Here is a 115,343-nt window from a genome sequence, read left to right as displayed (position 1 = left end):
GTAAAGCACTTTGTTCTGGTTATATGCTCCGTTCAACCTGACGTCGATCCTGAAATCGGACCCTATGGTCTTCTGATATCCTCCCGACAATTCAAACCCTTTATTCTCTATTTGTCCGGCATTTACTTTCGGAATAATACCAGAATTATAAACCCCTCCTGTACCAAACATACCTGTTGGCACCAACCCGGTTGCAGCAATCAGGATATTGTTTCTCTTTTCATAAAAAACATCTACATCCAGCGTAAAATTCTTGAATAAACGTGTTTCCAAACCAACATTGGACTTATTGGCTTTTTCCCACGTGAGTTCTTTGTTTCCGATCTGAGATTCATAACTGCCATTCCACAAGGTTAAAAAAGCAAACCTTGCGCCGTTCATATTATCATTACCCACCTGGCCATAGGAAGCCCGCAGTTTAGCGAACGTAAGCCAGGGAGCTGCCTCCTGTAAAAAACTTTCATTGGAGGCTACCCAACCCACAGAAAAAGAGGGAAAGAAACCCATTTTATGGCCGGGTGCAAATTGCTCTGACCCGTTATATCCAAAATTGACCTCTGCCAGATACTTATCGTTATAACCATAGGTAACACGTCCAACATAGCCGACATAATTGAAAGGCAATTGGATATTAATCACCCGTTGATAGCGGTTAAACAACAGCATACCCGTTACATCATGAAGACCAAATGAACGTTTGTAGTTAACCGACGCATCAATATTCAGCAGATTCCATTGAGATTGATATTGCGCATCTGAAAGCGTACTATTGGTCATGGTGCCAGTAGGCTGATAAATTACAGAGTCCGGATTATTGGGAGCTGCTTTTGCTTCAAACAATTGATAGGACCGCTGCCTTACCTGCTGGTTGATGGCTGTAGCATCGTAAGAAGCCACCACTTTTGCAGACAATCCTTTTGTGATAAAATCAAGCGCCTGCTCTGCTCCTAAAGTAGTGGTTACCTGGTTGGTAAGGGTGTTACGAAACCCGGAACGGTTCAGCATTCCGTAGGGCACGTTGTTAATATTACCACCTTTTAGCGGTGTTGATAACACTTCACCATCAGGCGTTACATCATTGTGATAATTATTCGGTGTGGAAATCAGGGAACTAAGTACGACTGAATATCCATTCACATCGGAAAGATAGTCTCCGTTATTTGGTACTACAACCGGATCATTTTTTTTCTGCATGTAACCGCTTACATTCAGAAACATTTTTAATGATTTGTTGACGTCAATATCAAAATTCGACCGGAAGTTTACACGGTTCGCTTTTGAAGTAGGATCATAGTCGTAGTCTGAAAATTTCTCGGTTTTGAAAATACCTTCCTGGAAAAGATATCCAACCGTAGTAAAGTAACGCATACGGTCACTACCGCCACTTACGTTGACATTCACTCTGCGCATTGGAAACCCGTCTTTCATAAATTCGCTTACAAAATCGCGCACGGGATATAACTCTTTAAAATCTCCTTTCTGGTAGTGTCCCAGTGCAACATCATCATAAATAACCGGGCGTCCGTTCTGCGTTTCCACCTGGTTTCTTAACACGGCATAATCATATGCACTGGTCATCTTTGGCATTCTTGTGGGCGACTGCCAGGACTGTTCCATTGTAATATCAATGATTGGCTTGCCGGAATGTCCCCTCCGCGTGGTTACCATGATAACGCCGTTTGCACCGCGCACACCATACACCGCAGTAGCGGATGCATCTTTCAATATCGATATTGATTCAACTTCCCTTGGATCAAGGGCGGTAAAATCCCGTTCCACACCGTCTACCAGCATTAATGGTTGCTGCCCATTTACGGTGCTACGGCCTCTGATATAAAATTCCAATTGCTCTCCTCCCGGGACACCGGAACGCTGCAAAACACTCAACCCTGGCAGGCGTCCGGCTAAGGCGATCCCAATATTGGCAGCAGGCGTTTGTTTCAGCCCTGTAGCTTTCATAGTGGAAATAGCCGCAACTACGCTCTCCTTTTTTTGTTGTCCGTATCCAACAACAACTACGTCAGCCAGTTCTCCTAAAGCCGTTTTCAGTTTTATGACGGGATGCAAATTGGCACCCACCAGATGTAATGACGTTGTATACCCTATGTATGACACCGCCAGTGTCTTTCCCAAGGCTACATTAATTGTAAATTCACCTTTGTCATTTGATATAGAGGTGTTTGCGGCGCCACTGACTGCAATCGAGGCTCCAGGTATAGGTTCGTTGGTTGCAGCGTCAATTACCTTTCCGGTAAGAAGCCTGGGCTCCTGCGCAAAAAGAGCAGTGGTAATGAAAAGCAGCGCATGTATCATTAGTAATGATAAGACGGGGCGGTTGCGACCCTTGCAATCGTTAATCATATTGTGGAATAATTATTTTCGTGATTTCGTTGTGAATTTAAAAAGTTATTTTTCTTTGACTGACCTGCCTTGTACTGATACAGTAAAAAAATTTATTATCCCAGGTAAGTTTTGTATCACCTGCACCATATATGTCCGAAACCAGGTGTTTGCTTATAAAAAAATAATGGAGAAGATGCAATATATGTTCATCCTAAAATAAATCGTGGAGTACTTTAAAGCGTCTAAGCAGGAGATAAATGAGCATCTAATAAAAGTTGTGCGTGTAGAAATCATCAGTACAGGAACGTGTATTACCAGGTCAAAAAATTCAGTGGCAACATACAACAATTATCCGCAGCCATAGGCAATAAAATTATGGGTTGGATAAATTACTACCGTAGATTCCACTAGTGGAGCGTGGCAAGGGGCGCCGGTTTAACAAAAGGAGATTGAATAAACAATGTGTAATAAAGGGGTTGGCAATAAGGGAGGTTGGATACTGTTTACAAAATCCAACCTCCACTGTTTGCATTCAGGTTTTCTTTCGGATGAGGCAAATCCAAACCAGGTGATCGGTTCGTCTTTTAATTTTCCGCTTTCCGTTTTTAAACAAGATAGCAGGTTATATACTTTAGCTTTTTTACTTAAGATTCAGGTCTGTTACCCCTGTTATTTCTGTTGAAATTTCACCCAGCCATCCACCTTTTGCGCGCATACCGGTATGTACTTTAATAAAATCAACACCTTTCAGGTTGGCCTGTTTGCCGGTTTCGTCTACCGCCCAGCTGATTTTTATTTTTGCTTTGTCATCATTGTTACTCCAGTTGTCGGCATAACCAAAATCAAATGCAGGACTGGCGTAGTTGCTGCCATTCCCAGACAGGTCTACTACGTTTTCTTCCGTCAGTTTGGTACCGGTGAAAGTGATGCTATCGCCTTTCCACTGCGGATAGTAACTTTGACTATGGAATACATTTTTAGAAATGAAACCGGTTTTTCCCTGGTTGTCTTTCCAACGGATGTAAGTTGTATCTGATATATAAGCGTAGTTGTCATTGGGCGTAGGCACTTTGTTTTCATCCGGCTTATAATAGGTAATCTGGTAGTTTTTAACGGTCTTGGGGTTATCATATTCAGAACCGGCAATTTCATACCATTCATCATCCGGAATACCATTGCCATTGGCATCATATGATACCATGATGATACCCGGTTCTGACCAGTTATTAAAAGCATTGCCTTTTACCAGGAAGCTGTTTTCACCAGGTGTATTGATGATAGTATGATCAAAACCCATCACAATGTATCCACCAAATCCGCCGAGATGTATCATGGAATTATTCTTTAGCGCGGCTTCTGCTTTGGCCGCCATGGTACTGTCATTATCTCCTTCCTTCCATGCGGGCATGGTGTTGACAAACTGTCCGGGTGCAGACAGGAAATCAAATACACGGGCTACGCCATTGGTATAGGTTTTTGCAGCGATGTTTACCACTATTTCCTGGTGTCCTTCTCCCGCACTGTTTGTTGCGGTGAATTTAACGGTGTACTGTCCTTCCGTTGCGAATACATGCAGGAGGTCTTTCGTGGTACCCAGTGTATCGGCGCCTATTGTCCAAAGGAAGGTCGCCTTTTCATCATTTATAACGTCGGGGGCAATCCTCACCCATTTCATCTGATCGACCGTAAAGCCGCCAGGAGGTGTAACAATGGTTACTTCCGGCGCTTTCTCAACAGGCCCGCTGATGTCATTATTTTTGGAACAGCCGGCCAATAAAGCTGCTACTATGCAAACGGCGGGTAAAATTCTCTTTTTCATGTTATTACTTTTATGTGGATGATGTATTATTATTCTGCTGCGGTTACAAATGCTATATGTGCAGGAATATCTCCTGTAGTCACCGACCATTTCTTTTTCCCGTTCTTATCAAAACAGTAAAGGGTTCCAGGTGAAACAAAGTCTTTGGCATCTGTTACAAAAATTTCCTTCGTAACCGGGTTTACTGCTATACCGTAAGGCATCTTAATTATTTTTTCTGTGCCATCGGTGATATAGCTGCCTTGCAGTACTGTTTCATTTTTCACATCGATCCTGTCATAGGTGATGGCCCAATCATTGGTATCATAACTGAAAGATGATCCGTAGAGATAAGCAGTATCGCCGGAGATACACAGATCGCTCGTGGCTATGTCAAATCTTTTCTTTACCTGGTCTGTTTTTGTATCTATCACAAAAAGTGCGGAAGGTTCATCATAATAATCTCCGCGGGAGCTAACATATATATCACCATAGCTGTCGGCCTTTAACCGGTGCAGGTTTGGCGCTACATCAATTTTCTTTATTTCAGTAAAGGTCGCCAGATCTACCACAGAAACGGTGCGGTCATAATCAGGAAAACGGTAGCCACCGGAATTGGCTACATACAACTTCCCATCAACTACAGCCATTTCTTCCGGCTGGTACCCTACCGTCACTTTCCTGGTAATTTCCAGGGTGGCGGTATCTACTTCCGCTACAAAACCGATGGGCGCATCCTGATCAATTTCTACCGGCCCTGCATAAGAACTGATATATGCTTTACCGTTAGCAAATGTTATGTACCGGCAGTTGAGGATATCTATCTGTTTGATACGTTTGGCGGTGGTGGCATCCATCACTTCCACTTTATTGGATACATTGATTACGGCATACACTTTATTGCCATACACCTGGATATCGTTGCCTACATCGCCCAGTTCCTTCACAGCAGTGGGATTGGCGGTTGCATAGATATTCTTATGGTACTCCCCTTTCGTATAGTCGTAATAGTCAAGTGAGGCTTTATTACTGCCCATGTTGCCTTCATTCAGCAGATAAAATCCTTTGACTACGTTGTATACTGCGGGACTGTCAACAGGTGTTATCACCGGGGGAATGATCTTATCTTCCTTCCTGCAACTGCTCAAAAAGATACCTGCGGTTGTAACAAACAGGCCGATCATCCGGAGTTGTTTCATCATGATGTATAGTTTAAATATTGACGCTTAAAATGAATTTGTAATTTCTCCCCGGCATCGGATAGTTCAGCACTACATCATAGTACTGGTTAAACAGGTTATTGACCTGTGCTGTTAAATGGATACCGGTGGCTTTACAGCGCAGTTGCCTGCTTACGGATATATCGCTGGTATACCAGGGCTGTACGTAGTTTTCCGGGATGTTGGCTTTACCGTTGTATCGTTCGCCGGTGTAAAGGAGGCTGTAATTAACATCCCATTTTTTGTAGCCGCCGCCCACAATCAATGAGCCGCTGTGCCAGGGAATATAAAGGATCTGATCACCATAAAAGCTATCTGTAGGATCTGTAAAGTCCTGTGCTTTCTGATATGTATAGGTAAGGCGGGTAGAGATACTAACTACTTTTTTCACCTGCCACAACGCCTTTGCTTTTACGTCCAGCCCTCTTATTTGTACCAGTCCGAGGTTTATCATCATCCAACGGAACTGGCTGGAGGCGGGCGACGCTACTATTTTCTGTGTTACTTCATTGTAGTAGGCATCCGTTTCAACGCCTGCTTCCTGCAGGGAGATACCGGTATATGTTTTACTCCACGTTACCCCGGCATTGTATTGGGTAGCGAATTCCGGTTTAAGATTGGAATTGCCGATATCCGTATAATACAGATCGTTGAAAGTAGGCATGCGGAAGATCCTTTTGTAAAAGGCACGCAAGCGCAGATCCTCTTTGGGAAAGGGCTGCCACGAAGTGAAGATGGCCGGTGTAAATTCTCGTTTGGGCTTCGATGCTACATTTTTTTTCACTTCTTCATTCATGAAAGTACCGAGCAAACTGGCCTGCGCATTAAAGCGGTTAAAATGCAGCGAAGCGGCAGCTGCCACCAGTGTTGTATACCTTTGCGGATAAGAGAAGTTCACGAGATCCGCATCCAGTTTATTCCACTGGAAATCGCCGGAGAGGCCCAGGTCCCACCAGGTTGTCAGCGCATACTGATTGGCCATGGAAAAATAGGCTTCCTTTTGCCGGTAATGATTGTTGATATATAATAAAGCGGTATCCGGTGCGAGGTAATGCGTATAGTCGTAAGCGTACTTACCATTTAGTAACAGGCTGTATCTGCGTGTTACATCTTTCCGGAAAGAGGATTGTACAAAAAAATTCTTGTCCCATTGACGGTCTACATGTCCGAATACCCCATTGACAACGAATCCGGGCAGTCCGCGTTCCGAGTTGTAATAGTATAGTTTGGTACTCCACTCTCCTCCTCTCATGGTTCCGTTGATACCACCTTCCATCCGTACAGCATTGATGTCGCTGTTTTTCCTGGTGGCCGTGGTATCATAGCCATTCTTTTTGCGGTACCGGAATTTGTACTGCCCGTTGGCATGGGTCCATTCCGTACTGAGCGTAGTGGAAATAGCAGGACTGATCTTTTGCTGCCATAGCAGGGAAGGATTGAAAAGTCCGAAGGAGCCTGTTTTCACGGTGCCTTTGAGGTGTACCTGTTCTCCATCTGCAAACTTTGGTTTGAGAGAAGTGAGATAAATAGCACCAGCAGATCCGAAATCTTTTGCCGGTTGGAAGATGTTACTTTTTTGTCCGTTGTACAGGGCTATTTCTTCCATATTATCCAGCGAAAACTTCCCCAGGTCAATCTGCCCGTTCTGTGCATTACCCAACTGTATGCCGTCATAAAAGACACCTGTCTGATTGGTGCCCATACTCCGCACATCCACGGTTTTCAGTCCGCCGATGCCCCCATAATCCTTTACCTGCACACCCGAAAAAAAACGGATGGCATCCGCTACGGAGTGGCTGCCCAGTCGATCCAGTTCTTTTGCCTGCATCTTCTGCCCCGGCGTAACTTCGCGGGTAGCGCGCTGCGCTATCACAGACACCTCTCTGAGGTTCTGCGCCTTCACACTGTCTGTTTCCTGTGCAGCAACTGGTTGTACCAGGCCCACAGTTATCAGTATAAGGCAAACGAATCCCCTTATCAGTGAACAGACTTGTTCATTGAAACACATAATTTTTCACCGATTTGATTATTCAATCAACGGCCTTCGTTACCAGGAAAACAATAAAAGGGAAATAGTTCATTTGCAGGCACGCCCGCCATGTGATTATTTCCAAGCTCCATTCCACGAAAGCTTAAAAACGACTGCATGGCAGGTGTTCTGACTTATCTCTGCTTCGGGCGACCTTCCCATCGGATTAGCGACAGTGGTCTGTTTGGATGGCCCAAGCATTTACGAGACTTACAGCAGCGGGACTGTCCGGGATTTACACCCGAGTTCCCTTTTAATTATCCTTGTCCAGGGTGGACAAGGATAAACCAATGCGGAGCAAAGGTAGGGTAATAATTCATTTATTCAAAAACAGGTAATGGGTTAACCGGTAACAATGCTAAAATTCCTTTATGGCTTCTCCCAGGTCATACACTTCCACCTGTCCGCCCAAAGCGTTGCCGACAATACTGCTACCCGCCGCACTTCTGTAGCCGCCGGCACAATGAATCACTACCGGTTTATTCACCGGTATTTCGTTTATACGTTCCCGTAATTCCGGTAAAGGAATGTTGATAGCAGCAGGAAAAACAGGTGACTCATTCATCTCTGATTCATTGCGTACATCCACAATCGTAAAATCTGACAACTGCTGTTTGAATATAGCCGGATCTATCAACGCCGTTTTTTCACTGCCCTCCTGCAACACAAAAGCCGATTCAATAAAAGGTTCATAGCCTATTTTAGCAGTACGTTTCATTAATTGCTGTAACTGTTCTGCTGTTTCGGCTACGAGATAAAATTTTTCCTCCGGAGATATAATACTTCCCAACCACGTCTCAAACTTATTACCATCCTGTATATTGATCGAATTGGGTAAATGTCCCTGCTTGAAAACAGGTGCAGGACGTGTATCAATGACAATTATATTTTTATCAGACCGGTTGCTTTCCCCTACAACAGGAATACGAGACAGCGCCGGTGTAAGATCAGGCGCGCCCATCCTGTTCAGCGATACATCGTAAGGAAAATATTTAGGTACGAAAGGTTGTTCTTCCAGGATCATTTTTGTAAAGGCGTCCTCCGTAAGTTTTTGTAGCGACCAGTTCGTTTTTTTCTCTGCACCGATGGTACTTTGATTGGCTTCACTGAGCGCCTTACCACACAGCGTCCCGGCGCCATGTGCGGGATATACGATTACATCATCATGCAGTATCATGAGTTTTTCGCGCAGCGAATAATACATCTGCTTTGCGAGCACTTCTCTTTTTGCGCTTACCTTACCCGTGTTTTCTCTCAGATCAGGTCTTCCACAATCTCCTATAAATAAAGTATCACCGGTAAATACTGCTTTGTCCTGCCCGTCCTGTTCCAGTACGACACAAATACTATCGGGCGAATGCCCGGGTGTATTAACGGCTTTAAGCGTGCATTCACCAAGGGTAACGGTTCGCTCATCATCGAAATGAATATGTGGGTAGGCAGCACCGGTTAGCCCTGAACAATAAATAGTAGCGCCGGTAGCATGATACAACTCAAGATGTCCGCTGATAAAATCTGCATGCGGATGCGTTTCTATCACAGCGGTAATCACAGCATCCTGTTCCTTCGCATAATCGAGATAAGGGCTGATATCCCTGGAGGGGTCTATCAGTACTATTTTTGCATCCTTTTCACTTAATATGGCATAAGAATAATGTGCCAGTGGTTTATCTTCAAATTGTTTAATTTTCATCTCTTCCTATTTATAAGTAATAAAAAATAGCAGCTGGTATTAGTGTGGCAATTTTTCCCTGAATCGTCCATATATCCAGGTGCCTGCAATCGCACTCAACAAGGTGACCACTATAACAGTGGCCCCTGTTCCAATCTGCGCAAACAGCGGACCAGGGCAAGCCCCGGTGATAGCCCAACCAAAGCCAAAAATCAAGCCACCATAAATCTGTCCTTTGTTGAATTGCTTCGGATGAAAAATAATTTTCTCTCCGCTCAATGTTTTTATATCAAACTTCCGGATGATCCACACAGATATGATACCGGTAATAACTGCACTCCCGATAATACCATACATATGAAAAGATTGCAGCCGGAACATTTCCTGGATACGGAACCAACTGATTACTTCCGATTTCACGAATACAATACCAAATAATACACCCACCACTGCATACTTCAGGTGATGCCACCAGGGCGCCGCGGTTTCTATCGTATCGTTACTAACTTCTTGCTGTTTCATTTCTTTCATCTTGTTAATTATTTATAATGCCAGGATATGCGGGAGAATAAAATTCGCCATCGTAAAACCGCCTATCATAAAACAACAGGTAGCCACCAGCGAAGGCCACTGCAAAGTAGATAATCCCATGATAGCATGACCACTGGTACAGCCCCCGGCATAACGAGTGCCAAATCCTACCAGGAGGCCACCACCTACCATCATGATCAGCCCTCTTATACTAAACAACTGCTGCCAGTTAAAAAGTTCAACCGGTACCAAAGACTGGTAATCATGGATACCGTAAGCAGCCAACTGATCTACCAGGGCAGGACTTACAGTCATGGCAGCGGGATTCAACAGCCATACACCCGCTATTACGCCACCCACCAGGATACCCGCTACAAAAAACAGGTTCCATATCTCTTTTCTCCAGTTGTACTGAAAAAAAGGCACTTTCGATGGAATACAGGCAGCACACATATGCCGGAGCGACGAGCTTATACCAAAAGATCTGTTTCCGATGATCAGCAATACCGGTACGGTGAGTCCTACTAAAGGTCCTGCAATATACCAGGGCCAGGGTTGTTTCAAAAAATCTGTAAATACCATGCGTTTCTCTTTATGTTGCAAAGTTCCCACATTCACCTTTCAATGACGGTGACACAAGTCACATAACGATGCACTATCCTATAAATAATTCATGAATAATGATGTAAACAGCCATCACGCCTACAAACCAGCCGAATGCGACTTTCAGTTTTTCACCGGATATTTTACGGGATAACAATCCACCCACCAGGATACCGGCAATAGCCATCGCGGCTATTTTTAACAGGAAGATCCAGTCTATCTGAAAATGACCGATATCACCCATAAAACCGATCAGTGAGTTAAGCGCGATAATAAGCAGGGAAGTACCAATCGCTTTTTTCATAGGCAATCCTACCAGTATAACCAGCGCCGGTATTAAAAGGAAGCCGCCGCCGGCGCCTAACAAACCGGTAACGATGCCGATCAGTAGTCCGTATAGTAATAATTTCCAGAAATTAATTTTCTTAGGTGCTGTAATTATCTCCTCCCCTGATACCTGCTCCCGGTCACTGATCATAGAAACAGCCGCCGCCAGCATTAATACCGCAAACAACATCATGATCAACAATGATTTTGTCAGATAAAATGTATTGGTCAGAAAGATCTTTTCCGGTATGGCCGGTAACAGGAATTTCCTGGTCAGGAAAACAGTTAAGATAGAAGACAACCCGAAAAGGAAAGCGGTCTGCATACTTACGTCCTGCTTGCGGTGGCTGTTCCATGCCCCGATAAGACTCGTGATACCAACAATAAAAAGAGAATAAGACGTGGCCGGCGCGGGTGCAATACCAAATAAATAAACCAGTACCGGTAAGGTAAGAATAGAGCCACCGCCGCCAATCAGGCCCAGTGAAATACCTGTTAAGGCAGCAGCGAGGTAACCTATAATTTCCATTGAATAATATTTATACAATGCAAAGATCCGGTTAAACCCAGGCATATAAGGTGACTAATGTCACATAAGAAAAATCTTACGTTATAATAATTCAATATAGTTTCTGAACAACTTCACTTTATCCTGTTGTTCGAGTTTCTTTAACAATCTTGAAATAACTTCACGCGAAGAATTCAGGTCAGTCGCAATTTCGCTGTGTGTAATATACAGCTGTGTTGTTTTTAATTTTTCGCGTTGGTTTTCCAGGTAAGATACCAGCCGTTGATCCATGGCCCTGAATACAACCTGGTCAAGGAGATTCAGCAATTCTTCAAAGCGGCTGCGGTATGTTTCCACTACAAAGTTGTACCAGCTTTTATAGTCCTGCATCATGGTGCCCATTAATGCTACGGGAATCATCAGAACAAGGCTGTCCTCCAGTGCTTTTGCCATTACCTCACTGGTTTCCTGTTTTTGCGCACAGATCATTGATAAAGCGCATGCAGTGCCCGGTTCGAGGTAATACATAAAAACTTCACCTCCTTCTTCCCCTTCCCGGTAAAGTTTCAGTCGCCCTTCTACCACCAGCATGGTAGCACGCATCTGCTGCCCTGTCTGGATGAGCTTTTCACCCGCAGGCACTGATTTTAGTGTACAGTTATCGGCGATTATTTCTTTTAATGCCGGTTCAAATTGCGGAAAATACTGATCCAGGTACGCGCTTATGCTCACAAATGATTTATTTATGTAGTGATTTATTTTTTTGAGATGTTATGATTTTGTTAACTGTATACAAATATACGACTTCATGATGGGGGAGGAACATCGCCTATTCCGGCCTGTTTCAATAAATTTTCTTACATTTGCAGGATGTACCGTAGTAACATACACGCAGAAAAAAAGCATACCGCATTTATAGTGCTGGCTATGCTGCTGTTGGTATTTAGTTCCTGCCCGGTTAAAAATACGGTGAAGTCATATTTTGCCACACCAGGCAATGGCATGCAACACGGCGCAACGGCAAAAGCCGGCAAACAGTTGCTGGCGCCAACCCTGGCTTCCTGTATGCAGCTGGATCTGATGAATGATGCAGCGGTTTCCCTGCACGCCGTTATTAGTGACACGGCTTCATCGCCCTTATTTTTACTGGCAGTTATCTGTGGGTTTGCTGCTTTATTGCTTGGCTTTAAGCATGCATTGACCCGGTACCACAGCCATTCCTCTTCTTTTACCCCCATCCCGCTGTTCCTGCGTCACAGGCAGTTATTACTCTGAGTTTTTACTTTCTTATCCGGCATGTTAGTACATGCTGCTGCTTTAATGATGTCCATTAAAGCCTCTCCCGTTTTATTTCTTCCTGACAATCTGCTTTAAAGCCAGCAACACTGGCCTGGCGGCAACCTGTTTATATGACAAACTACAAAACCATTATAATGGTGCTGGCATGTATTACCATGTCATTCCATGCTGCCCATGCACAACAGCCACCGCTGTCGCTCAGCGATGCATGGACGCTGGCGGCAGCCAACTATCCGGGGATCAATCATAAAAAGGCTGGTATCAAAGCAGCCACCTACGAACAAAAGATAACACGCAGCAGCATGTTGCCGCAGGCGAAGATGCAGTTACAAAACACTTATGGCACCTTCAATGGTAGTAGCGGCGCGTTCTTTCCACAACCCGGCTTTTTCAATGTAAGCGGCAACACGGATGCATTAAGCGGGGCTCATGTAGCTGCCAACACTTTTGGTTCGGTGATGGCCGACTGGAACCTTTACAGCTTTGGCCGGCAGCGCAAAAACAATGAAGCCGCCGCCTTACAGGTAGCCCATGCCCACAGTGACATGGATGCCTACCTGCTGGAATTGAAAAGCAACGTAGCAGCACGCTATTTCAATATGTTGTACACCCATGCGAAACTATCCTGGGCTACAAAAAATTCAGTGCGGGTAAAAGAGATCCTTGACCTGTCCGTAAATCTCGCTGATGCAGGCTTAAAGCCTGGCGCCGATACATTGCTCGCCGCTTCTTCCTATGCACAGATACTATCGGATGAAGACCACTGGACCGGAAAAGAAACCGCCAGCCGTTATCAGCTCACGGAGTACATCGCTGACAGTATTGCGGGCAACACGCTGCATAACAGCGCCTACCTGACACCGGCCGGTGATATACCAGCAGCGGCTGATAGTATCCGGCAGCATCCTTACCTCGAAGTGATTGATACAGACATCCGGTATCACCAGGTGCACAGCGAGGCATTGGGGCGCGCTGCCTACCCTTCTCTCTCGCTTTTGGGAGGTGTGGCAGAAAGAGGTACCGGCATCGGTAAAAACGGCGTCGTATCCAATAACTGGCAGGATGGTTTTAAAAACGGCGCCGGGAATTATTTAGTAGGAGTTGGTATTACCTGGAACCTGACTGGCATCTACAGCACTAACCTGCAAAAGAAAGTAGCCCTGCAACAGGCCGATGCGGCAAAATCGCAATATGACCAACAGGCATTGCAGTTGAATACGGGACTCCACGCTACCATGGCCAGGATAACCGAGCAAATGCAACAGGTACGCAAAACACAGACAGGTGTACAAAAAGCAACCGAAGGATATGAGTTGTATCTCGCCCGCTATCAAAGTGGACTGATCAATCTATCTGAATTGTTACAGATCCAGTTGTTACTGCAACAGGCGGAGAACACGCATATAGAAGCCTGCCGGGAATTCTGGGAGCTGATGATCACCAACGCAACATTAACAGGTGATTTTTCTTATCTGTCCCGGAGATTTTAATTTTTAAAAGTACTACGCATGAATTTAATAAGATCAGCATTAAGAAAGCCCATCGTAGTGATGGTGGCAGTGATGGCCATCATCTACTTTTCTGTATCGGCTATCCGCAAGATCAACGTTGATATTTTCCCGAAAATAGAACTGCCGGCTATCTACATTGCTATGCCTTACGGCGGACTCACACCCGCTTACATGGATGGTTTCATGGCCGATGGTTTTCAGAAAGTACTCATTTTTGTCAGTGGGGTAAAAAGTATTGACTTCAAAAGTGTACAGGGTTTTACGTTGATGAAACTCACGTTTTATCCCGGCACCGATATGGCGCAAGCGGCGGCAGAAGTATCCACGCAGGTATCGCGGGCAATGGGCTTTTTACCTCCCGGCGCTGTACCACCACAAGTGGTACGCTTTGATGGCAGCTCATTGCCGGTAGGACAACTCGTTTTTGAAAGCCCGCAACGCTCCATCGGTGAATTGCAAAACCTGGTGCTTACCCGCATCCGGCCTATGTTTGTGAACATCCCCGGTATTACGGCGCCTGCTCCTTTTGGTGGCAACACCCGCACCATGGTGGTAAAGATCAATCCGCAGCTGATGCAGTCGTATGGTATGAGCCCCGAAGAGATCACTGCTGCCATTGCAAAAAACAATCTTCCCACACCGGCAGGGAATATCCGTATCGGCGATCAGAACCTGATGGCGCCGGTCAATTCCATTGCCAGCGGCCCGGAAGAGTTTTTAAATATTCCGGTGAGAAGTAAAGATGGCGCCACCGTTTTTGTAAAAGATGTAGCCACTGTAGAAGATGGTACAGACCAGACGGTAGGCTATGCACTGATCAATGGAAAGCGTTCCGTTTACCTGCCGGTCATCAAAAAAGCAGATGCCTCCACACTGAAAGCAGTGGCCAACCTGAAAGCCTCCATACCCATGTTGGAAAATGTGTTGCCGGAAGATGTAGCGGTAAAGTATGTGTTTGATCAGTCAGGCTACATCAAAAACTCGTTGAGTAACCTCGTGCATGAAGGCTTGCTCGGCGCCCTGCTCACAGGGTTGGTCGTATTCCTGTTTCTCGGTGATGCAAGAGGTTCGCTCATTGTAATGATGACGATCCCTATTGCCATCCTGTCGGCTGTACTGATGCTATACGCCTTCGGACAAACCATCAATATCATGACACTGAGCGGGCTGGCGCTGTCAATCGGCATCCTGGTGGACGAGGCCACGGTGACGATAGAAAACATACATCAGCACATGGACATGCGCAAGGAGAAACCACGCGCTATTGTAGACGCGCTGCTGGAAATATCTGTTCCCAAGTTGCTCATATTATTATGTATCCTGGCCGTATTGATCCCATCTTTCATGATGACGGGCATACCAAAAGATATGTTCATGCCGCTGTCGCTGGCAGTGGCTTTCGCCATGATAGCTTCCTTTATAGCATCGCAGACCTTTGTGCCTGTTGTGGCCAACTGGCTGATGAAAGCAAAGCATGCGCCGATACAAAAGATCCGGAAAAAGCGTTCCCGCTTTGAACGGTTCCGGGTGCGTTATGCCTTCTTAACCGGCAGACTAACGGGAAAGACTACACTGATCACGATCTTATATGCCATCATCAGCATTGGACTCATCACGGGTTCTTCGTTGCTGATCGGTACGGATATTATGCCAGCCTCCAACGGAGGTGATTTACAGTTACGCATCCAGGCGCCGGAAGGAACCCGTCTGGAAAAAACGGAAGGTTATCTTAAAAAGGTAACACAGCTGATCCACGGAATCCTGCCTGCTGATGCAGTGAAGATCACATCAGCTTATGTAGGTACCCAACCTTCCGCCACCGCGATCAACCCCATCTTCCTGTTTACCAGTACTTCAGGAGAGGCTGTATTACAGGTATCTATCGACAAAAAAATATTTAAAGGATCAGGAGAAGAATTAAAAGAAAAGATCAGGGATACCATCAGGCAACAATACCCTGAGCTGAAAATAAATTTCGAGCCGGTGGAACTGGTAGAAAAAATCATGAGCCAGGGAGCGATGACACCTGTAGAAATAAAGGTAGCAGGCAATCCGCTGAAAGTTGCTGCCAGTCATGCCCGCAAGATAGAAGCCGAACTGGCAAAAGTGTCTTTCCTGCGGGACGTGCGCATAGCCGAACCGCTTGAATACCCATCACTACAGATCAACCTGAACCGGGAACTGGCTGCACAATTCGGACTAACGATGGACGATATTACCCGCACGTTGGTCACTGCCACTTCTTCTACCCGATACACCAATAAAAATCTTTGGGTAGACCCGAAATCAGGGCTTGTATTCCAGGTACAGGTACAGATACCCGAAGCCGATATGCAGTCTGTTGACCAGCTACGTTCCCTGTCCCTGAAAAAAGGACAGATGCGTCCTGTGCTGGAAGATGTGGCTACTGTGGCTATCGTAAAACAACCCGCACAAATCAACCGGCAGGGGCCTAACCGCTATGTCACCATTATTGCCAACACGCACAAAAAGGACCTGGGTGCCGCCGCTAAAGCAGTAGACCAGGCGATTAAAAATGCAGGCGATGCTCCCCGTGGCGTCATCGTTACCAGGCAAGGTTCTTTAGAACTACTCAGCGAAACGCTGACCAGCCTGCAAAGTGGCTTACTGGTAGCCGTTGTGGTCATCTTCCTGATGCTGGCGGCTTATTATCAGTCGTTCAAAATATCAGGGCTGATCCTTTCGGTAATTCCTGCGGTAGTAGGTGGCAGCCTCTTATCGTTACTGCTATTTGGTAGTACGCTCAACCTGCAATCGTACATGGGTATGATCATGTCCATCGGGGTATCAGCATCCAATGCCGTATTGCTGGTCAATCAGGCGGAGCAATACCGCCGCAACAACCACCTGATGGCAAAGCAGGCGGCACAACTGGCAGCGGCTTCGCGGCTTCGTCCGATTATTATGACCACAGCGGCCATGATAGCAGGTATGATACCAATGGCCCTTGGCATGGGTGAAGGTGGTGAACAGGTAGCTCCATTAGGACAGGCAGTTATAGGCGGCCTACTGTTATCTACTATAACCGTATTGCTGGTGCTCCCCAACTTCTTCGCGGCTGTAAGGGCGAAAGCCAGCAGGGTAAGTCCGTCCCTCGATCCGGACGATCCACAAAGCAGGTACGCCATACCTGTTCATTCATTACATACAAACACGCTTTAATATTTTACTATGCACTTCAAATCATCCGTTATCATATTTGCAACGTTCCTGGTTACAGGTAGTGTATTGCTTACAGCCTGTTCATCCAGCGGGCAACAGGCGGACAAGTCCGCCGAGAAAAAAGAAGTACCTGCCGTGAAAGCAGCGACAGTACTGGAAGACCGCCCCGTTTATACGTTGACGTTACCCGGCGAACTAAAACCTTATGAACAGGTAAACCTGTATGCCAAAGTAAAAAGCTTTGTGCGGAAATTATATGTAGACAGAGGCAGTGTTGTAAAGAAAGGGCAACTGCTGGCCGTATTGGACGCCCTGGAAATAAACCAGCAATATCTCTCCAACAAATCCGGCGAAGAGAAATTGTATGCGGATTATATGTTCAGTAAACAGTCATACGAACGCCTCCTGCAAGCGGCGGCAAAAAACGGGGCCGTAGCAGCCATCGAACTGGAAAGGGCGAAGAGCAGGCTGCAAAGTGACAGTGCCGCCTACGTAGCAGCCATTGCCAATACCGGCGCAGCTGCGCAGTTAAATGACTACCTGCGTATTGTGGCACCCTTTGATGGCGTGATTACCAGCCGTCATATTTCACAAGGAGCCCTCGTAGGCGATGGTGGCGCACTCCCCTTATTTTCGCTCGCGCAGAACAAGCGGCTGCGCCTGACCGTATTGGTGCCCGAAAAACATGCGCGCTCATTGGGAACTGATACGAAAGTATCTTTTACCGTAAGCGATCGCCCCGGACAACTATACCATGCCAGCCTCTCCAGGAATGCAGGGCTGCTGGATGAAAACGACCGTTCCATCACCGTAGAATTTGATGTAGACAACAGTACCAATCAACTAAGCGGCGGTGCCTACGCACAGGTAAAACTCCTGCTGCAACGCCCGGACAGCACCTTGTGGGTACCGTTAAAAAGCGTCGTGCATGCACAGTCAGGTGTTTTTGTACTGAAGATCAACAACTATCAAACCCTTAGCCGTATTAACGTGATCGAGGGAACGAAAAAAGATTCCCTCCAGGAAATCTTTGGCGATATCCAACCCTCAGATAGGGTTGTGGCAGTAGCGAGCGAAGAGAATTTATAATTTACGGATTTATTGATTTACGAATGTAGGGATTTGAAATGCAGCGGAGATAATAGCATATGCTTAAATCTCTACTGCATTTCAAATCCCTACATTCGTAAATCAATAAATCCGTAAATTCCTGTTCTCCTTTAGTCCCTATACAATGTATATGTTTTTCCCGCGGTGGTAGGCAGGTCGTATAGGAAAGTTTCCTGTACGGGTATGGTGTTCAGGGTTGCTTTATCAGAGATTAGTGGTGTAGCTGTAGCTGCTGTGTGGAAGAAAACATTATCATTATCTCCTTTGGCTGGCTTTAATGCAGATGCCTGTAACTTATTGGCTACACGGATCCGGCAGTTGCCACCCAGGGTTGATTTAATGATGAGCTTTACTACTTTGCCGTTGCTCCATACGAGGTCGGTTATTTCAAAGCCGCCTTTCGCGCGTAAGCCGCTGATGCTGCCCTTTTTCCAGCTGTCTGGCAGTGCGGGTAACAACTGGATAGCGCCATCGTGGCTCTGCATCAGCATTTCAGTGATGCCCGATGTGCAGCCGAAGTTTCCGTCTATCTGGAAGGGTGCATGTGCATCAAACAGGTTATCGTAGGTACCGCCGCCACCACCATTGGTGCCTACAGGACTCAACTGGCTGGTGATCAGTTTTAAGGCGCGGTTACCATTCTGTAAACGTGCCCACCAGTTTACTTTCCAGCCCATGCTCCAGCCGGTGGAAACATCACCGCGCTGCAATAATGTTGTATTGGCTGCGCTGTATAGTGCAGGGGTGCGATAAGGAGAGATCTGTGAAGAAGGAAACAAACCATACAGGTGAGAGATGTGGCGGTGATGATCCTCCGGATCGTCCAGGTCCTGCATCCATTCCTGTAACTGGCCATATTGCCCTACCTGCATCGGGGGCAGGCGCTTGCGAACAGCTTTCAGTGTATCCGTAAACGTTATATCAGTTTTTAAAACTTCAGCGGCATCAATTGCTGCGCTCAGCATGTCAAACACGATCTGGTTATCCATAGTGCAACCGGCGTCAAAAGATACGCCTGGTCTTATTTTGGGCGCATTTTCCGGAGATGTACCGGGATTGATGACCAGCCATTTATGGGTGGGTTCTTCCACGAGATCATCAACGAAGAACATAGCGGCGCCTTTCAGTACCGGGTAGATCTCAGCCAGGTATTTTTTATCGCCATTGTAAAGATATTTTTCCCAGAGATGTTGACTTAGCCACGCTCCTCCCATGCTCCACACGCCCCAGAAGATATCATCAACCGGGCCTGTAATCCGCCACAGATCTGTATTATGATGCGTCATCCACCCTCTTGCGCCATACATGGTTGCCGCTGTTTCACGGCCGCTTTCTGACAGCTCTTTTACCATCTGTATTAATGGCTCATGCATTTCCGGCAGGTTATCTTTTTCTGCCGGCCAGTAATTCATTTCTGTGTTGATATTGATGGTGTACTTACTATCCCATGGAGGAGTCATCTCTTCATTCCAGATACCTTGCAGGTTGGCGGGCTGTCCGCCGGGTTGCGATGCGGAGATCAGCAGGTAGCGGCCAAACTGGAAATACAGTGCCACAAACTGCGGATCATTTGTTTTGGAGAACTGCGCCAGCCGTATGTCTGTAGGTTCAGCTGCTGCCGGTGATGTGCCCAGATCTATTTTTACCCGGTTAAAATACCGCTGATAAGCTGCAACATGTTGTTGCAATACCTTGGCATATGGTTCTTTGAGCGCCTTTGCCAGATAGGCTTCGGAACGTTTTACCGCATCTGCACTGATATCATGATAGTTGATATAATTGGTAGCAATGGAAATATAGATGGTAGCACTGCTGGCATTGCGTACCTGGATCGCATCACCTTCGGTAGTCATGGTTCCTCCGGCAATGCTGACGTTGGCAATACCATTATAATTGACTTTCCCTTCCACGCCTTCGTGACTATCTGTTGTTCCGTTGATCAGCAGGGCATGTTGTCTGGCGCTGATGTGGGCCTTCGTTTGCGGAGTGGATAAGGATGCCTTGAAGGTAAGGCTTCCCGGCTTGCTGCTGCTAAGTCTTACTACTATTACCTGTGCAGGCACTGAGGCAAATACTTCACGCGTGTACTTCACGCCGTTAACAGTATAAGTGGTGGTGGCAATGGCTTTTTCAATATCCAGCTCCCTGTAATAGTCTTTATAATTCTCGTGGCCGGGGAATGCAATATCGAGGTTACCAACAGGCTGGTACATTTGTCCGAAGGCCTTCTTCGACTGCATTTTTATAGCGGCCAATTCCTGTGCTTCTTTCTGTTTTCCTGCAAAAATAAGCCGCCTGATTTCGGGCAGTGCTGCCAGCGATTCGGGGTTATCATTGCGGTTGGGGCTACCTGTCCATACAGTGGTTTCATTCAGCTGGATGCGCTCCTGCGCAGGATTGCCAAACACCATGGCTCCCAGCCGCCCGTTGCCAAGCGGCAATGCGGCTGTCCAGGTTTTGCCTGCCGGCTGCCGGTACCACAATTTCAATGGTTGTTGCGCCGCAGCATTTGCTGTCAGAAAAACACTAAAAAGAAGGACTGTTATCTTTTGCATCAAGGGTTATTTTAACGGCTGTTTTTATCTTAACAAAAATAAAAAACAAGATAATATTTTTTATTGCAGGATGCAAACGCTGACGCATAAACGCGGCAGGCCGTTAAAAACAAGGATGCACAGGAAAGATCAAAAAAGGTTATCTCTCTTCAACCACCCGGTGATACTCATTCTTGGCTTATTGGTAAGTAACACTTCGTGTTCCAGTTCACTGCTTTTAAAAAATACACTTTTACCATTAACCGGAGCGATATGCTGAAAGCTGTTGTTTTGATGAATACATAATTCTCCACCGTCATTTTCCTGCCAGTCAACATTCAGGTAGATGATCATCGAATATTGTCTGCTGTCATTGTTACGGAACTGATCTATATGTTTTTTGTAGAAGCTACCCTTTTCATACATGGTATAGTGAAATTCGTAACCTGTAATACCAGTATAGCAGGTATCGTTTAGATGGCTTACAAAGCTATCCATCAGGTCAAAAAAATCATTTTCATGCGGGTTATTGTGTGCACGGTCCAGCCAGTAAATAATGTCGCTTCTGACCAGTTTATTCTGCACGGCCAATTTGTCGTTTCCTGTTCCGGCAGACAGGAGTAGTTTTTCGGTATAAAGGGTGGTCAAATTATCTTTCAGGTGTGAGGAGAGGGATTCACTTAAAAAATTTTCTGCTATGCCTACTTTATTATCAATAAAACTATTGATGAGTGTATTAAAGATCTTTTGCAATAAGGGTGATTGATGGCGGTATTTGGCAAATTGCCCGTATTCCGGTGAAGGTAGTTTTAAATGGTCATAACAGCGGATTTATCTAAGAGGCCAACAGCAGCTATAATGGCTTCTTCGCTACAATCGGTCCCGGAGCGAAGAACCCATTTGATTGCCGAAGAGATAGTATCAAAAGATACCTGAATACAGCCATTAATGAAGTAAATAACACCATTAACGCCGCCATAAATGCGCTACTTTCGGTAATAATTACTCTATTTGTTTTATAGAGTATGAGTAATGTTAATTTATCATCCCTAAAAAAAGATATCATGAGTTTACAATTAGGAGATCAGGCCCCCAACTTCAAAGCACAGACTACCATCGGAGAGATTGATTTTTACGAATTCCTGGGAGACCACTGGGGCCTGTTGCTGTCGCATCCGGGCGACTTTACACCAGTATGCACAACTGAGTTAGGAAGAACGGCACAACTGAACAACGAATTTGCAAAGCGCCATGTAAAAGCAATTGCGATAAGCGTAGATAGCGTGGAAGATCATCATGGATGGATCAAAGATATTAATGAGACCCAGCATACGGAAGTGGACTTCCCACTAATAGCTGATAAAGATAAAAAGGTAGCTGAACTTTATGGTATGATCCATCCGAATGCATCGGCCACGTCAACCGTACGGTCTGTGTTTGTGATTGATCCAAATAAAAAGGTAAGACTAACCCTCACCTACCCCGCTGCCATCGGCAGAAATTTCAACGAGATCGTAAGAGCGATTGATGCTTTGCAGCTATCAGATAATTATAGTATTGCCACACCAGTTGATTGGGTAGTTGGTGGAGATGTGATTATTTCCAATGCTATTAAAACAGCAGATGCTTTGAAGAAATTCCCAAAAGGCGTAAAGGAAGTGAATGCATATATCAGGTACACCCCTCAACCAGACTTAAACTAACCGGTTTAATGTAAAAGACCGTCTCATAGTTATGAGACGGTCTTTTACATTATTCCTTTACTTCGTTCTTTATAATTCTCTTACCCAGATATTCCGGAAGCTCAGTGGCTCACTCTTATCTCCGTGCGCCTGTAGTTTAATCGGGCTCGGACCATGTGCCTGGCGGTATGCCGCTTCACCAATATATTGAGTGGGGCCTTTCAGCTCTGTATCATTCTGTACTACTACACCATTGAAAATTACAGTTACATGGGCTGGTTTAACCAATGCACCGTCTGTTCCGAAAACGGGTGCGTTCCAGATCACATCATACGTTTGCCACTCACCTGGTTTAAATGCAGGATTAGCCAGTGGAACGGACTGTTTGTAGATACTACCCGCCATACCATTGGTGTAAGTCTTGTTGTTATAAGCATCCAGCACCTGCAGCTCGTAACCAGCATCGCCTTTACCCAGTGATGCCAGGAAAACGCCGCTATTACCGCGTCCCTGTCCGGTGCCGGTGATGTTTGCCGGTACACGCCATTCAATATGCAGCTGGTAATTATTGAAAGACTTTTTGGTCTCAATGTTTCCCACCTGTTTGTTGACAGTAAGTATACCTTTTCCAACGTTCCATTTTGCAGGAGTGTTCCTGTCATCCGTCATCACCCACTGATCCAGGTTGGTACCATTAAATAATACGATGGCATCCGATGGTGCTTCACCACATTTTTTGCCTGCTTTTACTTCAGGTGGTACCGGGCTGTATACTTCCGTATCTTCAGGTTTAGCCTTTTCCTGGGCATTTGCAGTATAAAAACCGCCTATTACAAGCGCGGTTAGTAAGAATTTACCTTTCATAATGTGTCTATAGTTAACTGAACTGATTGCTTAATATCATTCGCCGGAGAATCGGCTGCGGCCGCCTGCCGGCAACTGCTATCGCAATAATATACAAATTCCGATATTGTTGCAAGCATTATTTTAAGGAAGGTAAGGCACTACATGGCCAGTAATACGGCAACATAGTGACATACGGCGGCCACCAGCACCAATGCATGCCATACCGCATGGGTATAGCGGTATTTATCCCACACATAAAAGAAAACACCGATGGAATACAAGACGCCACCCGTAGCAATTAAGATCAGCACAGAAAGGGGCAGCACATCGAAGAACCGTCTCCCTCCTACGATCATGATCCATCCCATAACCAGGTAAATACTGGTAGATATGATCTCATACCGGCCGGTAAACCAGGTTTTGAACAAGATGCCTACCAGGGTAAGCCCCCACAGAATGGAGAGCAGTGTAATACCAAAGGCATTATTCATATACACCAGCAGGAAAGGCGTATATGTTCCGGCAATGAGAAAATAGATGCTGATATGGTCAAATATTTCGAAGGTGCGCTTTACAACAGATTCCTGCGAAAAATGATAGACGGTAGAACTTGTAAAAAGTAATAAAAAGCAAAATCCATAAATGCCTGCTCCAATAATGCCCGGCGTGTTACCGTGAGCGGTAGCCATGCCGGTTAGTACAGGTAATCCGGCTGCGCCGAATACCATCCCGATACCATGTACCAATCCATTGACGATCTCCTGTTTGCGGGTATAAACTCGTTCTTTCATCTTCAGAAATTAATATTTGCCGGTTGCTGTATCAAAAGCGAAATTATCAATTTCAGGCGACACCCTAAAATCTGACCGGTGGTTGCCTTCATTTTACAACACCAGTTGTGTATGTATCCTGATAAGCATTTCAGCGGCATTGCCGCATAAGCCGGTATGCACTTTTGATGTTTGCAGAATGGTGCTCCGTGTGGCGGTGAGCCAGCGAAAACGGGAAGCGATATCCAGCCGGGCAATAGGACCGCCGGCTTTATCGCCCAGGCATATTTGCTCAAAGGCATGGAGATATGCTTTCAGTTCCTCCATATCCAGGTAACCGGAAAAAACGCGGAGGCGTTCTTCATCTATCGTAATCATGGCCTGTAAAAACTTCAACTTTTTACAGTAGAGAATGACACCTACATTGAGAAACTCTTCACGCTCTACTCTTGGCACAATACGGATGGCCGCATACTCAAATAAGTGATTGTCTTGCATGTGTTGCTTCTTTTACAAAAATTTCCGAGTGAGCGATTCGTGACGTTAAAAATTGAACATATACCTCTCTTCTTTCTTTGGCCGGCATATCTGTTCCTGCTGCGGCCAGCCAGTTTTCAGGGATTAAATCAATAATTGCACGCACTTTGTCTGTTGTCAGGATAGCACTGAATGCAGTGTCTACAGCTGCGAGTTCACTGGCCTGTGGCAGCAGCACATGATCTTTTACCTGTATAAACGGACGTAGCGCCTGCTCCTCCCAGTTCTGCCAGGAATGATGAAAATACAGCGCGGCGCCATGATCTATCAGCCACAATTCCTGGTGCCACATCAGCATGTTGGTGTTGCGTGCGGTGCGGTCTACATTGGTGAGGAGACAATCCAGCCACACAATCTGTGAAGCGGACAACGGATCAATGGTTACTACCGCCGGATCATATGTGATGGCGCCCGACAGGTAATGAAGTCCCAGGTTAAGTCCTTCGCTGGCGCGTAGCAGGTCCTGTATTTCCTGGTCGCCTTCCATCCTGCCGAAAGATTCGTCCAGGTGGGAAAATACCAGTTCAGGTACCTTCAATCCCAATGCACGGGCTATCTCACCACCAATAAGTTCGGCAATGAGTGCTTTTACGCCTTGTCCTGCACCCCGAAACTTCAGCACATACATGAACCCGTCATCGGCTTCCACAATAGCAGGCAAGGAACCTCCTTCACGCAACGGCGTCACATACCGGATCACATTGACAGTCCTGAGTTGATGTTTAATATCATTCATATAAAGATGTGTTCATCATTGATACATCCAACCGGGAAAGCCGTCTGCAAAGGTTATCCGGAAAAGAATGCAGGAAATATAGATCAATTTATTAAATTCAGGATCAAATATAGCCCGTTTTGGTTCATTGGGCAGATATCCCCAATTTCAGGGATAAAATTTATTAATAATTATCTTTAACTTCCGGGTACCGAAAATTCCATATCACTCGGGCACACCTAGTTAGTCTTTCCCTTTAAAAGATGCAACCATATAGTTGATAATTAACCCGTCACCCTAACAACCGTAGGCAAATTTTAAATTTAACCATGACCAATGTAATTCTTGTCGATGACCCCCCCATTGTTGTAGAAGGTTTTAAAAGCCTCTTCTCAAATCACCCGGACCTCTCACTCACTGCCCATTTCAACTCGGGAGATGAACTACTGGACGCTCTGCCGGAAACAGCAACAGATATCATCCTGCTGAAGATCAATTTACCGGATAGCAGCGGCATACACCTCTGTAAAGAAATTAATCAGCGGTTCAAACATATCAGGATCATAGCACTGAGTATTTATAATGACCGGCCTGTAATTATGGCCATGTTACAAAACGGAGTCAGCGGTTATGTCGTCAAGCATGCATCCCCGGAAGAGATCATCGCTTCCATTTATTCTGTACTGGAAGGCAAACTGTATTTATGTAGCAGATCACAACATGCGTTGAGCACTATCGGCCAGCATGATCTGGATAAAATACCACAGATAACCCGGCGAGAAAAGGAAGTACTGGACCTGGCAGGGAAAGGATTCACCTCACAGGAAATAGCAGTACAACTGAGTATCAGCCCTTATACGGTGGAAAGTCATCGTAAAAATCTGATGGAAAAATTTTCTGTCAATAATATTACCGCTGTTATAAAACTTGCGAGCGAATACACTTTGCTCTGAAACAACAACACCTTGAACATCCCTGAAAACAGGGGTTCAAAAAATCACCAATATTGGCGATTGTCCTTTAATCATAATTGAAATAGCTTTATTCGCAGTTACTGATATTGATAAAAGAGCACCAGACCCAAATATGCAAATGGAGCCCCAAGCACCCTAAGCTATAGTAGCATTGTTAATCATAATCAGGCAATAAAAATTGTCATCCGGATGTATGTACACTACCTCCTGACAATGGTATGCACCCTAGTCGATTCTTTTCTAACCATAAAAAACCAAAATTAACATGCAAAAGAATGACACCCAGATTCTGGCGAAAATCGAACACCTGTCAGAAGAAGAAAAACTTTCCCTCTTTAAAGTAGAAGAGCTGGAAACCCGTTTGGAAATGGCTGCTGCGGCACCTATCGCTGAGATTGATGCTAATGGCGTTTGCTGGATTGGCTAAGCAAACGGCAAAGAATCCGGAAAATCCCGCCCAGCGGGATTTTCCTTTCATCATTTAGCTCCGTGAACTAAACCCGTAGGATTATTATGATCAATATAAGTAAAACCCAATTCCCGTCGCACCTGAAAAAGAAGGTGGAGGAATTAAAGCAAAGCTTTCTCGATCACCTCGACAATAACATATCCCTGCCGGGCAATCTCAAATTCCATCTTTTCCCCAACACCTTTTTCGATTCCGAATTTTATCTTTTATACCCTTCCCTTTTCAAAAAAGTATTTGGAGAACGGGATAACCATCTTGTACAACAGCTTTGTATTTCAGGCTTCTTCTATTTCAGGTACCTGCTCTGTTTAGATGCCATGAACGACAAAGATGAATTGCCCGGCAGCCCTCCGGAAAGCACCAGCATTACCTTACTGAAAGCACATGTATACCAGGATGAAGCACTGAAAATACTGGCCCGGATGTTTGGCGACTCACCGGGTTTCTGGCAGCTATGGAGTAAACGGAACAGTGAATTCCTGGGCAGTATCCTGCTGGATGCAGCCTACAACCCGCAGATGAGCTTCGATACCTATAAAAAGTTATGTATCACAAAATGCAGCATCTCCAAAGTAGCCATCGATGCCTACTTTTCAAAACATAGCCGGCAAAAGAAATTATACGACGCATTGCAACGGTCCATCGATAATTTCTCTATTGCCCGATGCATCCAGGACGACCTGGAAGATTTCAAAAAAGATCTGCTCTTCAAAAAAAACAATCTCGGTCACATCCTCCTGCATGAATGGTTCAAAGAACGTGGCAACAAGTTCCAGGACCACTCACCGGAAATGATCGAAAAATATTTCTTTATCTCTGAACTGGCAGAGAAACTAATGCAAATGTCCAGAGACTACTACCAGCAAGCAATTGATGACGTAAAACCTTACCAGTCACAGCTGGGTGATTACCTGAAGATCCTCGGTATCTGCCGTAACAATATGAATTACTATAAGGTAAATACGCATGCCTACCGGATCAATACTTACCTGGGAAAAATAAATTCACCCGAACCACCGGCAAGAACACCCGGTATTGCCAAAGCAATCGGATTGTCTGTTGACTACCTCCGCAACATGCAGAACAAAGACGGTTCCTGGTATGAGATCAGCAATATGCAGGGACTGAGCAATGTTTGGTCTACCGGCTTCATTGCCTCCTTCCTGGAACCAGGGGAAGAGAGCCTGGACAAGGCGGCTGATTTCCTTGTACAGCACCGGCAGGCCGGCTTGTGGGGCTATAATACCGACTGGACTCCCGACTATGATTCCACCACGGCGGCACTCCTCACCCTTAATAAAACCAGTACTAACGTACACGGATATATTAATAGTTGGCTGAAGGGACAATCTGCCAAAGGCGGATTCAGTACCTATTCCAGCAACAATCCTGCATTATCGGGCTTCATGGGGTTGAAGCCCTCCCAGCTGAAAGGCTGGATCGGCGATCATCAGTGCGTAAGCGCATTGGCATATTACCTGCTGAACCAGTTGCCGGACAAAGCACCTTATCAACGCAAAATAAAACTGCTCCGGAATTACCTGCTGGATCAACGAAATGAACACGGCATCTGGTCGCCTTACTGGTGGACGTCCTACCTCTACCCTACCTGTTTCACCTTGCAAAGCATGCTGCTGGAAGATCAGGGCGTATCGCCGGAAGCAGAAAAAGCCATGGACTATGTGATGCGCAGCATCCGCCCTAACGGCAGCTACGCCTGCGACATGATCACGGGCGAGAGTGTTTTTTATACGTCGCTGGTGCTGGATACCCTGTGTGCATCTCCACAATGGGTAGCACAATACCGGAAAGAAATGATGGGCATGAAAAAATGGATCCTCAGTCATCAATACAGGAATGGCGCTTTCCCTGGTACTGATTTCCTCGTGATCCCCAATCCCGGCACTATTAAATGGAACAATAAGCAACATACATTCCGGCTCAACAAATCCGGCGGCGGCAATACCATCACCGGAGAAATTGCCAGCCTCTTTTCTACTGCCGTAGCCACCCGTGCATTGAAACGCTTCCGGGAATGGGAACCGGCAGCACGCAGCTAATGATTAAAAGAACAGGCGATTGCTATACAAACATTATGACCATAGATAAAAACTATATCCCCGTATTACGCGACAGCTGCTCTTATACGCAGTTCAGCTCCAATATGTACACGCTGTGTATTGACGGGGAAGCCCCTACCAAACTGCAGATCAACAGTATCACCAAAAGCCTGCTCGATCTTGTAAACGGTACCAACAACCTCGAACAGATTGCTATCAACTTTAATAAATCTCAAAATAAAAATTTCTCTGTTGATGATATCGTACACGTTTTTAATAAACAGATCCTGGGATATGGCATTTTTGCTACAGATAATGTAGAAAAGATAAAAGTGAAAGATGAATATCTCCGGCTGCGTTTTACACTTGTTCCTGCTTTTATTGTAAGAAAGATCACTCCCCTGTTTATCCCGCTTTTCCAGCGGCAGGTATTCCTGGTATTATTAACAGCCAGCATACTGCTGCTGGCCGGCAGCTTCCTTACACATGTAAATGTGAGCCAGGTGTATCATCATGCAGGGAAAGAACTATTGCTGTACTTTCTCATCATCAATTATATCAGCCTGTTACTCCATGAATTTGGACACGCCGCCGCTTGTGACACCTATGGCGCCACCAGCGGGGATATTGGCTTCGGGTTCTACCTTGTGGCACCAGTGTTTTTCTCTGACGTAACAGACACCTGGCGGCTGCAAAAAAACCAACGGCTGGTGGTAGATTTCGGTGGTATCTATCTTCAGTTAATCGTATGCAGTGCATTGGCTATCTGCTTTTACATTACCGGCAACCGCCTGTGGCTGGACGTATCTTTCCTGATTGCTGTGACCCTGCTTGTCAACATCAACCCATTCTTACGATACGATGGCTACTGGATACTCAGCGATCTGCTCAGCATCTCCAATTTGAAAGAAAAATCAATGCATACAGTAGGGCGTTTCTTTGGCAGAATGAGCGGCATCAATAAAACCTGGAAGCCCGACAAACGCGCACTATTCCTGTTGACATACGGATTATTGTCCATCGGGATAACCATTGCATTTGTTATCTATATGCTGCTTTTCAATGGCAACTCCATCCTCTATTTCCCCGTGCGCCTGTATGCCTTTGTGAGACAACTTTTACTGGAAACCGGCACTATCACTTTCGATTGGCTGAAAGACAGCCTTTCAGCATTGTTCATTCCTGCGCTTTTCTATATCATCCTGATCAGACAGATCATTGTACAAACAAAAAAAAGATACCGGCGGTATAGTAATGAAAAAATAAAAAAAACAGAACCCTCCCGCTTATCTCTGGAAAACTGAATAATCAAAAAATGTATAAACTATCTCATTACGTTATTATTTCAGCTCCTGTTGACGAAGAGCAGCGAAGACTGGCCTACTCCACCCGGTCTGGCCACACCCTGCTGCTCCCGGAGATCTGCTATGAATTCCTGAAAAACGACCTGACAGATCATATCCCTGCTTCTGTGCAGGAGCAACTGGTGCGTGCGCAGATACTGGTGCAAAAAACGGAAAATGAGCTGGGAACGATTATGGCCGAAAATCACGCTGCTACTGCTACTCCTGGCAGACAACTGGTAGAGTCCATTCAACCCACTGCCTCCTGCCAGTTAGGTTGTTATTATTGCGGACAACAACATACCAAAAAAAATATGGCGGATGATGTAGTGGAAAAGCTGACAGACAGAATCCATCTTAAATTCATCTCCGGCGGTTATACTAATCTATATCTGGGCTGGTTTGGCGGGGAACCCCTCATGGGCTTCCCCCAGATGCGGATGATCTATAAGCGGCTGAAAGAAAAAATAAATAATGAAGAGGTGAAGATCGGCGGCAAAATAGTAACAAATGGTCTGTCGTTAAAAGAACCTGTATTTGAAGAACTGGTCACAAAATTTCATGTTGACCAGATAGAAATAACGCTGGATGGTACCGGTGATTATCATGACAGTCACCGCTATACGAAAAAAGGAACGGGGTCTTTTGATCTTATTTATAATAACCTGAAAACAATACTGCAAAGAGCAGATTATGAAAGCCTGGGATGCAGTATCATCATCCGTTGTAATGTAGATGAAAAGAATGTAGATGGTGTGGAGCCGCTCATCCGTCTCCTGGCAGCAGACGGTCTGCATACGAAGATAGCCCGGCTCTATTTTGTGGGCATCTATTCCTGGGGTGGTAATGATGCGCACAAGGCTTCACTTACAAAAGAAAAAATGGCCATGCTTACCATCAGGTGGCAGATCTTAAAAATAAAGCTGGGATACCCGTACAGCACCACCGGCTATAAAAGGAAACTGACTACCTGTATGGCCACCGGCGGTAATACAGAAATATATGATGCCTACGGTAATATTTATAATTGCTCGGAAATATCCTATGCGGATTTCTATAACGGCACACCCTATCAACTGGGCACCCTGCAAAAAAATACGCTGGATACCTTTGTCGATAAGCCTTTGAACGATTGGTACACCGTAGTAAGGGATACGGAAAAATATCCCTGTCACCATTGTAAGCTGCTACCCGTTTGTGGCGGTAGCTGTCCTAAATCATGGGTGGAAGGCATTCCAGCCTGTCCGCCTTTCAAATTCAATATCCTGAAAGAACTGGAACTCAAATACCTCCTTTGCCATACAGCAGCGCCACAACTGGAAGAACGGTTATCCGGCTTTGATGCAGCTTTGGCAGTGGAAGATTTTAAACGATATGAATAACCTGGTAACGAGAAAAAAAATATGCTGATCAATTTCCTGCTGACCGGAATCAGGAATCTCCGGAAGAATAAAATGACATCGCTTTTCAATATCATCGGCTTGTCGATGGGAATAGCCTGTACACTGGTGATCCTCATTTTTATTGAATTCCAGTACAAAGTAGATAGCATTCATAAAGATGGTGACCGCGTATTCCTGCTTACATATAAGATGAATAATAATGGCAGTCTCCTTACTTATGGACAAGCACCCGCCGCACTGGGTCCGGCTTTTAAAATGGATTTCCCGCAGGTAGAAAATATGGTGCGCCTGAAAAGCGAAACAGGCGCCGTTACAGTGAAGAATAAAGAAGCCCTGTATGAGCGCATCACTTTCAGTGATGGTGATTTTTTCGAGGTCTTTAACTTCCCGCTGAAATGGGGCAGCACACTGGCGCTGCAATCACCGGCCGCAGCTATTATCAGTGAAGATGTAGCCATTAAATATTTCGGCAGCAGCAACCCTGTGGGCGAAATACTAAATATAAAATTCGGGAACAACGAAGCAACGGCTTACACCATCGGAGGTGTGGCCGCCCGCTTTTCCAGGAAGGCCAGTTTCGATTTTGATATTCTACTGAACTATAGTGCGCTCAAATCACGTAATCCCGATTATGAAAGCTGGACAGCTACCACCAATGCCACTTTTATAAAAACCAGCACAAAGGGAGATATGGCGAAATTAATAACCCAGTCAGGAAAATATCTCGACAGTTATAATGCGGCCAATCCCGGTTTGAAGATCACCCAGTTTGGCTATGCGCCACTGGAAACGCTTTCTTTAAACAGCTACCGGATCCGTGGCTCCATCGTACGCGGCTGGGGGCCTCCCGCCGGAAGAATAGCTTTGCTGCTCATCGGGTTTCTGCTCATCACCATTTCCTGTCTTAATTATATTAATGCGGCTATCGCTCTCGGTGCGCGACGACTGATGGAAATAGGTGTACGGAAAGTACTGGGCAGCAGCCGCGGGTTTATCATCTACCAGTTTATGCTGGAAAACCTGATCATCAACTTCCTCGCATTGCTGGCAGGCATCCTGGTGGCAGCTTTCGTACTGTTGCCGCAGTTTGAAAAACTGCTGGACATCGGGCTGAGTTTCGAACTGGATAATTGGTGGACCTGGGCATTTTTCCTGTGCATCATGGCATTCACTACTTTTCTTTCCGGCGCTTATCCTTCCCTGTATATTTCCAGGTTTCAGACCGTGGAAATACTCAAAGGAGGCGGCGCACCGGGCAATAAGAAACGCCTCTCCAAAGTGATGCTCTCCCTGCAATTTATTTTTGCTTTCATCTATATCGTGGCAAGCCTTCACTTTATTGCCAACGAACACTATATGCGGAGCAGGGACCGTGGCTACCAACAACAGGACCTGCTGATGGTAAACCCCGCCAATAAAAGCGCCTACAACTATTTCAAAGACCAGCTGGCCAAACTGCCCGATGTAAAAGCGGTGGCAACTGCCAGGGATCATATTGGTTTCAGTAACAGTGAGGCGCTCGTGAGAACCGGCGACAGTGAAAACGATATAAAGGTGCTGGAACTGGGTGTTGACAGCGCCTACGTGCGGACACTCGCCATTAATATGTTAAGCGGTACCCCTTTCGACTGGAAAATAAATGCCGGCATCAATACTGTAGTGATTAATGAAACCATGGCCAGGCGCCTGAATACAAAAGACCCTATCGGTATGCAGCTGAAGATCGGCGACCAGGCGTATTATGTATCAGCCGTTACAAAAGATTTTCGTTTCAATGACTTCCAGAGCCTCATCGAACCGGTGGTAATGACGCTGGCGGAACCCGATCAGTGTAATTATATTATTGTAAGAACACAACCGGGAGCAGCAGATAAAGTATATGCCCAACTAAAAACGTTGTGGCAGTCTGTTACGCCGGAAGTACCTTTTGAAGGCGCTTTCCAGGAAGACGCTTTTCAGCGGTATTTCAACATTGTAACGGGGCATAATAAAATCATGAGCTTCTCTGCTTTCCTGGCGCTGATCCTTTCCTGCATGGGGCTTTTCAGCCTGGTATACCTGAATATAATAAGCAGGCAGAAAAACTACAGCATCATGAAGATCATGGGGGCGGGTAATATTGACCTGATCCTGAAAGTACTGGGCATCTATATGAAAAACCTGCTGATCGCCATTGTTATTGGCTTTCCGCTGAGTATGTATGCCATCAAAATGATGTTTGGTATCGTATACAAAGATCACATGCCTGTCTCGTGGATCTATCCGCTGTGTGGCTTCTTTATCTTAATGCCGATCTATATGCTGACCGTTTGTTCCATGGTGTTGAAAGTGATCCGGCAAAACCCGGTTAAAACACTCCGGAATGAATAATCTTTTATTTTATCTATCATCATTTACAGGATATATCAAATGGAAACAAAACTGAATGCCCGTGTCAAAACTACCCCTTCCTTCCTGCAAGGGGCTCCTATGGCTATTCCGGCAGACAATCCATACCCGCTCTACCGGCAGATGCAACAAAAGGACCGTATAGAAAGGATTTCCTCCATGCAGTGGGTCATTACAGGATATGAAGAAGCAGTGGCGTTGCTGCAACACCCTTCCTGCTCTCACTGGGGACAAGACCCTGAAACACAAACGGCGCTTTTCTCCGGCCAGGGTGCGATGGGCAAAACACTTTTTGCTTTCTCTCCGGAAAGCGGGCTTCCTTACCGGAAAAATGTGCTGCACGCACTGGCCGCCAAAAACCTGCGCTTCCAGTCGGATGCCATGCTGCAACAGGCCGACAAGCTGCTGACCGCACTCCGGGAACAGGATGTCATTGATTTTATGGCCGACTACGCGCACCCCTATACGTTTGAAACCATCAGCCGTATCATCGGTGTACCAGCCGGTGATATTGACAAGCTCACCGCACTGGCCGGTATGTTGCACGGAAAGTACCTGCAATATATTGTTACCCCACCCACTTCAGGACCTGCGCTGGAGTTTATGGAATATATCCGTTCTATTGTGGTATATAAAAGAAAACATCCCGACGATGATCTTTGCAGTGCCTTGATTGATGTAGCCAAACAGGAAAAAGAAGACGACAGTTTCATCGAGTCTATGTTACTGCTGTTGTTTTATGCAGGCCACGACAACATGATGAACTTCCTGGGCAATGCGGTAGTAGCGTTAGATCAGCACCCGAAAACACAGGCGGTACTGCGTAGTCAGCCAGCGAAAATAAGCGGTTGCATAGATGAGCTGCTGCGTTATGACAGCCCGGTACAATTCTTTTTGCTCTTTGCAAAAGACAACATTAAGTTATCTAAAAAAACGATTCCGGCAGGTAGCCAGGTATTGGTTTGTGTGGGCGCGGCCAACCGCGACCCTAAAGCATTTCCTGACCCGGATGATATACTGCTGGATAGAAAACCGGCACACCTGAGTTACGGCGCCGGCGCTTACCGTTGTATAGGCGCCCGGCTGGCACAGTTACAGGCAAGCACCGGGCTAACCCAGTTCATAGCCGCCACGGAAGCATATACGCCTTTGCAGGACGGCACCCGCTGGCGCACCTATCCTTACCTGCAACGCGGCCCCGATTCCCTGAAACTGCAAATCAAATGGCGCTAACCATGCAATTTAAGTTGTCGAAATATGTGTACATCTCTCCCCCCATTGACGGAAAAGAAGAACCTTCCGCCAAAAGGATGCTCTACTCCCTCCGCAAGGGAATGGGCGTTACAGTAACCGGATATGCGTTACAGTTAGTGCGTGAAGGCAACTTCGCCGCTATTCCTGATGGCCTGTTCAGCACCCTGATGTATCATGACCTGATCCTGCCGGCAGATGAGGAAGAGCTGGAAGAAATCGTGATAAAGAACCAACTCGCTGCCGCAGATATGCGTGCCAATGAATACAGTGTACGGCTCACCTGCGAAGCAGACATCGTTCCGCTATTGCCGGTGCTACAGATCCGGGAATGGCTACAGGCCGCAACGCCGCCGGCAATAAAAAAGAAGCAACTGCGCATCACGCTGGAAGCCCGCAACCTGGAAGCAGCGGGCGGCCAGGTAGAAGCAGTACATGACCAGGTGGACAAGGCAGGACTTCTTGCTTCCTGCCAGCCTGTATTTCAACTGGAAAGCGGGACTTGCACCAACTGGGATTACCCGGAACAAATATTGTCTGCCACCACGATTAAGCTCGACCACATTATCCTTCAACCGGAAGTGATTCGTGAAGCGCATACCGCGATACGTATGCATGATATGCTGCTGGCACTGGAAGAAAAACTGATCTCCGGTAGCCTGCTGGCCGCTGTCAATTTTCATATAACCGTTACCGTTACATCGGAGTATGAGACACTGTTACCTTTGCTGATGAAGTCATTGACAGCACTGCGCCGGTATCGGCAGGTGACCCTGCTGGTACAGCTTTCACAGGAAGAACAGGAAAGTACCGGCACTTTCTTTTTGAAAGAAAAAGAACTGTTGAAATACCTCGATGCACAAGGCTTATTCCTGAACCTGTTGCCGGTTAAACTTCCCTGTGAATACAGGAAAGGTGACAACGGCACACATCACTATGATCCGGGCATGGTGGCATCCTTACTCACCGGAAAAAGCTTTTGCGCCACCTGTAGCTACCTTCCGCTTTGTGGTGGAGAGATAGATAAACAAGAAGGTTATAATGATAACTGCCCTGCTTTCATTCATAACTTCCCGGAGAAGGTTTACCTGAAATATAATATACCTCTTAGCTCCTGATATATGCAACAAACAGCCACTCCCGTTAAAAAGAAACTCACCTGGAACAAACATCAGTTTGCAGAAACCGTTTTGTACCTGCGTGTATTTATGACGGCATTAAACAAGGCGCTTCCAACAAACGAGCGGCAGACGTTGTATATGATCGCGAAATTATTTACGGATGCTACTGTAGAAGTGAACAGTAACCGCTTCCGCGTGGCACAGCATCTTTTTGAAAGAGGTGAACGGTACCTGCATGCATTACCCGATGAAAAAGTGATGTTAAAATCGTTCCTGGTAAACGTATACGACCGCTCAAAATCGTTGTACCATCATCGTACAGGCGACGTTGAAAAAGCCATTAGCCTGATTCATCATACCTTAAACAATAACAGGAAACTGGAAGCACAGGGGTTTCATTTCCTGCTTTTCGACCGGCTCTCGCAATATCAGAACCTCTCGCGGGTTTATTTCTCCGCAGGAAAAAAAACTGCTGCACTGGAAATGCTGTCTGATTGCCTGGTATTCCTGCTCACAGGACAGGCCACCCTCCTGGCAGATCTGAATGACCATTATGTGAAAGAATACGATGCAGATATGATAGAAATGAGGCATTCTCTTATTTGTCAGTTGCTGTTTGAAACCACCCACCGGATCCAGCAGGAAAATGACGCTGTGCAATTAGCCGCAGACTGTGCGCTTTTCTTTGAACCGATGTTGCAAAGCATTCACCGGTTTATGATCCGCAAGCCGGAAGAAGCACTTATTAAACAATGGCTGGAGATCATTCCGTTATTTTACCGGCAGCAATCCGCCGGGTTGCATGCAGCTGTTGCCGCATTTGGGTTACAGGCAGATGCAGCGGCTTTATACAAAGGTATTCCCTATAAGTTGCTGGAACAGTTTACTGCCGGGTAAACATTCATCCACAAACGTATCATTGGAAATACAAGACTATTCCAGGCTCACCATAGCTTTAATAACACCATTGGCGGGATCGAGCCAGCTGGCGAACTGGTCTTTCACCTGGTCAAAGTTTACCTGGTGTGTAATATAAGTGCCGGGCTTTATCCATCCTTTCGCAATACAGGCAATTACATGGTCGAAATCCACCCGGGTGGCGTTGCGGCTGCTCATTAAAGTCGCTTCCCGCTTATGAAATTCAGGATGACTAAAATGGATTTCTCCTTTCTGTAGTCCTATCAATACATATCGCGCGCCATGTGCCATATATTGAAAAGCGTTGTTAATAGCAGGCCCGTTGCCGGTAGCGTCTATAACCACCGTCGGCATGTCTCCACCGGTAATTTTCATTAATTGTGCGGTCACATCTTCTTCCCGGGCATTCACAACATGTGGTACCTGCAAGTGTTCTTTGCAAAAGTTTAAACGGTGGTTGTTGACGTCCAGCGCAATCACCTGGCCACCGGCAATGCGGGCCATTTCCATGGTACCCAAACCGATAGGCCCTGCGCCCACTACAAGCACGTATTCGCCTGCCTGCACCCCTGCGCGGCGCACACCATGCGCACCTATCGCCAACGGCTCTACGAGCGCCAGTTCATCCGCACCGAGGCCCTGACCATGTACCAGTGAATAGGCAGGTACAGAAAAATACGCCGTCATGCCACCATCGGCATGTACCCCGCAAACTGATATCCGGCTGCAACAATTGGGTTTCCCGGCACGACAGGCAATACATTCCCCACAATTGAAATAAGGAATAATGGTAACCAGCTCCCCCTTTTCAAATCCAGGTGCATTGCCGGTTTCCACTAATTCCCCTGCCAGCTCATGTCCCAGTACCCGCGGGTAACTGAAATAAGGCTGCGTACCTTCAAAGGCGTGGAGATCAGTACCGCATATGCCTATACGTTTTATCCGGATGATGGCCTGGCCTTCCGCTGATACCGGCATGTCCCTGTTCACATACGCAAACTCCCCCGGCTGTGTGCAAACCAATGTCTTCATTTGTCTATATTATTTATACGCCCCGCTAAATGTCAGCTATACAATTAAAAAAGGATTAACCTCGTTGATCAGGTTAATCCTCTTTTAATATCTATCTGATCTTCATCTTTATTTTCCTGCAATCTTCACCACAAACATATCATGTGGGATATCACCAGGACGCATGCCTGACAAGTTTATCACCACGTCTTTACCCTGCTGTTGCCCGCGGATAGCCTTGTTACAGCCCAGGATACTGAGCGCGGCATTCTTTGGAAGGGTATAGTTTTTTATGCGCAGTTGTTCCTGAAAATTGGTAACAATACAATACAACGCGCCTGGTTTCTGTGTAAAGAACATTTCGATATTGGCGTTTTCCTTCGATGGTTGTACCATTTTTGCAATATCGTATTTGGCCATATAGTTGGCTTCTTTCACTTCCGGGCGTTTGCCTGCACTCCATTGGCGGGTTTCTTTCCATGCTTTCGTATCGTAAATCGCTTCTCCGTTTGTTGTCAGCCAGGCACCCATGTCAATTAATTTCTGCTGCATGATAACAGGGATACGACCGTCAGCCGTGGGTCCGATGTCCAGCAACAGGTTGCCGCCACGCGCTACAATATCAACCAGGAGTATAATAAGATCACTGCTTTTCTTATAATCATTTACATTCTCCATGCGGTTATAGCCATAAGAGTAGCCGATACCCTGGCTCTCTTCCCAGGCTACACCCGGCTGCATGCCGCTGCCATATTCGGAGGTGAAATAGGTAGCTCCGTTGTTTTTACCACGCGTTTTTTTCCCCCAGCGATCATCCACTGCTACCTCATCTTTTACGGGTGATTCATTGTATAACCAGGCCAGTAATTCCGTGCTACGCCAGGCGGTGTCCGAGAGCTCCCATTCCCCATCGGAGAAGATCACGGAAGGTTTGTAACGGGTTACCAGGTCTTTGAACTGCGGGATCATCACTTCATCCACATATTTCTTTTTATCTTTCAGCCACAAAGGATTATACCACTCATACAGGGAATAGTAGTAGCCCATGCGTAAACCGGCCTTGCGCACTTCTGTTGTCAGATCGCCCAGCAGATCGCGTTTAGGCGTACCCGTTACCGCGTTCCAGGAATGGCCCCAGGACTCATTGGCTTGTTTATTATCCCACAGGCAGTACCCCTCGTGATGCTTGGAAGTCAATACCACATAGCGGGCGCCGGAGCGACGAAAAACATCCGCCCATTGGGCCGGGTCAAAAAGTGAAGCGGTAAACTGTGACTCAAACTTTTCATAGGGAAAATCTTTCCCATATTCCTTATCATGGAAAGCCTGCAGCTTTGCATTTTTACCTTCTTTTTTGGCCCGCAGGTTGTGCCAATACCATTCTGAATAGCCACCATCGCCTACTACTGCATATGACGGCACCGCATATACGCCCCAGTGAATAAAGATGCCAAACTTGGACTGGTTGAACCATTCAGGCACTCCCCGCTTGTTCAGTGAAGGCCAATCTGCCGTATAATTCTGCGCAGAAAGAGATAACATAACAAACAGTAAGCCGATTGTACTTACAATAGTTTTCTTCATAAAGGAATTTTAATTGCAAACTAAGAGGTCCCCGCAGAGACACGGTTATTACCACTAAAGTAGATGCTGTATCTGCTAAATCCAAATACCTTCTGCGCAGGTACTGATAGTATCCTCACCTGCCGTAACTTTTGCAACGCTTCGGGGCAGTTTTTTGCTGCATCGGCTGCCCGTTACAGGCATTTTACCACCAGGATCACCGTTACGACCAACAGGCTAACGGCCAGTATTCCCGTCACTACGGGCATTAAACGATTCCTGTGGGGATCATGGGCTGCTTCCAGTTGCCGCACTTTTGCCCTCACCCGCTCATATGCTTCATTATTGATTCTTTGTTCCCGGACTTCATACCGTTGCCGCATTTCCTGCTCTTTCTTTTTCAGCTTCTCTTCATACCTTCTTCTGAAAGAATCTTCATATTGTTTCAGCACTGCTGCGCTTACCCTGGTAGTATTGTGTTGAGATAAGTTCCTGTCATAGGCTGTTCTGCCGGCAGGATCTGAAAGCGTTTCATAAGCCTGCTGGATAGCTTTAAACCTTTCTTCAAAAAAGCGGTCACCATCATTTTTATCCGGATGAAATTTCTGGGAGAGTTTTCTATACGCCGTCTTAACCTGGGCATCGCTGGCATTGTTTTCTATTCCTAAAATGTAATAATAGTCTCTCATTTTTGTCGTCAGCAATACTTTTATTGTTGGATCTGATATGGCCGGTTTATACAATGGATGATGCCCGATAGATCCGGGCATCCGGCAACTAATATATAACTAAATCGGAACAAGACAAATACAGGAAACCAGGATGCCGTGTCAGCTACCGGCAACCGGCAGCAGGTCTTCCAGGGAGATATATTGGACCGGAACAGCCGTCATGGCCTTATTTACGGCAACACATGCACAGTAATCAGGATCAATATGCAATGGAAACAGCCACCAGTTTACGCCATCATACCGGGCCGTATCATTTTCAATAACAATGTCATTCAGCGGAATATATATGCCCCGGCTATCTGCTTTCATCACACTTTCCTTGATCGCCCAATACGAAAAAAAAGCGCCGACCGGATCTGCTGCTGCATGGATCTCTCCCCATTGATCATCGGTCATCATCTCTGTAAAATCTGGTAAATCAATATTTTTTATCGCTTCAATATCAATACCCACTTTTACATGCCTGCCAACAGCACAGAGAACATAATCCCCTGAGTGGGAAATATTAAAATCCACCTCGCCGGGAATATAGGGCCGGTGGTAGGGGTTATACTGTACCTGCTGTAAACAGTTGCGATCATATCCCCATCGTTGCAGCACTTCCAGCAATAGCAGTTGTCCGGCTAGGTGCAGTTGCTTATCCTGATCCGTTTTATAACGATTATTCTTTTGCTGCAAAGCATCAGGTAATAACGAAAGATATTCACCAAAAAGTTGTGGTGATAAATGACTTGTTAAGCGGGTACAAAAAACTTCCATCATCTTTAATAATTATTCCGGCAGCTTTTTAAATTTGATTATACCGGTAAATTTAACGAAATTGTATAGCCTTTGAAGAACCCAACTGAAAAATCCGGAAACCAGTTATTTTATTTGTAAACCTAATTTTAACCATTTATGACGCGACGGACCATACTAGTGATCGATGATGATGCCGATGACAGAACTTTTTTTAAAGAAGCGATGAAGGAAGTATCACCGGAAATAGAAACCTACACCTGTGAAAGCGGGATACAGGCGATTGCACTGCTATCTGACGAAACACTACTCCCTCCCGACTATATCTTCCTTGATTTAAATATGCCATTAATGAATGGTAAGGAATGTTTGCTGGAATTAGGCAAGATCCTTCACCGGCAACTGACAAAGATTATTGTGCTCAGTACTTCAGCTTTGAAGGAAGATATGGAAGATAGTATCCGGCTCGGGGCAAAACTCTTTCTGACCAAACCCAACTCTTTTGAAGGCTTATGTAAAATACTCAAAGACGTAATAGAAGAAGGGTGGCAAAAACAATTCTTAAAGCGGTAATAACAGGTCATATAAAATTATTTTACACTATAAAAATAAAGATAAACTATCCATAACCCACGCTGGTATGCTCCCCCAGCTTTATAGCATAAATGTTTATTTCAACAACACAGATAGACGGCTTCCATCATTTATTTTTTTTTAGTTTTGTAACATGCTAAAGAACAAAATAGGAGCTGTTTCAGATCGGTTTAAAAGGGTCTTTAACTTCCTCGTTGGCTTCCCGGATGAAGTTTCTTTTGAAAACCGGAACTTCAACTCTATCTGCATTATTGCACTCCTTGTTATTTTGTTCAATATCCCATTTGATATTATTATCGGGTTAAAGGCAACTACCTACCTCCTTCTTGGCATGTTTGTGGCGCTGGCCAGCCTGTACTACCTGTCCAGGTTCAGGAACAAGCCTGTCCTTAGTATGAGCATCAGTATTATACTGATCAATGCCCTTTTTGGGGTAAATTATTTCTTCAGCTCCGGCATTGAAGGCTCCTCCCTGTTGATCTATACCCTGACCTTTTTCCTGATCATGCTGGTATCTCCGCGGCAGTATGGCTGGTGGCTGCTCCTCAACCTGCTGGTAGTAACCTGCCTGGTTATTTATGAATATTATCATCCGGAGAGCATTCCGCGCGTATACAGCGATCGCAGCTACTTCTTTGCGGACCTGATGTACGCCTATGTAACCGGTATTATGGTTATTTTCTGCGGAACGCTTTACCTTAAAAGGGTCTATAACACAGAAAAGCAGAAAGGAGAAGAGAAAAACAAGGTACTGGAGAGCATGAATACCGAGAAAAACAAGCTCTTTTCTATCATCTCCCACGATTTACGCAGTCCGATGGCCAATATCCAGTCGTACCTGGAATTGATGAAGGACATGGAATTGCCGCAGGAAGATAAAAAACAGCTGGAAGCAGAACTACTGCAAATGGTCAATAATACCCAGGAGATGCTGTACAACATGCTTTCCTGGTCCAAAACGCAGTTACAGGGCCTCGCCGTTAACCTGGCCCCTGTTAACATTGCGGAAGCAGTCACCCCTATCCTGAAGATCAACGATACGTTGATCTCAAAAAAAAAGATTACCCTCCAGCATCAGATCGATCCTTCTCTTGAAGCCATCGCAGACCTCAATATGCTGCAACTGATCATACGCAATATCATCGGGAATGCCATCAAATTCACCCCCGCCGGAGGTAGTATCTATATCAGGGCAGATAAACAGGGCGATGAATGCATATTGACCGTAGAAGACACCGGCACCGGTATCGATCCCCGGTGGAAGGAAGAGATCTTTTCCCTCAAAGCCAGGTCCACTTTCGGAACCGGTAATGAAAAAGGGATCGGTTTAGGACTTTACCTCTGCAAAGAATACACTGCCGCCCAACATGGCAGGATATGGTTTGAACCCAATAGAAAAGTGGGAAGCGCGTTTTACTTAGCTCTACCGACGAGGATTAAAGGATGATAGGATTTATAGGATGGGTGTTTTGCTGTTTAATATTATTTGCTGTTTAATATTAAAAACAACAAAACACCCATCCTATAAATCCTATCATCCTTTAATCCTGGTCCAGTGTTTTTAGGGCCAGGTAAGCCATCAGGCCGGCACCGGTTTCGAGTGCATGATCATCGGCATCAAAAGTGGCGGTATGCAGGCCGGATATGATACCTTTTTCCTCATTACGTACGCCCAGCCGGTAAAAGCAGGCATCCGCCACCTGTGAATAGTAGGCAAAATCTTCTGCCGCCATCCAGATGTCGAGGTCCAGTACATTGTCTTCTCCTAAAAAATCTATAGCATGGGCGCGGGTGGCCGCAGTTAACTTATCTTCATTGATCAGTACAGGATAGCCTTTGCGGATCTCGATATCACAGCTACCTTCCATACTTTCCGCCAGGGTAACCGCCATTTTCCGGATCTTGTCATGCGCTTCTTTGCGCCATTGCTCGTCCAGCGAACGGAAGGTACCTTCCAGTCTTACTTCATCCGGAATAACATTACTGGCGCCGTTGGCGATCATCCTGCCAAATGACAGTACCGAAGGTGACATCACATTTGCCCGCCGGCTGACGATCTGCTGCAAGGCAATCACCATATGACAGGCAATCACCACAGGATCGATCCCCAGGTGTGGCATGGCGCCATGACCGCCTTTCCCTTTTACGGTGATGAATATCTCATCATTGCTGGCCATATAACGGCCGCCCCGGAAACCTACTTTTCCGGCAGGCAGCTCCGGCATGGTGTGTTGCCCCAGAATACTGAGTGGACGCGGGTTTTCCAGCACCCCTTCTTTGATCATGATACTGGCGCCTCCCGGTACCAGTTCTTCCGCCGGCTGAAAAATAAATTTTATGGTTCCTGAAAAATCAGCTTTCAGGCTGTTAAGGATCGCGGCGGTAGTGAGTAACGAAGAGGTGTGTACATCATGACCACAGGCATGCATCACGCCACTGTTCTGCGACTTATAAGCCACGTCATTCAGCTCTGTGATAGGCAATGCATCGATATCGGCGCGTAAGGCCACTACCCTGTCACTACCGGGCTTGTCGCCCTTCACGAGCGCAACGATGCCGGTATTAGCCATCGGTTGGAAAGGAATATGGAGTGCCTGTAGTTTTTCCGCCACAAAAGCGGCGGTATTATATTCCTTAAAAGAGAGTTCCGGGTGTGCATGCAGGTGGCGGCGGTTAGCCACTGTTTCCGTCTGCAGTTGGCTGGCCAGCTGCCGGATCTTTTCTTTCAGCATGGGTGATGGTATTTGTTTCTTTTGCCTGGAATGTTTTTACAAAATAATCATACCGGTAACGGCTATACCCTGTATGAGTAATCCCCCGCACCTGAATATTCCCCAAGTATACACTTTTTTATCTGCCTGAAAAGCGATAAGTGCTGAAGATGGTTGCAGCAGGGCCATTACCATTTTCAGCACTTATCGCTTTCCGGTTTTTTTTACGGGAGATGATTAACTTATCTTTTACAACTGTGCGGCACTGTCTTCATCAATAAAAAGAACAGCCGCCGCATGTGTGCGCAGTATCGTAGAAGGGTATTTTTCCTGAATGGCATCATGCAGGGTATGATATACCGCGGCAGCTTTTTTCTCACCCGGTACCATACAATAAATAAAGGCCGCTTTCATCAGGGCAGGAACCGTTAAGGTAACAGCATGCACCGGTACCGCTTCCAGGGTAGCGAAGCAGCCGTCATTCACCTGTTGGCGGCGGCATGCCTCATCGAGTTCCACCACCTTCACTAATAACGGATCGTTGAAATCAGCTACATGTGGATCATTGAAAGCGATGTGCGCATTTTCCCCGATACCCATGTGTACAATATCAGCCGGATACTGTTCCAGCAAAGCCGCGTAGCGACTGCATTCTGCCGGCAGATCAGCGGCATTGCCATTGATATAATGTACTGCTGCAAAAGGAAGTTTGCCGAAGATCCTTTCCTTCAGGAAGTTGCCAAAGCCTTGTGGCGCCGATGCCGGCAAGCCCACATATTCATCCATATGAAAGGCGCGCACCCGCTGCCAGTCAATACCGGTATGCGCTACCAGCGCCGACAGGAATTCATTCTGCGAAGGCGCAGCTGCAAAGATGATGTTTACACTTTCCTTTGCCGCCAGTAATTGAATAATTTTATCAGCGGCTATACTGGCAGCAGCAGCTCCCATGGCTGCACGGCTGGCATAACGCTGTACCTGTAACAGGTCAGTTGTTGTTGTAATGTTGTTCATTATTAATATCTTCTCTTAAATATTATGAATGATCAGCGGTATACCTGATATGACCTTCTACCATAACCGTAGAAATCCTGATGTCATCATTAAAGATGACAATATCCGCATCCTTGCCTGCCACCAGCGATCCTTTCCTGTCTGCAATACCCATAATGGCCGCAGGGGAAGTACTGATCATTTGTATGGCATCTGTTATAGGTACACCCGCCAGCTGCACCATGTTGCGTACCAGCCGGTCGGCAGTAGCAACGCTGCCCGCAAAAGAGCTGCGGTCCGGCAGTTTGGCGACATCATCTTCTACGATTACCCGGAGGCCGTTTTCTAAACCGCCCAGGATACTTTCACCGGGTGGCATGCCTGCGGCACGCATGGCATCTGTAATCAAAGCAATTTTATCCGGTCCTTTTATTTTGTAAACCAGCTTCAGTAATGGCGCAGGTAAATGAATACCGTCCGCAATAATTTCAACCGTCATTTCATCCAGCAGAAAAGCACTTTCTATCACGCCCGCATAACGGAAAGCGTTGCGGCGCGTAACGCCGGACATCGCAGAATACATATGGGTAAGGTGCGTATAGCCGTTTTCGAAAGCTTCCAGCATTTCTTCATAGATCGCATCTGTGTGCGCCGCAGCAGGCAAAATGCCTTTGCTGCGCAGATAGCGGCCAAAAGGCAACGCACCCGGTAACTCCGGCGCTGCACTCCACCGTACTACATCATCAGATGCTGCCAGCACTTCTTTGTACTCCGCTTCATCAGGATTGCGGATATAACGCGGGTCCTGTGCGCCCCGCTGACTCATCGCCACATAAGGCCCTTCCAGGTGCAGTCCCAGGAAACGGGCGCCGGCAACATTGCGTTTGTTGGCCGCATCATATACTTCCAGCGTTTTCAACAGGCTGGCCTTATCGCTGCTCAAAGTAGTAGGTACCATTGAAGTAGTACCGTACTGCAAATGCTTCTCCGCTACTTTTAAAAACGCGTTTACATCTCCATCCATGAAATCATGACCACCGCCCCCATGAATATGTAGGTCAATAAATCCCGGCGCTATGTATTGTCCGCCGGCATCTATTTCTATGGCATCCGGCGCAGGAATATCACGGTCGCTTACCGCAAGGATCCGGCTACCTTCCGTTAACAGCGTGCCCCCGCGGATGATACGGTAAGGCGTAACTATATTTCCGTTAAAAATTTTATACTTCTTCTGTTCCATGTAATTGCTTTTCCGGATGAATTTGAATCGGCGAACGCACCACTTTCCAGCTCCTGAGTGTATGTCCGTAAAAGGCGTAGAATATCAGGTACAGATAACAAGGGAATAATACCCAGTAGGCATAACGCACACCATGCAGATCGGCAAAATAGCCGTACAATGGCGGCAGCAGGGCATTTCCGCTCAACCCCATGATCATCAGCGACGCGCCCAGTTTTGTAAAGCGTCCCAGTCCGTCCAGCGCCAGTGGCCATATACCGGCCCATACCAGCGAGTTGGCAAAACCCAGCAACACCACAAACCAGATGGACATATCAGTGGTATGTCCCAGCAGACGTACTTCCCCATGCATATAAATAATGCCGAGTGTAAACATAGCCCCCAGCACCGTGCAGATCCGCAAGGCATTTACCTGGCTGATAAACCGCGGGATGGTGGCAATACCCAGCAGGTAACCACAGATGGTGACAAACAGCGTATACGACGGAAACGTTTTTGCTTCCAACAGTGGAATATGCATAGAACCGGCATAGCCGATAATGGTATCAATAGCTACTACCTGTGTGCCCACATGTAAAAAGATAGCCAGTGCGCCCAATATGAGATGCGGAAATCCGAAGATGTTTTTTTTACCTGCGTTGGCAGTAGCCAGCGCACCATCTTCCTGTTCTGTATTAATTTCCGGTAAGGGAGAATAACGTACCAGCATACCCAATACAAACAGCACGGCGGCAACAATGGCATAGGGCGCGATCACCCGCCGGATCAATTCATCCAGTGCGGCTCCGCGTGCCTCACCTGTCATATGTTGCAACTGCGCAAAGAGGCTACTGTCTGTTGGTTTCAGGATCACCGCTGCAAAGATCAGCGGTGCTATGATACCCGCACCTTTATTACAGATACCCATGATACTGATACGCTGCGCCGCACTTTCCTTGGGTCCTAAAATAGTGATGTACGGATTGGCAGCAGTTTGCAAAATTGCCAGTCCCAATCCAATGGTAAACAATCCCAGTAAAAAGATCTCATAGGTGCGTGTAAGCGCGGCAGGAATAAAGATAAAGGCGCCCACCGCCATCACCCAGAAACCTATCATCATGCCCTTTTTAAATCCTACCGCTTTTAAGAGATAGGAAGAAGGAACAGACATGACGAAGTAGGAAATGTAGAATGCAAAAGCCACGAGGTACGATTGAAAATTCGTTAGCTCGCAGGCTATTTTAAAGTAAGGTATCAGGATGGCATTCACCCACGTCACAAACCCGAATATAAAAAACAGCATCCCTATGATGAGGATGGATATAACGGTATCGCGCCTACTGAGTTCGCTGACTTCTACCGTGGTGGATGTTGATTTCATAATTATAATTTCAGATACCTTATAAATCAATTACAACGTTGGTTCCCATCCCTGCTCATAGTCGCGCTTCCAGAATTTCTGTGCAACCGCATCGTTCAGGATATGCCCGTTCGTTGTGTCAATATGCAGTGCATTGCCGGAACGCAGGGAGATATTGCCCAACTGGCAAAGCAGGGTGCTTTGATAACCGCCGAGGATATCCGCATTCAGCGTTGCACCCTTCTGGATCCCTGCAAAGAAATTCTGGATATGCAGTGCATCCAGGCTTTCAGCAGGGTTCATCAGGTTGCGCGGATCAATGATTGTCTGATTCTTTACTTCTTTCACTACTTTATTATCCAGGTCATAGATCACGTAAGCGTTACCATCTATTGCCAGTGAACCTTTCTCTCCATAAAAAATAACACCTACGGAATTACCTTCCACCGTGCGGCCATTGCAGCTGCGGCCTTCCCATGTCATACTGGTATTGTTGGGAAATTCCAGGGTGATCACCTGTGTATCCGGTGTTTCCCAATCATCTTTATAACGGTAACGTCCCCCCGCAGAAGTAACGCGGCTTGGATAATCAACACCCAGGCCCCAACGCATCAGGTCAATCATATGTGTACCGTTGTTGAGTGCTTCACCGGTACCCCAGTTCCAGAACCAATGCCAGTTATAATGAATCAGGTTATCTTTCAGCGCACGACGGGGAGCAGGACCCTGCCACAGCTCATAGTTGAGCCAGGATGGCACGTCTATTTCCTTGCCAACACCGATAGACGCCCGGTTATTGGTATACCAGCCTTTTGCAAAATAGGCGCGGCCGATTGTACCTTCCTGTACTTCGCGGATACCCGCGGCTACATTTGGCCAGGAACGGCGCTGGTTACCCATCTGTATCACCGTTTTATATTTATCGGCTACTTTTACCAGCAGCTCTCCTTCATACGGATTATGGCTGCATGGTTTTTCCAGGTATACATGTTTTCCTGCTTTGGCAGCCAGGATAGCAGCCGGCGCATGCCAGTGATCCGGTGCTGCTACTACCAGTGCATCCATGTTCTTATTTTCCAGCGCCTTCCTGAAATCGGGTACTGCTTTCGGTTTCGATTTCGTAATACCATATACGCTGTTGATACATTTCTCTGCAGCACGACTGTCTACATCAGAAACAGAAATCACTTCACAATTCTTCTGACGGGAATAATTATTGGCCAAAGCCAGGCCGCGTGAGTTTACGCCCATCATACCCACCCGGATACGATCATTGGAACCCATAATGCGGGAATAGCTGGCAGCACTAAAGCCGGGTATCGGTAATACCGCGCTTAACGCTATAGCTGCCGTACCCTTAGCGGTGTTTTTCAAAAAATTTCTACGGGACGCCTTCATAATATGAATGATTTTGTTATTTATAAATTTTGATATTTTGTTTCAATAGAAAAGCTATTACTGCATAAATATCCAAATGATTAAATGTTCATTTTTTGTTTGCGGGCTTTTTTGTAGATATCAGCGAGTAATACCGGTGCGCCGCCTTTACGCTTGCTTTCATCGGCTGCTTCCATAAAGGCCAGGATTTCCAGTGTTTCTTCCGGTTTTACAGGAGATACGCCGGTTCTGAAAAAGGTAGCGATCTGCAACAGTAATGATTCATATCCTTTAAAGGGGCCCAGCGTCATGTTTCCTTTTTCCCCGAATACACGGGCGCCGAAATCATATTTGCCGCTGCGTGTTCCGCGGAAGGTACCGATACGGTCATCTTCCCACATACCTACCGCCACATCTGTGTCGGTGGTATGAAAACGGGTAACCGACTTACAACCGGTACCCATTACTGTATATAATGTTTCCACGCCGTGGATGCCGTACCAGAAAAGATCGGGATGCGTTACTTCCAGCGATGCGGGGCTGTATGCATCTGCGCCGATCACTTTACCGATAACGCCGTCCTGTGCAATTTGTTGCGCGCCATCCATATAGCGCAGCGATGAAGCGGAAAATACCGGTGCATTATATTTTGCAGCAGCGGCAAAGATGGCCATTCCATCTGCCAGCGAAGCCGCCAGCGGTTTATCTATAAATACTTTTTTACCAGCCTTCAGCGCCGGCAATGCCTGCGCCAGGTGCGGACGGCCATCATTCGATTCTACCAGTACCACATCTACCTTCTCTAATAATGCTGCGATAGAATCCACTATCTCTACACCCATCGCTTTCACCTGCTCAACAAATTCCGGCATGCGTTTTTTGTTGCCTTCAATATCCGGACTTGATTGCGGAAAAGCTGCCACTACCCGCATGCCTTCCAGACCGGCTACCGGAGTGGAACTATTAAAGCCCTTGGTAAAGGCAGGTGCATGTGAGGTATCAAGACCAATGATACCGATCCTGATAATCGCCTGTTTTCCGGGCGAAGCCATTCCATACAATGGTTTTAAACCAGCGAGCAAGCCTGCTCCTACACCGGCTATAGCGGTAGTCCGGATAAATCTTCGTCTGTTAAATGATGTTGTCATAAATATGAAGAGATTTTGGTATCAGGTATGAAAAACGGGTACGTACCCGAAAAGTAATTCTTTTTTTGAGAACACACAATGTTTTTTACAAAAAATCACGCTGCACTTTCTTTTAATTTAGAAAGAATGTAGCTACCTTTCGGTAACGTACCCGAAAACAGGACAGATCAACCGGAAAAAGAGTAAGACTATTTTGAATATATGAGACGTTTCACCATAATTATTTTACTGATGGTCGTGACAGCCGGTATTTACCTGCTGGTAAAAAAACAGGGAAACCCCACGTTTACACAGCCGATAGAAGTCACGCTACAACTGGATTCCACCACATTGGGTATCAGCACCATCATTTCAGACCTGGATGTTCCCTGGGAAATAGCCTGGGGACCAGATAATCAGATCTTTTACACCGAACAAAGCGGCACCATCAGCAAAGTTGATCCGCATACCGGCCGCAAAAAACTATTGCTGACCGTACCGGATGTGTACCGGCAACGCAGTCTGGGCATGTTGGGCATGGCCATCTATTCCGGTAAAAAACAAACTTATGTGTTGGTGGATTATACCCACATGAAACAGGATTCTACCATTGTGTCGCGGCTGGTACGCTATACCTACGCCACCGACACGTTGAAAGATCCGCTGCAGCTGCTGGAACTTCCCGGCAACACCGGTCACAATGGCGCACGTGTAGCTATCTCACAAGATGGCAAAGTATTGTACGCCACCGGCGATGCCGCCCGTGACCAGAATGCACCCGATACGGCCTCCCTGAATGGAAAAGTATTACGACTCAATATCGATGGATCTGTACCGGCAGACAATCCCTATCCCGGCAATTACATGTGGTCCAGGGGACACCGGAATATCCAGGGACTGGTATGTACGCCCGAAGGCAACATCTTTGCCGCTGAACATGGCGACGCTACGGACGATGAAATTAATCATATTAAAAAAGCCGGCTACTACGGGTGGGCCAGGATAGAAGGATATGCTGACCGCCCCGATGAAAAAACACATGCGGACTCCTTCCCTTTTATTGCTCCCCTGAAAGCATGGACACCTACTATTGCACCCGCCGGCATTGACTATTATCATTCGGATAAAATTCCTGAATGGCGAAACAGTCTTTTACTAGGTACCCTCAAAACTGCCAGTCTGCGGGCTTTACAGCTTAATGCCACCCAGGATGCCATCACGGGTGAACAAGTCTACCTCACCGGGAAATTCGGCCGGCTGCGTGATCTCTGCATTTCACCGGATGGTGATGTGTATGTAGCCACCAGCAATCGTGACTGGAATCCCGGCAAAGGATTCCCCCTACCGCATGACGACCGGATCCTGCGCATTGCTAAAGTACAGGCGGATGATAAGATACCGGCAACAGCTACACGCGAAACAGCTGATACGAAAAAAAACACGCCCGTCTCAAAAGGCGCCGGTATCTATAAAAGCTACTGCGAATCCTGTCACAAACCGGATGGCAAAGGCGTTACCGCCTCCTTCCCTGCGCTGGACAACAACCCGCTGGTAACAGGAAAGGTACCACCCCTCCTGCAAATAATATTGCAGGGTCGCACCGGCGCTACCAAAAATAAAAACAGTACCTATGGCGAACAGATGCCCGCTTTCAGTTTCCTCAGCGACACTGACATTGCAGCATTAGCCACCTATATACGCAGCAGCTGGAGTAATACAGCAGACAGCGTAACCATCACCGACGTCACAAAAGAAAGAAAGCCGTAATCACAAAAAATAAAGCGATGAAGCAAAATATTATCTTTACCGGCATGGCAGCAGTATTGCTGTCGTGTGGAACTACACCAAAAAAGCAGTCCACTATGCAGCTGATTGCACTCAATCCCGGACATTTCCACGCAGCACTGGTACAGCAACAAATGTATCCGGGTATCGATACCACCATAAAAGTATTTGCGCCTGAAGGACCGGAAGTAAAGCAATACCTGGCCACTATTGATGGGTTCAATAAAAAGGCCGAACCGCATGTATCATGGGCTACCGATGTATATACCGGTCCGGACTACCTGGAAAAAATGCTGCAATCTCCTCCCGGCAATATAGTAGTGATAGCCGGCAACAACCGCCTGAAAGCCACTTACATCCGTCGTTCCGTAAATGCGGGCATGCACGTACTCGCAGATAAGCCCATGGCTATTGACGCTGCGGGCTTCGACTCGCTCCAGGCAGCCTTCAGTGAGGCCGCACAGCATAAAGTTCAGCTCTATGATATCATGACCGAACGTTACGACATTCATAACACCTTGCAGCGGGAACTGGCACTCCTACCCGATGTATTTGGCACACTGGAAAAAGGCAGCACCGGTGATCCTTCCGTGATCAAAAACAGTGTACATCATTTCAAAAAACTGGTAGCCGGCAAAACACTGGTACGCCCTGCCTGGTACCTGGATGTAGCACAACAGGGAGAAGGCATTACAGATGTAACCACTCATCTTGTAGACCTGGTACAATGGACCTGTTTCCCCGATCAGATCATTGACTACAAACAGGATATCCGGATAGAAGGCGCCCATCGGGAGGCCACCCCGATGACGTTACAGCAATACACAGATATTACCGGGCAAACCTCTTTCCCTGATTATCTGCAGAAAGATATAGATAAAGACAGCCTGTTGCAGGTGTATGCCAACGGTGAATTTACCTACACCATCAAAGGCGTACATGCAGCAGTATCTGTAAAATGGAATTACCAGGCGCCCGAAGGTACCGGCGATACACACTATTCCCTGCTTCGTGGCACCAAAGCAAAGCTGATCATCCGCCAGGGCGCGGAACAGGGCTACCGGCCTGTGTTGTACATTGAACCGGCGCAACTTAACGATGCCGCCTATACGAAAGTATTGCAGGCAAAGATCGGTGAACTGGCAAAAAAATATCCGGGACTATCCCTGAAGCAGGATGCCAAAGGATGGGAAGTGGAGGTTGCTGAAGAACTAAAGAAAAAACACGAAGAACTCTTTGCAAAAGTAATGCAGCAGTTCCTGGTATACGTAAAAAATAACAATATGCCTGCCTGGGAAGTACCCAACATGTTAGCGAAATATTATACCACCACACAGGCGCTGGCGGTAGCAAAAAAGAGTGGAACAAATCCGTGAATTATACATTTGCATAAAATTGGCAGGCAAATCATAACATTTTCAGCATGAAAAAAAAGGAAGCCGAACAACCCCTCGGCGTAAAGGAAATTGCAAGAAGGGCCAACGTAGCCATTGCTACGGTGGACAGGGTTATCCATAACAGGCCCGGCGTTTCCCAAAAAACAAAAAGCAAGATAGAAAGCATCATAAAGGAGTTAAACTATCAACCCAATATTCTGGCGCAGCGGCTGGCCTCGCGGAATGTACTGCGGCTGGTGACCCTGCTCCCTGAAGTATCTTCCGCTGAAACAGATTTCTGGACGCTCCCCGTTGCAGGCATTAAGAAAGCAGAAGAGGAGATCAAACAGTTTGGCGTTAAAGTAGATAAGTATTTTTTTGATCTCAACGATAGAAAATCCTTTGTAAAAATAGCCAAACAGCTCCTGAAAGAACCGATAGACGGCATCCTGCTGGCGCCTTCGTTCATTGAGGAATCTACTTCGTTTATCCGTGCCTGTAGTAAGCAGAATATTCCATACGTGTTTATCAACTCGGACCTTCCTAACCAGGAAAGTCTTTGTTATATTGGTCCGGATCTCTTCCACAGCGGCTACCAGGCCGGTCAGCTGATCAACTTCTGCACCACGCGCAACAGCCGGGTGCTGGTACTGAATATTTCCAGGGAGATAGAAGATCATCATCACCTGTTGAGAAAAGAAGAAGGACTACGTGCTTATTTTAAAGAAACAAAAAGGCCGGTTGTTAAAGTAGATATCCGGCAAACAGATCAGCATTCTATAGAGAAAGAACTGGCCAGAGTAATGAAACAGTATGCAGATATCCGCGCTGTTTTTGTTACCAACTCCCGTGTATCTGCTGTATCACGCTATCTCGAAAAAACAGGTAAGCATGACCTCTTACTGATCGGTTATGACTTTACACATGACAACGTTATCTCACTGGATCAGGGCCATATTGATTTCCTGATTTGTCAGCAGCCGCAGGAACAGGGCTACCGGGGTGTCATGGCATTATATCAGCGACTGGTGCTGAAAATGCCGGTAGATAAAACCTACTTCATGCCCATCGATATTATCACCAAAGAAAATCACGCATTTTACAGGAATTGATGTGGGCTAGGTCCATCAATCACAACACGACCGGGGCCCGGGGCTAAAGCCACCGGGCCTCTATTTCCAGTATGCACAATGACTGGAGATATGTGATACTATACCACACATCAGTTGCAACAGCACCGGCTTATGCTTTTTCCAGGAAATTTTTAAGAGAGGTATTAACGATATAATCCCATCCACCTGCAAAGCTTTCTCTTGCAAAGTCTTTCTTGTCGCCGGGGAAGGTTTCCAGACCAGTGTGTGTGAGTTTTAAACGCGTTTTATCGCCTTCAGGAAATAACTCAAACGTTACGGCTGATTCACCCGGATAATCCTTATACTTCCAGGTGTAGGACAGCTTCTTATTGTCAACAACTTCTGTCACTTTACACAGATGAACATATTGTTCATCATCACTTCCTCCGGAAAACTGGAATTCAAATCCCTCTTCCGGCTTAAATGCGGCAATATCAAAGTACCATTGTTTCATTTTACTGTTATCCGTCAAGGCTTCCCAAACCTTGCTAACAGGCGCATCGAGCGTACGTTCTACTACGAGTGGTTCGTGGTTCATATGAAAGTAATATTTGAGGTGATGAATTATTTTTCGCGTGTTTTATTTTTGTCTTTAAGAAGAAAAGCTTCCAGCGAATCCAGTTTCGTATGCCAGAACTGCCGGTATTTTTCTATCCATTCCGATACGGCTTTCAATTGCCGCAGATCCGTTGTACAATGCCTTTCGCGCCCCTGCTGTTTCACAACAACAAGACCACATTCCGTCAGTATCCTGATATGTTTTGATATGGCTGGCCTGCTGATATCAAAATGCGCCGCTACCGTATTCAGGTTCAACGACTGCCCCGCCAGCAGGTGGATGATCTCCCGCCGTGTAGGATCTGCGATTGCCTGAAAAACATCTCTTCTCATAATCTGTAACCGTTTGGTTACAAATGTAAGAAAAAAAATCCCGGTCAAACAAATACAAAATATAAAGGATGGACTTTATTTAGTGAAAGATGAAAGCATTAAATGGGGAAATAACCATCGGATAATTAAATAACCTTATACATAAAGCGTTTCAGGGCACGCATCTCACATAAAAGAAGAGAATATATTTGGCTTGGTAGTTAATAAAAGTTACCTTTAACAGATATCTTTTAATATTTTATAATGACTACAAAATTTATCGGAACTGTAAAGTTCTTCAACGAAAGTAAAGGTTTTGGCTTTATCAAACATGATGAATCTGCTAAAGAAACTTTTGTACATGTAAACGGCCTTATTCATGAGATCCAGCAGGATGACCGCGTGGAGTTCGAATTAGAAGAAGGAAGAAAAGGCATGAATGCAGTAAAAGTAAGACGTATAGACTAAGCTAGCTTACCTTTATACAACATTAAAAAAGGGCTAACCGAAAAGTAAAACTTTGGTCAGCCCTATTTTTTTGTGCTTATCGCTGTAAGGCTTCCGCCTTGTCAATACCACGCTTCAGTCTATCCCACAAATTGTGGTCAATCACCTGCACAATATCAAATACCACCAGCCCTTCAGATTGATTCAGACAAAGATCAATATCATCTTCAATATGCGAAAAGTTATTCGCGTAAATGCTGCCGTATACCGCACACGCCCCGTTGATCAACCTGTTGCCTCTCGCAAGGCCATATTCAATTGATTCAGGATCGTTGATACCGTAAGCCCTCTCCAGGTATACACCATTCATAAAAACATCCAGTTGCTCGGCAAAGCCGCTTTTCATATACGCAGGCGTAGCCCAGCTATAATCTTTGGAGGCATCATACTGCTCACTTGCCCAGTTCTGCCCCTTCTCATACATAGAACCATACCAGGAGGCAGACCAATACTCCAGCTTCACCTGCGGCTTGATCGCTTTAATTTCTTCCTTTGTTCTTTTAATGAAATCGTGGATCACCATAGACCGGAACTCAAACCACTGTTTTGCAAAAGGACCATCCTTTCTGGCATAACCATCTGCTGTTTTCTCCCAGGAAAATATATCCTGCGGGAAATTCGGTACCTGCCGCCCGATATAGGCTTCAAACTTCTTACGGGTAAAATCAGAGAAGTCTGTTTCCACATCTGAGTAGCGGCAATAATCTAAAACATAGCCCTCAAAATCATAATTGGTCACCAGCTCTCTGATAAAGCCCAACGCATACTCCTGCGCTTCGGGTAGCAACGGATTAATAAAGGCGGCCACTTTGGTAACATCATCCTTGATATCCGTTAATCCCTGCGGCGTGTTCTGAATGGCTGTACGCTTTGCCCAGTAAGGATCTTCATAGGCAGGCCCTCTCCTGCTGGACGGATCACCAGCAGGAAACAATGTGGTAGAAACACTTACCTTCAGTCCTCTCTTTTTGGATTCATCAATAAAAACCTGGAGATAATCCCACTTCACATTCCTTGAAACATTCCTCACCCGTTTCAGCTGCTTCATGCGCTTCGTTTTCTTATACAGCACATCACCATAAATAGGGCGCACATCTACCACGATCTGATTAAAGCCGGCTTCTTTTGTTTTGTCAAGATAATACCGGATAGAATCGCGGTTAGAAAAACGCTCAAAATTGGCTTCGGCATCAAACCACAGATACTTGGGCTTTTCAGCTTTCACAGTATCCGTTACCGTTGGCGTCTGTTCCTTTGTTGTATGCTTGTCTTCCTTCAACGGCAACAAGCATAATAATAACCATAACATAAGCACGTGTTTTTTATGATCAATTCCATCCTGGGTTCTGCACCAGCACAGTTGGATTTTTATCCATTTCAGATTGAGGTACAGGATAGAGATACATTTCTGGTTTGAACACGCGGTCCTCTACTTTTATAATGTTGTAGTGTAATGATCCGTCGCCATTCTTCGTTACCCTTATGCCATGTATAGGCACGCCCAATGTTGATTCTGCAATCTTCCAGCGTCTCACATCCCAGAAGCGTTGCTTTTCAAAAGCCATTTCCACCGCCCTTTCATTCCAGATACGTTTACGCAGATCTGCCTGTGATAATCCTGTTGGTAAATCGGCGATACCTGCCCTGCGACGGATAACATTCACAGCTTCATACACGTCAGGAGAAGGGCCTGCTGCTTCATTCTGCGCTTCAGCATAGTTGAGATAGATCTCTGCGAAACGGAAAATCGGGAAGTAGCGTTTTACACCACTTTGACTATTTGCGTTTTGAAACTTGCGCATGTAATATCCTGTTTTCGTCCAGTCGCCACCAATAGCGGGGTCCTGGTTGCCGCCGGGCAGCATGCTTAACACCGTGTTCTGGTAAGTAACACCATGATAGTTGATAGACGCTGCCAGCCTTGGATCACGGTCCTTGTAAGGATCCTGCGGATCGTATCCGGAAGTGAGGTCTGTAATCAGTTTACCATTCTTCATTTCATATTTATCTATCAGGTCCTGGGTTGGATTGGTACCACCCCAGCCAATACCTGCCGGTTCTGCCACTGCTGCATTAAAGGCCTCGGCCTGATTAGTGAGCATCACTTCATTGTTATCTGAAAACAGGAAGATATTCTGATAACTGTTGAACAGGGAATATTTTCCATCTGCGATAATACTTTTGGAGATGTCTGCCGCAGCCTGCCATCTCGCCAGATCATTGGATGGATTATTTAACGGGCTGGCGTAATACAGCAACAGTCTCGATTTCAGTGCTTTCACCAATGTTTTGGTAGCCCGTCCGATATTACCACGGTTCATATCAAGCGATGGATTGGAAGGATTGCTACCAAACCACACCAATGGTATTTCCGGGTTATTGAAGCAGTTATCCAGATCGCTTAAAATAGCTACCACCACCTCATCATAACTGGCTCTTGTGGCGAGTCTGAGTGCCTCATCTCCGGCGCCCAGTGGTTCTTTAATAATAGGGATACCACCATAACGCTTCAGCAATTCAAAATAATTATAAGCGCGCAGGAAATACGCCTCCCCTTTCATTCTTTGTGGGGTCAGATCCGTTTCTTTGGACAGCCCCAGGTACTTGTTGGGTACATTGTCGATTTTACTCAGGAACAGGTTACATTTCCGGATCGTCGCATAACACGTCCCCCATACTGATTCGGGGTTATCACTGGCATTCCAGGAGCCATTCTGAAATTTATCAGACGGCGTACCTGCGAAGGAGTTATCGGCTTCATCGCAGGCGGCAGCCAAAGGTGAATTTCCCAGGTCCATGAAACTACCGGGCCGGTTAAGTGTATTGGCATAGATATCTGTCAAAAATTGACTGGTCAGATCGATGTCGTTAAAAACCTTTACTTCGTCGTAATCCAGTTCAGGCGCCTGATCCAGGATCTTCTTACAGGAAGTGGACAGCAGGATGCCAAGGAAGCCAAGCAGGTAAATAATTCTTTTCATATAATTAGTTTTTCCTTCCGGAGAGATGATTTAGAAAGTAACCGTTGCACCAAAATTGTAGATCTTTTGCTGAGGATAATAGGTACCATCACCTGATGGCGCTTCCGGATCAAACTGGAAATCTTTCATATCCTTCATCCATGTCCATAAATTCTGTCCATTCATATACACCCTTACACCCTGAATCTTCATTCTGTCTGTCAGATTTTTTGGCAAACGGTATCCTATTTCAAAATTCTTCAGTCTTACATAATCCGTACGTTTCATCCAGTAGTCGGAATACACATGGTTGTTGGTATTATCACTTGCATGTAATGCCGGGAAAGTAGCGGTAGCAGCAGTTTCAGGCGTCCATCTTCCCAGGTGTCTTTCTGTTACTTTTCCATTGCTGTAGAATTCATACGCTGCAAAGTTTTCCAATACAGTATAAGCACCAAATGCGCCCTGGAATAATACGCTGAAGTCAAAACTTTTATAGTTAATCCCCATTGACAATCCCATGGTGTAAGTAGGAATATCCGTATTGGCTACGGAAGTCCGGTCATCCGCATTTATCACGCCATCACCATTCAGATCAGCATATTTGATATCTCCGGGAATCAGGCCACCAAATTGTGTGGGACTCTTGTCGATTTCTTCCTGGCTCTGAAAAAATCCGATTGACTGGTACCCGAAGTATTGATTAATAGGATGCCCGGTGGTTTGTAACCAGGGATATTTACGGGGAGGTTCATCCGCAAAAACAACCGTGCTGGTAGCGAAGTTGACGTTGCCTTTGATCATATAACCCAGGTTTTTATTGAGCTGGTTGGTATGCGTCAGCTCCAGTTCAAAACCGCGGCTCTTTGTTTCGCCCATATTCAAAGCTGGTAACGGCCCCCCATAAGTAGCCAGGATAGTTCCCGGTGTGATCAGGATATCAGATACATGCTTACGGAATACATCCAGGTTAATGCCCAACAGATCATTAAATAATTTTGCTTCGAGGCCCAGGTTCATAATCTTATGTTTCTCCCAGGTAACGGAAGGAGAACCAGCGGAGCCCTCTTTTAATCCGCCTGACCATACTTCCCCATTCTGACCAAAACTATATCCTGCACCGCCCTGGTAAATAGATTGAAATAAGAACCGGCGCCCACCAATCTGGTCATTACCCACGGTACCATATGAGCCTCTTAATTTCAGGTAGCTGATCGGTGTAATACCTTTCATAAAATCTTCACTGCTCATAATCCAGCCCGCTGCTACGGAAGGGAAGAAGCCAAAACGGGAACCTTTCGGAAAGTTCTCTGACCCATCATACCGGCCATTGAGATCAATAAAGTACTTGTTGTTATAACCATATGTCAACCGGCTCATCACACCCTGTACATAAAAAGGTTTTCCATATTGTGAAGCCTGTATCACTTTTTTACGCTGGTTGTACAACACCATTCCGGTCACATTATGTTTTCCGAAACTCTGATTGTAATTCACATAGTATTCCAGGTTCAGCGCATAAGCCGGCGACGTGGAATACTCTGTAATAGGCTCTACCGGCGTATCTGCGCCCTTTGTCAGTACAGCCTCATTTTTTGCATCATCCCACGTATATAAACCATAACCCTGGGTGCGGTTCATTCTGTAAGTATAAGTTCTGTCAAATGAATAATTTAAACCGGTACTTAAGCCCTGGGTGATAAAATCCAGTTTTCTTACGGCCCTGATGGTACCTTGTGCAGTTCCATCAAAGGTTTCTGTATAACCTGTTCTGCTCAGATCACCAATCGGGTTTTGTGTATGGTTTCCGGGGACCGCTATTTTTCCATCGGGTAAAATAGCCAGTTCCACAGGCGGATACCAATATACCTGGCGTAGCATATCCCCTTCCACACCGGCGGTAGGTGCATGTTTGCTGGTGATCATACCGGCGAGGTCCACGGAGATATTAAAGTCTTTCGACAATGCGATATCAATATTAGAACGGAAATTCCAACGTTTAAAAGCATCTTTGGTATCGTATTCAGGGTTATCATATTTCCTGAGAATACCCTGTTGATTTAAGTAAGCTGCGGAAACAAAATATTTCACTTTTTCATTACCACCATTGATGCTCAGGTTGTAACGCTGTGTGGGAGAGGTTTCGCGGAACAGCAAATCAACCCAGTCTGTATTCGGATAGTGCAGCGGATCCTTACCATCTTTGTATTGCTGCAATTGCTCCGGCGAATATTGTGCAGGTTTACCATCATTGGCCAGTGCTTCATTCAGGAGCAATCCATAGTTATAGGAATCCAGGAACTTTGGTAATTGCGTAGCCTGGTTGATAGCATAGTTGGCGTTGAAGTCCACACGCGGTGGGCCGGACTTTCCCCTGCGGGTAGTTACCACCACTACGCCGTTAGCACCACGGATACCATATTGCGCAGTAGCAGAAGCATCTTTCAGTACGGTGATGGATTCAATTTCCTGTACATCAATATTATCCATGCTTCTTTCTACTCCATCGATCAATATCAACGGGCTGTTATCTCCGGAGGTAGAATATCCCCTGATCAGGATTTTGGAATGATCATTACCGGGATTACCACTTTGCTGCATGGCAATCAAACCCGGCAAACGGCCTGCCAGCGCGTTGGACAGGTTTGATGCAGGGCTCTGTTTTAATTCATCTCCCGTAACTGTTACCAATGATCCTACAATAGAAATTTTCTTTTGCTTGGTATATCCTACTACCACTACTTCATTCAAACCACTGGTATTGGCTGTCAGCACGACATTTAATACAGGGGCGTTGTTTACCGGTATCTCTCTTTTATCATATCCAAGGAAAGAAAAAATCAGGGTGGAATTAGCAGGGGCACTCAGGGTATAGTTTCCCTGTTCGTCCGTAGCTGTGCCCAGGGAAGTACCTTTTTGCTGGATACTTACACCCGTTAGCGGCATACCTGTTTCATCGGTGACCCTGCCTTTGACAACAGGATCTGCCGCCTGTGTGGCTTCGCTTACCGCAGCGATAGCAGCATTGCTGAACAGTGATACAGATGGTACAGTTCCGGGTGTTTTATCCTTATGCTGCGGCCGTACGGAGAGATAACGTTCTACCTGTTTAAATTCCAGGCCTGTTCTTTTTCCCAGCTCCTGTAGTACATTAAACAGTGATTCTTTACTGGCGCGCATATTTATCTGCTGCTGCACATCACAGGTGGCGGCATCATAAATAAAACGGAAGTCTGTTTGTTTTTCTATCTCCTTAAAAACCTGCTTCAGTGGAAGCGTTGCGGAGTTGAGCGACAAAAACACATGCTTTATGTCGGGCTCCTGGTCAACCATTTTTTTTGCAGACAGGAAGGAGGTAAAAGTTATCATAATGCAGCAGATCAATAGGGACCGGTGGCCGATCCTGCGCGCATAAGAAACAAATGCTTTTTGCATAATTAAACTCGATTTTGGAAAAGATAATTTTAATTTTAAGGCATACCATATGCTGGCCGCTGCGCATAAAGCTGCGGTACAACTACTGTTGGCATAGCTTGCTGCTGCCGTCACAGCTAAATAATACAGGCAATTTTAAAAAATGGTGGAATGATTATTTATTATGGTCTGTTCATGGTTGTATCGGTGATATTGTGAGTGTATCGTGACTTATTTTATAACTAATATCACAGGTGAAAGCAATATTTCTCATAACAACGTCCAGTGTTTCCTGGTTAAACTCGCCGGATACCTGCCATTCCACATCATTGAGTGCAGGGTTGCTGTTTACATGGATACCATAAAAGATACCGAGTTTCGTAATTACTTCCTGCATGTTTGCGCGATGGAAATACAGGACATTTTCTTTATAGTTGAACGGTGCTTCTTTCGCGATTGTTTTACTGATATGTTTGCTGCTATTGTTATATACAGCAGCTTCGCCCGGATTGAGATAGGTACTGTCGGCGGTCACGCCTTTCTGTATGCCACATACCACCACCTTGCCATAGCTGAGTGATACGTCTACTTTTCCGGCGCCCGGATACGCCCTCACTTTAAAAGAAGTACCCAGGGCGGTGGTCCGGATGTTTTCACTGATCACTGTAAAAGGGCGGTGTGCATCTTTCGCGACTTCAAAAGATGCTTCTCCCTGCAATATTATTTCGCGTTTGTCTGCCGGAAACTTTTCCGGGAATGTCAACGAGGACGCGGGTCCCAGGAAAACAACCGAATGGTCTGGTAATACTATTTTTCTTTTTTCGAGAGAAGAAGAACTGATCACCAGCTGCTTTACGCCCTGTTGTTGCAGGAGGAAAGCGGCGATAGCACCGGTACCGAGCAGCAGCAGCCCTACAGCAGCTGCTTTCAGCCAGGTTCTGTTTTTGGTACGTATTGGTACAACAGGGGCGCCGGGATGCATTTCAGCACGCATTTTATCCCAGATGGCTTCCCGGATCACTTCATCTTCCGTAACATCCGGCCAGGAGCCGTCTTGCGCCCATTCACGAATGGCCTGTATCTCTTCGGGGGTAGCTTTCCCTTCCCTAAATTTTTCTATTAATGCTTTGTTTACGTTCATAAAACCTGTTTCGAAGTAAGCCGCAATACCTTCCCCCTATTAAGAAGTTCCTTTTCGGGAAGAATACCCTAAAGGTTGCACCAACTATTTTTTATTTATTTTTTATTAAGGGAAGAAAGTGATGAAATATGCGACGACCAACCGGCTTAAAATACGCAGTGCTTTGGAAATGTGGTATTCTACCGTTTTCACGGAAACGCCCAGCTGTTGGGCTATTTCCTGGTAAGTGAGTCCATGTTCGCGGTTGAGCAGGAAAATCTGTTGTGTTTTTTCAGGCAGGGACGACACGCTGTCAGCAATACTATTTGTCAGCTCTTTCAGCTCCAGGTGATGTTGGGGAGTATTGTCTGCAGGAAGCTGTTCCAGCGCATCCATCATCAGATGTAAACTGGCAGTACTTTTCCGTTGTTGAAGAATATGTTTGATCGCCTTATTTTTGGCAGCTCTTACCAGATAATGTTCCAGGTTATCGATCTGTAGCTTCTCCCGGTTATTCCATATTGACAGAAAAATCTCCATTACCAGGTCTTCAGCCACTTCACGGGAAGCCACTGTATAAAAACATACGCTGTATAATTTGGACCAATACTGCTCGTATATTGCCCGGAAAGCATCTTCATTCATCATGACCTGCAAAGCTTCATTTGTACTGACTGATTCTGGTTCTATACCCCATTTATGGCAGCAGGATTGGTGTTTCCGCTTCTTGTATGCCTGCAAACAATACTACTCATAATTTTTCTGAAATCCTAGCAGGAGGATCCGGGGAATTTTTTGCAGGGGGTATTTTCGGGTGGTTGGGGAGCCACCGGGAAGGGGTGTACGGAGAAAAATACCTTATTTTACAATTATTTGTCAATTATCTTTTCTGATGAAAATAGCGATAACAGGCGCAACAGGTTATATCGGATCGGTGCTAACGCCCTTGTTACAGGCGGCCACACACCAGCTGAAGCTATTATCGCGTAAGGAGCAGCCTGGGCAACAGGCCGGTATTGAATTCGTATATGGGAACCTGTTAGATGAAGATGCCATACACCGGCTGGCGCATGGCGCCGATGCAGTGATCCATCTTGCAGCTATGATATCTGTCAGCGACCGGCCGGAAGAAGCCCTGTTCCGGATTAATACTACTGGTACCCGTTTACTAGCAACAGCGGCGCAGCAGGCTGGTGTAAAAAGGTTTATCCACCTAAGCTCTATTACGGCATATGAACAAGCGCCCTTCGATGAACCAATGGATGAACACCGCCGTCCCGCACATGCCTTACAATATGGTTATGATCACTCCAAAGCAGCATCCCAGGCCATTGCGCTGGAGCACAATGGCAATGGCATGGAAGTGATTGTACTGGCGCCCACGGCAGTGATGGGCCCATACGATCATCGTCCTTCCCTGATCGGCAAAGCCATCGTTAACATATATAATGGAAATATACCTGCGCTCTTTCCCGGCGGTGTTGATTTTGTGGATGTACGGGATGTAGCGCAGGCAATCGTACATGCGTTAACGATGGGTGTTCCGGGACAGGCGTATATACTGAGTGGCGAATGGCTTTCACTCGTTACTTTGAGTAAACAGATAGGTATCATAAAAGGAAAAGAGATCAAGCTCCCGGTACTGCCGCTATGGCTGGTAATGGCGATGCTCCCACTGGTGGGCGGACTGGCAAAACTTACCGGAGGTCCACCCTACTATACCCGGCAATCTGTATATAATCTTATCTATAGTAATAAGAAAATAAACAATACCAAAGCGCGGGAGGCTTTACAATTCCACCCCCGTACGATTATAGAAACACTCAGGGATACCATTGAATGGTTCAGACAAACAGGCGCCTTAAAATGATGCAACATCTTTCACTACCACACTACATCTTATTCATCGGCTGCTGGGCGGTAACAGGCATCTTTGCCGGTTGTTACCTGCTACAGAAAGAAGCGCCCTACGGCCGCTATACCAGCGAAAAGTGGGGTCCCATGGTCAGCAATAAATTCGGCTGGCTGTTAATGGAAACTACGGTATTGGTTTCATTTTTTGTATGGCTGCCACTGAAACAATTTAACTGGTGGGCGCCAGCGGGTACAATGGTGCTGATGTTTGTTATTCATTATGTGCACCGCAGTTTCGTATACCCGTTCATGATACGTACCAAAGGAAAAAAGATGCCGCTGGTGATTATGTTATCTGCCATGCTATTTAATACTGTCAACGGCTCGCTGCTGGGGATCTGGTTTGCCAGATTCGCACACTATCCGGATAACTGGTACACAACGCCGGCGTTTGTACTGGGTTCCGCCTGCTTCGGCGCCGGGCTACTCATCAACTGGACTTCAGATTACCACCTGATCCATTTGCGGAAAAAGAACGAAACAGGCTATAAGATTCCGCAACGCGGACTCTTTAAATACATCTCCTCTCCTAACCTGCTGGGTGAAATCATGGAATGGGGTGGTTATGCATTACTGACATGGAGCCTGCCAGGGCTGGCCTTCTTCATCTGGACCTGCGCCAACCTGGTACCGCGCGCACTGGCTAACCACCGCTGGTACCGGCAACAGTTTCCGGATTACCCGGCAAACCGGAAAGCACTATTGCCCTTTATCTGGTAGAATGTTTTAGATTTGACATGGTATGCCGAAAAAATACAGTCAGCTAAAAGCAGCTTTGGTATTAGCAAAGGCAAGTCTTATTGCTACCTTGCGCAGTCCTACTTCCGTAGTATTCGCGTTGCTGTTTCCGGTCATCTTCGTCACCGTGTTTGGTGCCATGGTGGACAATACTGCCGTGAAGGTAAAGATCATGTTATCACCCCACAGTGATACCAGCAGTCCCGTTTACGCGGCGGTTAAAGCGATCAAAATCTTTGACCTGTCTACCGGCAGCGATTCTGCTACCATGCTTTCTTTATTGAAAAAAGGAAGGATAGCCGGTATCCTCTATATACATCCACCGGTGCTGTCATCCAGCCTCCCGCGATATGATATGGACCTGTTAAGCTCCAGCTCCGTAGCAGATAAACTACCCCTGATCCAGGCTGCTTTACAGGAAGCCGCCAATGACATTAACCGACAGGTGCTACCGAATCAACCTGTAGCGGCATCCCTGCAAATGATTAACATCCCCGGAAGAGTGTACCGGCAGATTGATTTTATTCTTCCCGGCCAGTTAGGTTTTTCATTACTGATGGCAGGCGTTTTCGGATCCGCTTTCCTCTTATTCAACCTGCGGCATACATTGGTTCTGAAACGGATCTTTGTGACACCAATCAAGCGCCCCTACCTCCTGTTGGGAGAAATGCTCAGCCGCCTGCTCTTCCAGGTGATCTGCTTCATGATCATCACCGGACTGGGATACTTCGCCTTCGACTTCACCCTGGTCAACGGCCTGCTCACCTTCCTGGAAATGTTGCTGTTATCCGTTTTCGGGCTCATTATTTTTATGGGTATAGGCTTTATTATCAGTGGCCTAATCCGCAACGAAAGCTCCATCGCTCCCGTAGCTAACACCCTCACCGTACCACAGATACTGTTATGCGGCCTCTTCTTCCCCATAGAAAATTATCCGGTATGGCTGCGTACTTTCTGTGAACTGCTACCCCTTACCTTTTTTGTAGAAGGACTACGGAAAATTGCTTTTGAAGGTTTGCATATCTGGCAAATACCTCAGCAGTTAATTGGACTTGTAGTTTGGGGGGTGATTGTGGGGGTATTGTCGGTGAAGCTGTTTAAGTGGGAGTGAATGAACTTTCTAGTTGCTTAATGGAGCTTGTACAAGCTACTGGCAACGTAGGTAGGTATTCTGTCTGATCAGAGGTTCATTATATTATAAACATCGCTAAATAGTTATCATCATCCTGGTTGTCAATATCGTTACCAATTTTTTTACTATAGTTTTACCCTAGGGAGAATGGGTTTGCAAGAAAATCATTATAAATTTAAACGTCTTTGCAGATGTAATCACCTTAAATTGCTTTCAGGTTTACGATTGTTAAATAGTTGAAATATAATTATCTATCGACTGTATAAGGCTTTCGAAACAAAACGAGTTGGAATTTGATAGACTTCACTAAAATAATTGCCAACTACAAGTTGGAATTGTTCGTTAAGGAAATTTCTGTCCTGGAAAATCAGGATGCTCCAAAAGACTTAACGTTTACGTTTTTTGCGGATGGTTATCCGGGAATCGTATACCTGCAATCGGAAAAGGCATTTCTACTTCCCCGGGAGAAAGAGTTGACCGCTTTTTTCCTATACGGCCAAATGATAGCACCTTACGAGCTTTCGATAAGAGCGCCCTATTTAATGATTGCTTTTCAGCTATACCCTTTCGCTGCTAAATTGTTGTTTGATGTCAACCCCAAAAAACTTAATGACGATTGTGCTGACCTCTCAAAGATCAAAGCTGCAGCTATCGAAAACCCTTTGGAAGCTTTGACCACTTCTTCCGCGATAAGCTTGAAAGTGGAGATCATCGCCAAATTCCTCTCGGAACTTGCACGGAAAAAAGGGTTGGAGGAATATCTGGAAATACAACAAGCCATTCAAATTATCTTTGACCATAAAGGCAAGATTGCTGTAAATAAACTGGCCAGGGACCTAAATACCACTGAAAGGACGTTACGAAGAAAGTTCAATGATTGTATCGGGATATCTCCGAAAAAATTCGCAAAAATCATACAGTTCCAAACCTCGTTGATGCAAATCTCCACGGGGGGCTTTTCAAAACTGACCGATGTGGTCTATGAAAATGGCTACGCCGACCAATCACATTTTATACGAAACATTAAGAAGTTCACAGGGAAAAAACCTTTACAGTTAAAGAAACCGAAATAGTCGCTTTGTCCGATTTGTTCAATTTCTGATTTTGTCCCCGCTATATTTTTGCCCATAATTATTTTTAATAAATAAAAAAGCAACAATTATGGCAAACGAAATTTTGGTATTAGGAGCCACGGGGAAAACCGGGAAACGGGTAGCAGAAAGGCTTCAGAAAAAGGGTATTCCGGTACGGGCTGGCTCTAGGCAAGGAAACCCGCCTTTTGATTGGGAGAAAGCTGAGAATTGGGCAACGGTTTTAAGTGGGATCAAAAAAGTTTACATCACCTACTACCCCGACTTTGTAGTTCCAGGGGCATTGGAGAAAATCCAACAGTTTGTGGACGCTGCAAAAAACACTGGGGTTCAGCAACTGGTATTCCTTTCCGGAAGGGGCGAGAAAGAGGCCGAAGAAGCTGAAAAGATTGTGATAAATTCGGGATTGCACTGGACGATTGTGAGGTCCAGCTGGTTCATGCAGAATTTTAGTGAATTCTTTTTTCTGGATAATATCCTGGCCGGCTACTTCGTTGTCCCGAAACCAAAAGCATTGGAGCCTTTCGTCGATCTTGACGACCTTGCTGATGTGGTCGTTGAAGCGTTGACGGACGATAAGCACAACAGGAAAATCTATGAACTGACCGGCCCGGAATTGCTGTCTTTTAAAGATACAACCAGCATAATCTCCGAAGCTATCAACAGTCCTATTGTTTATGAAGAAGTAGATATGGATGCGTACGTCAACACTCTTCGTGACTACCAAATCCCCGAAGACATTATTGGGCTCATGCAATATTTATTTACTGAAGTGTTGGATGGAAGAAACGAATCGATCAAGAACGATATTGAAGACGTATTAGGGCGCAAATCAACTAGTTTTCGTGAATATGTAGTCAAAGCCACTCAAACTGGAGTATGGAATATTCAAAATGGACAACGATGATTTTTTACCAACTAGTTCAAATAATAGCGGTACTGCTAACTGGTTTAGCGGCAGGGCTATTTTATAGCTATGCCTGTTCCGTTACCGGTGGGTTGGGCAAGCTTTCGGACAGGGAGTATTTATTGGCTTTCCAGTCGATTGATAATGCCATACTGAATGCCTGGTTTTTCACAAGTTTTATGGGAAGTCTTGTTGTTCTGCCGTTGGCAACCTGGTTATCCTATCATGTGGGCGGCAATTTTTCATTTTGGCTGTTGTTGGCGGCTACTACTATTTATGCTATCGGTGTGTTTGGCGTAACCATAGCAGGGAATGTACCCTTAAACAATATGCTGAAGGATTTTGATGTGAGCACTGCCTCTCCGCAAGAGCTATTTTCTCTGAGGGAAAGGTTTGAGGCTCCCTGGAACAAATTGAATTTAATCCGTACCATAGCAGCCATTTTCAGTTTTTTATTGGTCATACTATCTCTTTTGAAAATAAAATCATAATACATAATAGAAGTATATTCCAATGAAAGAATCAAACGCATCTATTCCGTACTATACAGAAATTAATGATTTTTTGGAAACGCTACCTATACCCGGCAGGACAATTAATCCCATGTTTTATAGCAGGGAATTAAAAAACACAGATCCGAAAATAGAAATTTACCGCCCCCCATTCAGAAGGGCATTTTATTTTTTTGCCTTGTTTCTCAATTCGGGGAAAATCCAGGTTAAGTACGACGATAAAACCGTGAATAACCCCGAAGCTTATCTTGTTTGCCATTCACCGGATTTGATTTATAGTTTTTCCAAGGCCGATGCTTTGGAAGGATATATCTTTTATTTTAAACCGGAGTGTTTTTCTTTTTTTAAACCGAGTTTCCATAAGGAGTTTCCCTTCTTCAACAGTCTCTACACGAATCTGTTTACAATGAAACAAGCCACATATCACAAATTGCTTCCTCATTTTGAAGAAGTCTTTATAGCATATGAAAGGAGCAGCGGTGGCGCGCATATTGAAGCAAGGTTAAAACTCCTTGCCCTGCTTTACCGCGTGAAAGAATTTGTAAATGAACAGTATGATGCCGCAAGGTTTGTTTCTCCTGATCAGGGACTCCTGAGTAAGTATCTACATTTGGTAAACAGTCATTATATAGAAAAGCGGACTGTAAAGGAATATGCTGACCTGCTTTCCATAACACCCAACCATCTTTCTCAAACTATCAAGGCCGTTTCCGGTAAAAATGCACTGTCTTATATCTCCGAAAGGTTGGTAAGTGAAGCTAAATCGCTGCTCTTATATACTGACTTTAGTATATCGGAAATCGCCTATCGGTTGGGTTTTTCAGACCCAGCTAATTTTGGGAAATTCTTTAAAAAAGAATCAGGCGTGCCTCCATCAGAATTTTATAAAAATTTATAACCTATAAAATTTACCAGTCACCCCAACTTTTCGACAAGTTTTTATGCCATAAAACTTTTTCTTTTGTATCAGTATTTATTCATTAAAAATTAAAAATTATGGCAACAAAAATTTTCGTCAATCTACCGGTTAAAGACTTGAATAAGTCGAAAATTTTCTTTGAAGGTCTTGGATTTAGTTTCAATCCTCAGTTTAGCGATGATAAAGCGGCTTGTATGATCATTGGCGATTTCATGTTTGCTATGTTCCTCACAGAACCGTATTTTAAGACATTCACCAAAAAAGAGGTATGTGATGCGAATAAAAGTACGGAGGTACTGATAGCCTTAGATGCGAGTTCCCGTCAGGAAGTGGAGAAAATGGTAACTAAAGCAAAAGAATTGGGAGCAACCATTTATGCCGAACCTGCAGACCACGGTTGGATGTACCAACACAGCTTTGCAGATTTAGACGGACACCAATGGGAATTGGCTTATATGGACGAAAGCCAGATGCCAGGTTATTAACTTAAAAACAGATAGTGATGAAAACAATAGCATTAAGCATGTTGACAATATTATTGTACTCGCTCTGTTTCTCGCAGGACACCGTTCCTTACAGCTCCAACAATGGGAAATACATAACCGTAAACGGCACTCAGTTGTATTATGAAGAATATGGACAAGGCACTCCGCTCATAGCCATACACGGTGGCCTCTCCAGCATTAAAGATATTGCGCCTTTGATACCGGAACTATCAAAAAAATTCAGGGTGATTGCTGTTGATTGTCCCGGGCAAGGACGATCTGAACAGGCGGATTCCTTGGGTTATCAGTTATTGGCTGATTATTTTTCTAAAATGATAGACCAAATGAAACTAGATAGTGTATATGTTTTTGGTTATAGCGATGGAGGAAATGCAGCATTATTGCTAGCAGCAGACCGGCCGGATAAGGTAAAGAAGACAGCTGCCTTTGCAGCTGCTTCGCATACTTCCGGCTATTATCCCGAAGCCATTGCCGGGCTTGATCAACTAACGCCTGAAGAAATCGAAAAAAACTTCAAATGGTGGCTAGAACCACATTTACAGAAAACACCTCAAAAAGGGCAATGGAAAAAGTTTGTCAAAGATTTCAGCAGTATGTGTGCAACCCCACTTATTGTTCCTGAAGAAAAACTTAGGAAAATACAATCAAGCGTACTAATTGTGCAAGGTGACAATGACATTGTTAAACCCGAACACGCACTGAAATTACACCAAGCCATAGAAAACAGTCAGCTTTGTATTATTCCTGCTGCCTCTCACTTTATATTGTATGAAAGACCGGAACTTTTTAACGTAATTGTCAGGGAATTTTTTACCAAAGAACCAAAATTATTCGATTGGACGGAATTGGGTAATTGAATCAGGTACAATTAATAAATCTAACTCATTAAACATACTATTTTATTAATGTTGCATATTTTTTTCTCTCCCATCAAAAAACATTCCACTCCCCATTTGATTTGTAGCCGAATAAAAATATCTTTAGAGAACTACAACGATCCTATAAATCAAATACTATGAATATTTTAAGCAAAATAGCAGGGTGCATCCTGCTATTCACCGCTGCTAACAGCTACGCGCAGCAGCAACCAAATATCATTTTCATCTTCTCCGACGACCATGCTTACCAGACCATCAGCGCCTACGGCAGCAAACTGGCACAAACACCCAATATCGACCGCATTGCCAACCAGGGCGTGCGCTTCAGAAACGCGCTGGTCACCAATTCTATCTGCGGCCCCAGCAGGGCTACACTGCTGACGGGTAAGTATAGTCACATTAACGGCTATACGCTCAATGAAAAGAAGTTTAATGTAGGACAGCAGCTCTTCCCGCGCATGCTGCAACAACATGGCTATCAGACCGCCTGGATCGGCAAGTGGCATCTTGGCAACCTTCCCGATGGTTTCGACTACTGGCGCATCCTAAAGGGACAAGGACAATACTATAACCCGGATATCATCGGCCCCAAAGACACCACCCAGGTGGAAGGCTATGTTACCAATATCATCACACAATTTTCTGTAGACTGGCTCAACAACAGAGACAAGTCCAAACCATTTTTTCTGGTAGTAGGCGAAAAAGCCACCCACCGCGAATGGCTACCAGACCTGCAGGATCTCGGCGCCTACGACGATAAAGACTTTCCCCTGCCACCCACCTTCCACGATGACTACAAAAACAGGGTCGCTGCACAAAACCAGGACATGACAATCGACAAAACCATGCGCCTGAGAGACGACCTGAAAGTACATGCCAACTATGAACAGAAAGGCATCTACGGCCGCTTTACACCCGAACAGAAAAAAGTATTCAAAGCATATTACGAAGACAAGATCAGCAAGGAATTTGATGAAAAGCACCTCAGCGGCGACTCCCTCGTACAATGGAAATACCAACGCTACCTGAAAGACTACCTCGCCACTGCCCGCTCACTCGACCGGAACATCGGTCAGTTACTGGACTATCTCGACAAAAACGGCCTCGCTGAAAACACCGTAGTAGTATACGCCTCCGATCAGGGCTTCTACATGGGCGAACACGGCTGGTTCGATAAACGTTTCATGTACGAAGAATCATTACGCACACCCTTCCTGATCAAATATCCCGGCGTTACCAAACCCGGTACCACAGTAGATCAGCTCATGCTGAATATAGACTGGGCGCCTACATTCCTGCAAATAGCAGGCGTACCAGTACCTGCTGATATTCAGGGCACCTCTTTCCTCCCCTTGCTGAAAGAAAATCCTGAAAAAGTAAACTGGAGAAAATCTGCCTACTATCACTACTACGAATTTCCACAACCACATCATGTATATCCGCACTTTGGTATCCGCACAGAAAGGTATACCCTCATAAGGTTCTACGGTCCGTCAGACAGCTGGGAACTGTACGACCTGCAAAAAGATCCGCATGAAATCAACAACCGCTATGGCAGCAAAGGCGCTGAAAAGATCACTGCCAGTTTAAAAAAGGAATTGAAAAAACTGATCCTTCAGTACAAAGACACGGAGGCATTAAAAATACTGGAAGAAAAATAAACTTTAACGGCGTTGAGTGGAGCGCATACGTTATCTCCACTCAGCGCCGGAATAAGGTAAACGCGCTTTCAGATCCGCCCCTGTAAAAAAACATTGCACTTTTATCCTCGTGGTTTTCCACCATGCATCTCTTCTAAGTGTAGCGCGGGAAATATGCGTGGCTTCCTCGTTATAAAAATCGCTTTCTATCTCCTGTAACAACTGCTGGTCCAGCTTCTTCCGGGCATTCCAGTATTCCCGGTGCTTATGCCGGAACGCTTTACCAAACATCTGCTGAGAAATAATTCCGTCTTTCCGCATTTTAATCAGCACACGGGTAGCCTCTCTGAAATTTAATCCTGTCTTATACACGTTACTGGAAACATCGCCCGAATGATTCCTGAAATAATTCAATGTACGCCCGGTAATAAACACATCTCCCTGCTTACAGAGTTCTATCCAGAAGTACCAGTCACCACTCATCCTGAAGTTGAGATACCCTTCATCTACCTTACTGAAAAGTTCCTTCCGCCACACGGCCATGCTGGCATTGAAGATACCACAACGGAACACCAGGTATTCGTGAATATATTTCCGGCCTTCCATATAATCGGCCAGCAAAGGATAATGCGATTGCCAAAGGATCAGGTTATCTTCCTTCATTGTATAAGACTGGCAATATGCAACTGCACACTGATCATTTTCTTCCAATCCTGCTACCAGGTGTTGCAGCAAAGTAGGCTCGCACCAGTCATCGCTTTCCGCCAGCCAGATATATTTTCCTGCGGCCTCGCCAACACCCCGTTTCCATTGCCTGAAAACACTCCCGCTATTCTGCTCATTATAAATGATCTTTTTAACATTGGGATGATCCCGGTACTTTTCAATGATCGCCCTGCTGTCATCAGTAGAACAGTCATCCATCAGGATCACCTCAAAATCTGTAAAGGTCTGATTCAAAACAGATGTAATCCGTTTTTCCAGGTAAGCAGCATGATTGTAGTTGGGAATAATCACAGAAACTAACGGCAGGCCATTATCCGGTACTTTGTTTATCATGAATAGCGGGCATTTAAACAACAAAGATAAACATCTAAACGAACTCCCGTCAGCACCTCCCTGAATTTGCTGGTAAAAAAAGATATATATATCTTTACCGGATTTCACGGGAAACCACATGTCCTATGGTTAATTTGTTGCAAAAATTATTTGGTAAGAAGAAGAAAAAGCAGGTACAGGAAGATGCTTTTGGTCCTGCTTTCAAAACTGCACTGAAACGGAGGTGCTGACTTACTATGCAGGCCTGGACCAGGATACCATCAACGCTGAACACCGGCATTTCCGGAAAGGTTTGATCAGGGCCTGTAAATAATAAATGAACCGTGTAGCGAAGTATTATGCAAACCAGTATCGATATTGTCATTCCTTCATTTCGTTTAAATGAAGCCTTCCTGTTGCCAATGCTCCGGTTACCCAAGCCCGCAGGACTGGACATCAAATATTACCTCATTGCGGATAATCCGGCAATAAAACCCGGACAGGCGCTCAGTGATCTGATTGACAACAAGACCGTCTTTTTACTGGTGAATGAACAGAACATGGGCGCAGGGCTCACCCGCAACAGGGGTATTGACGCGGGTACCGGCGAATGGATTCTCTTTATTGATGATGATGTACAGGTGCGGGATGACCTGCTTTTTGCCTACGCAAAAGCATTGGAACAATTCCCCAATGAAACCGGTTTTGCCGGCATGGTAGCCCTCGAGGAACCTATCAACGATTTTACACGCGCCATCTCCTTAAACAAAACACTCGATATCTTCAGGGTGGCGGCCGACTTCCCGCATACCGCCTGGGCTGCTACCGCCAATGTGATGGTGAAACGCAGCGCCATCGGCGATATCCGCTTCTCCGCAGCTATTCCCCGCACCGGTGGCGGTGAGGAAGTAGACTTCTTCCTGAAAGTAAAAGAAAAAAATAACGACCGTAACCTGAAATGCCTCCCAGCAGCCTGGGTTACCCATCCCTGGTGGGGCGGCGGCAAAATGAACCTCAAACGTAATTTCTACTACGGTATCGGCAACAGTATCCTGATTATGCGCAACCAGCGTTATGCCTGGAACGGATTTTTTAATACGGTAGAGATCCTGTTCTTTTCCACAATAACTGGCCTGGCACTGCTTTTTACCCGCCCCCGGCTCCTGCCTGCGGTGTTTTTATTCATGCTATTTACGGTGCTCTTGGAATATCTTTATCAGATCGTAAATATCTATCAGCAAACCCGTAAAGTGGAACTCAAAACCGCTTTTCTCAATATGCTCATTAACATAGCCGATGATGGCGGCGTGTTAGCCGGCAATCTCCAACGCTTCCGACTGAAGGGTATCGGGGAAAGGTTTAACTACGATGGTAATCCTGTAACAAGAAATTACCAGTTCAACCGTAAGAAGATATTTAAGTTTGTATTGTACCTTATCGCGATAATCATACTTATCCGTTGTTTTAATTAGTATCAGAATCCGTTTCAAATCATGCATGTAAGTATTGATGTTGTCATTCCATCCTTCCGCCTGGAAGAAAAATATATTTTACCAATACTCCGGCTCAAAAAGCCGGCAGATGCAACGATCAGGTTTTACCTGGTGGCAGACAACCCGGCTGTGGTTCCTTCTCCTGCTATCAGATCACTGGTAGATAATGAACAGGTATTCCTGGAAATAAACCCGCAGAACCTCGGCGCCGCCCTCACCCGGAATAAGGGGCTTGAAATGGGCAAGGGCGACTGGATCCTGTTCCTGGATGATGATATTGAATGCAGGGAAGACCTGCTGGAAACTTACGCAGCGGCGGCCCGCCAATATCCGGATGAAACGGGCTTCATCGGGCTGATTAATCTGCCGGCACCTAAACAATCTTTCAGTCACGCTATCACCATCAATGGCGCCATGGATGTTTTTGCCACTGCGGCCAAATATCCCACTTTCGCCTGGGGTGCTACTGCTAATATTATGATCCGCCGCGCCGCCTTGGGCGATATACGTTTCTCGCTCCGCTATCCGAAATTTGGCGGCGGGGAAGATGTGGACTTCTTTATCAAAGTAAGGGCGCGCAATGGCTACCGCGATTATAAATCACTACCGGAAGCGGTGGCAGAACACCCCTGGTGGGATAACGAACGTCCTAATTTCAAACGGCCCTTCCGTTATGGTATCGGCAACAGCTGGTTAGGGCAGCTCAATCCCCAACATGCTTACCATGATTTGTTGAATACCCCCGAACTGTTGCTGCTGCTGGCAATAGCCACCATCGTGCTGACAATTATTAATATCCACTGGTTGCTGCCCATGCTGTTACTGATGGCGGGCATCCTGGTTATTGAGGCCATTGCCATCACAATCCAGGCGCTGAAAAGAAAGTCGAAACGCGGAATAAAAATATTCACTTACCTGATCCAACTGCGGCTGGTGTATGAATCCGGGCTACTGTGGGGCAACCTCTCCCGTTTCCGACTCACAGGTATGGGCCAACGTTTTAATTATAACGGCAGTTTTAAAAAGAATCATTTTTATAAAACCAGCACCTACCGGATTGTAAAATGGATTCTTTACCCGGTGCTGGTATATGTGCTGTGGCGCTACTTCAGATAAGTAAAAGCAACCGGCAACTACAATGTACATCCTTGAACGATACTCCTGCTCATAAATGAAGCGGATACCACAACAAACATTTTATGGACGCAGATTTTACCGGCGGCCCAGTGTCAACAGCCAGCGCGAAAAGCGACTAAATTCCTTTACGCGGCAATTATGGAAAGCTGAAAGCAGCCACTGTCCTGTTTCATCATACACCCACACGGAAGTATTGATCGATTGCCGGCTTTGTGGCGCCTCTTTCTGCCAGCGGAAACGGATGGCGCCCGTGGCAATCACCACGGCGGTGGTATCATTCAAAAAACGGATCTCTTTCACTACTCCTTCCAGCCTGGCACCACGGAACATAAAGTTGTTCATGAGCGTTTCATGCAATTCAATATAGGCTGCACGCCCTTGCAGGTGATGTCCGTTAAAAGTGATATAATCACAATCTTCCGTTAAATAATTGGCAGCCCCTTTGAAGTCCAGTGTTTCAAAGGATTGGTTAATATGCGCCGTAGCCTGCGCTATGGCCGTAATGGCTGATGCTTTATTCATAGTCTGGTAATTTTACACAAAACTATCTATTGCCATTGCCCGCAGGTAGCAAGTTTCGGCAACAGCAACGGGGTTTCCGGTAAAAGCAATATTTTTTCCGGTAAACACCCGCCTCCGGGAACAGGAAACGTACGCCCGGTTTCGTGAATTAAGCGCCGCCATTCTTTTGACAATTAGCACAAAAGGCATAATTTTGGGGCCTGTAAGGAAGCCGCATCTGCTTTGATGCGGTTTTTTTATGGTTAGGATTCATTGTAATTTCGATCGCTATTATATATAAACATGAAGACATACTTCCGACTTTTATCTTTTGCTAAACCAATTAATAAATTTGCCATCCCCTATGTCCTTTTTACTTTACTATCAGTTGTGTTCAACACACTGAACCTGGCCCTGCTGGCACCTATGCTGACAACCATCTTCGGAGGAACCGCCAAACATGAGGCATTGGTAAAACCGGATAACTGGCTCGACATTTTTGCGCTGTTTAATTATTATGCAAAGATGGCCAGCAACACTTACGGCGCCTTCCAAAGCCTGTTATTTGTATGTATCTGTATTGCGATCTCCGTATTGCTGGGCAATTTTTTCAGGTACCTGTCGGACCGCACAATGGAAAGTCTGCGTATCCACACCCTGCTCAACCTGCGTAAATCCGTATTCAATAATGTAATGAATCTTCACCTCGGCTACTTCAGTAATGAAAGAAAAGGGGATATTATCTCAAAAATAGCTTCTGATGTACAGGTAGTACAGTTTTCTGTTACCGGTACCCTGCAGGTCATCTTCAAAGAACCGGTAACGCTCATTGCTTACCTGGTGTTATTGTTTATCATCTCTTACAAGCTCACGCTGGCCTCTATGTTGGTGATTCCACTGGCTGGTCTGATTATCGCGAGGATTGTAAAAAAATTAAAACACCAGGCCGCCGCATCGCATCAGTCATATGGTGTGATGATCAGCTACCTGGACGAGGCCCTGCACGGCATCCGTATCATCAAGGCATTTAATGCGGTTAATTTTATTACCGACAGATTTAACGGGGAAAACGTTCGTTATTCGAAGATCATCAACTCCATGGCAAAAAGACAACAGCTGGCATCCCCCGTATCTGAAACGCTGGGCGTAATGATGGTGGCTTGTATTGTGCTATATGGCGGTTCGCTTGTATTGTCCAACCAGGGTGGCCTCGATGCTGCCAGTTTCATTGCCTACATCGCACTTTTCTCGCAAGTGATGCGTCCTGCAAAGGCCATTTCTACCTCGTTCAGTAATATCCATTCAGGTATTGCAGCCGGCGAGCGGGTATTGCAGCTGATAGATGAAAAACCTGCCATTACAAATGCACCCGGCGCCACGGATATCAAAGACTTCCAGACTTCTTTGCAATTTGAAAATGTGTCTTTCGCTTACGGTGAAAAAAATATCCTCCGTAATATCAGTCTCACGATTCCAAAAGGAAAGTCAGTAGCACTGGTAGGACCTTCAGGAGGCGGCAAATCCACCCTGATGGACCTCATCCCCCGATTCATACAACCGCAATCCGGTAGTCTGATCATCGACGGAAAAAATATACAGTCGTATACCATGGAATCACTCCGTTCGCTGATGGGCATCGTCAACCAGGAGTCCATTCTTTTCAATGACACTATTTTTAATAATATAGCCTTTGGCAAACCCGGTACCAGCAAGGAAGATGTGGAAGCGGCCGCCAGGATTGCCAACGCACACGACTTTATTATCAATACAGAAAACGGTTATGAAACCAATATCGGAGATAAAGGTTCCAAACTCTCCGGCGGACAAAGACAACGGATCTGTATTGCGCGGGCTGTGCTGAATAATCCACCTATTATGTTGCTGGATGAAGCCACTTCTGCCCTGGATACCGAATCAGAAAAAATGGTGCAGGATGCCCTCAATAACCTGATGAAAAACCGTACCTCGCTCGTGATTGCACACCGTTTGAGTACTATTCAGAATGCAGACATGATCATTGTACTGGACAACGGACAAATAGTAGAACAGGGTACGCACCAGGAATTACTGAGCCATGGCGGACTGTATAAAAAACTGATAGATATGCAAACCTTCAGTTCCCTGTAGCAATAAGTTAAGATCAATTATATACCTGCCAGAGATGGTAGGTACCAGGAAAATGCCTTCATTTCATCGGAATGGGGGCACTTTTCTTTTCAGCCGGTTGGGAACAAGCTGTATGAATCGTGTTATTAGTGATAATAGCCGTTAGTACAGTAGGCAATGCCCTGATTTAAGGTGTCGAGATAAACCCTGTAATTGATGTTCTCCCGTACGCGGTCGTTGAAAGGATGATACAGATGGTAACAAACAGCTTTCATCTTCACCTTCTTCTGACTCAGACCGGAATTAATAAAGCGGGCGGCCAGTTCAATATCTTCATGTCCCCAGCCCTTCAGTTCGTTATTATAACCATTTACCTTCAGAAAATCTTCTTTCCAGAAGGCGCAGTTACAACCGATGAGGTTCCTGGAACGTTTGCTCTTTTTAATCAGTATTGGCGCAAGGAATGGAATGCGTAAGGCATTAAAACGGTTCTTGACCCCTTTTCCGAAAATAGTCGCGTTTTCAAATTCGCCGGAGTCTAAATAATGAAGTGTTTTATCTTCCGGCAATAATACCCGGCTGCCACGGATGTAATATCCTCTCTCTGCTTCGCTGATATGATCTCTGATGAAATGCTCATGCAACACAATATCTCCGTCGATCTGTATGATGTAATCAGATGCGGTGCCCGTTATTGCCTGATTGATAATGATGGTTTTTCTGAACCCTTCATCAGGATGCCAGAAATGTTTTACCGGTATGGTTGTACTTCTGCTGAATGCTTCTACAATTGATCTGGTAGCTTCGCCTGAACCATCATCTGCGATAATGATCTCATCCGGTAAAATGTTCTGTCTTAAAACACTCTCCAGAACCAGTTTCAAAGCTTCAGGCCAGTTGTATGTTGTTACTAGTAAGGCCACTGACATGCTATCACCCATATTATTCTGAATCTATTATTAATAAATACTGATGTGCTTGCAGCACACGAACGCATGGTACTTCATTGTATAACGCCCTCCTTAACTGTTTATTTCACCGGTTTTCCCTGTCTATTCGCATACACGCAGACTTATTACATCATGATATAATCAGGGAGATCTGTAGGTTCATAAACTTGTAAATTGGTCAGTTACACACTTTGTTAGCTTTATTCCTGTATGCTAACGAATTAAGGTCTTCATATGTTACACGTACTCCTGATATAAGTAGTAGAAAATTTCAATAAAGTTATGTCATTAAGGTTTTACACGGGTGATACTGTGAATTGAATCGCTTCATTTTTTATCGGATATGCACTTTTTTTAACACTTCCTTAAATCAAAAATATGACAATTTTATGCAATTTATAATTTAATTATTACAATGACATAATAAATTTTCGTTCTATGTCTACTCTCCCACATCCACTTTTTTCACCAGTTCCTGCCGCACCTGTTCAGGAACATTGCTCAGTAAGCGGTAGCTGGTTGCTTTCTCGATCTCTTCAATGGAAGTAAGGTAAGCGGTCCAGTTGGTATTCACATCATTTTTATTGGGCGTATTCACCGCAATAATGCGGGTATTTTTTGAGATGCGTTGTAAATCGTTGTTTCCTTCCCGCAACACCACGATCACTTTCCAGATACGATCCGGTACATTCACCTGCTTGTCTGCAATCCTCTTCGCAGGTCCATTACTACCCACGCCGCCGCTGCCATAGCTACCCATGATCACATATACTTCATTGCCGGCTCTCACCAGCGAGCGGGTGTAATTCTCCAGGTTCGACCACAAATGCTGATTATGATTGGGCGCCTGCGGAATCATATTGGTCATGAGAAAGGTAGCGGCATTGGCGGCCCTGCTGGCAGTACGGTCGCCGGAAGGACAATTATGACCACGGTCAAAACCGCTCCCCAGGTAGCCAGTCTGTAACACCTGGTACCAGTCGCCCGGTAGATCTTCATCCGGCCTGAAATTCCGGCCCCTGGACATACTCCCCAGATCACTGCGCGATACATGCCAGCTCACCCAGTTAGGACCACCCTTATCACGGCTGTAAGATAATTTGTAGTAGCCTTTATCCATCAGGTAATTATTTACCATCAATACAGAAGCAGTAGCATTGCTGGGATTACCAAGTAACAGGTTATCATTATCCCCTGCCGCAACTTTATCTTCCACTGGTTTATCCGGCACAACAGGCAATACTTTCCCACCTGCTGTTACCGTAAACGCATCGAAATTGATCCGGCTCCTGCTTTTATCCGTTTTACGGATGCTGAAGCGGATGTGAGCAGTTGTACTGGCTGTAAACGAAACATGCTGCAAGACAGTACCCGTAGTAGTAACAGCATGCCCAACCCTGGTATAACGCTGACCTTTGTTCACAGAAGCCCACAGCTCCCAGGTACCTTTTTTATCTGCGCCAAACATGGCATGTTTTAGTGTAACCGTTACCGTGCCCTTTACAGCAATGTCGAAGTTCATCCCTGCCATCCCATTACCACGGATTCTGAGCGCCTGGTTACCGGTTTTACGATCCTGCTGCAATCCGCCCGTCATAGCATCTTTCAGCTCCCAGGAGCCGCTGGACAGTATCACATTACCCGTATTATAACTGGTTTTATTTCCTTTCCCGAAATCTTCCTGCAACAAAGGGCTTGCTACAGGTTTCTTATTATTTTTTTGGGGAGATGATTCTTCAACAGGATCCTTTTCCCTGCTGCCGGTAATTTTCCGGGAACAGGTAGTAACAACAAATGCAACAAGGATCAGTATAACGACAATGGCTAAACTATTGTTCTGTTGGCTCTTTTGCTGGTTCTTCTTATTATTCTTTTTCTTCTTTCTCTTCTTTGGCATAACATAGTAACGAACGGTCGCGAAGATAAAGAAATATTATACATGAGAAAGATGCAATAGCAATCGCTGCAATCGGTCCCGGAGGGACCGCATATTGGTAAGCCGGGGTTTTAACCCCCGGCTAAAAATGACGATGATTTAATGGCATTAGTTTACGCGGATGATTTACCCGATTCCATCGCGAGTACCCGGCTAACAATGATGACGTATATGCGGCAACGTTAGTTCCCCAGGATATTGGCTTTCTTTTTTTATTGCTTACCTATTTTCCGGTAGCACCGGTTATCATATATCGCCACACGGCTGTGAACTCCGTCCCCAATGTGGAGCTGTGGCGATCCTGCTTGTCTATATCGGTAACGAGTATACGTTTTTTTGAAACAACAGGCGTATGCGGCTGTACCATCACCGTATCCGTGGTGGCTACCTTACTCAGCAATGCTACATCCTGTACCTGGTACTCATAATTAAAAGGGTCCTGTATATGCAGGAAGGAATAATACCTGGTTACCGATGTGCGGCTACTTTCCCCCTGCCAGCCGGCAGGCATCTGGTAAGCCTGCAAATAGTCCTGCGGACCGGAGAACAACATCACGCCACTTAACCGGAAACTTTTCCCGAGGTAAGCAGCATGACCGGCACCCTGGGAATGCCCTGCTGCAACGATACGATCCCAACGGGGCTGTCCGTGCTTTATAAACTGTCCCCAGTTACCTTCGGGGTCATGGGCCGACAAATACACCAGCAGCCGGGTAAATCGGTTCACAATACTGTTGAGGGTATCCACTTCTACTTTATCACTCACCGGCGTACCAAACATGATCTCTTCCCTGAAATGATCAAAACAGGTGCTGTCTTCACTCTTCGAGCAAACAGTGGTGATCACATTATTCTTATAGTCCAGGCTGATCACATGATAGCCCATTGTAGCAAAGCAACTGTCGAACATCCGGCTGCTCGCAGCACTACCACCTGTCCCCGGTATCATGAGGATCAGCCGGTGCCTGTCACGTTGTGAAGGGTCTTGCAAGGCGATATGCGGACTATGAATAGCAGAAATACCTTCCTGTGTTTGTGCCGGTTCAATATATTGCACCTTTACCTGGGCGGTGGCTGCGGAAGTACAAAGCAGCAGTAACCATAATTTATTTCTGAGCATGTGGGCTATCAGTTTATCTGTACAAGATATAAAAAAGCCGGCTGAAAACAGCCTGCGCCGGGAATCCTCCCCCAACAATTTTAAGATGATGGAAACCCGCCACCAGTAAGCCTTCATATTATCTTTACATCACCACGTGTCAGAAAAAGAAATGGATGCTTTACTTTTGCACCTTATTTCATAAAGCAAACGTCATTGAACAAAGAACTTACCAGGTCCAGATATTTCTTTCTTATTCTGATCCTGGGTACACTCACAGCACTGGGGCCATTCTCTATTGACATGTACCTTCCTGGTTTTCAGGCCATAGCAAAAGAATTGAATGTAGAATCAACCCGGGTGGCCTATTCCCTGTCCAGCTTTTTTATTGGCATCTCAGCAGGACAACTGCTGTATGGCCCGCTGCTGGACCGTTTTGGAAGAAAGAAGCCCCTGCTCATCGGGCTAGTACTATATATCCTGGCTTCGGCGGGTTGCATCTATGCATCTTCGCTTAACAGCCTGATCATTCTCCGGTTTATCCAGGCCATAGGCAGTTGCGCTGCTGCAGTAGCTTCTGTAGCCATGGTACGCGATCTGTTTCCGGTGAAGGAAAATGCCAAAGTATTTGCCTTGCTTATGCTCGTGGTAGGTACCTCACCTATGATAGCGCCTGCTGTTGGAGGTTATATTACCAGTGCTTTCAGCTGGCATATTGTATTCCTGATCCTCGCTATCATGGGGGTGCTGATTTTGCTGACAACCATTTTCTGGTTGCCGGAAAGTTATACGCCCGATACTTCCATGTCGCTGAAGCCCCGGCCCATCATTAATAATTTCCTGTCGGTTATAAAGGAGCCGCAGTTTTATACCTATGCCTTAACGGGCGCCATGGCCTTTTCAGGGCTGTTTGCCTACGTATCGGCCTCTCCGCAGGTTTTTATGGGCATTCATCACCTGAGCGATAAAACATATGGGTGGATCTTCGCAGGTTTATCAATAGGATTTATTGGTTCCAGCCAGGTAAACAGCCTTCTGCTGAAACGGTTTGAAAGCCAGCAGATAGTACCCGTGGCATTAACCGGACAAGTGATTACGGGCATCGTCTTTCTATGCTGTGCCTGGAATGACTGGCTGAACCTGCCCGGCACCATTGCGTTGCTGTTTGCGTTCCTTTGCTGCCTTGGTTGCATCAATCCGAATACATCCGCCTTGTCACTCGCTCCCTTCAGGAAAAACGCCGGTAGCGCCTCCGCGCTGATGGGTGCTATTCAGATGGGTGCAGGCGCACTGGCCGCGACCATTGTAGGCGCGGACGACAGCAATACCGCGGTACCAATGGCTCTTACCATGTGCGGATCATCGATCCTGGCATTGATCATCTTATTGATTGGCAGAAAAAGAATAGGTACGGCCCTCGCCGCTCCTGAAAAAGGCAGTGCCGTAGTGGCACATTAAAACCTTTTTATTTTTGCGCTGCCCAGAAAATTGCATTGCGGAATAACGTCGTATAGGCGTTACTGTTAAATAGCGCAGGACTGTGTCCCATAAAGACATAAACATTGCGTGCAGGGTAACGGGGGTTTGTCCAGATAACAGGATGATCCCCCATTTTCTTTGTGGTGGCGGGCTGGTAACTGGTTTCATCTACGCTGGCCAACACGTGTACATCCGGCCGTGGACTCCTGTCATAGGTATACCATTCTTCCTTATCAATCACAAAAGTAGCGGGCACGCCTTTCATAACCGGATGCGTGCTATCTTCCACTTTCACTTTACCCGAAACAAAATCAGCGATATAATCTTTAAAACGGATGTTGCCCATAAACTGATAAAACCACGACCACATAGGAAATCCGTCGAACTCCCCTAATAGGCTGGCATGATGGAAACCGATCCATCCGCCGCGGCCTTCCGTTATGTATTGAATGAAAGCCTTTTCTGCTGATGGTTTCCAGCCATAGGGCGCATAGTCAAGTTGTAGAAAGAGCTGATGTTTTCCGAGATATGCCGAATCTATTTTATCGGTATTGGTGATATAGTCTATTGCAAAACCACTGTCGGCCGCCAGCTTGTCCAGCCACACGCGGGCCGCTTTGGAGTAGGCCTCATGATGGCCGCCTACCTGTGCCAGCGCCAGTACCCGGAACCTGGGCGCTTTCAATACGTTGTGATGCTCATTACCGATTCCCTGTCCTACCGGCAACGTCGGCAGGAGCAGCCATATAAACAGGATAACATGCTTTAAAAGTCCGGTACCCATAAGATCATTTTAATACAATATAAGCACCTTATCTTTACGATACTATCACTCAAACCCATTCATATGTCGTACAACGAAAAACTCGCAGATCGTGTACGCGAACTGCTGGCTGCATCCACCCACAAAGTGGAAGAAAAGAAAATGTTCGGTGGTTTATGCTTCATGGTAAATGATAAGATGTGCGTGGGCGTGCGCCCTGATACAATGATGGTACGCCTGGACCCTTCCCTGTCTGATACGCTGCCGGAAGAAGAGGAATGTACGCCTATGATTCATGGCGGCAGAACAATGGCCGGTTATTTTTTTGTCAGTGACACCGTACTGCAAACAAAAAAACAACTGGAACACTGGATTAAAATGGCATTAGAATTTAACCGGATTGCGAAGCCTTCGAAAAAAAAGTAACCAGCTAATGCTGATCAGTAGCTGATTTGTAAATGAATTTTATATCTTTATCAGCCTCTGGAATATTTTTTTTCATTTTTTTTATTTTTCATTTGTCAATTTCTGGCATTTCAATATCGAAATACCGGACCAGGGAAGATGATAAATATTAGAATTTTTGCTCTATGAATACATTTACGATCATTACAGCTCTCGTCACTATCAGCGCATTGATTTCCTACATCAATAACCGATTCATTAAATTACCCGGAACAATAGGCGTGATCGTGGTTTCGCTCTTACTATCCCTGTTGATCTTATTTACCGGTAAAATATTCCCAGCTGCTTATGCCTTCATTAAAGATCTTACACAAAGCATAGATTTCACCGGCACATTGCTGGATATTATGTTAGGCTTCCTGCTGTTTGCCAGCGCCTTGCATTTTGATTTTGATAAACTCAAGGAACAAAAATATCCGGTGCTGATATTGAGTACAGTGGGCGTAATTGGCTCTACCTTTATTTTCGGGTTCCTCCTCTATTGGGCAACAGAACTTTTACATATTGAGCTACCGCTTGTTTACTGCCTGCTGTTCGGGGCGCTCATCTCCCCTACAGACCCTGTGGCGGTGTTGTCGCTGTTAAAAAAATCAAAAGTCCCTTCTTCACTGGAAACAATCATAGGCGGAGAGTCGCTGCTGAACGATGGTACCGGCATCATCCTCTTTGTAATCCTGAAGGAAGTGGCGGGTCAGACCGATCCGCATGTAACTTTTGCACATACAGCGGCCTTGTTTTCCCAGGAAGTTTTCGGCGGCATCCTGTTGGGCGCCGTATCTGCCCTGGTGGCTTACAGAACCATGAAACGGGTAGATGATTTCCAGATCATTGTCATGGTGTCTTTATCTATGGTGATGGTCATTTCTGTGGTGGGCGCCATGCTGCATGTATCTATTCCGCTGGCGGCAGTTACCGCAGGTCTGATCCTGGGCAATACTTCCCTGGGTACCAAACAATCGGAAGATATGCAACGCTACTTTCATAATATATGGAACCTGATTGATGAACTACTCAATACCATTCTCTTTGTGATGATAGGGTTGCAGATTGTGGTGATGCCGTTCCTGAAAGACTACTGGCTCACCGGTTTGTTTGCTACTGCCTTTGTACTGGTTGCCAGGGGATTAAGTATTACGGTGCCTTCCATTCTTCTGAAACAATCACTCAAAACAAACTATAAAAGCATTACTATTCTTGTATGGGCAGGTTTGCGCGGTGGCATCTCCGTGGCACTGGCATTGTCTTTGCCGGATTCCGCCTACAAAGAGATTATCCTGTCTGCCAGCTACTTTGTAGTACTCTTCTCCATCATTGTACAGGGACTTACCCTGAACAAAGTGGTGAATGCAATGGTTAAATAGACCAGGGTTAAAGGATTATAAAAGATTTACCGATGGATAAATGGCGTAAAATAAGAGCAGATTATCCTGCATGTAAAAACTACGTGTACCTGGCCACTAATGGCGGTGGCCCTGTAAGTACACCCTATGTACAAAAGGCGCAGCAACTGCTGACAGCATTGAGTGAGAAAGGGAAACTGGTGATGCCGGAATGGGGCCGGCAAGTGACCCAAACACGGACATTATTGGCGGATATGATCCAGGCAAAGGCAACGGAAATAGCCTTTATCACCAATACCTCCCAGGCCATGGGCCTCCTTGTGGGCATGTTTCCGAAACACTATGATGTACTCACCATGCGGGATGAATTTCCTACCGGCTTCGTTCCCTGGATGCACCATGGCCATCATATTCAATTTGTTGATAGTAATGCAGCCGGGGAGATCAGTATAACAGCTATTGAAAACCAGATTACACCTGCCACCAGGCTGCTGATCACCAGCCATGTGTTGTTCCGGACCGGCTTCCGGCAAGACCTGAAAGCAATAGGAGCCCTCTGCCGGAAACATGGACTCGTGCATATAGTGGATGCTACCCAATCCTTTGGTGTATACCCCATAGATGTACAGGAATATAATATCGATATCCTCATTTTCCATGCCTACAAATGGGTAACCGCGGGGTATGGTAGCGGCGGCATGTACGTCTCAAAAAAAATACTGGACAAATATCCGCCGCAGGTAATGGGGTGGTACAACGTAAACTATCCGTTACCGGACTTTGACACAGCGCAGGATTACACACAATTCACGCCCAAGGAAGACGCCACTGTTTTTGAAACAGGTACCCCTCCATTCCTCAACATCCTGTTATTGGGGGAAGCCTTACAATACCTAAACGGGATCGGGATACCGGAGATTAACGCTTACGTACAAACGCTGATAAACTATCTTCATAAAAGAGCAAAAGAAAATAATATCCGGGTATTATCAGACTATGCTGCCGGTCACCTCTCCACTATACAGCGGCTGGCCGTTACACCGGAACAATATACCGCTATAGAACAACACCATATAGCTGCGCGCTATAAAAATAATATGCTGACGATTGCGCTGAACTTTTATAATAATGAGGAAGATATAGATACGTTATTGGCTGTCATAAAAAAAAGTGCGCCAGGGATCAGCTATCCCTGACGCAACACCAACAGAAAAAAAACTTACTTTTCTACTTCAAAGGCAATAGTCGCATTGCGCCATACACCCTTATATGCAATATCATTCAGCGCACCATCTTCTTTATTCATTTTAGTCGCTTCCAACATATAAGTGCCGGGCCATAAAGGCACAAAAGAAGCTTCCCCGTTTGCATCGGTTACCACCGTGCAGTTCCAGCCGCTGGGAGAAAAAACAGCTACCTGTATCTTATCAGTAGGCTGGTCTTTAAACAGGCTCTTAATAGCTACCTGCTGCTTTACTTTATACGTTTTACCCGGTGTTACATTGGCCGTCAGCTCATGATTGCCGGTGCCCACAACAGCGGATTTCCCCACCGCTACCCTCGCAGTGGCATTGAACTGGTACAGGGTAGTACCGCCCAGATCCTTTGCATTATGGGAAATAGCCAATGTATAAATACCATCTTCCGATGGCGTGAAATTCGTGGTGAAATGATCGCCCTCTGTGGTGCAGGTTAATGCTGTTTTCTTATTATCAGGGCTTATCAGCCATAAGGTAAATGATTTCACATCAGAATACCAGGCATCAATTTTTTCAGGCGCATGTTCGGTGTATTCACCGTAATACACTTTCACTTCCTGTTGTTTCCCTTTAACGCCCTTTGAAGAGGCTTCTATCCAGAGCATATGAGCAAAAACGCTGCTGCAACAGCATACGAGCAACAGGCTTAATAATATTTTTGTTTTCATGTGTACGTATTAATGATGATGATGAACAAAAATAATACACTGCCGGCCCGGACGTTTTTACATTTGGTAAAAAGATTTATGTAATCGGGAAAAATACAGCGGCATAAAAAAAGCCGGGCATAAAGCCCGGCTTACTATGATTATCGTGTACCTGTGCGGCTGATTAATCCTGATCCTTATAAAAATTCTTTACTAACCTGCTATCCGGTAAAGAATTGAGTACCGCTATATACCACTTACCATCTTTTCGCACCATTTTCCCTTTGTAATAGCCAACAGACATGAGCTGGATTTGTCCGGACAACAGGTCTGTCCAGAGACAGGATGCATACATGCTGACCTTTACAGTGTCATTTGGAGCGGCGGCAAACTGCATGTTGGATAAGAGATGCCTGGGTTGAAAATGGCTGCCTTTCACACTGCTCACCAATTGTTCTATTTTGGCCTCCCAGTGCTGTTTACCTTTTAGTTTTACGCCATCAATTTCTCCCCGGATGCTATCGTCCATGTATTCCAGGCACTTGTTCAGCGTAGCGTTATCGAAGTTTTCGCAGAAACCCAGTATTACTTTCTCTATCTGTTGCTGGTCGCGATAACGGATATCACTATACGCCGTGCTGTCTGGCAATGCTGTGCTGCTTTTGAGCAATGGGTTTTCTTTGGAAGAAGGAGTATTGCAGGCTATCATCGCCAACAAAAATAATCCAAAGGCAGGAAGGTTTGTTTTGATCATTGAGCGGATTTTATGATATAACAGAATAACACATAATATTAAGAAATGTTATAAAATCTGATTATACGGGAAGATAATTAAAATCCGTACTATGTGCAAGTGGGTTACAACGGACAGTTTTGATGATAATCAATCAGTTCAATCGGTGCATTTTCCATTTCTATCCCCTTGTAATGCGCTTCAATTTCATCCAGCACAGCTTCCACTTCAGCTACAGTTTTCAGCACTACGAGGCGGCTGCGGAATTCCTTGATATTAGGTAATCCCTTGAGGTAGTTGGCATAGCAGCCACGCATTTCATTGATACCGGCAACGGGGCCTTTCCATTCTACAGAAAAACGCAGGTGCTTCTTACTCACAGCGATCCGTTCTTCCAGTGTAGGGCCGGCCAGTATTTCACCGGTCTGCACATAATGCTTTATTTCGCGGAATAGCCATGGATAACCGATTACAGCACGACCGATCATGATACCATCAACGCCATAGCGGTTCTTATATTCCAGTGCTTTCTGCGGCGTATTGATATCGCCGTTCCCGAAAATGGGAATATGTATACGGGGATTGTTCTTTACTTTGCCGATCAGGGTCCAGTCGGCCTCGCCTTTATACATCTGGCATCGGGTGCGGCCATGTATCGCCAATGCCTTGATGCCCACGTCCTGGAGGCGTTCTGCTACTTCTTCAATATTCTTGGTGTCATCATCCCAACCTAGCCTGGTTTTCACCGTTACGGGCAGCTTGGTGGCCTTTACACAGGCGGCTGTGAGGCGTACCATGAGGTCAAGATCCTTCAATACCCCTGCTCCTGCGCCTTTTCCTGCCACTTTCTTTACCGGGCAGCCAAAGTTAATATCCAGTAGATCCGGATTGGTTACATCCACAATCCGGGCTGCCATGGCCAGACTATCTTCATCACCACCAAAGATCTGTATACCTACAGGCCGTTCGTATTCAAAAATATCCAGTTTCTTGCGGCACTTGATCGCATCCCGGATCAGCCCTTCACTTGATATAAATTCAGTATACATCAGGTCCGCCCCCGCATCTTTGCACACAGCACGGAACGGAGGATCACTTACATCTTCCATGGGAGCCAGCAACAGCGGGAAATCGGGCAGTATTATGTTGTCAATCTTTACCAAATCAATATTTTTTCCGGAAGCGCAAAGATAAAGAATTACAAATTACGAAGGGTAAGCTCCTTTTCTGTAAGATAAAAGCCACGATTATGAAAAAGAACACTTTTTGCTACCAACGATACGGTGACGCCGCTTTGCAGCCCTTCTGATTTAATTCCTACACATAATATCTTTCTCAAATTTCGTAATGGGTTATTCATAATTTTTTCTTTAAATTTATCCTCTCCCCTGGTATAATCTTTGGCTCCGCGTTTAAAACTCATCAGGTATGGAAAAATTTGATGCAATTGTTATCGGCTCAGGACAAGGCGGTACGCCGCTGGCTAAAAAACTCGCAAAAAAAGGATGGAAAACTGCTATCATTGAGCAACGCTATCTTGGCGGTACTTGTATCAACGATGGTTGTACGCCTACCAAAGCGATGATAGCCTGTGCAAAAGTAGCTAATACTGTTGCCAACAGCAAGTCCTGGGGCATTCTCACCAAAGGATATACGGTAGATCTTCCGGCTATTGTGGCACGCAAAGATGATATCGTATTGCAGTTCAGGAACGGCACAACAAACGGGCTCGAAAAAACAAAGGGCCTCACCATCATTCATGGCAGCGCCGCTTTCAGCGGAAACAAAACACTCACCGTTGCCTTGCATGGCGGCGGGGAAAGCTCCCTTACCGCCAAACATATTTTTATCAATACCGGCGCCAAACCCTATATCCCGGACATTCCCGGGCTGCGCGATGTGCCCTACCTCACCTCCACTACCCTGCTGGACGAAGTGGTGATACCGTCCGAACTCATTATCCTGGGCGGTGGTTATATAGCCCTGGAAATGGGACAACTCTATCAGCGTTTAGGCAGTAACGTTACCATAGTGGAACCCTCACCGCAGCTGGTATCAAAAGAAGATCCGGATGTGGCAGCCGTGATCAGAAACTTCCTGGAAGATGAAGGGATCAGGATCTTTACGGCTACCAGTGCGGAAAAGGTCAGCACCACCAGTAAAGGCATCACGGTAAACATTGCCAATGGCAGCAGTAAAAAAACACTAACGGGATCGCATATACTCGTTGCCACCGGCCGTACCCCGCAAACCGCGGCGCTGCATCTCGACAAAACCAACGTCACTACCGATGGGAAAGGATATATACAAGTCAATGATACGCTGGAAACCAGCAACCCTGGCATCTATGCGCTGGGAGATGTAAAAGGGGGACCGGCATTCACACATATCTCCTACAATGATCATCTCATTATATATAAAAATCTCTTTGAAGCAGGCGCCTTGTCTGTCAAAAACCGGCAGGTGCCTTATTGCATGTTTACAGACCCGCAGCTGGGACGCATCGGTCTTTCCGAAAGCCAGGCCAGGAAACAGGGATACCCGGTTAAAATAGCCTCTCTGGCGATGGATAAAGTAGCACGCGCTATCGAAACCGGGCAAACACAAGGCATTATGAAAGCGGTTGTACACGAACACACCGGCCAGATCCTCGGTGCTGCCATCATTGGCACTGAAGGCGGAGAGATCATGTCTGTCCTGCAAATGGCCATGCTTGGAGGTATAACGGCAACGCAGATACGAAATATGGTTTTCGCACATCCGCTATATGCAGAATCACTCAATAATTTATTCATGATGCTGGAAAAATAAAGGTCAATCTGAGTATATTTTTCCCCATCTCCATCAGGTCTTCTATGATTAAACTAGCGCACGTTTCTAAAAATTTCAGCCCGGATAAAAAAGCAGTAGACGACCTCTCTTTTGAAGTACAACAAGGCGAAACACTCGTTCTGCTGGGCACCAGCGGCTGTGGTAAAACAACCACCCTCCGCATGATCAACCGGCTGATCACTCCGGACAGCGGCAACATCTACATCAACGGTAAAAATATCAGGGAGCAATCAACCGAAAACCTGCGCAGAAGCATGGGGTATGTATTGCAGAATACCGGCCTGTTCCCCCATTATACCGTCATGGAAAATATAGGCATCGTACCGCAGCTGCTGCAATGGGATAAAGCCCGCATCCGCGAACGTACCCTTTCCCTGATGGAAAAACTACGCCTGCCGGCCAACAGGTACGCAGCAGCCTATCCGCAGGAACTGAGCGGCGGACAACAACAACGCGTCGGACTGGCGCGCGCACTGGCAGCAGATCCACCCATTCTCCTGATGGATGAACCTTTCGGCGCCCTCGATCCGCTCACGCGCATCAGCGTACGAAAAGAATTCAAAGCATTGGATGAACTAAACAGTAAAACCATCATCATCGTTACACATGACGTGGAAGAAGCCTTTGAACTGGGCAACAGGATCTGCATCATGAACGATGGCCGTATCCAGCAACTGGGAACAGCAACAGCGTTACTGTTTAAACCCGCCAATGATTTTGTACGCACATTTCTGGATCAGCAACGGTTGCAACTGGAACTGAAGTCGTTGCAACTCACAGATATCTGGGCTTACCTTCCCGGCAACAACCAGGATACTGACAAACAGCTACTTACCAGTACCAGTTCCTGCTGGCAGGCGCTGGAAGCCATGACAGACAACCCCGTAGCCGCCATTCATAACGGCGAAAGAAAATATATGGACGGGAACATTTTGATGAACGCTATTGCAGCATATAAAAAACAGTAGCCCCGTATGGATACAAGAGAAACCCTTTTCGATTTTATACAACAACAGTCCGGCAAATTGCTGGAACAAACCCTCACGCATACCGGTCTTACTTTTATTTCCGTACTGCTCGCAGTAGCCATCGGGGTACCATTGGGCATCCTGATCACGCACAAAAAGAAGCTGGCCGGACTGATCCTGGGCATCGCGGGTGTATTGCAGACCATTCCCAGTATCGCCTTGCTGGGTTTCATGATCCCGCTACTGGGTATCGGCGCCAAACCAGCCATCGTCGCCCTTTTCCTCTATGCACTGCTGCCGGTGATCCGCAACACGTATACCGGTATCAATGGCGTAGACATCAATATAATGGAAGCGGCCAGAGGCATGGGTCTGAGCCGCCAGCAATTATTATACAAAGTACAATTACCCCTGGCGATGCCGGTCATCCTGGCAGGCATCCGCACCGCCACCGTAATCAACGTAGGTGTAGCCACCCTCGCAGCCTATATCGCAGCAGGTGGCCTGGGCGAATTTATCTTTGGTGGGATCGCCCTGAACAATACCAACATGATGCTGGCAGGCGCCATCCCCGCCGCACTGCTGGCCATCCTCTTTGACTGGCTGTTATCGCTCCTGCAACATACCAATATCCGCAGGTCAAAAAAGGCGCTATATGCACTGCCTGTCATCCTGCTATGTTTATCTTCTTTTTATCTCCTGCCTGACACTTACAGCAGCAAAATGAGAGCGGGTTTTACGCCGGAATTTATGGGCAGGAAAGATGGCGACCTGGGCCTGAAATCGGTATACGGCCTGCATATGCACACCCTCGTGATCAGCGATATGATCATGTACAAAGCAGCCTATGAAAAAAAACTGGACGTCATCAGCGGCAGCAGTACAGACGGTCGTGTCAAAGCGTTTGACCTCGTAATACTGGAAGATGATAAACATATTTTCCCACCCTATTATGCAGCACCCATTGTACGCATGCAGACACTGGAAAAATACCCCGAACTGGAAACAGCACTCAACCTCCTCTCTGGTACAATTAATGATAGCATTATGACGGAATTAAATTACCGTGTAGACTATCTGAAACAAAATCCGGAAAAAGTAGCAAAAGATTTTCTGCTGACAACAAAATTATGGAAGCCGGCTACAAATGGTAAAAAAGGCACCATCCGTATCGGTTCCAAAATTTTCGGTGATGGCTATATTCTGGCCAACATGTACAAAATGCTCATTGAAGGTTATACCGATCTCTCTGCCGTAACAAAAACAGGATTAGGCGGCACTAAAATTGTTTTCGATGCCTTAACCAATGACCAGATAGATATGTACCCGGAATATACCGGCACCGGCTTACTGGTAATACTCCAGGCGCCACAGCAGACGATAGACAGCATTATCAGCGACAGCAAAAAAGTATACGACTATGTGCAGGAAGGGTTTCAAAAACAATACCAGGTGAAGTGGCTGAAGCCCATCGGCTTCAACAACACCTACGCTTTAATGATGCGACGAGAACAGGCAACCAGTCTGCAGATCAAAAGCATCTCCGCTTTAAAAAATTATGTAGATCATAAATAACCACCAGTATTTATGGAATTGAAAAAAGAATACGAAACAGTACGGAAAAGGACAGCAGCTATCTGCGCACCACTCAAAACAGAAGATTATGTTGTACAGCCGGTAGTGGATGTAAGTCCGCCCAAATGGCACCTGGGACACACTACCTGGTTCTTTGAAACATTCATCCTGATTCCTAACGCTAAAGGATATACGGAATTCGATCCGCAATATAATTACGTCTTCAACAGTTATTATGAATCTGTGGGCGCACGTGTAATCCGTACAGACCGCGGTAACCTGAGCCGCCCTGCGGTGGAAGACATCATGCGCTACCGCAAACATGTGGACGAAGCCATGGGCACATTTCTCGAACAAGAACACGCACCTGCATTACAGGAACTGATTACCCTGGGACTCCATCACGAAGAACAGCACCAGGAATTATTATATACAGATATCAAATACATCCTGGGTCATAACCCGTTATTTCCGGCTTATGATAAAGACAGGCAACCAACGGAAATGCCTGTCCATAGCGATTCCTGGCTTCATATGAAAGCAGGGATTTATGAAATAGGATTTGGCGGGGAAGGGTTTTGTTTTGATAATGAGTTAGGGAGACATAAAGTATATCTTTCCGGCTATGCACTCAGCACCTCACTGGTCACCAATTCGGAATACCTGGATTTTATACAGGCCGGTGGCTACAAGGATTTCCGGTACTGGCATGCAGAAGGTTGGGATTGGGTAAAAACAAACAAGGTAGAAGTACCCATGTATTGGTACAACATAGATGGCCAGTGGATGCATTATACCTGGCAGGGATTGCAGCCACTGCTTCCTGATGCCCCGTTGTGTCATATCAGCTACTATGAAGCAGCAGCATATGCTTCCTGGAAAGGATTGCGCCTGCCCACCGAATTTGAATGGGAAGCGGCGGCGGCACAACTATCGTGGGGGCTGCGCTGGGAATGGACGGAAAGCGCCTACCTGCCCTACCCCGGCTTCACCAAAGCGCCCGGCGCTATCGGAGAATACAATGGTAAGTTTATGATCAGCCAGATGGTGCTGCGTGGCGGCTCGGAGGTAACATCTCCCCATCACAGCCGTATCACTTACCGTAATTTCTTTCATCCTTCCCTGAGATGGCAGTTCACAGGAATCAGACTGGCAAAATGATTGGACTATAAAACAGATCGCGGAATCAAAAAAAATATTTTATGCGTACCACCACTGTAATTCAAACGCCTGCTACGCCGGGCAAACGTAAAACAGCCTCCGATGACTTTTACAACGATGTTGTAAAAGGTCTTACCGCTCCACAGAAGTACCTGGACCCAAAGTATTTTTATGATGCGGCCGGCGATCAGCTCTTCCAGCAAATTATGCAATGCCACGAGTATTACCTGACCGGCTGCGAAATGGAGATCCTGTCTGACCAGTCTGCCACCATAGCGGCGGCGCTGGAAAAATATGCCGGTACGTTTGATGTAGTGGAACTGGGTGCCGGTGATGCCACAAAATCGATCCGGCTGCTGCAACAACTGCATACTAACGGTATAGACTATACGTATTTCCCGATAGACATCTCTGGTAATGTCATCCGGCAACTGGAAACAACCTTACCGGTAAAACTGCCCCAACTGCAATTGCGGGGACTGAACGGAGAATATTTCGACATGCTGCAACTGGTCAATGGATACAGCACAAAGAAGAAGGTATTGTTATTCATGGGCGCCAATATCGGCAACTTCAATATGGCCACCGCCCGCAGTTTCTGTCAGCAGCTACGCCAGTATTTACAGCCGGGCGACCTCCTGCTGACCGGCTTCGATCTTAAAAAACATCCGCAGATCATTCTCAATGCTTATAATGATAGCGCAGGCATCACCAGGGCGTTTAATTTCAACCTGCTGCAACGAATCAACCGCGAGTTGCAGGCCGATTTCAACCTCTCAAAATTTGAGCATTTCCCCACTTATGATCCTGGTACCGGCGCCTGCAAAAGTTACCTGGTCAGCCTGGAGCAACAAGCTGTACATATTGGTACGGATGTATCTATAACCTTCCGGGAAAATGAAGCATTGTACATGGAAATATCACAAAAATACACGCCCGAAGAAACTGATCAACTGGCCGCCCAAACAGGATTTAAGCCGGTTGCCCGCTTCTTCGACAGCAAAAAATGGTTTGTTGACTGTCTCTGGAAATGTATCTGATCCACCCTTATTTCCAGGCATCCAGTAACCGGCGCAACGCAATTATTTCGCCGGTGTGGTAGCTCGTATGGTCTGCTATCAGCACCGCTTCCCGGAATAAGTGCTGCCCCTCTCCATGTGGGAATGGTGCAAAGAGGTCAACACCTGGTGCCTCCAGCAAGGCTATGAATGCCTCCAGATCCGCATCGATCTGGTCCAGGCTCTTCTTCCATGCATGACTATCTTCCGGTGCCGGCGATTTGGGCCAATAGCCTTCCGGCCAGGGTGGTGACTGATAACCGGGATCACGGGAAAATTCCAGTATATCCGACTGCGTTATACGGATATGTTCCACCAGTTGCCAGATAGAATAAGGCATATTTTCCGGTACTACTCCCTGAAGCTTTACAGGCAGTCCTTTTACGGCAGCTGCAAAAGTCACGTGCGCATTGGCATCCAGGAGCAATCCTTTCAGTGTTTTTACGATTTCCTTGTTATTAGCCATGGTCAGTTTATTTTTTCTTTCTATCCTATAAATTTAACACAAAACGAGCGTATATATTTGCGCACCCAACCGCTGACACAGCCCCTGCCAGCCCCACCTTTTCTTACCAATATCATATTAACTAACAGTTAACGCAATTATCAAAACGATAGAAATCCTTACCAGTAGTCATTATACAGGCAATAGCAACCTGATCTAATCTCTATCTTTCTGAGTTTGTTAAGAATTCATTCACAAACGCCCGATATTTTGGGAATAATATTGTACCGATCATTATCTACCAGTACAATACTATGAACAAACTGCGGGTCGTTCTGACTTTATTGCTTTGCTGTAATTGCACCTGTCTGTGGGCACAAAGAGAGATCCGGGGCACCGTCTATGAAAAAGAAAACAGGCAGCTCCTGTCCGGCGCAAGTGTTTTATTGTTCAATGAAAAATCGGTGCTCAAAGCACAAACACTATCAGATGATAAAGGAAACTTCCTGCTGGAGCATCCACCCATAGGAAATTTCAAATTGATCATCAGTTTTATGGGTTTTAAGGCAGAAATTATTCCGCTCGAAATCACGGAGAAAACAGGACCACTCGTTTATAAATATATTCAATTAGCGCGCAACAGTATTAAACTCTCTGGTGTAGAGATTAAAGTAGACAAGCCCACCTTTGCTGTCCGGAAAGATACCATTGAGTTTGATGCGGATCAGTTTCAAACACATCCCAACGCCACCCTTCAAAACCTCCTGCAAAAAATTCCGGGATTGACCGTGGATGATGAAGGGAACTTCTACTTTCAGGGCAGGTCTATCAATGAATTATATATAGATGGAAGACGCGCCATGCAGTCAATGAAAGATACCAAAAGAGTATTGGAGGCATTGAAAGCAAACATGGTAGACAAGATACAGGTATCAGACAAAAAAGATATGGCCGGCATGGCAGATCCCGGCAACACCGATAAAGTAGTAAATATTGTCATTAAAAAAAAGATGAAAAAAGGTATCTCAGGATCAGCCGGTGTTGGCTATGGCACAGATAACCGCTACAGTGCCGGTGGCAACATCAACCTGTTCCGGGAGAACAAAATGTTGTTGGCAAATATCTTCACCAATAACATCAATAGCTTCCAGGACCCAGGCACCAATAATGAATCGGGCTACCTGAGAAATAATCAACCCGGCATCAATAAAACGATCAGGGGAGAAAACAATTTTAATATTGATCTCTCAAAAAAAGCAAAGATAACAGGTATACTCAGTCATAATACATCTCAGATAAATAGTGATGAATCCCGGCAAAGGCAAAACATTCTCCAGGACGCCAGTACTTATTACCTCAGTAACACCAATAAAGAAGACAAAAGAACTGCTACAATGATGGGTACTTCCCTGGATATACAGGCAAATCCCAGGAATAAAATTTCACTGACAGGCATCATCAGCCGGATAAAAGATGTACAACATAACAGCAATCAATATCTGACAACAGGAAACAAAAGTGATACCATTAACCATGGCTTACTCCGCAATCTTGATAGCTCACTGCAGAAAATGATGGAACTGAAAGCAGATTATATGCACAACTTCAAAAAAGCCGGCGCCGCATGGGTTATTAGTTTTAACTGGAAAAGCTCGTGGCAGTACAGTTATCAATACAATTACAATCAGAATAACACCACCACAGGTGATATGGCTGATACCATCAATCAATTTGTAACGCCTAAAAATAAAACCAGCGAATTTTCCTTTCGTACCTCACTTAAAGAACCGATCAACAATAGTCTCTCTTTCCAGTTATCGTATGAACTTGTAAATACCCTCCTCACCAATAACCAGCATACCTTCAATTTTGATAACATAAAGAAGGGATACCTTATTTCCAGTGATTCACTGACCTATCATTTTAAAAATACCACTTTCCAGCAGGCAGTAAGGCCATCGCTGAATTTCAATAAAGGAAAGGTGATGGTCGCTCTCATTGGAGGAATGAGCAGCTACAATATCAGCAGTACCAATTACGCCTCGAATAATGCATTCAGGCATCACAATATAAACTTTGAAAGAATTCTCTACTTTACCTATAAGATCAACAATTACAAAACTTTAGGCGTTTTTTATACCGGTAAAAGTGCATCCCCGGAAGCCCGGTACTACTGGCCGGTGGCCAACATACAGAACCCGCTGTATATTCAGCTCGGAAACCCGGACCTGGGAACAACCTTTCACAACATGCTTGATCTGAACTATACTTCGCTGGACATTAAAGGACTTAGTTTCTCCGCCATGTTGATGGGCGATTATAGCACCAACGATATCTCCACAGCGGTGTATACTGACTCTTCCGGCAAACAGGTAAGCAAGCCGGTAAACGTAGACGGCACCTATCGTATTGCTCCCGGCTTCACGCTCGGGAAAAGAATAAAGAATCCGGCCATCACCCTTAATTACAGAAGCATACTGGACATCTCCCATAATATTTCCCTCATCAACAATACAAAAAGTATTGCCACCCAATACTCCTACTCGAACATGCTCTCTGCATCCATGATGTACAAAAAACTCCTGGAATTTACGACACTGGCCCGTATTGAGTATACAGGCAATAAATATTCTATCCAGCAAAATAACTATTACGACTATCTTAAATATTACCTGTTCATAGATATGAACGCCTATCTCCCCGCCGACATCAACATCGGTACAGGAATTAATTATACCAACAACACCGATGCAAAACAACACTATACCCTCATGAGTGGGTGGATCTCCAAATCTTTTCTACCCAATAAAAGCCTGATGGTAAAGCTGTATGCTTATGATATTTTCCGGCAAAACCGGTCTGTCAATACCTTCTTCAATGGGACCTACCGGGAAACCATGCAGGCTACTACCCTATCACAATACTTTATGCTCAGCGTGACAACGAGGATTGGACCAAGATTACCAGGAATTAAAAAAGGACCAGGATTACCCTGATTAAAAAAAAGGATTATAGGATTTAAACAGAAGACATGAGCGAAAATCTTCTATTTAAATCCTATAATCCTTTTTTTAAAAATCAGGGTAATCCTGGTCTTAGTTCGCTGGTTTTTCCAACAGTTTAAAGAACTGATCCAGTTGTGGCAGGATCACGATCCTTGTTCTGCGGTTAGCCGCTCTGCCTTCCGGTGTATCATTGGAGGTAACCGGTACATACTCACCTCTACCGGCTGCTGTCATACGCGCTGGCGGAATGTTGTACTGATTCTGCAGGATACGGACAACAGAGGTAGCTCTCTTCACACTCAGATCCCAGTTATCCAGTAATACGTTCGGGCGGTAAGGCACATTATCTGTATGACCTTCTACCATAAATTCAATATCCGGTTGGTTATTCAGTACGGTGGCTACTTTACCCAGTACTTCCTTCGCCCTGTCTGCCACTTCATATTTACCGCTCTTAAACAGCAGTTTATCTGAAATATCAATATAAACTACGCCTTTATCTACTTTAATATTGATGTCTTTATCATCCATATTACCTATCGCGCCTTTCAGGTTCATCACCAGTTGCATGTTCAATGAATCTTTACGGGCAATAGCAGACTGAAGGTCTTTGATGTATTCATCTTTTGCACCGATGTTATCGAGCGATTTTTTGATGCTTTCTGCCTGTGAACTGGAAATAACAGATAATTCTTTCAGGTGATCCAGCATTTGCGTGTTGTTGCTTTTCAGCTGTGTTTGCTGTTCCTTCAAATTTTCTACTTTGTCTTTGTAAGCAGCTGCTGCGCGTGCTGCATCTTCTTCACATGTTTTCCGTTTGTTTTCAGCGTCATTGTACATACTCTGAAGCCGGGCGTTTCTCGCTTCAGATTCTTTTAATTTCCGCGGAGCCGAGCAGGAGGCTAAAATGGTAATAATCGCCACTGGCAAGGCTAATCGTGCTATTTTCATAAATGCTAATTTTTAATATTCTAACAAATAACCAAAGTGGAGTTAGCAGGTAACAATGGGCAAGTAACGGCGGTATAGCAAATAACAGGCCGAAGCAACAACTAACGTCGTAACACATATTTATTATGATTAATTATTGATTAAACCCTTGTATAGACTGCGTATTATCAGTATTCATAAAAAAAAGTTAATATTATATAATAACTAAGTAACTTGGCCGCAGGCGTACATATGCTATATCTATTTTCCATTAATTGCTGAAATGTATGAGAAAGGTGGTTTCTTCAGGTCAACCAACAATAAAGGAAATTGCAAAAAGACTTAACATCTCTGTATCTACTGTATCAAGGGCATTACACGATCATCACAGTATTGGTTTAAGAACCAAGGCCAGGGTGAAGCAGCTGGCGGAAGAATTGAATTATGAACGGAATCAGACGGCTGTCTTTTTCCAGCAGGGGAAAACCTTTACCATCGGAATCCTGCTGCCGGAACTGTCGGAAGCCTTCTTTTCCAGTGCTATCAGCGGTATTGAAGACACGGCCTACAGTAATAACTACACCGTACTGCTGGGACAATCGCACGATGATGAAGCCCGTGAAAAACAGATCATTCAAAGCATGAAACAGCACCGCGTAGATGGCTGCATCGTTTCTATCGGGAAAAGCACCCGCAACTATGAGCATTTCGAAATGCTCCGGCAGGCGCGCATTCCGGTCGTATTCTTTGATCGTATCCCTGATCTTCCCGATATCCATACGGTATCGTGCAACCTGGAATCAGGCACCATACAGGCGGTTGACTTCCTGCTAAAAAAAGGACACCGGGTAATTGGTATGATCAATGGCCCTGAGCAAATGGTGGCCAGCAAAGAGCGCGCTACGGGCTATATCAAGGCACTGCGCAAACACCGCCTGAAATATGATCCGGAACTGATCGTAAATGCGGACCTCACCGCAGCTGGTACAGGTAGCGCCATGCAGCATCTCCTGTCGCTGAAAAGAAAGGTTACTGCGATCGTTACCTTCAATGACTACGTAGCCATGGATGCGGTACAATATGCACTAAAACAAAAACTGGAAATAAATAAGGATATAACTTTTGTATCTTACGCCAATACACCGGTGAGTGGATATACAGCGTTCCCTCCTGCTGCTTCCGTAGAGCAGTTTCCCTATGAACAGGGGCAGGCGGCCACTAATATGCTGCTGTCGCTCCTCAGCGGAGAACATGCATTAAATGATTATACCAATATGATCATGGAGTCGCAACTGGTTATACATAACCGTTAGGGGCATTCATTCGCCGATAACCTTGCCACAGTACCTCACCGTGGCAGGCTATCAACCTCATTGTTCGCTGTCTATAATTGTTGCCTCGGGGCTTAATCTACTTTCCTCTTAATTGCACCACTATGTTAGAGAATTCTTTTAACATTCCGCGTACGCAAACGCTTGCGTTAAACGCGCAAGCGTTTGCGTAAACAACAAAAAAGGGCATATTTCACGATTCTTGTATCTTGTCTGCTGTTAACAAATTATCCTTCGCATGAAAAAAACTTGGCTATCCTTACTCACAGTGCTTTTTATCGGTACTGCATTATCCGCGCAAACAAAGATCATTTATCATGATGCCCATGAATTTCCCATTATAGGTAAATACCATGGAGAAGATAATTACAACCGGTTCCCGGCAAAATTTAAAGCAACCCTCCGCCCGGAAGTATGGTCACTGGGCCGCAACAGCGCCGGCATGGCGGTGCGCTTCCGCTCCAATGCCAGCACCATCGCAGCCAAATGGCGGGTGTTGAATAACGCCGTAATGGGGCACATGGCGCCTACCGGTATCAAAGGACTGGACCTCTATGCATTCGTAAACAACAAATGGCAATTCGTCAACAGCGGTATTCCCAAAGGTGAATACAGTTTTCAAAGTACGCTGCTGAAAGACGGTGATACCACCTGGCGCGAATACCTCCTCTATCTCCCGCTCTATGATGGCGTGGATTCCTTAGCAATAGGTGTCAACGAAAATGCGATCATCGAAAAACCACAACAACAACTACTGCTCGATAAAAAACCCATCGTCTACTACGGCAGCAGCATTGCACAAGGCGCCTGTGCTACCCGCCCTGGCCTGGCTTATACCAATATACTATCCCGGCAGCTGCAACGCACCATCATCAACATGGGTTTCAGCGGACAAGGGAAATTTGAAACAAACGTAGGAGAAGCCATTTGCGAAACAGATCCGGCCCTCCTGGTAATCGACTGCAACCCGAATACGGCAGTAGAAGAGATCCATGAACGCGCAGTGAAACTCGTACAACAACTCCGGCAGTGCAAACCACAAACACCCATATTACTGGTAGAAAACTATATGTACGAAAATGCTTACTTCGAAAAAGGTAAGCAGGAGCTGGCAATCAGCAAAAGAACGGAACTGAAAAAAGCATACAATGACCTCCGCGCTGCCGGGGTTAAAAACCTGCACTATATGAAGGGAGAAGGGTTTCTGGGAGATGATCACGAAGGAACCGTAGATGGTGTTCATCCCACCGACATCGGGATGGAACGTTTTGCCGCACATATATTGCCGGTATTAAAAAAGCTCCTTAGACCAGGACCAGGATTATAAGGATTTATAAGATTACCAGGATGGGTGCAACAGATCAACGCGGATAAATAAAATATTCTTCGTTTCAATCTGTTGCACCCATCCTGGTAATCTTATAAATCCTTATAATCCTGGTCTCAGGTAGTTATCAAAATAATCTGTGATCTTCTGCATCAGATGTACCCGGTCTTTACCTAATACATTGTGCAGATGGCCGGGATATACAAAATAATCCACCTGTTTTTCATTGTCTACACAGGCTTTCAGAAAATTGATGGAATGCTGCCATACCACTACATCATCATTGGTGCCGTGGATCAGCAACAGGTGACCTTGCAGGTTTTTCGTTTGCGTAAGCAGGTTGGCAGCTGCATAGCCTTCCGGATTTTCCTGTGGTGTATCCATATATCGTTCTGTATACATTATTTCATACATACTCCAGTCTATTACCGGCCCGCCTGCTACAGCAGCCTGGAATACGCCGGGGTGGCGCAACATAAGGGAGGTCGTCATAAATCCGCCATAGCTCCAGCCATGCACCCCCATTTTCTGCCGGTTTATAAAAGGCAGTGAATGCAGGTATGCCACACCCTGTAGCTGATCATTCATTTCTACCGTGCCCAGCTCACGGAAAGTAGCCTGCTCAAATGCCATTCCACGGTTAGCACTACCGCGTCCATCCATGGTGAAAATCACATAGCCACGCTGCGCCATGTATTCGTACCACAGGTTACCACTGTAAGGAAAGGTGTTACGGATCAACTGTACATTGGGACCGTTATACAGATAAACAATAACAGGATATTTTTTTGTGGAATCAAAATCAACAGGTAAGATCAGCTTGCCGTACAAAGGCGTGCCATCATCAGCCTTCAGTGTTACCTGTTTTATTTCCGGGCGCTTGAATTCCTTCAGCGGATCAGCAGATGACAACAATGTTTCCTGCCATTTACCACGCACGTCGCTGATACGGGCTACCGCAGGCGTTTCTTTGGAGCTATAGGTATCGAGCAGATAGCCGCCGTTGCTGTTCAACTGTACGTCATGCCAGCCTGCGGCCTGATCCAGGCGGCGGATGCCGGTGGTTTTCAGGTTTACAGCATACGCATGTTTTTCCATTGGACCTTCTTTCGCTGCCGTGATCACTACTTCATGGGTGGGCGCATGAAAACCCGCCAGCTCATTCACTACCCAGGCGCCTTTTGTCAATTGCTTTTGCAACTGTCCTTTTGTATTGTAAAGATATAAGTGCGTATAGCCGTCACGGTCACTCCACCATATAAACTGATCGGGTTTTCCTGGCACAAAGGTGAGTGGGTGAGATGGATGAACATACTTGCTGTCTGTTTCTTCAAAAAGTGTTTTTATCAGTTCGCCGGTAGTGGCGCTGTATTCATTCAGCCACAGGTGATCCTGTCCGCGGTTGAGTAAACCGATGTATACTGATTGCTGATCCTGTGACCAGGTTACGCAGGTAAGATAATGATCTGCTTCACCGGTAGTTTTAAGAAAGATCGTTTTTCCGGTAGATGGCTGATAGACGCCCAGTGTTACTTCGTGCGACTTTCCTCCTGCCATGGGGTATTTGATGATGTAGGCGTGAGCAGGTGTTACGGACCAGTCTATCACCGGGTAATCATTCACCATCCGTTGATCCATGCGGTAAAAGGCCAGCAGGTCGCCTTTGGGCGAAAAGAAAATGCCTTTATCGATACCAAATTCCTCCCGGTGAACGGTTCTGCCGTTAACGATATTTCCGTCTGCATCATTGGTCACTTCTTTCACACTGCCATCTGCGGTGCGCAGAAAGAGATTATTTTTTACGGTGTAGGCGATGTGGCGGCATTGCGGGTTCACAGTAATGTTATCCGCATCTGCGGGTAAGCTGCACCAGGTGGTGAACTGCATGGCACCGTTCAGTAATTGTCCGCTATAAATGGTATTGGCAACGTTGAACCAGGCGCTGTTGGCGTTAATCCAGTGGATGGCGGGTAATCCGCGCAATGGTTGGGAAGAAAATAATTGTTGATTCAGATCTGCTAAAGTCAGCAGGGTATCTGCGTTGGTTTTGGTGCCTGCTACAGTGTATTTTATCCAGGTCACGGCGCCTTTGTTTATAATGGTCCGGGTAAAGGCATTTTCACCGGGTACCCATTCAAACTGTTTTAACCGTTCCGGCATCAGCGCCTGGCGAAGGCCGTTGGTGGCTTCTGCCATCGTATACATCCGTTGCTGGGCATACGATAATTGTAACCCGCTGATAACAAACCCCGTCAATAACAAAAGAATCCTCTTCATCCTGTAATTTTAATTTTCAAGGAGCCAAAAATAAAGAATTACGGATTACGAAGGGCAGCTGAGGGATTTGTAAAGAGATGAATGGGTGATTTTTATAATTAACTATTCACGGCTAAATTTCTTCTTATCCATTCCCGCTCTTCGGGGAGCAGATAATCGGCTCTTTTTTCGGTGATCCAGGAGAAGGTTTTTTTCACGTCCGATTTTGCGGTGCGGAACCTGGATAAGAATTCCATGCCCAACATCAGGTCTGTAAAGCCGTTTTTGAAGGTTTCTATGGTCATCCGGGCGTTACTGCGTCTTTTGGAAAGCAGTTCCGTAATACGGGTAATAACTGCCTGTACCGCTTTTTCATCTGCATATTTATAAATGGCTTCCATGGCTTCAAATTTCAGCTGCCCGCGTAGCAGGCAGCGCATATAAAACATGGCTTCCTTTTCCTTTTCAATGTCGGCAATGGTGGCAAAAGCCAGTGCTTTCACATCCTGCCGCGGGTATTCCAGCAGTCGCCTCAGTACTGGCAAACTGGCCTGCGTACCTGTTTTATGCAACAGCAGCGCGATGTAGTACACATCGTATTCATTTACAGTGCGTTTCAGCAGGGAGAGGGCCCATTCTTCCACAGCGGGGTTGTTGGTACCTCTCAGGGCCAGCAAGGCAGAGCGACGGATATTGCTATTTAACGATAAAGTATTGTTTAGTAAGGGTTGTAGGTTCATATAGCCCGGAATGGGCAGACCTCGTTCCAGATCCTGCTGAATGGCAGTGATCATGTCAGCGTCCTGTTCTGTTTGCAACCGGTCCAGCAAAAAGCGGATTACCTCCGGATCATTCGTATTTCTGGAAAGCTGGGTGATAATAAATCCGGCGGCGCGGCGTTTTTCTTTGTCTGTTTCGGTGTTAATGTACTGGTACAGCAAGGGTATGTAAGCGTGGTTGGCCAGCTGCTCGGCTTCGCGAAGCGCCTGCCAGCTTGTTGTTTGTGCGTTATTCAACTGATCTGAGCGGTCGCATATCCGTGTGACGAGGTTAGTAAGATAGTCTATCATCCTGAGTTATTTTGATCTGCTACCCCTCCATTTTCAATTATCATACCAACCTGATCAACAGTCCCGAAAAGTGCTCAGTATCCTGCTTCAACAATTAACAGTTTTATGTTACATTTGCCCCTGTATTTTCGGACAGGTTTTGATATTTGAATAGAACGTAAAGCATGCACATATTACTCAAAAACGTAAAGATTATAGCGCCTTCCTCACCTTTACATGGGCAGCAAAAAGACATTTCCATTCAGAACGGTATCATCCACCAGGTGGCTGATAACCTGGAAGATGACCGCGCAACGGTCATTTCCGGTAACAACCTGCATGTTTCCGCTGGTTGGATGGATATCTTTGCCCATTTCTGTGATCCGGGGCAGGAGCATAAGGAAGATCTCTACAGCGGCGTAAAAGCTGCTGCCACCGGTGGCTTCACCACTGTGATGGTAGTTCCCAACACCCAGCCTGCACTCCATACGAAGCCGCAGATCGAATATGTGCTGAGCAAAACCCGCCATACCTCCGTAAACGTACTGCCCATCGGCGCCGCCACCAAAAACGTGGAAGGTACCGGGCTGGCGGAAATGTATGAAATGCACCAGACAGGCGCCGTTGCCTTTTCCGATGGCCTTAAACCCGTACAATCCCCCGGCCTGCTGCTCAAAGCCCTGCAATATATCAAGGCGTTTGACGGTACCCTCATCCAGTTGCCGGATGACCATAGCATTTCTGCACATGGACTGATGCACGAAGGCATTTACTCCACACAGCTGGGTATGCCCGGAAAACCTGCACTGGCAGAAGAACTGATCATCCAACGCGATATTGAACTCGCTAAATATGCGGACTCCCGCATTCACTTCACCGGTGTCAGCACCCGCAAATCAGTAGAACTGATCGCCGCCGCAAAAGCAGCCGGCGTGAAAGTGACCTGCTCCGTAACACCATACCACCTGTCTTTAACAGATGCATTGCTCATCAATTACGATACACACCTGAAAGTAAATCCTCCGCTCCGCAGCGCAGACGATGTGCAAGCCCTGCAGGAAGCTGTGCTGCAAGGCACGATTGATTGCTTTGCCACACACCACCTGCCACAGGACTGGGATGCCAAACAAGTGGAATTTGAATACGCAAAAAATGGAATGATAGGGCTGGAAAGCTGCTTCGGTGTATTAAGACGATACCTCCCGCAGCTGCCACTCGAACAACTGATCACGATGCTGACAGAGAAGCCACGCAGCATCTTTAAACAGCCGCAACCAGCACTGGAAGAAGGCGCCGCCGCGAACCTGACAATATTTGATCCTGAAAGCGAATGGGAGTTCACCACTGCGCATATTGCTTCCCGGTCCAAAAATTCAGCGTATCTTGGCCACCAGCTGAAAGGCAAGGTCATTGCGATTGTTAACAACGGACAACTGAACAAATGATCTACAGCTGTCTTACACACGGCATCCTATTTCTGAAATATACAAATTGTTACTATGACAAATAAACCACATTTAGCCTACGGCATAGTTACAGCACTGGCACTCATCCTGATATCTGTTGCTTTCTACCTGTTGAAATTAAACCAGGAGAGCTGGGCCGGATGGGTGAGCACCCTGGTATTAGTTGCCGGCGTAGTAATGTCCTGTATTGCCTATTCAAAGGCCAACCCGGATGGAACATTCGGCAATATCTTCGCAAACGGTTTCAGAACCACTGCTGTAATAACCGTACTGAGTATCCTGTCTACGCTGTTGTTCATTTATATCTTCCCTGATATTAAGGAACAGGCAGTAGAAGCAGCCCGGAAAAAAATGGAATCACAGCACCAATCAGAAGAGGCTATTGAAAACGCCCTTGCCATTACCAGGAAAATGTTTATTCCGTTTGTAATAGGCTTTTCCCTGTTCTTTAATGTGTTGTTCGGTGTACTGGCCTCTGTAGTTGGTGGGGTTATAGGTAGAAGAAACCTGAACAGCTATGAGCCACCGGCTGGTAAATAGCTGGTATTACGGGTGTTGTACCCGCTGCAACACCTATCACATACATCAAGGAAAATCGTAATGAATTTGAACATATCCGTCATCGTTCCTTTAAAAAACGAAGAAGAATCACTACCTGAACTCGCCGCCTGGATTGACCGGGTGATGCAGGCAAACCATTTTACCTACGAGGTATGGATGGTAGACGATGGGAGTAGTGACGATTCCTGGGCTGTCATCCAACAACTGGCCATACATAATCCCAACATCAAAGGCATTAAGTTTCAACGCAACTACGGAAAATCCGCCGCACTGAATGAAGGCTTCAGCGCCGCTGAAGGCGATGTGGTTATTACCATGGATGCTGATCTGCAGGATAGTCCCGACGAAATACCGGAACTATACCGGATGATCGTTGAAGAACGTTACGACCTCGTTAGCGGCTGGAAAAAGAAACGTTACGATAATGCCTTCACCAAAAATCTTCCTTCCAAACTATACAATTACACCACCACACGTATGAGTGGCGTAAAGCTGCATGATATGAACTGCGGCCTTAAAGCCTATCGCAAAAGAGTGGTGAAGTCCATAGAAGTATACGGCGAAATGCACCGTTACATCCCGGTCATCGCCAAATGGAACGGTTTCCGCAACATTGGCGAAAAAGTGGTGGAACACCGCGCCCGTAAATACGGCGTCACCAAATTCGGGCTGGAACGCTTTATCAACGGCTTCCTTGACCTCGCTTCCATCATGTTTATCGGCAAGTTCGGCAAACGCCCGATGCACCTGTTTGGCGCACTGGGCTCCCTGTTCTTCTTTTTCGGTTTTCTGATTGCACTATATCTCACTTTTGCAAAATTCTTCTATTCACAGTATAACATGACCGACAGGCCCATATTTTTCATGGCACTGTTGTTTATGATCATCGGTTCACAATTATTCCTCACCGGATTTATCGGTGAACTGGTTACACGCAACGCGCCGGAACGAAATGCGTATCTCGTGGAAGCGAGAATGGATAAATCAATAAAGGAATGAACCAGGAATTACTGCTAAATGGCCAACACTAAGAAAAAAATACTCCTCCTCGGCACAGCCTATCCTTACAGGGGTGGGCTGGCTGCTTATAATGAACGACTGGCAGAAGAACTGCAACAAACAGACGATGTAGAGATATGGACCTTTACGGTGCAATATCCCAACTTCCTGTTTCCTGGAAAGAGCCAGTTCTCTACAGATCCGCCACCCGCACACCTGCGTATCAAACGCCTGATCAATGCGGTCAACCCGCTGAACTGGCTGGTCGTAGCCCGGAAGATCCGCCGTCTGAACCCGGACATCATCATCACCAAATACTGGCTGCCTATCATGGGACCCGCACTGGGCACACTCCTGCGGCTGGGCAAAAAAGGTCATCAAACAAAAGTGATCGCAATATTGGATAATGTGGTACCGCATGAAAAGCGCCCCGGTGATGTTGCCTTCACAAAATATTTTCTCAAACCGGTGGATGCCTTCATCGCCATGAGCCAGTCTGTGCTCAATGACCTCCGGCAGTTTGAGCCCAACAAAAAAGCGTCGCTGATCCCCCATCCTATTTATGATAATTATGGCCCGCTGCTGTCAAAAGAAGCAGCACGCACACAGCTGAAACTTCAGCCTGGCAAGCGTTACATCCTGTTCTTCGGATTTATACGGCAGTATAAGGGACTTGACCTGCTATTGCAGGCCATGGCAGATGAGCGGATGAAAAAGCTGGATGTACACGCCATTGTAGCCGGAGAATATTATGAAGACGCTGCTCCTTATCAACAACTGCTGGAAACATTACAGTTGGGCGACCGTGTGCTGATGCACACCGATTTCATTCCCAATGAAGCTGTAAAGAATTATTTCTGCGCTGCCGACCTGGTAGTACAGCCTTATAAAAGTGCCACCCAGAGCGGAATTTCACAGATCGCTTATCACTTTGAAAAGCCCATGGTGGTTACAAATGTAGGCGGACTGGTAGAGATGGTCCCCCACGGTGTGGTAGGATTCCAGTGTGATCCCAATCCCGCTGCTATTGCTGCTGCTATTGAACAATATTTTGTAGAAAACAGGGAAGCAGACATGGTGGCCGCACTGCAAAAAGAAAAACTACAATACTCCTGGAGCCGACTGGCAAAAGAAATTCATATATTAGCTGATAACAGTTAGATAATAAACCTGCTTTCACCAGGCAACAGATAGCTACCTGCTGAAAGCCAAAGCAAAAAAAATTGATCTACAGAAGTAAAGCACCTTTACGTATAGGCCTTGCCGGTGGTGGCACAGATGTAAGTCCGTATTCGGATTTATATGGTGGCGCCATTCTCAATGCTACCATCTCTTTATATGCCCGCGCATCTATCGAGCCACTCAATACCGGGCAGGTGGTTTTTGAATCGGCAGACAGAAATGTGCAACTGAGCTATGATGCCGTATATCCGCTACCGTTAGATGGCAAACTGGATATTCTCAAAGGTGTGATTAACCGGGTACAAAAAGATTTTGGTCACCTTCCTGCTACGGGGTTCAAACTCACCACTTATGTGGATGCCCCTCCCGGATCTGGTCTGGGCACCTCTTCTACCCTGGTGGTAGCCGTATTGGGCGCCTTCGCCGAATGGCTGAAGCTTCCCCTTGGTGAATATGACATGGCACATCTCGCCTATCGCATTGAACGGGAAGACCTGCAACAGGCTGGTGGCAAACAGGATCAGTATGCCGCCACCTTCGGCGGTGTCAACTTCATGGAATTTTACGCAGGAGATAAAGTGATCGTAAATCCCCTCCGTATCAAGGAAGTATACCTGCATGAGCTGGAAAACAACCTGGTATTGTTTTATACATCTACCAGCCGTTTCTCCTCTAGCATCATCACAGAACAGCAGAAAAATGTAACCGATAAAAACGATGATTCCATTGCAGCCATGCATCACCTGAAAGAGCAGGCGGTGATGATGAAAGAAGCATTATTGCGCGGCACCATTGATAAAATCGGGGAAATACTGAACTACGGATTCGAAAATAAAAAGCAAATGGCCAAAGGTATCACCAACACAAAACTGGATGAGATCTACACCGCTGCCCGCAATGCCGGCGCCAGCGGCGGCAAGATTTCCGGCGCCGGTGGTGGTGGATTTATGATCTTTTATTGCCCCGGCAATACCAGGTTTGCCGTAGTGGAAGCATTAAATGCCTTCGGCGGCGATGTGAAACGTTATTCCTTTACCACCCACGGTATTCAAACGTGGAGTATCTGATAACCGGTTTGTGACACCATAAAAATGTAGTATCATGAAGCAAAAAATTGCCAACACCATCCGGGAAAGTATCGCTGTAAAAGAAGCGATCTGCCAGGATGAACAGTTGTTAAATACCATCCAACAGGTAGCTGAAACGATTACCCACAGCCTGCAGACAGACAATAAAATCCTGTTTTGCGGCAACGGTGGCAGCGCCGCGGATGCACAACACCTTGCGGCGGAATTTTCCGGCCGTTTCTATAAGGACCGTACACCTTTGTATGCAGAAGCATTACACTGCAACACCTCCTATATGACTGCTGTAGGCAACGACTATGGCTACGACCAGGTATACGCCCGCATCCTGCAGGGTATCGGCAAACCCGGAGATGTACTGGTAGCCATTTCCACATCAGGCAATTCCGTCAACATCCTGGAAGCCATCAAAACCGCAAAGGAAAAAGGCATGATCGTAGTGAGCATGACCGGCAGTACCGGTGGTAAAATGAAGGAAGGCAGCGACTTCCTGATCAACATACCCTCCACAGATACACCACGCATCCAGGAAGCACACATCACAGTAGGGCATATCATTTGCGAAATCGTGGAAAACAACCTGTTCGGATGACCGGGGAATGTATCATACTCGCAGGCGGACTAGGTACACGGCTACGCAGTGTGGTGGCAGACAAACCCAAATGCATGGCCCCTGTAGGGGATCATCCGTTTTTGTATTACCTGCTGCACTACCTCCATAAACAAGGCATGCAACACGCCGTGTTATCGCTTGGGTACAAATCAGAACAGGTGATCAGCTGGTGCGAAAATACTACCCTCCCGCTTCGTGTATCCTTCACCGTAGAACCGGAGCCATTAGGTACCGGCGGCGGTATTATGTACGCCCTGCCCGCATTGGATGGCAACGAAGTATTTATCATCAACGGCGACACCTATTTTGATGCAGACCTTGCCGTCTTCCATGCGTTTCACGAGGCCAGCAAAAGCCCGCTGTCACTCGCATTGAAGCCGATGCAGCATTTCTCCCGTTACGGGAGCATTGAACTGGGAGATAATAATGTCATCACCGCCTTCAAAGAGAAACAATATTGTACGGCAGGATTAATCAACGGGGGTATCTATCTTACCACAGCTGATTATTTAAAAAGCCTGTCTTTACCCGAAATTTTTTCTTTTGAGAAAGATGTGCTGGAGCCACAAGTAGCTACAGGAAA

The 115,343-nt window shown here is 45.9% G+C and carries 98 protein-coding genes and 1 riboswitch (2 of these 99 cut by a window edge); of the genes, 52 read left to right on the top strand and 46 right to left on the bottom strand.

The window, feature by feature from the left end; all coding sequences use genetic code 11:
• From ABQ275_RS07170 to ABQ275_RS07130, 9 genes are all read right to left on the bottom strand, one after another.
• A protein-coding gene (locus tag ABQ275_RS07170) for a TonB-dependent receptor (protein ID WP_349317597.1) crosses the window boundary here: on the bottom strand, nt 1-2,313 show its 5' portion. Its footprint begins 714 nt before the window's first position; only the first 2,313 of its 3,027 coding nucleotides appear in the window; the start codon lies at nt 2,311-2,313; its stop codon lies off the left edge, out of view.
• Nucleotides 2,314-2,983: 670 nt separating this feature from the next.
• Complete coding sequence (locus tag ABQ275_RS07165) at nt 2,984-4,162, bottom strand: PKD-like domain-containing protein (RefSeq protein WP_349317596.1); 1,179 nt, start codon at nt 4,160-4,162, stop codon at nt 2,984-2,986.
• A 29-nt stretch (nt 4,163-4,191) separates the two neighbouring features.
• Nucleotides 4,192-5,343 (bottom strand): DUF5074 domain-containing protein, encoded by a 1,152-nt coding sequence (locus tag ABQ275_RS07160; protein WP_349317595.1) that lies wholly within the window; start codon nt 5,341-5,343, stop codon nt 4,192-4,194.
• A 10-nt stretch (nt 5,344-5,353) separates the two neighbouring features.
• Complete coding sequence (locus ABQ275_RS07155; RefSeq protein WP_349317594.1) at nt 5,354-7,306, bottom strand: TonB-dependent receptor domain-containing protein; 1,953 nt, start codon at nt 7,304-7,306, stop codon at nt 5,354-5,356.
• Between the two features lie 185 nt (nt 7,307-7,491).
• Nucleotides 7,492-7,697: riboswitch (cobalamin riboswitch) on the bottom strand.
• 51 nt (nt 7,698-7,748) lie between these two features.
• Nucleotides 7,749-9,083, bottom strand: a complete 1,335-nt coding sequence (locus tag ABQ275_RS07150) for an MBL fold metallo-hydrolase (protein WP_349317593.1) — start codon at nt 9,081-9,083, stop codon at nt 7,749-7,751.
• A gap of 39 nt (nt 9,084-9,122) precedes the next feature.
• Nucleotides 9,123-9,593, bottom strand: a complete 471-nt coding sequence (locus tag ABQ275_RS07145; RefSeq protein ID WP_349317592.1) for a DUF6691 family protein — start codon at nt 9,591-9,593, stop codon at nt 9,123-9,125.
• Between the two features lie 12 nt (nt 9,594-9,605).
• On the bottom strand, nt 9,606-10,175 hold the full coding sequence (locus tag ABQ275_RS07140) for a YeeE/YedE thiosulfate transporter family protein (RefSeq protein WP_349317591.1): 570 nt from the start codon (nt 10,173-10,175) through the stop codon (nt 9,606-9,608).
• Nucleotides 10,176-10,248: 73 nt separating this feature from the next.
• Nucleotides 10,249-11,052 (bottom strand): sulfite exporter TauE/SafE family protein, encoded by an 804-nt coding sequence (locus ABQ275_RS07135; RefSeq protein ID WP_349317590.1) that lies wholly within the window; start codon nt 11,050-11,052, stop codon nt 10,249-10,251.
• A gap of 81 nt (nt 11,053-11,133) precedes the next feature.
• Complete coding sequence (locus tag ABQ275_RS07130; protein ID WP_349317589.1) at nt 11,134-11,763, bottom strand: Crp/Fnr family transcriptional regulator; 630 nt, start codon at nt 11,761-11,763, stop codon at nt 11,134-11,136.
• 138 nt (nt 11,764-11,901) lie between these two features.
• Here ABQ275_RS07130 and ABQ275_RS07125 point away from each other — a divergent pair, with 138 nt between their 5' ends.
• The 4 genes from ABQ275_RS07125 (at nt 11,902) to ABQ275_RS07110 (ending at nt 18,113) form a co-directional block, all read left to right on the top strand.
• Nucleotides 11,902-12,306: a hypothetical protein gene (locus ABQ275_RS07125; protein WP_349317588.1), complete on the top strand. Its 405-nt coding sequence runs from the start codon at nt 11,902-11,904 to the stop codon at nt 12,304-12,306.
• Nucleotides 12,307-12,440: 134 nt separating this feature from the next.
• Nucleotides 12,441-13,820 (top strand): TolC family protein, encoded by a 1,380-nt coding sequence (locus tag ABQ275_RS07120; protein ID WP_349317587.1) that lies wholly within the window; start codon nt 12,441-12,443, stop codon nt 13,818-13,820.
• Between the two features lie 18 nt (nt 13,821-13,838).
• A complete protein-coding gene (locus ABQ275_RS07115) occupies nt 13,839-17,024 on the top strand; it encodes an efflux RND transporter permease subunit (protein ID WP_349317586.1) in 3,186 nt (1,061 codons plus the stop codon).
• A gap of 9 nt (nt 17,025-17,033) precedes the next feature.
• Complete coding sequence (locus tag ABQ275_RS07110; RefSeq protein ID WP_349317585.1) at nt 17,034-18,113, top strand: efflux RND transporter periplasmic adaptor subunit; 1,080 nt, start codon at nt 17,034-17,036, stop codon at nt 18,111-18,113.
• Between the two features lie 131 nt (nt 18,114-18,244).
• On the opposite strand, the gene ABQ275_RS07105 is transcribed toward ABQ275_RS07110, so the two are convergent.
• Together ABQ275_RS07105 and ABQ275_RS07100 are read right to left on the bottom strand one after the other, a co-directional pair.
• On the bottom strand, nt 18,245-20,689 hold the full coding sequence (locus ABQ275_RS07105) for a glycoside hydrolase family 95 protein (RefSeq protein WP_349317584.1): 2,445 nt from the start codon (nt 20,687-20,689) through the stop codon (nt 18,245-18,247).
• A gap of 129 nt (nt 20,690-20,818) precedes the next feature.
• Nucleotides 20,819-21,421: a 2OG-Fe(II) oxygenase gene (locus ABQ275_RS07100; protein ID WP_349317583.1), complete on the bottom strand. Its 603-nt coding sequence runs from the start codon at nt 21,419-21,421 to the stop codon at nt 20,819-20,821.
• A gap of 311 nt (nt 21,422-21,732) precedes the next feature.
• Between ABQ275_RS07100 and ABQ275_RS07095 the strand changes: the two genes are divergently transcribed.
• Complete coding sequence (locus tag ABQ275_RS07095; protein ID WP_349317582.1) at nt 21,733-22,371, top strand: peroxiredoxin; 639 nt, start codon at nt 21,733-21,735, stop codon at nt 22,369-22,371.
• Between the two features lie 69 nt (nt 22,372-22,440).
• Here the strand turns inward: ABQ275_RS07095 and ABQ275_RS07090 are convergent, their stop codons facing one another.
• The 4 genes from ABQ275_RS07090 to ABQ275_RS07075 form a co-directional block, all read right to left on the bottom strand.
• On the bottom strand, nt 22,441-23,214 hold the full coding sequence (locus ABQ275_RS07090; protein WP_349317581.1) for a DUF1080 domain-containing protein: 774 nt from the start codon (nt 23,212-23,214) through the stop codon (nt 22,441-22,443).
• Nucleotides 23,215-23,354: 140 nt separating this feature from the next.
• Nucleotides 23,355-23,987: a hemolysin III family protein gene (locus tag ABQ275_RS07085; RefSeq protein ID WP_349317580.1), complete on the bottom strand. Its 633-nt coding sequence runs from the start codon at nt 23,985-23,987 to the stop codon at nt 23,355-23,357.
• 93 nt (nt 23,988-24,080) lie between these two features.
• Nucleotides 24,081-24,464, bottom strand: a complete 384-nt coding sequence (locus tag ABQ275_RS07080) for a DUF3037 domain-containing protein (protein WP_349317579.1) — start codon at nt 24,462-24,464, stop codon at nt 24,081-24,083.
• The gene (locus ABQ275_RS07075; RefSeq protein ID WP_349317578.1) at nt 24,442-25,239 is read right to left on the bottom strand and encodes a HipA family kinase; all 798 of its coding nucleotides are present in this window, start codon (nt 25,237-25,239) and stop codon (nt 24,442-24,444) included. The genes ABQ275_RS07080 and ABQ275_RS07075 overlap by 23 nt, the downstream gene beginning before the upstream one ends.
• Before the next feature lie 308 nt (nt 25,240-25,547).
• Between ABQ275_RS07075 and ABQ275_RS07070 the strand changes: the two genes are divergently transcribed.
• The 9 genes from ABQ275_RS07070 to ABQ275_RS07030 all read left to right on the top strand — a co-directional run bounded on the left by ABQ275_RS07070 (nt 25,548) and on the right by ABQ275_RS07030 (nt 37,124).
• Nucleotides 25,548-26,171: a response regulator transcription factor gene (locus ABQ275_RS07070; RefSeq protein ID WP_349317577.1), complete on the top strand. Its 624-nt coding sequence runs from the start codon at nt 25,548-25,550 to the stop codon at nt 26,169-26,171.
• 286 nt (nt 26,172-26,457) lie between these two features.
• Nucleotides 26,458-26,619, top strand: coding sequence for a hypothetical protein (locus tag ABQ275_RS07065; RefSeq protein WP_349317576.1), 162 nt, complete (start codon nt 26,458-26,460; stop codon nt 26,617-26,619).
• Between the two features lie 86 nt (nt 26,620-26,705).
• Complete coding sequence (locus tag ABQ275_RS07060) at nt 26,706-28,721, top strand: prenyltransferase/squalene oxidase repeat-containing protein (protein ID WP_349317575.1); 2,016 nt, start codon at nt 26,706-26,708, stop codon at nt 28,719-28,721.
• 35 nt (nt 28,722-28,756) lie between these two features.
• A complete protein-coding gene (locus ABQ275_RS07055; RefSeq protein ID WP_349317574.1) occupies nt 28,757-30,025 on the top strand; it encodes a hypothetical protein in 1,269 nt (422 codons plus the stop codon).
• An 11-nt stretch (nt 30,026-30,036) separates the two neighbouring features.
• Nucleotides 30,037-31,446 carry a radical SAM/SPASM domain-containing protein gene (locus tag ABQ275_RS07050; protein WP_349317573.1) on the top strand — a complete coding sequence of 470 codons (1,410 nt, stop codon included), beginning with the start codon at nt 30,037-30,039 and terminating at the stop codon, nt 31,444-31,446.
• Nucleotides 31,447-31,467: 21 nt separating this feature from the next.
• Complete coding sequence (locus ABQ275_RS07045) at nt 31,468-33,837, top strand: ABC transporter permease (RefSeq protein ID WP_349317572.1); 2,370 nt, start codon at nt 31,468-31,470, stop codon at nt 33,835-33,837.
• Nucleotides 33,838-33,876: 39 nt separating this feature from the next.
• Complete coding sequence (locus ABQ275_RS07040; RefSeq protein WP_349317571.1) at nt 33,877-35,088, top strand: cytochrome P450; 1,212 nt, start codon at nt 33,877-33,879, stop codon at nt 35,086-35,088.
• Between the two features lie 2 nt (nt 35,089-35,090).
• Nucleotides 35,091-36,224, top strand: a complete 1,134-nt coding sequence (locus ABQ275_RS07035) for a hypothetical protein (RefSeq protein ID WP_349317570.1) — start codon at nt 35,091-35,093, stop codon at nt 36,222-36,224.
• Between the two features lie 3 nt (nt 36,225-36,227).
• Nucleotides 36,228-37,124, top strand: coding sequence for a hypothetical protein (locus ABQ275_RS07030; RefSeq protein WP_349317569.1), 897 nt, complete (start codon nt 36,228-36,230; stop codon nt 37,122-37,124).
• Nucleotides 37,125-37,160: 36 nt separating this feature from the next.
• Here the strand turns inward: ABQ275_RS07030 and ABQ275_RS07025 are convergent, their stop codons facing one another.
• The 4 genes from ABQ275_RS07025 to ABQ275_RS07010 form a co-directional block, all read right to left on the bottom strand.
• On the bottom strand, nt 37,161-38,177 hold the full coding sequence (locus tag ABQ275_RS07025; protein ID WP_349317568.1) for a zinc-binding alcohol dehydrogenase family protein: 1,017 nt from the start codon (nt 38,175-38,177) through the stop codon (nt 37,161-37,163).
• 108 nt (nt 38,178-38,285) lie between these two features.
• Nucleotides 38,286-39,740 (bottom strand): alpha-L-fucosidase, encoded by a 1,455-nt coding sequence (locus ABQ275_RS07020; RefSeq protein ID WP_349317567.1) that lies wholly within the window; start codon nt 39,738-39,740, stop codon nt 38,286-38,288.
• 173 nt (nt 39,741-39,913) lie between these two features.
• Nucleotides 39,914-40,489 carry a DnaJ domain-containing protein gene (locus tag ABQ275_RS07015; protein WP_349317566.1) on the bottom strand — a complete coding sequence of 192 codons (576 nt, stop codon included), beginning with the start codon at nt 40,487-40,489 and terminating at the stop codon, nt 39,914-39,916.
• 60 nt (nt 40,490-40,549) lie between these two features.
• Entirely contained in the window at nt 40,550-41,212 is a 663-nt protein-coding gene (locus ABQ275_RS07010) for a 4'-phosphopantetheinyl transferase superfamily protein (RefSeq protein WP_349317565.1), read from the bottom strand.
• A 135-nt stretch (nt 41,213-41,347) separates the two neighbouring features.
• On the opposite strand from ABQ275_RS07010, the gene ABQ275_RS07005 reads away from it, so the two are divergent.
• Together ABQ275_RS07005 and ABQ275_RS07000 are read left to right on the top strand one after the other, a co-directional pair.
• On the top strand, nt 41,348-41,761 hold the full coding sequence (locus ABQ275_RS07005; protein WP_349317564.1) for a response regulator: 414 nt from the start codon (nt 41,348-41,350) through the stop codon (nt 41,759-41,761).
• 154 nt (nt 41,762-41,915) lie between these two features.
• Nucleotides 41,916-43,229: a HAMP domain-containing sensor histidine kinase gene (locus tag ABQ275_RS07000; protein WP_349317563.1), complete on the top strand. Its 1,314-nt coding sequence runs from the start codon at nt 41,916-41,918 to the stop codon at nt 43,227-43,229.
• A 94-nt stretch (nt 43,230-43,323) separates the two neighbouring features.
• Here ABQ275_RS07000 and ABQ275_RS06995 read toward each other — a convergent pair whose 3' ends face one another.
• The 6 genes from ABQ275_RS06995 to ABQ275_RS06970 all read right to left on the bottom strand — a co-directional run bounded on the left by ABQ275_RS06995 (nt 43,324) and on the right by ABQ275_RS06970 (nt 50,590).
• Nucleotides 43,324-44,514 (bottom strand): M20 family metallopeptidase, encoded by a 1,191-nt coding sequence (locus ABQ275_RS06995; RefSeq protein WP_349317562.1) that lies wholly within the window; start codon nt 44,512-44,514, stop codon nt 43,324-43,326.
• A 228-nt stretch (nt 44,515-44,742) separates the two neighbouring features.
• The gene (locus ABQ275_RS06990) at nt 44,743-45,507 is read right to left on the bottom strand and encodes a glucosamine-6-phosphate deaminase (protein WP_349317561.1); all 765 of its coding nucleotides are present in this window, start codon (nt 45,505-45,507) and stop codon (nt 44,743-44,745) included.
• A 22-nt stretch (nt 45,508-45,529) separates the two neighbouring features.
• Nucleotides 45,530-46,726, bottom strand: a complete 1,197-nt coding sequence (gene nagA, locus ABQ275_RS06985) for an N-acetylglucosamine-6-phosphate deacetylase (protein WP_349317560.1) — start codon at nt 46,724-46,726, stop codon at nt 45,530-45,532.
• The gene (locus ABQ275_RS06980; protein WP_349317559.1) at nt 46,707-48,086 is read right to left on the bottom strand and encodes a sugar MFS transporter; all 1,380 of its coding nucleotides are present in this window, start codon (nt 48,084-48,086) and stop codon (nt 46,707-46,709) included. The genes nagA and ABQ275_RS06980 overlap by 20 nt, the downstream gene beginning before the upstream one ends.
• 30 nt (nt 48,087-48,116) lie before the next feature.
• Nucleotides 48,117-49,463 (bottom strand): Gfo/Idh/MocA family oxidoreductase, encoded by a 1,347-nt coding sequence (locus ABQ275_RS06975; RefSeq protein WP_349317558.1) that lies wholly within the window; start codon nt 49,461-49,463, stop codon nt 48,117-48,119.
• A gap of 80 nt (nt 49,464-49,543) precedes the next feature.
• Nucleotides 49,544-50,590, bottom strand: a complete 1,047-nt coding sequence (locus tag ABQ275_RS06970; protein ID WP_349317557.1) for a Gfo/Idh/MocA family oxidoreductase — start codon at nt 50,588-50,590, stop codon at nt 49,544-49,546.
• Between the two features lie 201 nt (nt 50,591-50,791).
• Between ABQ275_RS06970 and ABQ275_RS06965 the strand changes: the two genes are divergently transcribed.
• The 3 genes from ABQ275_RS06965 to ABQ275_RS06955 are packed head-to-tail and all read left to right on the top strand — an operon-like array spanning nt 50,792 to nt 54,842.
• The gene (locus tag ABQ275_RS06965) at nt 50,792-52,336 is read left to right on the top strand and encodes a PQQ-dependent sugar dehydrogenase (protein WP_349317556.1); all 1,545 of its coding nucleotides are present in this window, start codon (nt 50,792-50,794) and stop codon (nt 52,334-52,336) included.
• A gap of 17 nt (nt 52,337-52,353) precedes the next feature.
• Entirely contained in the window at nt 52,354-53,730 is a 1,377-nt protein-coding gene (locus ABQ275_RS06960) for a putative oxidoreductase C-terminal domain-containing protein (protein WP_349317555.1), read from the top strand.
• Nucleotides 53,731-53,777: 47 nt separating this feature from the next.
• Nucleotides 53,778-54,842 (top strand): LacI family DNA-binding transcriptional regulator, encoded by a 1,065-nt coding sequence (locus tag ABQ275_RS06955; protein ID WP_349317554.1) that lies wholly within the window; start codon nt 53,778-53,780, stop codon nt 54,840-54,842.
• A 130-nt stretch (nt 54,843-54,972) separates the two neighbouring features.
• On the opposite strand, the gene ABQ275_RS06950 is transcribed toward ABQ275_RS06955, so the two are convergent.
• Together ABQ275_RS06950 and ABQ275_RS06945 are read right to left on the bottom strand one after the other, a co-directional pair.
• Nucleotides 54,973-55,401 (bottom strand): SRPBCC domain-containing protein, encoded by a 429-nt coding sequence (locus ABQ275_RS06950; protein WP_349317553.1) that lies wholly within the window; start codon nt 55,399-55,401, stop codon nt 54,973-54,975.
• Nucleotides 55,402-55,427: 26 nt separating this feature from the next.
• Nucleotides 55,428-55,754 (bottom strand): metalloregulator ArsR/SmtB family transcription factor, encoded by a 327-nt coding sequence (locus ABQ275_RS06945; RefSeq protein ID WP_349317552.1) that lies wholly within the window; start codon nt 55,752-55,754, stop codon nt 55,428-55,430.
• A gap of 243 nt (nt 55,755-55,997) precedes the next feature.
• Here ABQ275_RS06945 and ABQ275_RS06940 point away from each other — a divergent pair, with 243 nt between their 5' ends.
• Complete coding sequence (locus tag ABQ275_RS06940; protein WP_349317551.1) at nt 55,998-56,201, top strand: cold shock domain-containing protein; 204 nt, start codon at nt 55,998-56,000, stop codon at nt 56,199-56,201.
• Between the two features lie 76 nt (nt 56,202-56,277).
• On the opposite strand, the gene ABQ275_RS06935 is transcribed toward ABQ275_RS06940, so the two are convergent.
• From ABQ275_RS06935 to ABQ275_RS06915, 5 genes are all read right to left on the bottom strand, one after another.
• On the bottom strand, nt 56,278-57,549 hold the full coding sequence (locus ABQ275_RS06935) for an alpha amylase family protein (protein WP_349317550.1): 1,272 nt from the start codon (nt 57,547-57,549) through the stop codon (nt 56,278-56,280).
• Between the two features lie 19 nt (nt 57,550-57,568).
• Entirely contained in the window at nt 57,569-59,221 is a 1,653-nt protein-coding gene (locus tag ABQ275_RS06930) for a RagB/SusD family nutrient uptake outer membrane protein (RefSeq protein ID WP_349317549.1), read from the bottom strand.
• A gap of 30 nt (nt 59,222-59,251) precedes the next feature.
• Complete coding sequence (locus ABQ275_RS06925; protein WP_349317548.1) at nt 59,252-62,635, bottom strand: TonB-dependent receptor; 3,384 nt, start codon at nt 62,633-62,635, stop codon at nt 59,252-59,254.
• A 172-nt stretch (nt 62,636-62,807) separates the two neighbouring features.
• The gene (locus tag ABQ275_RS06920; protein ID WP_349317547.1) at nt 62,808-63,755 is read right to left on the bottom strand and encodes a FecR domain-containing protein; all 948 of its coding nucleotides are present in this window, start codon (nt 63,753-63,755) and stop codon (nt 62,808-62,810) included.
• A gap of 105 nt (nt 63,756-63,860) precedes the next feature.
• A complete protein-coding gene (locus tag ABQ275_RS06915) occupies nt 63,861-64,382 on the bottom strand; it encodes an RNA polymerase sigma-70 factor (RefSeq protein ID WP_349317546.1) in 522 nt (173 codons plus the stop codon).
• A gap of 244 nt (nt 64,383-64,626) precedes the next feature.
• Between ABQ275_RS06915 and ABQ275_RS06910 the strand changes: the two genes are divergently transcribed.
• The 10 genes from ABQ275_RS06910 to ABQ275_RS06865 all read left to right on the top strand — a co-directional run bounded on the left by ABQ275_RS06910 (nt 64,627) and on the right by ABQ275_RS06865 (nt 73,992).
• Nucleotides 64,627-65,604 (top strand): NAD-dependent epimerase/dehydratase family protein, encoded by a 978-nt coding sequence (locus tag ABQ275_RS06910; RefSeq protein WP_349317545.1) that lies wholly within the window; start codon nt 64,627-64,629, stop codon nt 65,602-65,604.
• Nucleotides 65,601-66,368: a 3-oxo-5-alpha-steroid 4-dehydrogenase gene (locus tag ABQ275_RS06905; RefSeq protein WP_349317544.1), complete on the top strand. Its 768-nt coding sequence runs from the start codon at nt 65,601-65,603 to the stop codon at nt 66,366-66,368. The genes ABQ275_RS06910 and ABQ275_RS06905 overlap by 4 nt, the downstream gene beginning before the upstream one ends.
• Before the next feature lie 22 nt (nt 66,369-66,390).
• Complete coding sequence (locus ABQ275_RS06900) at nt 66,391-67,497, top strand: ABC transporter permease (protein WP_349317543.1); 1,107 nt, start codon at nt 66,391-66,393, stop codon at nt 67,495-67,497.
• Nucleotides 67,498-67,811: 314 nt separating this feature from the next.
• Complete coding sequence (locus ABQ275_RS06895) at nt 67,812-68,591, top strand: AraC family transcriptional regulator (protein ID WP_349317542.1); 780 nt, start codon at nt 67,812-67,814, stop codon at nt 68,589-68,591.
• Nucleotides 68,592-68,679: 88 nt separating this feature from the next.
• A complete protein-coding gene (locus ABQ275_RS06890) occupies nt 68,680-69,516 on the top strand; it encodes an NAD(P)H-binding protein (RefSeq protein WP_349317541.1) in 837 nt (278 codons plus the stop codon).
• Complete coding sequence (locus tag ABQ275_RS06885; protein WP_349317540.1) at nt 69,489-70,007, top strand: anthrone oxygenase family protein; 519 nt, start codon at nt 69,489-69,491, stop codon at nt 70,005-70,007. The genes ABQ275_RS06890 and ABQ275_RS06885 overlap by 28 nt, the downstream gene beginning before the upstream one ends.
• A gap of 22 nt (nt 70,008-70,029) precedes the next feature.
• Nucleotides 70,030-70,926, top strand: a complete 897-nt coding sequence (locus ABQ275_RS06880; protein ID WP_349317539.1) for an AraC family transcriptional regulator — start codon at nt 70,030-70,032, stop codon at nt 70,924-70,926.
• A gap of 98 nt (nt 70,927-71,024) precedes the next feature.
• Nucleotides 71,025-71,432: a VOC family protein gene (locus ABQ275_RS06875; RefSeq protein ID WP_349317538.1), complete on the top strand. Its 408-nt coding sequence runs from the start codon at nt 71,025-71,027 to the stop codon at nt 71,430-71,432.
• A 17-nt stretch (nt 71,433-71,449) separates the two neighbouring features.
• Complete coding sequence (locus ABQ275_RS06870; RefSeq protein ID WP_349317537.1) at nt 71,450-72,310, top strand: alpha/beta hydrolase; 861 nt, start codon at nt 71,450-71,452, stop codon at nt 72,308-72,310.
• Nucleotides 72,311-72,468: 158 nt separating this feature from the next.
• A complete protein-coding gene (locus tag ABQ275_RS06865; protein WP_349317536.1) occupies nt 72,469-73,992 on the top strand; it encodes a sulfatase in 1,524 nt (507 codons plus the stop codon).
• A gap of 30 nt (nt 73,993-74,022) precedes the next feature.
• On the opposite strand, the gene ABQ275_RS06860 is transcribed toward ABQ275_RS06865, so the two are convergent.
• Nucleotides 74,023-75,030 (bottom strand): glycosyltransferase family A protein, encoded by a 1,008-nt coding sequence (locus ABQ275_RS06860; RefSeq protein WP_349317535.1) that lies wholly within the window; start codon nt 75,028-75,030, stop codon nt 74,023-74,025.
• 338 nt (nt 75,031-75,368) lie between these two features.
• Here ABQ275_RS06860 and ABQ275_RS06855 point away from each other — a divergent pair, with 338 nt between their 5' ends.
• Together ABQ275_RS06855 and ABQ275_RS06850 are read left to right on the top strand one after the other, a co-directional pair.
• Complete coding sequence (locus tag ABQ275_RS06855; protein WP_349317534.1) at nt 75,369-76,481, top strand: glycosyltransferase family A protein; 1,113 nt, start codon at nt 75,369-75,371, stop codon at nt 76,479-76,481.
• Between the two features lie 21 nt (nt 76,482-76,502).
• Nucleotides 76,503-77,618 carry a glycosyltransferase family A protein gene (locus tag ABQ275_RS06850; RefSeq protein WP_349317533.1) on the top strand — a complete coding sequence of 372 codons (1,116 nt, stop codon included), beginning with the start codon at nt 76,503-76,505 and terminating at the stop codon, nt 77,616-77,618.
• Between the two features lie 96 nt (nt 77,619-77,714).
• Here the strand turns inward: ABQ275_RS06850 and ABQ275_RS06845 are convergent, their stop codons facing one another.
• Complete coding sequence (locus ABQ275_RS06845) at nt 77,715-78,161, bottom strand: SgcJ/EcaC family oxidoreductase (RefSeq protein WP_349317532.1); 447 nt, start codon at nt 78,159-78,161, stop codon at nt 77,715-77,717.
• A gap of 282 nt (nt 78,162-78,443) precedes the next feature.
• Here ABQ275_RS06845 and ABQ275_RS06840 point away from each other — a divergent pair, with 282 nt between their 5' ends.
• On the top strand, nt 78,444-80,267 hold the full coding sequence (locus ABQ275_RS06840; RefSeq protein WP_349317531.1) for an ABC transporter ATP-binding protein: 1,824 nt from the start codon (nt 78,444-78,446) through the stop codon (nt 80,265-80,267).
• A 125-nt stretch (nt 80,268-80,392) separates the two neighbouring features.
• Here the strand turns inward: ABQ275_RS06840 and ABQ275_RS06835 are convergent, their stop codons facing one another.
• From ABQ275_RS06835 to ABQ275_RS06825, 3 genes are all read right to left on the bottom strand, one after another.
• The gene (locus ABQ275_RS06835) at nt 80,393-81,130 is read right to left on the bottom strand and encodes a glycosyltransferase family 2 protein (protein WP_349317530.1); all 738 of its coding nucleotides are present in this window, start codon (nt 81,128-81,130) and stop codon (nt 80,393-80,395) included.
• A 508-nt stretch (nt 81,131-81,638) separates the two neighbouring features.
• Nucleotides 81,639-83,093: a DNA/RNA non-specific endonuclease gene (locus ABQ275_RS06830; RefSeq protein WP_349317529.1), complete on the bottom strand. Its 1,455-nt coding sequence runs from the start codon at nt 83,091-83,093 to the stop codon at nt 81,639-81,641.
• A 262-nt stretch (nt 83,094-83,355) separates the two neighbouring features.
• The gene (locus ABQ275_RS06825) at nt 83,356-84,252 is read right to left on the bottom strand and encodes a BPSS1187 family protein (protein WP_349317528.1); all 897 of its coding nucleotides are present in this window, start codon (nt 84,250-84,252) and stop codon (nt 83,356-83,358) included.
• Nucleotides 84,253-84,447: 195 nt separating this feature from the next.
• Between ABQ275_RS06825 and ABQ275_RS06820 the strand changes: the two genes are divergently transcribed.
• On the top strand, nt 84,448-85,689 hold the full coding sequence (locus ABQ275_RS06820) for a multidrug effflux MFS transporter (protein WP_349317527.1): 1,242 nt from the start codon (nt 84,448-84,450) through the stop codon (nt 85,687-85,689).
• 7 nt (nt 85,690-85,696) lie between these two features.
• Here the strand turns inward: ABQ275_RS06820 and ABQ275_RS06815 are convergent, their stop codons facing one another.
• Nucleotides 85,697-86,494 (bottom strand): ThuA domain-containing protein, encoded by a 798-nt coding sequence (locus tag ABQ275_RS06815; protein ID WP_349317526.1) that lies wholly within the window; start codon nt 86,492-86,494, stop codon nt 85,697-85,699.
• Between the two features lie 63 nt (nt 86,495-86,557).
• Between ABQ275_RS06815 and ABQ275_RS06810 the strand changes: the two genes are divergently transcribed.
• The 3 genes from ABQ275_RS06810 to ABQ275_RS06800 all read left to right on the top strand — a co-directional run bounded on the left by ABQ275_RS06810 (nt 86,558) and on the right by ABQ275_RS06800 (nt 89,474).
• Nucleotides 86,558-86,899 carry a TfoX/Sxy family protein gene (locus ABQ275_RS06810; protein WP_349317525.1) on the top strand — a complete coding sequence of 114 codons (342 nt, stop codon included), beginning with the start codon at nt 86,558-86,560 and terminating at the stop codon, nt 86,897-86,899.
• A gap of 164 nt (nt 86,900-87,063) precedes the next feature.
• On the top strand, nt 87,064-88,299 hold the full coding sequence (locus ABQ275_RS06805) for a sodium:proton antiporter (RefSeq protein ID WP_349317524.1): 1,236 nt from the start codon (nt 87,064-87,066) through the stop codon (nt 88,297-88,299).
• Between the two features lie 32 nt (nt 88,300-88,331).
• Complete coding sequence (locus tag ABQ275_RS06800; protein ID WP_349317523.1) at nt 88,332-89,474, top strand: aminotransferase class V-fold PLP-dependent enzyme; 1,143 nt, start codon at nt 88,332-88,334, stop codon at nt 89,472-89,474.
• A gap of 23 nt (nt 89,475-89,497) precedes the next feature.
• Here ABQ275_RS06800 and ABQ275_RS06795 read toward each other — a convergent pair whose 3' ends face one another.
• The 4 genes from ABQ275_RS06795 to ABQ275_RS06780 all read right to left on the bottom strand — a co-directional run bounded on the left by ABQ275_RS06795 (nt 89,498) and on the right by ABQ275_RS06780 (nt 92,340).
• On the bottom strand, nt 89,498-90,205 hold the full coding sequence (locus ABQ275_RS06795; protein WP_349317522.1) for a DUF4198 domain-containing protein: 708 nt from the start codon (nt 90,203-90,205) through the stop codon (nt 89,498-89,500).
• 163 nt (nt 90,206-90,368) lie between these two features.
• Nucleotides 90,369-90,938, bottom strand: coding sequence for a nuclear transport factor 2 family protein (locus ABQ275_RS06790; protein WP_349317521.1), 570 nt, complete (start codon nt 90,936-90,938; stop codon nt 90,369-90,371).
• 104 nt (nt 90,939-91,042) lie between these two features.
• Nucleotides 91,043-92,080, bottom strand: coding sequence for a tRNA dihydrouridine synthase DusB (gene dusB, locus ABQ275_RS06785; RefSeq protein WP_349317520.1), 1,038 nt, complete (start codon nt 92,078-92,080; stop codon nt 91,043-91,045).
• A gap of 35 nt (nt 92,081-92,115) precedes the next feature.
• Entirely contained in the window at nt 92,116-92,340 is a 225-nt protein-coding gene (locus ABQ275_RS06780) for a hypothetical protein (RefSeq protein WP_349317519.1), read from the bottom strand.
• Nucleotides 92,341-92,345: 5 nt separating this feature from the next.
• On the opposite strand from ABQ275_RS06780, the gene ABQ275_RS06775 reads away from it, so the two are divergent.
• Genes ABQ275_RS06775 through egtD form a run of 5 tightly spaced genes read left to right on the top strand, consistent with a single transcriptional unit; the run spans nt 92,346 to nt 98,493 of the window.
• The gene (locus ABQ275_RS06775) at nt 92,346-93,728 is read left to right on the top strand and encodes a mercuric reductase (RefSeq protein ID WP_349317518.1); all 1,383 of its coding nucleotides are present in this window, start codon (nt 92,346-92,348) and stop codon (nt 93,726-93,728) included.
• Between the two features lie 44 nt (nt 93,729-93,772).
• Nucleotides 93,773-94,717: an ATP-binding cassette domain-containing protein gene (locus tag ABQ275_RS06770; protein WP_349317517.1), complete on the top strand. Its 945-nt coding sequence runs from the start codon at nt 93,773-93,775 to the stop codon at nt 94,715-94,717.
• A 6-nt stretch (nt 94,718-94,723) separates the two neighbouring features.
• A complete protein-coding gene (locus tag ABQ275_RS06765) occupies nt 94,724-96,292 on the top strand; it encodes an ABC transporter permease/substrate-binding protein (RefSeq protein ID WP_349317516.1) in 1,569 nt (522 codons plus the stop codon).
• 12 nt (nt 96,293-96,304) lie between these two features.
• Nucleotides 96,305-97,453 (top strand): ergothioneine biosynthesis protein EgtB, encoded by a 1,149-nt coding sequence (gene egtB / locus ABQ275_RS06760; RefSeq protein WP_349317515.1) that lies wholly within the window; start codon nt 96,305-96,307, stop codon nt 97,451-97,453.
• Nucleotides 97,454-97,494: 41 nt separating this feature from the next.
• Nucleotides 97,495-98,493, top strand: coding sequence for an L-histidine N(alpha)-methyltransferase (gene egtD, locus ABQ275_RS06755; RefSeq protein ID WP_349317514.1), 999 nt, complete (start codon nt 97,495-97,497; stop codon nt 98,491-98,493).
• Between the two features lie 7 nt (nt 98,494-98,500).
• Here the strand turns inward: egtD and ABQ275_RS06750 are convergent, their stop codons facing one another.
• Nucleotides 98,501-98,977 (bottom strand): DinB family protein, encoded by a 477-nt coding sequence (locus tag ABQ275_RS06750; protein ID WP_349317513.1) that lies wholly within the window; start codon nt 98,975-98,977, stop codon nt 98,501-98,503.
• 293 nt (nt 98,978-99,270) lie between these two features.
• Here ABQ275_RS06750 and ABQ275_RS06745 point away from each other — a divergent pair, with 293 nt between their 5' ends.
• Nucleotides 99,271-101,952 carry an outer membrane beta-barrel protein gene (locus ABQ275_RS06745; RefSeq protein WP_349317512.1) on the top strand — a complete coding sequence of 894 codons (2,682 nt, stop codon included), beginning with the start codon at nt 99,271-99,273 and terminating at the stop codon, nt 101,950-101,952.
• A 99-nt stretch (nt 101,953-102,051) separates the two neighbouring features.
• Here ABQ275_RS06745 and ABQ275_RS06740 read toward each other — a convergent pair whose 3' ends face one another.
• Nucleotides 102,052-102,912 carry an OmpA family protein gene (locus ABQ275_RS06740; protein ID WP_349317511.1) on the bottom strand — a complete coding sequence of 287 codons (861 nt, stop codon included), beginning with the start codon at nt 102,910-102,912 and terminating at the stop codon, nt 102,052-102,054.
• A gap of 266 nt (nt 102,913-103,178) precedes the next feature.
• Here ABQ275_RS06740 and ABQ275_RS06735 point away from each other — a divergent pair, with 266 nt between their 5' ends.
• Together ABQ275_RS06735 and ABQ275_RS06730 are read left to right on the top strand one after the other, a co-directional pair.
• On the top strand, nt 103,179-104,204 hold the full coding sequence (locus tag ABQ275_RS06735; protein ID WP_349317510.1) for a LacI family DNA-binding transcriptional regulator: 1,026 nt from the start codon (nt 103,179-103,181) through the stop codon (nt 104,202-104,204).
• A 256-nt stretch (nt 104,205-104,460) separates the two neighbouring features.
• Entirely contained in the window at nt 104,461-105,549 is a 1,089-nt protein-coding gene (locus ABQ275_RS06730; RefSeq protein ID WP_349317509.1) for an SGNH/GDSL hydrolase family protein, read from the top strand.
• A 102-nt stretch (nt 105,550-105,651) separates the two neighbouring features.
• Here the strand turns inward: ABQ275_RS06730 and ABQ275_RS06725 are convergent, their stop codons facing one another.
• Entirely contained in the window at nt 105,652-107,826 is a 2,175-nt protein-coding gene (locus tag ABQ275_RS06725) for a DPP IV N-terminal domain-containing protein (RefSeq protein WP_349317508.1), read from the bottom strand.
• A gap of 98 nt (nt 107,827-107,924) precedes the next feature.
• Nucleotides 107,925-108,875, bottom strand: coding sequence for a hypothetical protein (locus tag ABQ275_RS06720; RefSeq protein WP_349317507.1), 951 nt, complete (start codon nt 108,873-108,875; stop codon nt 107,925-107,927).
• 164 nt (nt 108,876-109,039) lie between these two features.
• On the opposite strand from ABQ275_RS06720, the gene ABQ275_RS06715 reads away from it, so the two are divergent.
• The 7 genes from ABQ275_RS06715 to ABQ275_RS06685 form a co-directional block, all read left to right on the top strand.
• Nucleotides 109,040-110,299 (top strand): dihydroorotase, encoded by a 1,260-nt coding sequence (locus tag ABQ275_RS06715; RefSeq protein WP_349317506.1) that lies wholly within the window; start codon nt 109,040-109,042, stop codon nt 110,297-110,299.
• 54 nt (nt 110,300-110,353) lie between these two features.
• Nucleotides 110,354-110,860: a DUF4199 domain-containing protein gene (locus ABQ275_RS06710; protein ID WP_349317505.1), complete on the top strand. Its 507-nt coding sequence runs from the start codon at nt 110,354-110,356 to the stop codon at nt 110,858-110,860.
• Between the two features lie 60 nt (nt 110,861-110,920).
• Nucleotides 110,921-111,880, top strand: coding sequence for a glycosyltransferase family 2 protein (locus ABQ275_RS06705; RefSeq protein ID WP_349317504.1), 960 nt, complete (start codon nt 110,921-110,923; stop codon nt 111,878-111,880).
• Nucleotides 111,881-111,898: 18 nt separating this feature from the next.
• Nucleotides 111,899-113,041, top strand: a complete 1,143-nt coding sequence (locus ABQ275_RS06700; RefSeq protein WP_349317503.1) for a glycosyltransferase — start codon at nt 111,899-111,901, stop codon at nt 113,039-113,041.
• Between the two features lie 62 nt (nt 113,042-113,103).
• On the top strand, nt 113,104-114,129 hold the full coding sequence (locus ABQ275_RS06695) for a dehydrogenase (protein ID WP_349317502.1): 1,026 nt from the start codon (nt 113,104-113,106) through the stop codon (nt 114,127-114,129).
• A 34-nt stretch (nt 114,130-114,163) separates the two neighbouring features.
• Entirely contained in the window at nt 114,164-114,739 is a 576-nt protein-coding gene (locus ABQ275_RS06690; RefSeq protein WP_349317501.1) for a D-sedoheptulose 7-phosphate isomerase, read from the top strand.
• On the top strand, nt 114,736-115,343 hold the 5' portion of the coding sequence (locus tag ABQ275_RS06685; protein WP_349317500.1) for a nucleotidyltransferase family protein. Its footprint extends 88 nt past the window's final position; the window shows 608 of its 696 coding nt (coding positions 1-608); it begins with the start codon at nt 114,736-114,738; its stop codon lies beyond the right edge, outside the window. The genes ABQ275_RS06690 and ABQ275_RS06685 overlap by 4 nt, the downstream gene beginning before the upstream one ends.

Source organism: Chitinophaga sp. MM2321, assembly GCF_964033635.1.
GTDB lineage: Bacteria > Bacteroidota > Bacteroidia > Chitinophagales > Chitinophagaceae > Chitinophaga.
This window is presented reverse-complemented; position numbering and strand designations above follow the sequence as displayed.

Excerpts from the sequence above, each read along its gene's own strand:
- ABQ275_RS07165 (WP_349317596.1), bottom strand. The coding sequence starts at position 4,162 with ATGAAAAAGAGAATTTTACCCGCCGTTTGCATAGTAGCAGCTTTATTG.
- ABQ275_RS07160 (WP_349317595.1), bottom strand. The coding sequence starts at position 5,343 with ATGATGAAACAACTCCGGATGATCGGCCTGTTTGTTACAACCGCAGGT.
- ABQ275_RS07150 (WP_349317593.1), bottom strand. The coding sequence starts at position 9,083 with ATGAAAATTAAACAATTTGAAGATAAACCACTGGCACATTATTCTTAT.
- ABQ275_RS07145 (WP_349317592.1), bottom strand. The coding sequence starts at position 9,593 with ATGAAAGAAATGAAACAGCAAGAAGTTAGTAACGATACGATAGAAACC.
- ABQ275_RS07140 (WP_349317591.1), bottom strand. The coding sequence starts at position 10,175 with ATGGTATTTACAGATTTTTTGAAACAACCCTGGCCCTGGTATATTGCA.
- ABQ275_RS07135 (WP_349317590.1), bottom strand. The coding sequence starts at position 11,052 with ATGGAAATTATAGGTTACCTCGCTGCTGCCTTAACAGGTATTTCACTG.
- ABQ275_RS07125 (WP_349317588.1), top strand. The coding sequence starts at position 11,902 with ATGTACCGTAGTAACATACACGCAGAAAAAAAGCATACCGCATTTATA.
- ABQ275_RS07120 (WP_349317587.1), top strand. The coding sequence starts at position 12,441 with ATGACAAACTACAAAACCATTATAATGGTGCTGGCATGTATTACCATG.
- ABQ275_RS07115 (WP_349317586.1), top strand. The coding sequence starts at position 13,839 with ATGAATTTAATAAGATCAGCATTAAGAAAGCCCATCGTAGTGATGGTG.
- ABQ275_RS07110 (WP_349317585.1), top strand. The coding sequence starts at position 17,034 with ATGCACTTCAAATCATCCGTTATCATATTTGCAACGTTCCTGGTTACA.
- ABQ275_RS07105 (WP_349317584.1), bottom strand. The coding sequence starts at position 20,689 with ATGCAAAAGATAACAGTCCTTCTTTTTAGTGTTTTTCTGACAGCAAAT.
- ABQ275_RS07095 (WP_349317582.1), top strand. The coding sequence starts at position 21,733 with ATGAGTTTACAATTAGGAGATCAGGCCCCCAACTTCAAAGCACAGACT.
- ABQ275_RS07090 (WP_349317581.1), bottom strand. The coding sequence starts at position 23,214 with ATGAAAGGTAAATTCTTACTAACCGCGCTTGTAATAGGCGGTTTTTAT.
- ABQ275_RS07085 (WP_349317580.1), bottom strand. The coding sequence starts at position 23,987 with ATGAAAGAACGAGTTTATACCCGCAAACAGGAGATCGTCAATGGATTG.
- ABQ275_RS07080 (WP_349317579.1), bottom strand. The coding sequence starts at position 24,464 with ATGCAAGACAATCACTTATTTGAGTATGCGGCCATCCGTATTGTGCCA.
- ABQ275_RS07075 (WP_349317578.1), bottom strand. The coding sequence starts at position 25,239 with ATGAATGATATTAAACATCAACTCAGGACTGTCAATGTGATCCGGTAT.
- ABQ275_RS07070 (WP_349317577.1), top strand. The coding sequence starts at position 25,548 with ATGACCAATGTAATTCTTGTCGATGACCCCCCCATTGTTGTAGAAGGT.
- ABQ275_RS07065 (WP_349317576.1), top strand. The coding sequence starts at position 26,458 with ATGCAAAAGAATGACACCCAGATTCTGGCGAAAATCGAACACCTGTCA.
- ABQ275_RS07060 (WP_349317575.1), top strand. The coding sequence starts at position 26,706 with ATGATCAATATAAGTAAAACCCAATTCCCGTCGCACCTGAAAAAGAAG.
- ABQ275_RS07055 (WP_349317574.1), top strand. The coding sequence starts at position 28,757 with ATGACCATAGATAAAAACTATATCCCCGTATTACGCGACAGCTGCTCT.
- ABQ275_RS07050 (WP_349317573.1), top strand. The coding sequence starts at position 30,037 with ATGTATAAACTATCTCATTACGTTATTATTTCAGCTCCTGTTGACGAA.
- ABQ275_RS07045 (WP_349317572.1), top strand. The coding sequence starts at position 31,468 with ATGCTGATCAATTTCCTGCTGACCGGAATCAGGAATCTCCGGAAGAAT.
- ABQ275_RS07040 (WP_349317571.1), top strand. The coding sequence starts at position 33,877 with ATGGAAACAAAACTGAATGCCCGTGTCAAAACTACCCCTTCCTTCCTG.
- ABQ275_RS07035 (WP_349317570.1), top strand. The coding sequence starts at position 35,091 with ATGCAATTTAAGTTGTCGAAATATGTGTACATCTCTCCCCCCATTGAC.
- ABQ275_RS07030 (WP_349317569.1), top strand. The coding sequence starts at position 36,228 with ATGCAACAAACAGCCACTCCCGTTAAAAAGAAACTCACCTGGAACAAA.
- ABQ275_RS07025 (WP_349317568.1), bottom strand. The coding sequence starts at position 38,177 with ATGAAGACATTGGTTTGCACACAGCCGGGGGAGTTTGCGTATGTGAAC.
- ABQ275_RS07020 (WP_349317567.1), bottom strand. The coding sequence starts at position 39,740 with ATGAAGAAAACTATTGTAAGTACAATCGGCTTACTGTTTGTTATGTTA.
- ABQ275_RS07015 (WP_349317566.1), bottom strand. The coding sequence starts at position 40,489 with ATGCCCGGATCTATCGGGCATCATCCATTGTATAAACCGGCCATATCA.
- ABQ275_RS07010 (WP_349317565.1), bottom strand. The coding sequence starts at position 41,212 with ATGATGGAAGTTTTTTGTACCCGCTTAACAAGTCATTTATCACCACAA.
- ABQ275_RS07005 (WP_349317564.1), top strand. The coding sequence starts at position 41,348 with ATGACGCGACGGACCATACTAGTGATCGATGATGATGCCGATGACAGA.
- ABQ275_RS07000 (WP_349317563.1), top strand. The coding sequence starts at position 41,916 with ATGCTAAAGAACAAAATAGGAGCTGTTTCAGATCGGTTTAAAAGGGTC.
- ABQ275_RS06995 (WP_349317562.1), bottom strand. The coding sequence starts at position 44,514 with ATGCTGAAAGAAAAGATCCGGCAGCTGGCCAGCCAACTGCAGACGGAA.
- ABQ275_RS06990 (WP_349317561.1), bottom strand. The coding sequence starts at position 45,507 with ATGAACAACATTACAACAACAACTGACCTGTTACAGGTACAGCGTTAT.
- nagA (WP_349317560.1), bottom strand. The coding sequence starts at position 46,726 with ATGGAACAGAAGAAGTATAAAATTTTTAACGGAAATATAGTTACGCCT.
- ABQ275_RS06980 (WP_349317559.1), bottom strand. The coding sequence starts at position 48,086 with ATGAAATCAACATCCACCACGGTAGAAGTCAGCGAACTCAGTAGGCGC.
- ABQ275_RS06975 (WP_349317558.1), bottom strand. The coding sequence starts at position 49,463 with ATGAAGGCGTCCCGTAGAAATTTTTTGAAAAACACCGCTAAGGGTACG.
- ABQ275_RS06970 (WP_349317557.1), bottom strand. The coding sequence starts at position 50,590 with ATGACAACATCATTTAACAGACGAAGATTTATCCGGACTACCGCTATA.
- ABQ275_RS06965 (WP_349317556.1), top strand. The coding sequence starts at position 50,792 with ATGAGACGTTTCACCATAATTATTTTACTGATGGTCGTGACAGCCGGT.
- ABQ275_RS06960 (WP_349317555.1), top strand. The coding sequence starts at position 52,354 with ATGAAGCAAAATATTATCTTTACCGGCATGGCAGCAGTATTGCTGTCG.
- ABQ275_RS06955 (WP_349317554.1), top strand. The coding sequence starts at position 53,778 with ATGAAAAAAAAGGAAGCCGAACAACCCCTCGGCGTAAAGGAAATTGCA.
- ABQ275_RS06950 (WP_349317553.1), bottom strand. The coding sequence starts at position 55,401 with ATGAACCACGAACCACTCGTAGTAGAACGTACGCTCGATGCGCCTGTT.
- ABQ275_RS06945 (WP_349317552.1), bottom strand. The coding sequence starts at position 55,754 with ATGAGAAGAGATGTTTTTCAGGCAATCGCAGATCCTACACGGCGGGAG.
- ABQ275_RS06940 (WP_349317551.1), top strand. The coding sequence starts at position 55,998 with ATGACTACAAAATTTATCGGAACTGTAAAGTTCTTCAACGAAAGTAAA.
- ABQ275_RS06935 (WP_349317550.1), bottom strand. The coding sequence starts at position 57,549 with ATGTTATGGTTATTATTATGCTTGTTGCCGTTGAAGGAAGACAAGCAT.
- ABQ275_RS06930 (WP_349317549.1), bottom strand. The coding sequence starts at position 59,221 with ATGAAAAGAATTATTTACCTGCTTGGCTTCCTTGGCATCCTGCTGTCC.
- ABQ275_RS06925 (WP_349317548.1), bottom strand. The coding sequence starts at position 62,635 with ATGCAAAAAGCATTTGTTTCTTATGCGCGCAGGATCGGCCACCGGTCC.
- ABQ275_RS06920 (WP_349317547.1), bottom strand. The coding sequence starts at position 63,755 with ATGAACGTAAACAAAGCATTAATAGAAAAATTTAGGGAAGGGAAAGCT.
- ABQ275_RS06915 (WP_349317546.1), bottom strand. The coding sequence starts at position 64,382 with ATGATGAATGAAGATGCTTTCCGGGCAATATACGAGCAGTATTGGTCC.
- ABQ275_RS06910 (WP_349317545.1), top strand. The coding sequence starts at position 64,627 with ATGAAAATAGCGATAACAGGCGCAACAGGTTATATCGGATCGGTGCTA.
- ABQ275_RS06905 (WP_349317544.1), top strand. The coding sequence starts at position 65,601 with ATGATGCAACATCTTTCACTACCACACTACATCTTATTCATCGGCTGC.
- ABQ275_RS06900 (WP_349317543.1), top strand. The coding sequence starts at position 66,391 with ATGCCGAAAAAATACAGTCAGCTAAAAGCAGCTTTGGTATTAGCAAAG.
- ABQ275_RS06890 (WP_349317541.1), top strand. The coding sequence starts at position 68,680 with ATGGCAAACGAAATTTTGGTATTAGGAGCCACGGGGAAAACCGGGAAA.
- ABQ275_RS06885 (WP_349317540.1), top strand. The coding sequence starts at position 69,489 with ATGGAATATTCAAAATGGACAACGATGATTTTTTACCAACTAGTTCAA.
- ABQ275_RS06880 (WP_349317539.1), top strand. The coding sequence starts at position 70,030 with ATGAAAGAATCAAACGCATCTATTCCGTACTATACAGAAATTAATGAT.
- ABQ275_RS06875 (WP_349317538.1), top strand. The coding sequence starts at position 71,025 with ATGGCAACAAAAATTTTCGTCAATCTACCGGTTAAAGACTTGAATAAG.
- ABQ275_RS06870 (WP_349317537.1), top strand. The coding sequence starts at position 71,450 with ATGAAAACAATAGCATTAAGCATGTTGACAATATTATTGTACTCGCTC.
- ABQ275_RS06865 (WP_349317536.1), top strand. The coding sequence starts at position 72,469 with ATGAATATTTTAAGCAAAATAGCAGGGTGCATCCTGCTATTCACCGCT.
- ABQ275_RS06860 (WP_349317535.1), bottom strand. The coding sequence starts at position 75,030 with ATGATAAACAAAGTACCGGATAATGGCCTGCCGTTAGTTTCTGTGATT.
- ABQ275_RS06855 (WP_349317534.1), top strand. The coding sequence starts at position 75,369 with ATGCAAACCAGTATCGATATTGTCATTCCTTCATTTCGTTTAAATGAA.
- ABQ275_RS06850 (WP_349317533.1), top strand. The coding sequence starts at position 76,503 with ATGCATGTAAGTATTGATGTTGTCATTCCATCCTTCCGCCTGGAAGAA.
- ABQ275_RS06845 (WP_349317532.1), bottom strand. The coding sequence starts at position 78,161 with ATGAATAAAGCATCAGCCATTACGGCCATAGCGCAGGCTACGGCGCAT.
- ABQ275_RS06840 (WP_349317531.1), top strand. The coding sequence starts at position 78,444 with ATGAAGACATACTTCCGACTTTTATCTTTTGCTAAACCAATTAATAAA.
- ABQ275_RS06830 (WP_349317529.1), bottom strand. The coding sequence starts at position 83,093 with ATGCCAAAGAAGAGAAAGAAGAAAAAGAATAATAAGAAGAACCAGCAA.
- ABQ275_RS06825 (WP_349317528.1), bottom strand. The coding sequence starts at position 84,252 with ATGCTCAGAAATAAATTATGGTTACTGCTGCTTTGTACTTCCGCAGCC.
- ABQ275_RS06815 (WP_349317526.1), bottom strand. The coding sequence starts at position 86,494 with ATGGGTACCGGACTTTTAAAGCATGTTATCCTGTTTATATGGCTGCTC.
- ABQ275_RS06810 (WP_349317525.1), top strand. The coding sequence starts at position 86,558 with ATGTCGTACAACGAAAAACTCGCAGATCGTGTACGCGAACTGCTGGCT.
- ABQ275_RS06805 (WP_349317524.1), top strand. The coding sequence starts at position 87,064 with ATGAATACATTTACGATCATTACAGCTCTCGTCACTATCAGCGCATTG.
- ABQ275_RS06800 (WP_349317523.1), top strand. The coding sequence starts at position 88,332 with ATGGATAAATGGCGTAAAATAAGAGCAGATTATCCTGCATGTAAAAAC.
- ABQ275_RS06795 (WP_349317522.1), bottom strand. The coding sequence starts at position 90,205 with ATGAAAACAAAAATATTATTAAGCCTGTTGCTCGTATGCTGTTGCAGC.
- ABQ275_RS06790 (WP_349317521.1), bottom strand. The coding sequence starts at position 90,938 with ATGATCAAAACAAACCTTCCTGCCTTTGGATTATTTTTGTTGGCGATG.
- ABQ275_RS06780 (WP_349317519.1), bottom strand. The coding sequence starts at position 92,340 with ATGAGTTTTAAACGCGGAGCCAAAGATTATACCAGGGGAGAGGATAAA.
- ABQ275_RS06775 (WP_349317518.1), top strand. The coding sequence starts at position 92,346 with ATGGAAAAATTTGATGCAATTGTTATCGGCTCAGGACAAGGCGGTACG.
- ABQ275_RS06770 (WP_349317517.1), top strand. The coding sequence starts at position 93,773 with ATGATTAAACTAGCGCACGTTTCTAAAAATTTCAGCCCGGATAAAAAA.
- ABQ275_RS06765 (WP_349317516.1), top strand. The coding sequence starts at position 94,724 with ATGGATACAAGAGAAACCCTTTTCGATTTTATACAACAACAGTCCGGC.
- egtB (WP_349317515.1), top strand. The coding sequence starts at position 96,305 with ATGGAATTGAAAAAAGAATACGAAACAGTACGGAAAAGGACAGCAGCT.
- egtD (WP_349317514.1), top strand. The coding sequence starts at position 97,495 with ATGCGTACCACCACTGTAATTCAAACGCCTGCTACGCCGGGCAAACGT.
- ABQ275_RS06750 (WP_349317513.1), bottom strand. The coding sequence starts at position 98,977 with ATGGCTAATAACAAGGAAATCGTAAAAACACTGAAAGGATTGCTCCTG.
- ABQ275_RS06745 (WP_349317512.1), top strand. The coding sequence starts at position 99,271 with ATGAACAAACTGCGGGTCGTTCTGACTTTATTGCTTTGCTGTAATTGC.
- ABQ275_RS06740 (WP_349317511.1), bottom strand. The coding sequence starts at position 102,912 with ATGAAAATAGCACGATTAGCCTTGCCAGTGGCGATTATTACCATTTTA.
- ABQ275_RS06735 (WP_349317510.1), top strand. The coding sequence starts at position 103,179 with ATGAGAAAGGTGGTTTCTTCAGGTCAACCAACAATAAAGGAAATTGCA.
- ABQ275_RS06730 (WP_349317509.1), top strand. The coding sequence starts at position 104,461 with ATGAAAAAAACTTGGCTATCCTTACTCACAGTGCTTTTTATCGGTACT.
- ABQ275_RS06725 (WP_349317508.1), bottom strand. The coding sequence starts at position 107,826 with ATGAAGAGGATTCTTTTGTTATTGACGGGGTTTGTTATCAGCGGGTTA.
- ABQ275_RS06720 (WP_349317507.1), bottom strand. The coding sequence starts at position 108,875 with ATGATAGACTATCTTACTAACCTCGTCACACGGATATGCGACCGCTCA.
- ABQ275_RS06715 (WP_349317506.1), top strand. The coding sequence starts at position 109,040 with ATGCACATATTACTCAAAAACGTAAAGATTATAGCGCCTTCCTCACCT.
- ABQ275_RS06710 (WP_349317505.1), top strand. The coding sequence starts at position 110,354 with ATGACAAATAAACCACATTTAGCCTACGGCATAGTTACAGCACTGGCA.
- ABQ275_RS06705 (WP_349317504.1), top strand. The coding sequence starts at position 110,921 with ATGAATTTGAACATATCCGTCATCGTTCCTTTAAAAAACGAAGAAGAA.
- ABQ275_RS06700 (WP_349317503.1), top strand. The coding sequence starts at position 111,899 with ATGGCCAACACTAAGAAAAAAATACTCCTCCTCGGCACAGCCTATCCT.
- ABQ275_RS06690 (WP_349317501.1), top strand. The coding sequence starts at position 114,164 with ATGAAGCAAAAAATTGCCAACACCATCCGGGAAAGTATCGCTGTAAAA.